Source organism: Nocardia transvalensis, assembly GCF_015477765.1.
Lineage (GTDB): Bacteria > Actinomycetota > Actinomycetes > Mycobacteriales > Mycobacteriaceae > Nocardia > Nocardia transvalensis_A.
Map to the genome: position 1 here is coordinate 55,889 of NZ_JADLQQ010000016.1, position 112,268 is coordinate 168,156.

Annotated in this window: 116 protein-coding genes (2 of these 116 running past the window's edge); 43 read left to right on the forward strand and 73 right to left on the reverse strand. The window is 68.2% G+C overall.

Annotation, left to right across the window (positions count from 1 at the left end):
- Together IU452_RS35130 and IU452_RS35135 are read right to left on the reverse strand one after the other, a co-directional pair.
- Positions 1-440: the 5' portion of a PLP-dependent cysteine synthase family protein gene (locus IU452_RS35130; protein ID WP_195113567.1), read on the reverse strand. The gene continues 646 nt to the left of window position 1, outside the view; the window shows 440 of its 1,086 coding nt (coding positions 1-440); it begins with the start codon at positions 438-440; the stop codon falls past the left edge of the window.
- A 28-nt stretch (positions 441-468) separates the two neighbouring features.
- Positions 469-807: a DUF4229 domain-containing protein gene (locus IU452_RS35135; protein WP_195113568.1), complete on the reverse strand. Its 339-nt coding sequence runs from the start codon at positions 805-807 to the stop codon at positions 469-471.
- A gap of 233 nt (positions 808-1,040) precedes the next feature.
- Here IU452_RS35135 and IU452_RS35140 point away from each other — a divergent pair, with 233 nt between their 5' ends.
- Both IU452_RS35140 and IU452_RS35145 read left to right on the forward strand, forming a co-directional pair.
- Entirely contained in the window at positions 1,041-1,274 is a 234-nt protein-coding gene (locus IU452_RS35140; RefSeq protein ID WP_195113569.1) for a BldC family transcriptional regulator, read from the forward strand.
- A gap of 70 nt (positions 1,275-1,344) precedes the next feature.
- Positions 1,345-1,551 carry a hypothetical protein gene (locus tag IU452_RS35145; RefSeq protein ID WP_195113570.1) on the forward strand — a complete coding sequence of 69 codons (207 nt, stop codon included), beginning with the start codon at positions 1,345-1,347 and terminating at the stop codon, positions 1,549-1,551.
- Between the two features lies 1 nt (position 1,552).
- Here the strand turns inward: IU452_RS35145 and IU452_RS35150 are convergent, their stop codons facing one another.
- The 3 genes from IU452_RS35150 to dapA all read right to left on the reverse strand — a co-directional run bounded on the left by IU452_RS35150 (position 1,553) and on the right by dapA (position 4,658).
- Positions 1,553-2,554, reverse strand: a complete 1,002-nt coding sequence (locus IU452_RS35150) for a LysR family transcriptional regulator (RefSeq protein WP_195113571.1) — start codon at positions 2,552-2,554, stop codon at positions 1,553-1,555.
- Between the two features lie 91 nt (positions 2,555-2,645).
- Entirely contained in the window at positions 2,646-3,659 is a 1,014-nt protein-coding gene (locus IU452_RS35155) for a LysR family transcriptional regulator (protein WP_195113572.1), read from the reverse strand.
- Positions 3,660-3,767: 108 nt separating this feature from the next.
- Complete coding sequence (gene dapA / locus IU452_RS35160) at positions 3,768-4,658, reverse strand: 4-hydroxy-tetrahydrodipicolinate synthase (RefSeq protein ID WP_195113573.1); 891 nt, start codon at positions 4,656-4,658, stop codon at positions 3,768-3,770.
- A 70-nt stretch (positions 4,659-4,728) separates the two neighbouring features.
- On the opposite strand from dapA, the gene IU452_RS35165 reads away from it, so the two are divergent.
- Together IU452_RS35165 and IU452_RS35170 are read left to right on the forward strand one after the other, a co-directional pair.
- On the forward strand, positions 4,729-5,619 hold the full coding sequence (locus tag IU452_RS35165) for a LysR substrate-binding domain-containing protein (RefSeq protein WP_195113574.1): 891 nt from the start codon (positions 4,729-4,731) through the stop codon (positions 5,617-5,619).
- Positions 5,620-5,822: 203 nt separating this feature from the next.
- Positions 5,823-6,185: a hypothetical protein gene (locus IU452_RS35170; RefSeq protein WP_195113575.1), complete on the forward strand. Its 363-nt coding sequence runs from the start codon at positions 5,823-5,825 to the stop codon at positions 6,183-6,185.
- Between the two features lie 70 nt (positions 6,186-6,255).
- On the opposite strand, the gene ccsB is transcribed toward IU452_RS35170, so the two are convergent.
- From ccsB to hemL, 6 genes are all read right to left on the reverse strand, one after another.
- Entirely contained in the window at positions 6,256-7,212 is a 957-nt protein-coding gene (ccsB, locus tag IU452_RS35175; RefSeq protein WP_195113576.1) for a c-type cytochrome biogenesis protein CcsB, read from the reverse strand.
- Between the two features lie 2 nt (positions 7,213-7,214).
- On the reverse strand, positions 7,215-8,846 hold the full coding sequence (gene resB, locus IU452_RS35180; RefSeq protein WP_195113577.1) for a cytochrome c biogenesis protein ResB: 1,632 nt from the start codon (positions 8,844-8,846) through the stop codon (positions 7,215-7,217).
- A gap of 2 nt (positions 8,847-8,848) precedes the next feature.
- On the reverse strand, positions 8,849-9,667 hold the full coding sequence (locus IU452_RS35185) for a cytochrome c biogenesis CcdA family protein (protein ID WP_195113681.1): 819 nt from the start codon (positions 9,665-9,667) through the stop codon (positions 8,849-8,851).
- A 133-nt stretch (positions 9,668-9,800) separates the two neighbouring features.
- A complete protein-coding gene (locus tag IU452_RS35190; protein ID WP_195113682.1) occupies positions 9,801-10,403 on the reverse strand; it encodes a TlpA disulfide reductase family protein in 603 nt (200 codons plus the stop codon).
- 41 nt (positions 10,404-10,444) lie between these two features.
- Entirely contained in the window at positions 10,445-11,050 is a 606-nt protein-coding gene (locus IU452_RS35195) for a histidine phosphatase family protein (protein ID WP_195113683.1), read from the reverse strand.
- Positions 11,051-11,118: 68 nt separating this feature from the next.
- Positions 11,119-12,456, reverse strand: a complete 1,338-nt coding sequence (gene hemL / locus IU452_RS35200) for a glutamate-1-semialdehyde 2,1-aminomutase (RefSeq protein WP_324193001.1) — start codon at positions 12,454-12,456, stop codon at positions 11,119-11,121.
- A 254-nt stretch (positions 12,457-12,710) separates the two neighbouring features.
- Here hemL and IU452_RS35205 point away from each other — a divergent pair, with 254 nt between their 5' ends.
- Complete coding sequence (locus IU452_RS35205) at positions 12,711-13,097, forward strand: hypothetical protein (RefSeq protein WP_195113579.1); 387 nt, start codon at positions 12,711-12,713, stop codon at positions 13,095-13,097.
- Between the two features lie 4 nt (positions 13,098-13,101).
- Here IU452_RS35205 and IU452_RS35210 read toward each other — a convergent pair whose 3' ends face one another.
- The 4 genes from IU452_RS35210 to hemB form a co-directional block, all read right to left on the reverse strand.
- Positions 13,102-13,341, reverse strand: coding sequence for a hypothetical protein (locus IU452_RS35210; RefSeq protein WP_195113580.1), 240 nt, complete (start codon positions 13,339-13,341; stop codon positions 13,102-13,104).
- A complete protein-coding gene (locus IU452_RS35215; RefSeq protein ID WP_195113581.1) occupies positions 13,338-13,844 on the reverse strand; it encodes a DUF3093 family protein in 507 nt (168 codons plus the stop codon). Before IU452_RS35215 ends, IU452_RS35210 begins: the two co-directional genes overlap by 4 nt.
- 399 nt (positions 13,845-14,243) lie before the next feature.
- Complete coding sequence (locus IU452_RS35220; RefSeq protein WP_195113582.1) at positions 14,244-14,753, reverse strand: hypothetical protein; 510 nt, start codon at positions 14,751-14,753, stop codon at positions 14,244-14,246.
- A gap of 5 nt (positions 14,754-14,758) precedes the next feature.
- Positions 14,759-15,736 carry a porphobilinogen synthase gene (hemB, locus tag IU452_RS35225; RefSeq protein ID WP_195113583.1) on the reverse strand — a complete coding sequence of 326 codons (978 nt, stop codon included), beginning with the start codon at positions 15,734-15,736 and terminating at the stop codon, positions 14,759-14,761.
- 126 nt (positions 15,737-15,862) lie between these two features.
- On the opposite strand from hemB, the gene IU452_RS35230 reads away from it, so the two are divergent.
- Positions 15,863-16,669, forward strand: coding sequence for a tetratricopeptide repeat protein (locus IU452_RS35230; RefSeq protein WP_195113584.1), 807 nt, complete (start codon positions 15,863-15,865; stop codon positions 16,667-16,669).
- A 398-nt stretch (positions 16,670-17,067) separates the two neighbouring features.
- Here the strand turns inward: IU452_RS35230 and trxA are convergent, their stop codons facing one another.
- Positions 17,068-17,397, reverse strand: coding sequence for a thioredoxin (gene trxA / locus IU452_RS35235; protein WP_195113585.1), 330 nt, complete (start codon positions 17,395-17,397; stop codon positions 17,068-17,070).
- A gap of 102 nt (positions 17,398-17,499) precedes the next feature.
- Here trxA and IU452_RS35240 point away from each other — a divergent pair, with 102 nt between their 5' ends.
- Positions 17,500-17,814: a hypothetical protein gene (locus IU452_RS35240; protein ID WP_324193002.1), complete on the forward strand. Its 315-nt coding sequence runs from the start codon at positions 17,500-17,502 to the stop codon at positions 17,812-17,814.
- A gap of 5 nt (positions 17,815-17,819) precedes the next feature.
- Here the strand turns inward: IU452_RS35240 and IU452_RS35245 are convergent, their stop codons facing one another.
- The 4 genes from IU452_RS35245 to IU452_RS35260 form a co-directional block, all read right to left on the reverse strand.
- A complete protein-coding gene (locus tag IU452_RS35245) occupies positions 17,820-19,382 on the reverse strand; it encodes a uroporphyrinogen-III synthase (RefSeq protein ID WP_195113586.1) in 1,563 nt (520 codons plus the stop codon).
- The gene (gene hemC, locus IU452_RS35250) at positions 19,379-20,455 is read right to left on the reverse strand and encodes a hydroxymethylbilane synthase (protein ID WP_228819301.1); all 1,077 of its coding nucleotides are present in this window, start codon (positions 20,453-20,455) and stop codon (positions 19,379-19,381) included. Before hemC ends, IU452_RS35245 begins: the two co-directional genes overlap by 4 nt.
- Positions 20,456-20,567: 112 nt before the next feature.
- Positions 20,568-21,986, reverse strand: a complete 1,419-nt coding sequence (locus IU452_RS35255; protein WP_195113588.1) for a glutamyl-tRNA reductase — start codon at positions 21,984-21,986, stop codon at positions 20,568-20,570.
- A 34-nt stretch (positions 21,987-22,020) separates the two neighbouring features.
- Positions 22,021-22,869: a redox-sensing transcriptional repressor Rex gene (locus IU452_RS35260; RefSeq protein ID WP_195113589.1), complete on the reverse strand. Its 849-nt coding sequence runs from the start codon at positions 22,867-22,869 to the stop codon at positions 22,021-22,023.
- Positions 22,870-23,388: 519 nt separating this feature from the next.
- Here IU452_RS35260 and IU452_RS35265 point away from each other — a divergent pair.
- Both IU452_RS35265 and IU452_RS35270 read left to right on the forward strand, forming a co-directional pair.
- On the forward strand, positions 23,389-23,649 hold the full coding sequence (locus IU452_RS35265; RefSeq protein WP_195113590.1) for a glutaredoxin family protein: 261 nt from the start codon (positions 23,389-23,391) through the stop codon (positions 23,647-23,649).
- A gap of 67 nt (positions 23,650-23,716) precedes the next feature.
- Positions 23,717-24,736: an HAD family hydrolase gene (locus IU452_RS35270; protein WP_416382397.1), complete on the forward strand. Its 1,020-nt coding sequence runs from the start codon at positions 23,717-23,719 to the stop codon at positions 24,734-24,736.
- 55 nt (positions 24,737-24,791) lie between these two features.
- Here IU452_RS35270 and IU452_RS35275 read toward each other — a convergent pair whose 3' ends face one another.
- The 9 genes from IU452_RS35275 to IU452_RS35315 form a co-directional block, all read right to left on the reverse strand.
- Complete coding sequence (locus IU452_RS35275; RefSeq protein WP_195113591.1) at positions 24,792-25,805, reverse strand: lysophospholipid acyltransferase family protein; 1,014 nt, start codon at positions 25,803-25,805, stop codon at positions 24,792-24,794.
- A complete protein-coding gene (locus IU452_RS35280; RefSeq protein ID WP_324193003.1) occupies positions 25,802-26,875 on the reverse strand; it encodes an NAD-dependent epimerase/dehydratase family protein in 1,074 nt (357 codons plus the stop codon). The genes IU452_RS35275 and IU452_RS35280 overlap by 4 nt, the downstream gene beginning before the upstream one ends.
- Positions 26,876-27,041: 166 nt before the next feature.
- Positions 27,042-27,143 carry a 30S ribosomal protein bS22 gene (locus tag IU452_RS35285; protein ID WP_003402602.1) on the reverse strand — a complete coding sequence of 34 codons (102 nt, stop codon included), beginning with the start codon at positions 27,141-27,143 and terminating at the stop codon, positions 27,042-27,044.
- 428 nt (positions 27,144-27,571) lie between these two features.
- Complete coding sequence (locus IU452_RS35290) at positions 27,572-27,796, reverse strand: helix-turn-helix domain-containing protein (RefSeq protein WP_195113687.1); 225 nt, start codon at positions 27,794-27,796, stop codon at positions 27,572-27,574.
- A gap of 172 nt (positions 27,797-27,968) precedes the next feature.
- Positions 27,969-28,790: a pyrroline-5-carboxylate reductase gene (proC, locus tag IU452_RS35295; protein WP_195113592.1), complete on the reverse strand. Its 822-nt coding sequence runs from the start codon at positions 28,788-28,790 to the stop codon at positions 27,969-27,971.
- A gap of 66 nt (positions 28,791-28,856) precedes the next feature.
- Positions 28,857-29,726: a thioesterase family protein gene (locus IU452_RS35300; protein ID WP_195113688.1), complete on the reverse strand. Its 870-nt coding sequence runs from the start codon at positions 29,724-29,726 to the stop codon at positions 28,857-28,859.
- Between the two features lie 144 nt (positions 29,727-29,870).
- Positions 29,871-30,740 (reverse strand): sugar phosphate isomerase/epimerase family protein, encoded by an 870-nt coding sequence (locus tag IU452_RS35305; RefSeq protein ID WP_195113689.1) that lies wholly within the window; start codon positions 30,738-30,740, stop codon positions 29,871-29,873.
- Positions 30,741-30,786: 46 nt separating this feature from the next.
- Positions 30,787-32,454 (reverse strand): hypothetical protein, encoded by a 1,668-nt coding sequence (locus IU452_RS35310; protein WP_195113593.1) that lies wholly within the window; start codon positions 32,452-32,454, stop codon positions 30,787-30,789.
- The gene (locus IU452_RS35315) at positions 32,451-33,446 is read right to left on the reverse strand and encodes a Ppx/GppA phosphatase family protein (RefSeq protein WP_195113594.1); all 996 of its coding nucleotides are present in this window, start codon (positions 33,444-33,446) and stop codon (positions 32,451-32,453) included. The genes IU452_RS35310 and IU452_RS35315 overlap by 4 nt, the downstream gene beginning before the upstream one ends.
- Positions 33,447-33,559: 113 nt before the next feature.
- Here IU452_RS35315 and IU452_RS35320 point away from each other — a divergent pair, with 113 nt between their 5' ends.
- Together IU452_RS35320 and IU452_RS35325 are read left to right on the forward strand one after the other, a co-directional pair.
- Complete coding sequence (locus tag IU452_RS35320; RefSeq protein WP_324193005.1) at positions 33,560-34,417, forward strand: hypothetical protein; 858 nt, start codon at positions 33,560-33,562, stop codon at positions 34,415-34,417.
- 97 nt (positions 34,418-34,514) lie between these two features.
- Positions 34,515-34,829 (forward strand): hypothetical protein, encoded by a 315-nt coding sequence (locus IU452_RS35325; protein WP_195113595.1) that lies wholly within the window; start codon positions 34,515-34,517, stop codon positions 34,827-34,829.
- 148 nt (positions 34,830-34,977) lie between these two features.
- Here IU452_RS35325 and IU452_RS35330 read toward each other — a convergent pair whose 3' ends face one another.
- From IU452_RS35330 to IU452_RS35340, 3 genes are all read right to left on the reverse strand, one after another.
- A complete protein-coding gene (locus tag IU452_RS35330) occupies positions 34,978-35,667 on the reverse strand; it encodes a response regulator transcription factor (protein ID WP_195113596.1) in 690 nt (229 codons plus the stop codon).
- Positions 35,664-36,920, reverse strand: a complete 1,257-nt coding sequence (locus tag IU452_RS35335; RefSeq protein WP_195113597.1) for an ATP-binding protein — start codon at positions 36,918-36,920, stop codon at positions 35,664-35,666. Before IU452_RS35335 ends, IU452_RS35330 begins: the two co-directional genes overlap by 4 nt.
- Positions 36,921-37,221: 301 nt before the next feature.
- Positions 37,222-37,608, reverse strand: a complete 387-nt coding sequence (locus tag IU452_RS35340; protein WP_324193006.1) for a helix-turn-helix domain-containing protein — start codon at positions 37,606-37,608, stop codon at positions 37,222-37,224.
- A gap of 92 nt (positions 37,609-37,700) precedes the next feature.
- On the opposite strand from IU452_RS35340, the gene IU452_RS35345 reads away from it, so the two are divergent.
- The gene (locus IU452_RS35345) at positions 37,701-38,351 is read left to right on the forward strand and encodes an NADPH-dependent F420 reductase (RefSeq protein ID WP_195113598.1); all 651 of its coding nucleotides are present in this window, start codon (positions 37,701-37,703) and stop codon (positions 38,349-38,351) included.
- Positions 38,352-38,425: 74 nt separating this feature from the next.
- Here the strand turns inward: IU452_RS35345 and IU452_RS35350 are convergent, their stop codons facing one another.
- From IU452_RS35350 to IU452_RS35385, 8 genes are all read right to left on the reverse strand, one after another.
- The gene (locus tag IU452_RS35350) at positions 38,426-40,480 is read right to left on the reverse strand and encodes a CocE/NonD family hydrolase (RefSeq protein ID WP_195113599.1); all 2,055 of its coding nucleotides are present in this window, start codon (positions 40,478-40,480) and stop codon (positions 38,426-38,428) included.
- Between the two features lie 330 nt (positions 40,481-40,810).
- A complete protein-coding gene (locus tag IU452_RS35355) occupies positions 40,811-41,551 on the reverse strand; it encodes a S1 family peptidase (RefSeq protein WP_228819278.1) in 741 nt (246 codons plus the stop codon).
- Between the two features lie 205 nt (positions 41,552-41,756).
- On the reverse strand, positions 41,757-42,494 hold the full coding sequence (locus IU452_RS35360) for a phosphoglyceromutase (protein WP_195113693.1): 738 nt from the start codon (positions 42,492-42,494) through the stop codon (positions 41,757-41,759).
- 129 nt (positions 42,495-42,623) lie between these two features.
- The gene (locus IU452_RS35365; RefSeq protein WP_195113600.1) at positions 42,624-43,529 is read right to left on the reverse strand and encodes an ROK family protein; all 906 of its coding nucleotides are present in this window, start codon (positions 43,527-43,529) and stop codon (positions 42,624-42,626) included.
- Between the two features lie 451 nt (positions 43,530-43,980).
- Positions 43,981-44,478: a YbjN domain-containing protein gene (locus IU452_RS35370; RefSeq protein WP_195113601.1), complete on the reverse strand. Its 498-nt coding sequence runs from the start codon at positions 44,476-44,478 to the stop codon at positions 43,981-43,983.
- Positions 44,475-45,848, reverse strand: coding sequence for a D-inositol-3-phosphate glycosyltransferase (mshA, locus tag IU452_RS35375; protein ID WP_195113602.1), 1,374 nt, complete (start codon positions 45,846-45,848; stop codon positions 44,475-44,477). Before mshA ends, IU452_RS35370 begins: the two co-directional genes overlap by 4 nt.
- A 487-nt stretch (positions 45,849-46,335) precedes the next feature.
- The gene (locus tag IU452_RS35380) at positions 46,336-47,085 is read right to left on the reverse strand and encodes a carbon-nitrogen hydrolase family protein (protein ID WP_228819280.1); all 750 of its coding nucleotides are present in this window, start codon (positions 47,083-47,085) and stop codon (positions 46,336-46,338) included.
- A gap of 186 nt (positions 47,086-47,271) precedes the next feature.
- Positions 47,272-48,096: an alpha/beta fold hydrolase gene (locus IU452_RS35385; protein ID WP_195113603.1), complete on the reverse strand. Its 825-nt coding sequence runs from the start codon at positions 48,094-48,096 to the stop codon at positions 47,272-47,274.
- A 42-nt stretch (positions 48,097-48,138) separates the two neighbouring features.
- Here IU452_RS35385 and IU452_RS35390 point away from each other — a divergent pair, with 42 nt between their 5' ends.
- A complete protein-coding gene (locus tag IU452_RS35390) occupies positions 48,139-48,873 on the forward strand; it encodes an SDR family NAD(P)-dependent oxidoreductase (protein WP_195113604.1) in 735 nt (244 codons plus the stop codon).
- Positions 48,874-49,534: 661 nt separating this feature from the next.
- On the opposite strand, the gene IU452_RS35395 is transcribed toward IU452_RS35390, so the two are convergent.
- A complete protein-coding gene (locus IU452_RS35395) occupies positions 49,535-50,779 on the reverse strand; it encodes a L,D-transpeptidase family protein (protein ID WP_195113605.1) in 1,245 nt (414 codons plus the stop codon).
- Between the two features lie 64 nt (positions 50,780-50,843).
- On the reverse strand, positions 50,844-51,932 hold the full coding sequence (locus tag IU452_RS35400; RefSeq protein ID WP_416382400.1) for a UDP-N-acetylmuramate dehydrogenase: 1,089 nt from the start codon (positions 51,930-51,932) through the stop codon (positions 50,844-50,846).
- A 44-nt stretch (positions 51,933-51,976) separates the two neighbouring features.
- Here IU452_RS35400 and IU452_RS35405 point away from each other — a divergent pair, with 44 nt between their 5' ends.
- The 3 genes from IU452_RS35405 to IU452_RS35415 all read left to right on the forward strand — a co-directional run bounded on the left by IU452_RS35405 (position 51,977) and on the right by IU452_RS35415 (position 53,889).
- Entirely contained in the window at positions 51,977-52,462 is a 486-nt protein-coding gene (locus IU452_RS35405; RefSeq protein ID WP_195113606.1) for a DUF2505 domain-containing protein, read from the forward strand.
- Between the two features lie 61 nt (positions 52,463-52,523).
- Positions 52,524-53,042 (forward strand): DUF2505 domain-containing protein, encoded by a 519-nt coding sequence (locus IU452_RS35410; protein ID WP_195113607.1) that lies wholly within the window; start codon positions 52,524-52,526, stop codon positions 53,040-53,042.
- 40 nt (positions 53,043-53,082) lie between these two features.
- Complete coding sequence (locus IU452_RS35415; RefSeq protein WP_195113608.1) at positions 53,083-53,889, forward strand: class I SAM-dependent methyltransferase; 807 nt, start codon at positions 53,083-53,085, stop codon at positions 53,887-53,889.
- 418 nt (positions 53,890-54,307) lie between these two features.
- Here the strand turns inward: IU452_RS35415 and IU452_RS35420 are convergent, their stop codons facing one another.
- Entirely contained in the window at positions 54,308-55,801 is a 1,494-nt protein-coding gene (locus IU452_RS35420) for a hypothetical protein (protein WP_195113609.1), read from the reverse strand.
- Positions 55,802-55,897: 96 nt separating this feature from the next.
- Positions 55,898-56,506 (reverse strand): hypothetical protein, encoded by a 609-nt coding sequence (locus IU452_RS35425; protein WP_195113610.1) that lies wholly within the window; start codon positions 56,504-56,506, stop codon positions 55,898-55,900.
- A 116-nt stretch (positions 56,507-56,622) separates the two neighbouring features.
- Between IU452_RS35425 and IU452_RS35430 the strand changes: the two genes are divergently transcribed.
- The gene (locus IU452_RS35430) at positions 56,623-57,381 is read left to right on the forward strand and encodes a DUF2993 domain-containing protein (protein WP_195113611.1); all 759 of its coding nucleotides are present in this window, start codon (positions 56,623-56,625) and stop codon (positions 57,379-57,381) included.
- Between the two features lie 8 nt (positions 57,382-57,389).
- Here IU452_RS35430 and deoC read toward each other — a convergent pair whose 3' ends face one another.
- The gene (gene deoC, locus IU452_RS35435; protein WP_195113612.1) at positions 57,390-58,076 is read right to left on the reverse strand and encodes a deoxyribose-phosphate aldolase; all 687 of its coding nucleotides are present in this window, start codon (positions 58,074-58,076) and stop codon (positions 57,390-57,392) included.
- 103 nt (positions 58,077-58,179) lie between these two features.
- Between deoC and IU452_RS35440 the strand changes: the two genes are divergently transcribed.
- Complete coding sequence (locus tag IU452_RS35440) at positions 58,180-58,725, forward strand: GNAT family N-acetyltransferase (protein WP_195113613.1); 546 nt, start codon at positions 58,180-58,182, stop codon at positions 58,723-58,725.
- A 35-nt stretch (positions 58,726-58,760) separates the two neighbouring features.
- Entirely contained in the window at positions 58,761-59,651 is an 891-nt protein-coding gene (gene purU, locus IU452_RS35445) for a formyltetrahydrofolate deformylase (protein ID WP_195113614.1), read from the forward strand.
- Positions 59,652-60,027: 376 nt separating this feature from the next.
- On the opposite strand, the gene IU452_RS35450 is transcribed toward purU, so the two are convergent.
- The 6 genes from IU452_RS35450 to IU452_RS35475 form a co-directional block, all read right to left on the reverse strand.
- A complete protein-coding gene (locus IU452_RS35450; protein WP_195113615.1) occupies positions 60,028-61,062 on the reverse strand; it encodes an alpha/beta fold hydrolase in 1,035 nt (344 codons plus the stop codon).
- 304 nt (positions 61,063-61,366) lie between these two features.
- Positions 61,367-62,386, reverse strand: coding sequence for an alpha/beta fold hydrolase (locus IU452_RS35455; protein WP_195113616.1), 1,020 nt, complete (start codon positions 62,384-62,386; stop codon positions 61,367-61,369).
- 144 nt (positions 62,387-62,530) lie between these two features.
- A complete protein-coding gene (locus IU452_RS35460) occupies positions 62,531-62,824 on the reverse strand; it encodes a DUF2516 family protein (protein WP_195113617.1) in 294 nt (97 codons plus the stop codon).
- A 64-nt stretch (positions 62,825-62,888) separates the two neighbouring features.
- Positions 62,889-63,554 (reverse strand): heparin-binding hemagglutinin, encoded by a 666-nt coding sequence (locus IU452_RS35465; RefSeq protein ID WP_195113618.1) that lies wholly within the window; start codon positions 63,552-63,554, stop codon positions 62,889-62,891.
- Complete coding sequence (locus IU452_RS35470) at positions 63,551-64,093, reverse strand: helix-turn-helix domain-containing protein (RefSeq protein ID WP_195113619.1); 543 nt, start codon at positions 64,091-64,093, stop codon at positions 63,551-63,553. The genes IU452_RS35465 and IU452_RS35470 overlap by 4 nt, the downstream gene beginning before the upstream one ends.
- A gap of 93 nt (positions 64,094-64,186) precedes the next feature.
- Positions 64,187-65,449, reverse strand: coding sequence for a DUF445 domain-containing protein (locus IU452_RS35475; RefSeq protein WP_228819312.1), 1,263 nt, complete (start codon positions 65,447-65,449; stop codon positions 64,187-64,189).
- A gap of 330 nt (positions 65,450-65,779) precedes the next feature.
- Between IU452_RS35475 and IU452_RS35480 the strand changes: the two genes are divergently transcribed.
- The 11 genes from IU452_RS35480 to IU452_RS35530 all read left to right on the forward strand — a co-directional run bounded on the left by IU452_RS35480 (position 65,780) and on the right by IU452_RS35530 (position 75,791).
- Positions 65,780-66,451, forward strand: a complete 672-nt coding sequence (locus IU452_RS35480; RefSeq protein ID WP_324193008.1) for a TetR/AcrR family transcriptional regulator — start codon at positions 65,780-65,782, stop codon at positions 66,449-66,451.
- Between the two features lie 133 nt (positions 66,452-66,584).
- The gene (locus IU452_RS35485) at positions 66,585-68,030 is read left to right on the forward strand and encodes an ABC1 kinase family protein (protein ID WP_195113622.1); all 1,446 of its coding nucleotides are present in this window, start codon (positions 66,585-66,587) and stop codon (positions 68,028-68,030) included.
- 26 nt (positions 68,031-68,056) lie between these two features.
- A complete protein-coding gene (locus tag IU452_RS35490; protein ID WP_195113623.1) occupies positions 68,057-69,298 on the forward strand; it encodes a saccharopine dehydrogenase family protein in 1,242 nt (413 codons plus the stop codon).
- Between the two features lie 43 nt (positions 69,299-69,341).
- Positions 69,342-69,989, forward strand: coding sequence for a class I SAM-dependent methyltransferase (locus IU452_RS35495; RefSeq protein ID WP_195113624.1), 648 nt, complete (start codon positions 69,342-69,344; stop codon positions 69,987-69,989).
- A gap of 127 nt (positions 69,990-70,116) precedes the next feature.
- A complete protein-coding gene (locus IU452_RS35500; RefSeq protein ID WP_195113625.1) occupies positions 70,117-71,568 on the forward strand; it encodes a lipase family protein in 1,452 nt (483 codons plus the stop codon).
- Positions 71,569-71,729: 161 nt separating this feature from the next.
- Positions 71,730-72,122 carry a hypothetical protein gene (locus tag IU452_RS35505; protein WP_195113626.1) on the forward strand — a complete coding sequence of 131 codons (393 nt, stop codon included), beginning with the start codon at positions 71,730-71,732 and terminating at the stop codon, positions 72,120-72,122.
- Entirely contained in the window at positions 72,119-72,694 is a 576-nt protein-coding gene (locus IU452_RS35510) for a hypothetical protein (protein ID WP_195113627.1), read from the forward strand. The genes IU452_RS35505 and IU452_RS35510 overlap by 4 nt, the downstream gene beginning before the upstream one ends.
- A complete protein-coding gene (locus IU452_RS35515) occupies positions 72,694-73,401 on the forward strand; it encodes an ESX secretion-associated protein EspG (RefSeq protein ID WP_195113628.1) in 708 nt (235 codons plus the stop codon). The genes IU452_RS35510 and IU452_RS35515 overlap by 1 nt, the downstream gene beginning before the upstream one ends.
- A 65-nt stretch (positions 73,402-73,466) precedes the next feature.
- Positions 73,467-74,315: a polyphosphate kinase 2 family protein gene (locus IU452_RS35520; protein WP_195113629.1), complete on the forward strand. Its 849-nt coding sequence runs from the start codon at positions 73,467-73,469 to the stop codon at positions 74,313-74,315.
- A 124-nt stretch (positions 74,316-74,439) separates the two neighbouring features.
- The gene (locus IU452_RS35525) at positions 74,440-75,225 is read left to right on the forward strand and encodes a DsbA family protein (RefSeq protein WP_324193009.1); all 786 of its coding nucleotides are present in this window, start codon (positions 74,440-74,442) and stop codon (positions 75,223-75,225) included.
- Positions 75,222-75,791, forward strand: a complete 570-nt coding sequence (locus tag IU452_RS35530) for a vitamin K epoxide reductase family protein (RefSeq protein ID WP_195113631.1) — start codon at positions 75,222-75,224, stop codon at positions 75,789-75,791. Before IU452_RS35525 ends, IU452_RS35530 begins: the two co-directional genes overlap by 4 nt.
- A 7-nt stretch (positions 75,792-75,798) precedes the next feature.
- Here IU452_RS35530 and IU452_RS35535 read toward each other — a convergent pair whose 3' ends face one another.
- Positions 75,799-76,953: a S1C family serine protease gene (locus IU452_RS35535; protein ID WP_195113632.1), complete on the reverse strand. Its 1,155-nt coding sequence runs from the start codon at positions 76,951-76,953 to the stop codon at positions 75,799-75,801.
- 76 nt (positions 76,954-77,029) lie between these two features.
- The gene (locus IU452_RS35540) at positions 77,030-77,761 is read right to left on the reverse strand and encodes a ZIP family metal transporter (RefSeq protein WP_195113633.1); all 732 of its coding nucleotides are present in this window, start codon (positions 77,759-77,761) and stop codon (positions 77,030-77,032) included.
- A 118-nt stretch (positions 77,762-77,879) separates the two neighbouring features.
- Between IU452_RS35540 and IU452_RS35545 the strand changes: the two genes are divergently transcribed.
- Positions 77,880-78,932 (forward strand): NAD(P)-dependent alcohol dehydrogenase, encoded by a 1,053-nt coding sequence (locus IU452_RS35545; RefSeq protein WP_195113634.1) that lies wholly within the window; start codon positions 77,880-77,882, stop codon positions 78,930-78,932.
- On the opposite strand, the gene IU452_RS35550 is transcribed toward IU452_RS35545, so the two are convergent.
- Entirely contained in the window at positions 78,910-79,743 is an 834-nt protein-coding gene (locus IU452_RS35550; protein WP_195113635.1) for a condensation domain-containing protein, read from the reverse strand. The two genes, IU452_RS35545 and IU452_RS35550, sit on opposite strands and share 23 nt — an antisense overlap.
- Before the next feature lie 112 nt (positions 79,744-79,855).
- Here IU452_RS35550 and IU452_RS35555 point away from each other — a divergent pair, with 112 nt between their 5' ends.
- Entirely contained in the window at positions 79,856-80,410 is a 555-nt protein-coding gene (locus tag IU452_RS35555; protein WP_195113636.1) for a TetR/AcrR family transcriptional regulator, read from the forward strand.
- A gap of 124 nt (positions 80,411-80,534) precedes the next feature.
- On the opposite strand, the gene IU452_RS35560 is transcribed toward IU452_RS35555, so the two are convergent.
- The 4 genes from IU452_RS35560 to aceA all read right to left on the reverse strand — a co-directional run bounded on the left by IU452_RS35560 (position 80,535) and on the right by aceA (position 86,949).
- On the reverse strand, positions 80,535-81,449 hold the full coding sequence (locus tag IU452_RS35560; RefSeq protein WP_324193010.1) for an esterase/lipase family protein: 915 nt from the start codon (positions 81,447-81,449) through the stop codon (positions 80,535-80,537).
- A 242-nt stretch (positions 81,450-81,691) separates the two neighbouring features.
- Complete coding sequence (gene metE, locus IU452_RS35565) at positions 81,692-84,004, reverse strand: 5-methyltetrahydropteroyltriglutamate--homocysteine S-methyltransferase (RefSeq protein WP_195113638.1); 2,313 nt, start codon at positions 84,002-84,004, stop codon at positions 81,692-81,694.
- A 362-nt stretch (positions 84,005-84,366) separates the two neighbouring features.
- Complete coding sequence (locus IU452_RS35570) at positions 84,367-85,242, reverse strand: 3-hydroxybutyryl-CoA dehydrogenase (protein ID WP_195113639.1); 876 nt, start codon at positions 85,240-85,242, stop codon at positions 84,367-84,369.
- A gap of 420 nt (positions 85,243-85,662) precedes the next feature.
- Positions 85,663-86,949, reverse strand: coding sequence for an isocitrate lyase (aceA, locus tag IU452_RS35575; protein ID WP_195113640.1), 1,287 nt, complete (start codon positions 86,947-86,949; stop codon positions 85,663-85,665).
- Positions 86,950-87,460: 511 nt separating this feature from the next.
- On the opposite strand from aceA, the gene IU452_RS35580 reads away from it, so the two are divergent.
- On the forward strand, positions 87,461-88,597 hold the full coding sequence (locus IU452_RS35580; RefSeq protein WP_195113641.1) for a lipase family protein: 1,137 nt from the start codon (positions 87,461-87,463) through the stop codon (positions 88,595-88,597).
- A gap of 673 nt (positions 88,598-89,270) precedes the next feature.
- Here the strand turns inward: IU452_RS35580 and uraH are convergent.
- Positions 89,271-89,591 (reverse strand): hydroxyisourate hydrolase, encoded by a 321-nt coding sequence (gene uraH / locus IU452_RS35585; protein WP_195113642.1) that lies wholly within the window; start codon positions 89,589-89,591, stop codon positions 89,271-89,273.
- Positions 89,591-90,100 carry a 2-oxo-4-hydroxy-4-carboxy-5-ureidoimidazoline decarboxylase gene (uraD, locus tag IU452_RS35590; protein ID WP_195113643.1) on the reverse strand — a complete coding sequence of 170 codons (510 nt, stop codon included), beginning with the start codon at positions 90,098-90,100 and terminating at the stop codon, positions 89,591-89,593. The genes uraH and uraD overlap by 1 nt, the downstream gene beginning before the upstream one ends.
- A gap of 258 nt (positions 90,101-90,358) precedes the next feature.
- Between uraD and IU452_RS35595 the strand changes: the two genes are divergently transcribed.
- Positions 90,359-91,345, forward strand: a complete 987-nt coding sequence (locus IU452_RS35595) for an XdhC family protein (RefSeq protein WP_195113644.1) — start codon at positions 90,359-90,361, stop codon at positions 91,343-91,345.
- Between the two features lie 76 nt (positions 91,346-91,421).
- Here IU452_RS35595 and IU452_RS35600 read toward each other — a convergent pair whose 3' ends face one another.
- The 5 genes from IU452_RS35600 to IU452_RS35620 form a co-directional block, all read right to left on the reverse strand.
- Complete coding sequence (locus IU452_RS35600; protein ID WP_195113645.1) at positions 91,422-92,525, reverse strand: ABC transporter substrate-binding protein; 1,104 nt, start codon at positions 92,523-92,525, stop codon at positions 91,422-91,424.
- An 81-nt stretch (positions 92,526-92,606) separates the two neighbouring features.
- Positions 92,607-93,404 carry an ABC transporter permease gene (locus tag IU452_RS35605; protein WP_195113646.1) on the reverse strand — a complete coding sequence of 266 codons (798 nt, stop codon included), beginning with the start codon at positions 93,402-93,404 and terminating at the stop codon, positions 92,607-92,609.
- On the reverse strand, positions 93,401-94,150 hold the full coding sequence (locus IU452_RS35610) for an ABC transporter permease (protein ID WP_195113647.1): 750 nt from the start codon (positions 94,148-94,150) through the stop codon (positions 93,401-93,403). Before IU452_RS35610 ends, IU452_RS35605 begins: the two co-directional genes overlap by 4 nt.
- Positions 94,151-94,220: 70 nt before the next feature.
- Positions 94,221-95,060: an ABC transporter ATP-binding protein gene (locus IU452_RS35615; RefSeq protein ID WP_195113648.1), complete on the reverse strand. Its 840-nt coding sequence runs from the start codon at positions 95,058-95,060 to the stop codon at positions 94,221-94,223.
- Between the two features lie 66 nt (positions 95,061-95,126).
- On the reverse strand, positions 95,127-95,531 hold the full coding sequence (locus IU452_RS35620) for a hypothetical protein (protein WP_195113649.1): 405 nt from the start codon (positions 95,529-95,531) through the stop codon (positions 95,127-95,129).
- Between the two features lie 157 nt (positions 95,532-95,688).
- Here IU452_RS35620 and IU452_RS35625 point away from each other — a divergent pair, with 157 nt between their 5' ends.
- The gene (locus tag IU452_RS35625; protein WP_195113650.1) at positions 95,689-95,925 is read left to right on the forward strand and encodes a hypothetical protein; all 237 of its coding nucleotides are present in this window, start codon (positions 95,689-95,691) and stop codon (positions 95,923-95,925) included.
- A 3-nt stretch (positions 95,926-95,928) separates the two neighbouring features.
- Here the strand turns inward: IU452_RS35625 and IU452_RS35630 are convergent, their stop codons facing one another.
- From IU452_RS35630 to IU452_RS35650, 5 genes are all read right to left on the reverse strand, one after another.
- Complete coding sequence (locus IU452_RS35630) at positions 95,929-96,753, reverse strand: class II fructose-bisphosphate aldolase (RefSeq protein WP_195113651.1); 825 nt, start codon at positions 96,751-96,753, stop codon at positions 95,929-95,931.
- A 9-nt stretch (positions 96,754-96,762) separates the two neighbouring features.
- Positions 96,763-97,695, reverse strand: coding sequence for a hexose kinase (locus tag IU452_RS35635; RefSeq protein WP_324193011.1), 933 nt, complete (start codon positions 97,693-97,695; stop codon positions 96,763-96,765).
- Positions 97,692-98,843, reverse strand: coding sequence for an N-acetylglucosamine-6-phosphate deacetylase (locus tag IU452_RS35640; protein ID WP_195113652.1), 1,152 nt, complete (start codon positions 98,841-98,843; stop codon positions 97,692-97,694). The genes IU452_RS35635 and IU452_RS35640 overlap by 4 nt, the downstream gene beginning before the upstream one ends.
- Before the next feature lie 103 nt (positions 98,844-98,946).
- Entirely contained in the window at positions 98,947-99,873 is a 927-nt protein-coding gene (locus tag IU452_RS35645) for an ROK family protein (protein ID WP_195113653.1), read from the reverse strand.
- Positions 99,874-99,883: 10 nt separating this feature from the next.
- Entirely contained in the window at positions 99,884-100,795 is a 912-nt protein-coding gene (locus tag IU452_RS35650) for a sugar isomerase (RefSeq protein ID WP_324193012.1), read from the reverse strand.
- Between the two features lie 117 nt (positions 100,796-100,912).
- Between IU452_RS35650 and IU452_RS35655 the strand changes: the two genes are divergently transcribed.
- The 4 genes from IU452_RS35655 to IU452_RS35670 are packed head-to-tail and all read left to right on the forward strand — an operon-like array spanning position 100,913 to position 104,755.
- Positions 100,913-102,157, forward strand: a complete 1,245-nt coding sequence (locus IU452_RS35655) for an extracellular solute-binding protein (RefSeq protein WP_195113655.1) — start codon at positions 100,913-100,915, stop codon at positions 102,155-102,157.
- The gene (locus IU452_RS35660) at positions 102,154-103,050 is read left to right on the forward strand and encodes a carbohydrate ABC transporter permease (RefSeq protein WP_228819281.1); all 897 of its coding nucleotides are present in this window, start codon (positions 102,154-102,156) and stop codon (positions 103,048-103,050) included. The genes IU452_RS35655 and IU452_RS35660 overlap by 4 nt, the downstream gene beginning before the upstream one ends.
- Positions 103,047-103,967, forward strand: coding sequence for a carbohydrate ABC transporter permease (locus IU452_RS35665; RefSeq protein WP_195113656.1), 921 nt, complete (start codon positions 103,047-103,049; stop codon positions 103,965-103,967). Before IU452_RS35660 ends, IU452_RS35665 begins: the two co-directional genes overlap by 4 nt.
- The gene (locus IU452_RS35670) at positions 103,964-104,755 is read left to right on the forward strand and encodes a DeoR/GlpR family DNA-binding transcription regulator (protein ID WP_195113657.1); all 792 of its coding nucleotides are present in this window, start codon (positions 103,964-103,966) and stop codon (positions 104,753-104,755) included. Before IU452_RS35665 ends, IU452_RS35670 begins: the two co-directional genes overlap by 4 nt.
- A gap of 401 nt (positions 104,756-105,156) precedes the next feature.
- Here IU452_RS35670 and IU452_RS35675 read toward each other — a convergent pair whose 3' ends face one another.
- Entirely contained in the window at positions 105,157-105,882 is a 726-nt protein-coding gene (locus IU452_RS35675; RefSeq protein ID WP_195113658.1) for an SDR family NAD(P)-dependent oxidoreductase, read from the reverse strand.
- 107 nt (positions 105,883-105,989) lie between these two features.
- On the opposite strand from IU452_RS35675, the gene IU452_RS35680 reads away from it, so the two are divergent.
- Positions 105,990-106,541, forward strand: a complete 552-nt coding sequence (locus IU452_RS35680; RefSeq protein ID WP_195113659.1) for a MarR family winged helix-turn-helix transcriptional regulator — start codon at positions 105,990-105,992, stop codon at positions 106,539-106,541.
- Between the two features lie 86 nt (positions 106,542-106,627).
- On the forward strand, positions 106,628-107,068 hold the full coding sequence (locus tag IU452_RS35685; RefSeq protein ID WP_195113660.1) for a DUF4254 domain-containing protein: 441 nt from the start codon (positions 106,628-106,630) through the stop codon (positions 107,066-107,068).
- Between the two features lie 278 nt (positions 107,069-107,346).
- Here IU452_RS35685 and IU452_RS35690 read toward each other — a convergent pair whose 3' ends face one another.
- Entirely contained in the window at positions 107,347-108,597 is a 1,251-nt protein-coding gene (locus IU452_RS35690; protein WP_324193013.1) for a lipase family protein, read from the reverse strand.
- A 145-nt stretch (positions 108,598-108,742) separates the two neighbouring features.
- Positions 108,743-110,350: an ATP-dependent DNA ligase gene (locus IU452_RS35695; protein ID WP_195113662.1), complete on the reverse strand. Its 1,608-nt coding sequence runs from the start codon at positions 110,348-110,350 to the stop codon at positions 108,743-108,745.
- 94 nt (positions 110,351-110,444) lie between these two features.
- Between IU452_RS35695 and ramB the strand changes: the two genes are divergently transcribed.
- A complete protein-coding gene (ramB, locus tag IU452_RS35700) occupies positions 110,445-111,854 on the forward strand; it encodes an acetate metabolism transcriptional regulator RamB (protein ID WP_195113663.1) in 1,410 nt (469 codons plus the stop codon).
- Positions 111,855-111,905: 51 nt separating this feature from the next.
- On the forward strand, positions 111,906-112,268 hold the 5' portion of the coding sequence (locus IU452_RS35705; RefSeq protein WP_195113664.1) for a carboxymuconolactone decarboxylase family protein. It continues 177 nt past the right edge of the window; 363 of the gene's 540 nt are visible here — the first part of the coding sequence; its start codon is at positions 111,906-111,908; its stop codon lies beyond the right edge, outside the window.

Here is a 112,268-nt window from a genome sequence, read left to right on the forward strand (position 1 = left end):
TCGGCGGCCAGACGCGCTGCCTCCGAATAGATCTCCGGTGGCCGCTCGACGAAATGGCAACGCCCGCCCTGCGCCTCGATCAGCGCGACCTTCTCCGGCGAGGTCTTGGCCGGCACCACCGCCACGAAATCCAATCCGAGCAGCCTCGCGAAATATGCCTCGCTGATGGCCGTCGAACCCGACGACGCCTCGACGACCGTGGTGCCCTCGCCGATCCACCCGTTGCAGATCCCGTACAGGAACAGCGATCTCGCCAACCGATGCTTGAGACTGCCTGTGGGATGGGTGGATTCGTCCTTCAGATACAGCCGCACACCCCATTCGCGGGGCAGCGGGTAGCGCAGCAGATGCGTATCGGCGCTACGTTGGGCGTCGGCCTCGATCAGCCGCACCGCATTATCGACCCAGTCGCGTGAAGTACTGCGATCGCAGTACTTCACGAGGTCTCCTCACCACGCATCCGCGACTTCACGAGGTCTCCTCACCACGCATCCGCGCGCGCAGCTGCGCCTTGTCGGTGCGGCGCTTCTCGTCGACGGCCGCGATGTCCTCGTTCACCCGCGCGCGCAGCCGCTTGAACACCACCAGCGACAGCGGCATCGCGACGATGAGCGCGAACAACAGCGCCACGATCAGCGGGATGTCCACCTTCAGCAAACGCGCCAACGCGACGATGACGGCCGCGATGACCGCCACCAGCGCCAGCCGGGCGAGGGTGTACAGCGCCAGGTTGCGCGCCAGCCGCCGGCCCGCCGGGGCGGGGGCGCGATCGGCCGGAATGCCGTCCGATGGGGATGCGTCACTCACGCCGACCAGCCTAAGCGACGCCGACACCGCACCGTCATCCCGCCGAGCTTCCGGTCGGGATGCTGGGGATTCGCCCACTCCCGCACCCGGCACGCCCGCACCAAGCCGTACGTATATCCGATTTGTCTATTACTTCCCCTTTACCAACGTTAGATCGTTCGAGTACCTGGGGGTGTCAGTGCAACGATGTCGCTATCTGATGAGGGAACTGTCGATTACGGAAAGGTTTGCGAATGACTGCGATCACCGCGGCGAGCCGCACGTTGGGTTCCGTCAACGGCCAGGAGACCCTCCTGACCCCAGGCCAGGTGGCGGCCCTGTTCCATGTCGATCCGAAGACCGTCACCCGCTGGGCACACGCCGGGCGCCTCGGCTCTTTGCGTACCCCGGGCGGCCATCGTCGTTTCCGTGAGTCCGAGGTGATGCAGCTGTTGAAGTCGCTGACCACCGAGGCGACGAGGGCATAATCTCGATTTTCGTGTCTGCGGTGCCGCAGGTACGCCACCCGGTTACCCTCGATAGCAGGAGGTGAGCGACGTGACGTACCTGTTGGCACTCATCGCGATCGTGGCCGTCGCGGTGCTGTGCTGGAAGGCGTTCGGACCGGATCCTTCGCACCGCATCGGCGCCGGTCGGAACTCTTCGCAACGCAATCGCATCGTCGGCCCCGACGACGATCCGGAATTCCTCTGGCGGATCTCTCGCCAGCATCGTGACGGCGACCCCGGCCCCGGGGATCGCTGACTCACCTCTCGGACGAGACCGCCGGGTCCGTGGCTCGGCAGGTGCGCGCCGCAACATCGATGAACCGTCGCACCAGCGCCGAATCCGTATCGCTGCGCCGCAGCGGGACCAGGTGTGCGCGACCGAAGCCGACCAGCGGCACCATTACGATTCCCGCCCGTACGAGCGTTTCCACCATCGCCGCGGTGGGGATGTGGATGAAGCCGGTGCGCACGATAGCGTCCATGGCCGGATCCACACCCCACTCGCTGACCACCGCACGGCGCCGGATCGGGCGTCCCTTCGGCGTGGTCGGCGGTGCCCAGGCATCGACGAACCAGTCGGAGAACGTCGGCGGCGGACTGATGATCTCGTAATCGGCCAATTCCTCGGCGTCCACCGAATCTCGATGTGCCAGTGGGTGATCGCTCCGCAGGGCCAGGGCTCGCGGGCTGGTCATCAGGGTCGGCCCGAAGGTCAGCTCCGGCTCCCGCTCGGCGAACGGCGCCGGGTCGCAGGGGAACCACATCAGCATCACGTCCGCCAGACCCTCGTGCAGCGGAGTCGCCAACCGCGTCGACAGACCGTTGAGCGGAAGGGTGGTCACCGAGACGCCCGGGAATTCGCGTTCGAAGGCCGCGGCGCAGGCATGTGCGCGCGCCGTGCCGATGGTCACGACATAGGCCATCCGGAGGGTGCCGAGCACACCCTGGGCCCGGGATTTCGCATGCGCGACCGCGTCCCGCAGTTGCCGATACGGCTGTTCCACCTCGGTCAGCAGGGATTCACCGGCGGCCAGCAGTTCCACCTTGCGGCTCGTGCGCGCGAACAGCGGCTCCCCGATCTGGCGTTCCAGCAGGCGGATCAACTGGCTGACCCGGCCCAGTGAGACGTGCAGCCGCTCGGCCGCCCGCCCGAAATGCAGTTCCTCGGCCAACACGACGAAGGCCTCGAGCTGCCGAAAGTCCACGGTGGTCACCGCGTACGACCGCCCGGTCGGCCGAGTTCGACCGGAAATACGCACTTGTCGACCAGACGCATCCCGAACCACCCTGCTGAACTGAACCCTGCAGCTCACTCTAACCCGGACGGCGCCGGCTGCAGGGAGGGTTGACTCACCTCTCGGTCGCGACCGTTCGGACCCCGCAGGCGTCCAGTTCGTGGCAGGTGCGTGCCGCCACGTCGATGAACGATCGCACCAGGGCCGAATCCGTATCACGGCGGCGCACCGGGATGAGGTACGCGTCGCCGAGGCCCACCAGCGGCACCATCACGATGGCCCGGCGAAACAGCGCCTCCGCCACCGCGGTGCTGGCGATGTGGATCGCATTGGTCCGCACGATGGTGTCCATGACCGGATCCACGCTCCAGTCGGCGACCACCGTCCGGCGGCGGATCGGGCGGCCGGACGGGGTGGTCGGTGGGGTCCAGGCATCGACGAACCAGTCGGGGAATGTGGGCGGCGGCATGAGGATCTCGTACTCCGCCAATTCCTCGGCGTCCACCGAATCCCGGTGTGCCAGGGGATGATCGACATTGACGGCCAGCGCCCGGGGGCTGGTGCTCAGGGTCGGTCCGAAGATCAATTCCGGCTCTCGATCGGCGAACCGCCCCGGATCGCAGGGGAACCACGTCAGCATCACATCCGCCAGACCGTCGTACAGCGGATTCCCCAACCGCGAGGACAGACCGTTGAGCGGCACGGTGGTCACCGCAACACCCGGATGTTCGCGTTCGAACGCCGCGGCGCAGGCGTGCGCGCGACCCATACTGATGGTCACGACATAGGCCATCTTGAACGTGCCGCTCACCCCGCGGGCCCGTGCCCTCGCATTCTCTACCGCCTGCAGCAATTGCCGGTACGGCTCATCCAATTCCGTCAACAGGGATTCACCGGCGGCCAGCACTTCCACCTTGCGGCTCGTGCGCGCGAACAGCGGCTCCCCGACCTGGCGTTCCAGCAGGCGGATCAGCTGGCTGACCCGGCCCGGCGTGATTCGCAGCCGCTCGGCCGCCCGCCCGAAATGCAATTCCTCGGCCAGGACGACGAAGGCCTCGATCTGCCGGAAATCCACCGGGGTCACCACGTCCGACCGCCCGACCGGCCGAGTCCCACCGGAAATCCGCACACCTCGACCGGACGCATCCCGAACCACCCCCGTGATGAACTCAACCTGCCGCTCACTCTAACCCGGACGGTGCCGGGTCGCATGGGTGTTCGGTTCGATCGCTACCGGTCAGACGGGCGTCGTGTGGACACCGTCGAGGGCCGCCAGGGCGCCCGCGACCGCGTCGTCGGTGGCCTCCAGCAGCGGCAGCCGCACGGCCGGGCTCGGGATGCGGCCCTGGGCGGCGAGCACCGCCTTGATCACGACCGGATTGGGTTCGGCGAACAGCGCCGCCGCCAAGGGGGCCAGCCGGTGACCGAGTTCGCGAGCCCGGTCGACCCGCCCGTCCCGCCAGGCGGCGACCAGGTCCGCATATGCCGCGGGGGCCACGTTGGCACTGGCCAGAATCGCACCGGAAGCGCCCAGGGCCAGCAGCGGCGCGGCGAAGAGGTCGTCACCGGCCAGGACCGCGGTCTGCTCCGGAACCCTGCTCAGGAAGGCGACGGTGGTGTCGTCGATACCGCCGACCGCATGTTTGAATCCGGCGACATTCGGCAGTTCGGCCAGGCGGCACAGGGTTTCGGCGCCGAGCGTGCGACCGGTGCGGTAGGGGATGTTGTACACGACCAGCGGCACCGGGCTGGCGGCCGCCAACCGGGCGAAGTGGGCGACGACGCCCTCTTCGGAGGGGCGGGTGTAGTACGGGACGACCGTCAGCGCCGCCGTGACGCGGGAGTCGAGCGCGGCCAGCGCCTGCGCCGAATCGGCGGTGGAGTTCGATCCGGCCCCGGCGATCAAGGGCACCCCGCGCCGATGGCAGACGTCAGCGCAGATGTCGAGGACCCGATGCCGTTCCGCCGGGGTCAGGGTGGCCGGTTCGCCGGTCGTTCCGAGCGCGACGAGGCCGGCCGCACCCGCGTCCAGCACCTCGTGGGCCAAGGCCTCCAGTGCGTCGGTGGCGAGTTCACCGGCGGATGTGAAGGGCGTGATCAGGGGAACGAACAGACCTGTGAGCGGCATGGTTCCAGGATGACGGCCGGGAAAGCGCAGGACTATTTCACGTTTCTGCGGCCGAGCGTAAGCTGAGCTGATGCTCGATGTGCGTCGGCTGCGGCTGCTGCGGGAATTGGCCCGACGCGGGACGATCGCGGCCGTGGCGCAGGCCCTGGCCTATACGCCGTCGGCGGTGTCGCAGCAGTTGGCCGCGCTCGAGCGGGAGGCCGGGGTGGCACTGCTGCAGCGCACCGGCCGTAGCGTCACGCTGACACCGGCCGCGTTGCGTTTGGTCGACCATGCCGACACCATCCTCGCGGTGCTCGAGCATGCCTCGGCCGAACTGGCCGCGGCGCGCTCCGAACTCACCGGCGCGCTGCGCATCGGCGCGTTTCCCACTGCCGTCCGGGCCATTCTGTCGCCGGTCCTCGTGACCCTCAGCCGCGCTCATCCACGACTGGAACTGCTCGTCACCGAACTGGATCCGGCGAACGCACCGGCCGCCCTGCGGGCCGAAACTCTCGATATCGCGCTGGTGCAGGAATACGACTACGTACCGCTCGAGCGCGAAACCGGTTTGACCACCGAGCCTTTCCTGGAAGAGACGGTCTATCTCGCCGCGCCGATGTCGGGACCTCTTGCCTCCCACCGCAATTCACTGTGGATCGCGAGCACGCCGGGCACCCTGTGTCACATCATGACCGTAAGATCCTGCCAGGCCGCGGGTTTCACTCCCCATATCCGGCATCATGCCGACGATTTCGGCACCGTGCTCGCGCTGGTGGCCGCCGGTCAGGGCGTGGCCTTCGTGCCGGAGCTGGGCGTGCACGAGGTCCCCGGAAATGTGGTGCTCACCCCGATGCCGACCCGTCGGCGCACCCACCTGGCGTATCGCCGGGGCACCGAGACCCATCCGGCCATCGCCGCCGCCCGCGCCGCCCTGCATGCGGCCGTCACGTCGATCCCCGTTCGCACCCCCGACGCATAAGCGTTTCGGATATACGTTCCCATCCGGAACGAGGGTCGGCCTCGAATAAGGGATCGGCGCAGGTCCGCTTGTCGATATCAGCCGAGGAGAAACATGCTGTTCAGGATGATTGGCCACCTCGTGGGGGGTTTGCTGGACCTGGTCATCTCGCTGCTGGTCCCGTAGCGCAATTCCGTCTCCAGCCGAAGGAGTTCAGCCACCGCATGTTCGGAATCCATTCCCGTGCCCTCACCCGCACCGCCGCCGCTGCCGTCTGCGGCGCGTTGCTCCTGCCCGCGGCCTTCACGGCCACCGCCCACGCCGATTACCGCCCTGCCGAAAGCGACTCTTCGGACAGCGAAACCGACAGTCCGCTGGGCAGTTTGGAGTCGCTGTTCGATTCCCTGCCCAGCGACCAGGGTTCGGGCAGCTACACCATGCCCCAACCGGACGACGGCTTCGCCCTCCCGAAAACCGACGAGGACTTCACCCTCGACGAAGAACAACTGACCGAACTCGGCAAGGGCCTCGGCGCCCTCGCCTACGGCTTCCTGTCCACCTTCCAATCCCCCACTCCCGGCGAGTAAACCGCTACAGCCCGCTCCTACGCCGGGTCGGTGCGACCGGCGTAGGGGCGCAGCCCCTCCCGCCGTCAGCTCAGTTCAACCCCGCATAGCTGTGCAGACCGCTCACCACGATGTTGATGATGAACAGGTTGAACAGCATTGCTGTGAAGCCGGCGATGTTGATCCAGGCGGACTTGGTTTCGCGCCAGCCGGAGGTGGCGCGGGCGTGGAGGTAGGCGGCGTAGATGATCCAGGCGATGAAGGAGACCGTTTCCTTCGGGTCCCAGCCCCAGAAGCGGCCCCAGGCGGATTCGGCCCAGATGGCGCCGAGGATGACGCCGATGCCGAAGATCGGGAAGCCGACGATGGTGGTGCGGTAGGCCAGGCGGTCCAGGGTGCGGGCGTCGGGGAGACGTTTGGCGAGGGCGCCGAGGAAGTTGGCGGATTCGCCGCCCTCGGGTTCGCGCAGGCGCAGCAGGAACAGCATGCTGGCGACGCCGGAGAGCAGGAAGATGCCGCTGCCGGTGCTGACCACGGTGACATGGATGGGCAGCCAGAACGACCGCAGTGCCGGGACGACGGGGGCCGCCTCCGCGTAGAGCACCTGGCCGGCCAGGAACATCAGGATCAGGACCGGTACCAGCAGGAAGACCCACATCGACCGATAGCGCCGCTCCCGCATGAACACCAAGCCCGTGAGCATGGCCGCGACCGTGGCCATGGCGATGAACTCGTACATATTGCCCAGCGGGAAACGATGGGTCGCGAAGCCGCGCAGCACGATCGAGGCGAGATGCAGGCCGATCGCCACGAACAGCACGGCGAAGCCCATATTGCCGAAGCGTTCCGCGGTCGAGCGCGTGGGCGCGGGCTCGACCCGGCCCGGGGCGGGCGGGCCACCGGCGGTGACGAGTTCGCGTGCGGCCGTCTCCTTGGTCCGCGCGGCCGCGTACTGCACGATGAGCAGCGCGAGCACCACTACGTAGACCACGAACGCCGATTTGAAGGCCAGATTGCTATAGCCGGCGAGGGTCTCGTCGATCGGCATGTTCATTCTCCCGTGCTGTCGTCACCCAGCAGGCGTCGGCGCAGGCGGTCGAATTCGCCGCCCCACCCGGCCTGATCGGTACGGGCCAGGCCACCCATCTCTACTACAGTACGTCGTTCATCGCCCGGCTGGGCGGCCGGGTAGGCCCGCAACCACACCCGGCGGCGCTTCACCAGCAGCGACACCAGCAGGCCCGCCATCATCGTGAGCGCACTCGCCAACACCCAGCCCTGCGCCGGATCGTGCGAGACCTGCAGATTCGCGAACTGCTCGGCGCCGTCGAAGGTCACCTTGGTGCCGTCGGCCAGGGTCGCCGACTCGCCCGGGCGCAGGTTCACCCGCTGTTCCTTGACCAGCCGCTTCTGCTTGATCATCTCCGGATCCAGCGCGAACAGCGACTGGGCGCGGCCGGTGTCCAGGCCGGTCTCGCCGCGGTAGATGTCGATGGCCACCGCCGGATCGGTCAACGCCGGATACGACGAGGTCAGCAGGTTGCCGTGCAGCAGTGCGGTGGGCGCGAACAGGCCCTCGATCGCGATCTGATGCTTGCGGCGCTCCGACTCGGTGGGATACATGCCGCCGGGCGGGTCGAAACGCATGACGCCGCTGGACAGGAAGGTGGTGGCATCGTCGGGACGCCACTGCACGGTTTCGGTGCGGGTCTGCCCGTCCGGATAGGTGACGGTGAAGGTCGGCGCATATCCGTGGCCCTGCAGGTAGACCCGGTCCCCCGAGACCCGCAGCGGATGGTTCACCTGAATCGTGGTGTCGCGCCAGGTGTTGCTCGCCAGATCGCTCCCGGCCTGATAGGAGATGTTCGCGGTGAACATCTCGGCCTGGCCGTTGGGCAGATAGTCGGCCTTGAAGTCCTTGACCCGCACGCACAGCGGCGACAGGCCCGTGCCGTCGTTGACCCGGCCCGCCCGGAACGAGTCGAAGGCCGCGGTCGAGGTGGTGCAGAAGCCGGGGCCGTTGCCGGCGATGACGATGACGGTGCCCTCGTAGCCGAACAGCTTGCCCACCGCGATCGCGATCAGCAGGCAGACCAGCGCCAGATGGAAGACGATATTGCCGAGTTCGCGGAAATACCCCTTCTCCGCCGACAGCGTCACCTCACCGTCGCGCTCGCCCGCCCGCTGCGACACCCGCCAGCCGCGAAGTTCCTTGCGCGCCTTGGTAACGACGTCGTCGGGCGCGTCGGCCACGGTGGTCGAGTGGTGGTGCGGCAGCCGGGACAGGTTGCGCGGCGCCTTGACCGGCGGCGTGCGCAGCGCCTTGTAGTGGTCGAAGACGCGCGGGACGATGCAGCCCACCAGCGACACGAACAGCAGCACATAGATCGCGGTGAACCAGAAGCTGGAGAAGACGTCGAACAGCTGCAGCCGGTCCATCCACGGTCCCAATGTGGGCCGGTCGGAGATGTACTTGTCGACCTTCTGCGCATTGAGGCTGCGCTGCGGCAGCAGGGCACCCGGAATCGCGGCCAGCGCCAACAGGAACAGCAGCATCAGCGCGGTGCGCATGCTGGTCAGCCCGCGCCAGGCGTTGCGCAGCACCGCCAGCGCGCGCCGGGGCAGGGACTGACGGGGCGGGCGGGCCGGGCCGTCGGTGGGAGTGGTCATCGTTGCTGTCATGATCAGATCGGCAGGGTTACCTGTGAGACGAAAACATTGCGAACCCACCCGACGAACTGGTCCCACGCGCCGGTGACCAGGGCGATGCCGACGGCGACGAGCAGGATTCCCCCGATTACCTGAATGCGGCGCGAGTTCCGGCGCAGCCAGCCCACCCCCCGCAGCGCACTGGCCGAACCGAACGCCAGGATCACGAACGGCAGGCCGAGACCGAGGCAGTAGGCGACGATCAGCACCACACCGCGCACGGCGGTGGTGCCCTGGGTTCCGGCGGACACGGCCATCACCCCGGACAGGGTCGGACCCAGGCACGGCGTCCAACCCAGCGCGAACACCGCACCCAGCAGCGGCGCGCCGACGAGGCCGGTCAACCGGCGCGGCTCCATCCGGGTGTCGCGCTGCAGGGCCGGGATCAGTCCCAGGAACACCAGCCCCATCACGATGGTGACGACACCGCCGATCCGTTGCAGCAGTTCACGATTCACGTTCAGGGTCTGAATGACACCGAACACCGTCACCGACGCGAGCACGAACACCACGGTGAACCCGGCCACGAACAATCCCGCCGCACCGGCCACCCGCGCCCGCCCGGTCTTCTCGGCGAGCGTCACCTGCTTCCCCTGGGCCTCGGCCACGGTCACCGGCGGCGCCTCGGCCCCCACCAGTCCCGCCAGATACGACAGATACCCGGGCACCAGCGGCACCACACACGGCGACGCGAACGACACCAGCCCCGCGAGCACACACGCCCCGAGCGCCAGCACCAGCGGCCCCGAGGCCGCCGTCTCCTGAAACGAATCCCCCACCGACGCCAACACCATCACCGCGCCCACCCCCCAACGCACCGACCACAGCCGCACCCCTTATCCCCAAACGCACCCTCTGCATGGCCCTGGAAGGGGTGCGGATTCCAACAAGGGGTGCGGCTGGGTTGGTGCGCCTTGGGGTGGGGGGTCACTGGGGTTCCCCCGCGATGCGGTCGATGACCGGTTGGAGGTCCTCGGCGAGGAGGGGGCGGAGGAAGACGGCGGCGACGCGGTGGTGGCGGTCCAGGACCAGGGTGGTGGGGATGACGCTGGTGGGGAATTTGCCGCCGAGGGCGAGCAGGGTGCGCATCTCCGGGTCGTAGATCGACGGATAGCCGACGTGGTTGCTGATCATGAAGTCGCGGGCCTTGTCCTGCTGCGGGTCTCGGACGTTGATGCCGAGGAAGGCCACGCCGCGGGATCTGGACTGCTCGTAGACCTTCTCCAGGGCGGGCACCTCGGCGCGGCACGGACCGCACCACTGACCCCAGAGATTCAGCACCACAACCTGATTCGGGAAATCCTCGACCGAGGTCGTCTTGCCGTCGGTCATCAGATCGGGCCCGGCCAGCCGCCCGATCGTGCCGCGCGCGGACGGCGGGTCGTAGAAGATGTCGGTCTTACCGCCCGGCGACACGAAATCGAAGGTGCCGCCGGTGGCCACGGCGTCCTTACCGGACGAACAGCCCGCGAGCGCCACCACCAGCGCCGCACACGCCAACAGGATCGGCAGCACGCGCCGCAATAGCACCGGGCCACCACCGGACCCGGCGCCGCCGCGCACCTGCCCGTTCACGCCCCGGTCACCCGCGGGTCCGAACCGCCGGCAGGTTCGGAGTAGACGATGTCGATGAGCGTATCCCCCCGGTACACCAGGGAAGTCAGCGAGGCCAGCGAGCACTGGCGGTTGCGCGGATCGTGCCAGAGCCGCTTGCCCTCGAGGAATCGGCGCAGCGTCCACACCGGCAGCTGGTGCGACACCAGCACCGCCTCGTGCCCGGCGGCCTCCACCCGCGCCTTGTTCACCGCGGCCAGCATGCGATGGGCGATCTGCAGATACGGCTCGCCCCACGACGGGGTGAACGGATCGCGCAGCTTCCACCAGTGCCGCGGCTTGCGCAGCGCACCGTCGCCGACCGACACCCGCAACCCCTCGAAGGTGTTACCGGCCTCGATCAGATTGTCGTCGGTCCGTATCGACAGATCATGCAGCGCCGCAATGGGTTCCGCGGTCTCCCGGGCACGCTGCAGCGGCGAGGCCACCACCAGCGTCACATCGTGATCGGCCAGCGATCGCGCCACGACCGCGGCCTGCGACCGGCCGGCCACCGACAATCCGAATCCCGGCAGCCGCCCGTACAGAATGCCTTTCGGGTTGTGCACCTCACCGTGCCGCATGACGTGCACGATGGTCTCGGTGTCCGCGGAGGTGTCGGCCGGGCGAGATTCGAGCTGTTCTGGGTCGCTCACGCGCTGGATCCTTCGGGTGTGGCGGCCGCCGCGGCCGCCGCGGCGGCGGGCAGGGCGGCGGCGATACGGTCGAATGCGTCCTCGTCCAGCGCCGCGGAGACGAACCACGTCTCGAACGCACTCGGCGGCGCGTACACGCCACGGTCGAGCAGTGCGTGGAAGAAGGCCGGGAAGCGCCAGGTCTGGCTGGCCTTGGCGGCGGCGTAGTCGGTCACCGGGCGGTCGGCGAAGAACACGCTCACCATATTGCCCGCGAATTGCACCATGTGGGCGACACCTGCCGCGCTCAGCGCCTCGGTGATCAGCCCGCCCAGCCGCTCGGCATTGCGATCGAGCGTCGCGTACACCTCGTCGTCGGCGGCGCGCAGGGTGGCCAGCCCGGCCGCGACGGCGACCGGATTTCCGGACAGCGTGCCCGCCTGGTACACCGGCCCGACCGGGGCCAGCTTGTTCATGATGTCGGCGCGACCGCCGAACGCCGCCGCGGGCAGGCCGCCGCTCATCACCTTGCCGAAGGTGTACAGGTCCCCGGCCACGCCGTCGAGGCCGTACCACCCGGCCGGGCTGACCCGGAAACCGGTCATCACCTCGTCCATGATCAGCAGGGCACCGTATTCGGTGGTCAGCTGCCGCAGGCCCGCATTGAAACCGGGCAGCGGCGCCACCGTGCCCATGTTCCCGGCCGCGGCCTCGGTGATCACACACGCGATCTGGTCCGGGTATTCGGCGAAGGCCGCGGCCACCGCCTCGAGATCGTTGTAGGGCAGCACGATGGTGTCGGCGGCCTGGGCACCGGTCACGCCCGGCGAGGTGGGCAGGCCCAGCGTGGCCACACCCGAACCCGCATCGGCCAGCAGCGCATCGACATGCCCGTGATAACACCCGGAGAATTTGACGACCTTGCTGCGACCGGTGAATCCGCGCGCGAGCCGCACCGCGCTCATGGTGGCCTCGGTACCGGAGTTGACCAGCCGCACCCGCTGCACGGGCTGCACCCGCGCGGCGATCGCCTCGGCCAGTTCGATCTCCGCCTCGGTCGGCGCGCCGAACGACAGCCCGCCACCCGCGGCCATCCGCACCGCCTCCACCACATCGGGGTGGGCGTGACCCAGAATCATCGGGCCCCACGAGCTGACCAGATCCACATAGTCGTTGCCGTCGGCGTCGGTGAGGGTGCAGCCTCGTGCCGAGGCGATGAATCGCGGTGTACCGCCGACCGATTTGAACGCCCGGACCGGCGAGTTGACGCCACCGGGGATGATCGCTGCGGCACGGTCGAACAGCTGAGCGGAGACCGGCACGGAAAGTTGGGTCGCGCGCGGAGAGGAACTCACGGCACCCAGTGTCTCAGCCCGCCTCGGCCCGGTCGACGACAGGGTGTAGTGCGGTGAGCCACCCCACATCGGCGGCGCCCGCCGCGCCGGATCCGCACCCTTTCTCCGGATTTGCTGGTCATCGGATCGAAAGCCACAGCGGCCAAAGGAAACCGCAACACGCCGGAGATACTTTGTCCGAATATCGATCGCTGATCAATTGCTGATGCGTACTCTCGGAAGGCAATCACACGTCGACGGCCGGGAGGGAAATCATGCGGATCATCTTGTTCGGCGCGGCCCTGTGCACAGCCCTCGCCGCAGGCGCGCTCGCGGGCATCGGCACCGCCGGCGCGGCCACCCCGATCGCCCTGCCCGACGAGGGCCGCATCGGTCTCAACCTCTCCCACGACGAGACCGCCGCATTGGCCGGTGGTCCGATTCCGGCCCTGGTCACCATGGTCGTGCCGCCCAGCCGGATGGGTGCGGGCCTGCGCCCGGACACGCAGCTGCACCGCGACGAGAACGGCGGCATCCGCGCCTCGCTCCGACAGGTGATCATGGAGGCGTCCGAACACCCCGACGGGACCGTGACCATCTACCTCAACGCTCCCGGCTCGCACGGTCAGCGGGTGGTCGACATCTACCAGCGCTGGAACTGATCGGTCAGCGCGACCGGCTCGCGCACCGGGCAATCAGGTCCACCACGGCCACCCCGGCAATGGCGACCAGCAGTGCCGCCAAGGCGATCCAGGGCCCCACATAGCGGGTGGCCTGGAATGCGGGCAACTCCTCCGAGGCCGTGAACCAGGTGGTCTGCATGCCATTGCGCCAACTCGGCACGGCCGCGCCGACGCACAGCAGTATCAGCACCAGGTCGACGACGATCCATAGCCGCCGCATCACCGTGGGTTCTCCTCACCGTCGGGGTCGGGCAATCGGTCCAGTGCGGCGGTCAGCTCCTCGCGCAACCGGCGATGGTCGCGGGCCCAGGCCTGCACCGTCTCGCCGTCGCGCAGTTTCAGGCCGATGCCCTTGCGCCGGCGCGGTACGCCGGTCAGCTCGCCCAGCGCCCGGGCCGACCGCCAAGGCTCATCCTCCCAGGACTCCTCGTCCTGTTCGGGAAGGACGCGGGCGATGCTGCGCAGCGGCAGAACCTCGGTGCCTTCGCGCAGCGCGGTGTCGGTCAGCTCGACGCTGACGTGCCGACGGCCCGCCACGACCTGCAGCCAGACGAATCCGGCCAGCAGGACGGCACAGAAGGCGAGCCCGAACCAATGCACATCGGTCCCGAAGCCGACTTCCATCAGCAGCACCGCCAGGCAGAGCAGCGGGCCGTAGGCCACGGCGCGCCAGCGGGCGCCGGGCTCGGAGAACAGGACGGCGGAGGTCGTGTCGGCTTCGGTCATGAGCGGGATCCCGGCGAAAAGCATGCCGGGATGACGGTAGTGGACGGCCGTGCCGGGATGACGGTAGAGGACGGCCGCGTCGACACGGCGATAGTGGTTGGCCGTGCCGGGATGACGGTGGGGGAATGGCCGACGGGAGTCAGCCGACTTTTCCGGGAAGTAGCAGAACGGCGAGGGTGAGCAGGCCGAACAGGATCAGCAGACTCAACACCAGCACATCTCGCCGAAGGCTTTGCGGCTGCTGAATCACCACTCGCATCGATGCCTCCGCTCCCCCGGAGCCACGTGCGCAACGCAATCCACAGAACAACGCACGACCCATGGCCTCCGGTTCCCAGATCCTCTGTGACAGCCCTCACGATACATCCTGGCGTAGCCGCGACAAATTCGCCCGGTGTCTCACCGATTGTTCGCCCGGAAGTAGGTTTCCGATTCACTGCGATGGCACAGGAATACGGCGCCGCCGGCCAGAACCGCCTGCAGGATCGCCGCCGCACCGGTGATCAGCGGCACCACACCGGATACCGAGCCCAGCCCGAACATCGCGCCGAGGCCGCCCAGAACCAGCACCACGGCGGCGACATCGAGCACCACCCGCGCCCAGAACCGTCCACGGCCCAGCTGATGCACCACCGCCAGCACACCGGCCGCCAGCCCCACGCCGAATACCACGATCACCACGACGAGCACCGACACCATCATCTCGACCTCGGCCAGCGTGACCTGCGGCTGCTGGGCACGCACCTGGTCGTACAGTTCGCGCGCCAGCGTGTGCCGGTCGGCGAACCGCCCGATCTCGCCCACGATCAACCGGACCATGCCGAGTCCGACGATCCCCCACCACAATTGACAGGCGGTGCGGACGTCGGTCGGCGGCGCCACCGGACCGGGCTGTCCCGGCGCGCTCATCGGATTCACGACAGCCAGTGCGCGGCCTCGGTCGCCCAGTAGGTGAGCACGATATCCGCGCCCGCCCGGCGGATGCCCATGAGCGATTCCAGGATGGCGCCGCGCCGGTCGATCCACCCGCGCTGCGCGGCGGCGGTGATCATCGCGTACTCGCCGGAGATCTGATAGGCCGCCACCGGCACCGGCGACCGATCGGCCACCTCGCGCAGGATGTCCAGATACGACATGGCCGGCTTGACCATGACGATGTCGGCGCCCTCGGCCAGATCCAGCTCCAGTTCGCGGATGGCCTCGCGGCGGTTGGCCGGATCCTGCTGATAGGTGCGGCGGTCGCCCTGCAGCGAGGAGGAGACGGCCTCGCGGAAGGGTCCGTAGAACGCCGAGGCGTATTTGGCGGCGTAGGCGAGGATGCCGGTGTCGGTGCGCCCGGCCGCGTCCAGGGCCGTGCGGACGGCGCCCACCTGACCGTCCATCATGCCGCTGGTGCCCAGGAGTTCGGCACCGGCCTCGGCCTGCGCCAGCGCCATCTCGACGTAGCGCTCGAGGGTGGCGTCGTTGTCGACCGCGCCGTCCGGGGACAGCACCCCGCAATGCCCGTGGTCGGTGAATTCGTCCAGGCAGGTGTCGGCCATGATCACCGTCGAGTCGCCCACCTCCTCGGCGAGGGCGCGCAGGCCGCGGTTGAGGATGCCGTCGGGATCGCTGGCCCCGCTGCCGATCGCATCCTTGTCCTCGGGCTTGGGCACACCGAACAGCATCAGCCCGCCGACCCCGGCGGCGACCGCCTCGACCGCCGCCTTGCGCAGCGAATCCATCGAATGCTGATGCACGCCGGGCATCGAGCCGATCTCACGGGCTTCGGCGAGCCCGTCGGCGACGAACATGGGCAGCACCAATTGCCTTGGCTCGAGGGTTGTTTCGGCGACGAGGCGGCGCATGGCGGGGGTACGACGCAACCGCCGCGGGCGGTCCATTCCGGTCATGAATCGCACGATACGCCCCGCTGGCGGGCCGGTAACAGGCACCTCCGACACCTTCGTCCGCCACGGTCGGGGTCGGCGCCGGACGGGAGGGGCATACTCCAGGTGAACCGCGACGTGGGAGTGAGCATGTCCGATCGCGACAAGCAGCCGGCCCGGCCCGATGACGATCCGGCCGTGCGGGCGCTGCGGGATGCCGCCGAGCGCGGCGACCTCGCGGCGACCGAGATGCTCGCGCGGCGGCTGTGGGACGCCGGGGACCTGACCGGGGCCGAGACCTGGTTCCGGCGCGCGGCCGACCGGGGTAGCGTCGCCGCGCTCGGGCACCTCGGCGAACTGGCGTGGCAGGACGGGCGCATCGCGGAGGCGCTGGGCTGGCTCGAGCGCGCCGCCATGACCGGGCGCACCGCCGCCGAATACCAGCTGGGCGCGATGCATCTGGAACGCGGCAATCTCGACGCCGCCGAACGTTGGTTGCGCAAGGCCGCCGAGACCGGGCTGCCCGAGGCCCTGTGCAATATGGGCGCCCTCGCCGACCGCCGCGGCCGGGACGAGGAGGCCGAGTGGTGGTACGAGCGCGCCGCCCGCGCCGGAAACCCCACCGGCATGCGCAATCTCGGGTTGCGGCTGGCCCGACGCGGCGAATTCGACAGGGCCGAACGGCTGCTCGTGGAGGCCGCCCGCCGCGGGCGCACCGACTCCCTGGCGGTACTGGGCGCGGCCTATCTGGAGTTGGGCCGGGTGACCGAGGCCGAAGCCTGGTTGCGGCGCGGCGCGGACGCCGGTGACGCCGAGTCGATGTTCCAGCTCGCCCTGTTCCTCGACGGCACCGAACACCCGAAACCCGATGCGGCACAGCCGGAATCCCGCACCTGGCTGGAACGCGCCGCGGCCCTCGGCCACCCGCGCGCCCTCGACGTGCTGCACGACATGTGAGAAACCCGCTGGCCGACGGCGGGATCAAGCACCCGGTCAGCGTTCGCCAAGAGGCCCGATCGACACTGCGTGCACATGGCCCGACGGCAGCCATTTCACCCCTCGGGCCGGGCCCGCGGCCCCGACCCACAGGCGTTCGTCACCGCGGTGCTGGATCGGCTGTCCCCGGCGGGTGACCGATAGCCTCGTGCACTCGGGCCCGCAGCCGGGCCGGGGCGCGGTCCGAGTGGCAGGCCCGGTGCACGAGCGCCTCGAGCACAGTGGCCGCCCGGAGTCCGGACAGGCAGCGATCGCAGCGGGTGATGTTTTCGCACAACGCTTTCGACCGTTCGTCGTCGCATTCGCCGTCCATGAACGCCCAGATGTGGGCGGCCGTCTCGCGGCAACTCACGGGGCGGTCAGGCGAGATGGGCGGCAACGCTGTTCAGCAGCGCGGTCTTCGGCATGGCACCGGTGACCCGGACCCGCTCCCTACCCTCCCGGACCAGCACCGTCGTCGGCACTCCCATGATCCGGTACGCCCGCACGGTGTCCGGATTCTCGTCGATATTCACCCGCGCCACGGTGAAACGGCCGACGTTCTCGGCGGCGACCTCCTCGAGGATCGGCGTCATCCTGCGGCAGGGCCCGCACCAGGTTGCCCAGAAGTTCACCAGCACGGGTTCGGTGCTGCCGAGCACCCGACTGTCGAACGTCGCATCGGTGACTTTCACGGTATGAGATGTCATGAGCCGAGGGTGCGTTCCCCGAGCCGAAACACCAACGGATGTTGCCGATTCCGGGAAAGCGGGCGAACCTACTTGTCGGTGGGCGCCGGTAGAATCGAAGATGTGTTCGAGGGAATCGACGGGTTCCCGATGCGAGGGGAGGATCTCGTGGCCACCACATCGACGATCATCGATCGGCCCTACGTCCCGCTGGAGAAGCGCCCGCTGCCGCCCGGGCGCCCGCGGTCGTGGTACGTCACCCACAACCGCAGGCTCAAGGCGATGCGCCTGGCCATCGCCCTGCTCGACTCGGGCATCTACCGCGCCGGCCTGGCCGACAACGAAAAGATCCGTCGCACAGCCGACCTCGTCGGCATCCGCCCACCCTCGGACAAAACCTGCCGCCTTGTGCGCGATCTCATGCGCGCCCGGCGATGATCGGCCTAACGACTCCGCCGGCTCTTCTTGCGCGGCGGGGGCAGCAGGCCCTCGGCGCGCAGGTGGGCGGCGTGTTCGGCGAGCGCGTCGACCAGCGGGCCGACCTGGGCGACCTCGGGCTGCACGTCCACGCGCAGGCCGAATTCGATGGCCGTCTCGGCGGTCTTGGGGCCGATGCATGCGACGATGGTGCGCGCGTGCGGCTTTCCGGCGATACCGACCAGATTCCGGACCGTCGACGAGGAGGTGAACAGGACCGCGTCGAAACCACCGGTCTTGATCATCTCGCGGGTCTCCGCGGGCGGCGGCGAGGCGCGCACCGTGCGGTACGCGGTTACGTCATCGATCTCCCAGCCGCGGTCGCGCAGACCCTCGGCCAGGGTTTCGGTGGCGATATCGGCCCGCGGCAACAGCACCCGATTGACCGGGTCGAAAACGTCGTCGTAGGGCGGGAAGTCGGCCAGCAGACCCTCCGAGGACTGCTCACCGCTGGGCACCAGTTCCGGATTGATACCGAACGAGCGCACCTTGTCCGCGGTGGCCTCGCCGACGCAGGCGATCTTCACACCGGAGAAGGCCCGAGCGTCCAGCCCGAATTCGCCGAACTTCTCCCACACCGCGCGCACGGCATTGGTGGAGGTGAACACCACCCACTGGTACCGGCCGTCGACCAGGCCCTTGACCGCGCGCTCCATCTGCGCCGGACTGCGCGGCGGCTCGACGGCGATGGTCGGCACCTCCATCGGGATGGCGCCGTGCATGACCAGCTTCTCGCTCATCTCACCGGCCTGCTCCTTGGTGCGCGGCACGAGTACCGTCCAGCCGTAGAGAGCCCGCGACTCCCACCACGACATCTTGGCGCGCTTCTCGACCTCCTTGCCGACCGTGACCACCAGCGGCCCGACCAGTTCGGAGGCGGCGGAATTCAGGGTGGCCAGCGTCGCTTCGATGGTGCGCTGCTGGCGGGTGGTGCCGCGCACGGTCACCGCGACCGGCGTCTGCGGCGCCAGGCCGTGCTCCACCAGTGCGCTGGCGGTCTCTGCCAGATGACCCGAGGTCGCGTGCAGCACCAGCGGTCCCGGCGCGGCCGCCACCGACGCCCAGTCCACCTCGCCGCGCACATCGACCTCGGTGTGCCTGGAGCCCAGGGCGATACCGGCATAGGCCGGGACGGTGGTGCCGGACGGTAGCCCCGGCAGCACCTCGAACGTCATATGCGACCGCGTGACGGCGTTGACCTCCGCGATCACCGAATCGGTGGTCAGCGGATCGCCCGATACCAGCCGGACCACATCGTGTCCGGCCCGGGCCTCCGCGATCAGGGTCTTGGCCACCTCGGCCGGTTCGCCGAGCGCCGGGCGCACATCGACGGGGCGCTCCCCGTCGGGACCCGGTTCCACCGCGGTCCCGACCAGGGCCAGCACACCCTTGTCGACATCCGGATCGGTGAACGCCAGCGTCGCCCGCCCGAGCACCTCGCGGGCCCGCACGGTCAGCAGTGCCGGGTCACCGGGTCCTGATCCGACGAACAGGATCCGACCGGGATGCTTCTTAGTGGCTCGGCTCATTGATCGTTCTCCATTGGGCTGGGATTGGTGAAGTCGGAGTGGGACGGGTTCACCGCCCGGGTGGGGTGGCCGTCGGCCGGAGCCGCGGCGGCGCTGTCCTCAGCGCTGAGCAATTCGCGTGCCCCCAGCTCCAAGAGCTCACGCGCCAACGAGCGGCCCAATTGCTCGGCATTCGCGAGCGAGCCGACCGCGGAGGCCCGGATGACATCCGAGCCGTCGATCGCCGCCGCGCAGCCGCGCAGCGACAGTTCCTCGACCACCCTGCCGTCGTCATCGAGCGACTCGACGACCTCGGCCAGCGCGCCGACCGGTGCCGTGCAACCGGCCTCCAGTTCGGCCAGCAGCGACCGTTCGGCGATCACCGCGGCGCGAGTGCCGGGATCGTCCAGGGCGGACAGAATGGTCACGAGATCGCCGTCCTCGCAGCGGCATTCGACCGCGAGCGCGCCCTGCGCCGGTGCGGGCAACATCTGCACCGGTTCCAGTGCCTCGGTGACCGCGTCGAGCCGGTCGATGCGGGACAGCCCGGCCCGCGCGACCACCACGGCGTCGAGTTCACCCTCGGCGACCTTACGAAGTCTGGTATCGAGATTGCCGCGCAGCGGAACGACCTCCAGGCCGAGGCCGAGCGCGCGCAGCTGGGCGACCCGACGCGGCGCCGAGGTGCCCACCCGGGATCCGGGCGGCAGCTCACCGAGCACCATGCCGTCGCGGGCGACCACCGCGTCGCGCGGATCCTCGCGCGGCGGGATCGCGGCGATGGTGAAGCGGGTATCCGGCGCGGTGGGCAGATCCTTGTACGAGTGCACCGCGATATCGACGGCGCCGGCGGCCAATTCGTCGCGCAGCGCGGTGGTGAATACGCCGATGCCGATCTTCTGCACCGGATCCGACGACTGGTCACCCGCCGTTTTCACGATCACGAGTTCGGCCTGCTGCCCGGCCGCGATCAGCGCATCGCGCACGGTCCCGGCCTGCGTCAGCGCCAACAGGCTGCCGCGGGTGCCGATGCGCCACGGCGCATCCGCGGTGCCGCGCCCGCGCAGCGGTCCGTCGGCGCCGCCCGGCTGCATCACAGCGCTGTCCCGCACCATCGCCTCGGCCTGACCGCTCATGCTGTCTCCTCTCCGGCATGAGCGGGGCGCTGCGTGGTTACGCTCCGCTGCCGCCTCCGCGCCTGACCGCTCATGCCGGATGCCCCTGTCCATCGCCGTGCTGATCCCGGCCGAGGGCACGCCGCGATGTCGACGAAATAGAGGCGTCGTCGGCCAACTCGTTACCCAGCGTGGCAATCTCCATCGGGGCCGCAACGGCCTGTGCCGCACCCGGTTTCAGTTCGAACAATTCACGCAGCGCCTCGGCGTAGCTGTTCCCGCCGGGAGTGGAGGCCAACTGCTTGACCCGCACCGTCGGCGCGTGCAGCAGCTTGTCGACCACGCGGCGGACCGTGCGGGCCACCTCCTCGCGCTCGGGGTCACCCAGGCCGGGCAGCTTCGATTCCAGCCGCAGCAGTTCGGCCTCGACCACCTCGGCGGCGCGCTGGCGCAGCGCGGCCACGGTCGGCGTCACCTCCGCCATGCGCTGGCCCGCAAGATATTTCGCGAGTTCCTCCGCGACGATCGCCCGCGCGGCGGTGGTGTCCGAGGCGGCCGCGACGGCCAACGGATCGCGCTGCAGGGTCTCCATGTCGATCACGGTGACGTCGGGCAGACCGGCCACCGCGGGATCCACATCGCGCGGCAGGCCCAGGTCGCAGATGACCATCTGATGGCCCTCGCGCGAGGCGTTCAGGGCGCGGTGGGCATCGGCCAGCGTCACCACGGCGCCGACGGCACCCGTGCTGGTGATCACCACGTCGGCGTCGGCGAGGGCGGTGACCAGGCCGGACAGGTCCGCGGCGGTGGCCGTGACGCCGTGCATGGCGATGGCGGTCTCCGATAGGCGCCGCGCGCGCTCGAGCGTCCGATTCACCACCACGATCCGGCCGATTCCGGCTCGGGCCAGATGCGCGACCGCCAAGCCGCCCATCGCACCCGCGCCGACCACCACAGCGGTCCGGTCGGCCAGTTCGCCGAGCACCGTGCGGGCCCGGTCCAGCGCCACCGACACCACCGACGCACCGGCCCGATCGATGCCGGTCTCGGTGTGGACGCGCTTGCCGACCCGCAGCGCGTGCTGGGCCAGCTCGTGCAGGGTGCGCCCGGCCGCCTGCTGGGCGTCGGCCGAGGCGTAGGCCGCGCGGATCTGTCCGAGCACCTGCTGCTCGCCGACCACCATCGAATCCAGGCCGCTGGCCACCGCGAACAGATGTTCGGCGGCGGCCTCGCTGTACCGAACATAGGCGTGGCGGGTCAGTTCCGGCAGCGGCAGCCCGGAGTGGCGGGCCAGCAGATCGCCGACATCGGCCAGACCACCGTGGAAGGCGTCGACCACCGCGTAGATCTCCACGCGGTTGCAGGTGGAGACGATCATCGCCTCCGCGATGTGCTGCGACTCGAGCATCTTGTCGGTGAGCTTGGGCCGGTCGTCCTCGGTGACGGCGACCTTCTCGAGCACCGCGACGGGAGCGCTGCGATGCGAAATACCGACCAACAGCACGCTCATGCCAGCCCCTCGCTAGTGCATTCGCTTCGCTCACTCATGGTGCGACCACCGATCCCTTGCTGGTTGGCTCCGTTGCCGAAATACCCACGTGTGCCGGGGCCGAGCGGTTCGCTACCCGCCGGCCGATCGGGGTCGACACCGCGTGCACGGTCTCGCCCGCCGCCACACCGCCCGCGATGCGAGCCCGCTCGAAGGACAACATCTGCATCTCCACCGCCAGATCGACGCGGCGGACCTCGACCGACGCGGGGACGTCCAGCGCGACCGGGGAGAAGCTGAGAATGCACTGCACACCCGCGGCGACCAGCTCGTCGCAGACGCTCTGCGCGGCGGCATCCGGAACGGTGAGCACGGCGATGGTGGGCTGCAGTTCGGCGACCGCGGCATCGAGCTCGGCGACGTCGCGGACCACCAGGCCGCTGACCGATTCGCCGATCACCTGCGGATCCCGGTCGAAGACGCCGACCATGGTGAAGCCGCGCCGCCGGAACCCGGAGTAGCCGACCAGGGCGCGGCCCAGATTGCCGGCGCCGACCAGGATCACCCGGTGCCCCTCGGACAGGCCGAGCACATCCTCGATCCGATCGCGCAGCTTGATCACGTCGTAGCCGACCCCGCGCACGCCGTTCGGACCGAGGAACGACAGATCCTTGCGCAGCTTCGCCGAACCGACACCCGCCGCGACAGCCAGTTCCTCACTCGATACGATGAGCACACCCTCGTCGGCGAGGACGGCGAGGACCCGCAGATAGGTCGCCAACCGCGCGACGGTGGCCTGAGGAATGTCCTTCTGCTGGGTACGAGGGGCGGCCTCGCCGGGCCCGAGGTTCGGCTGCAGAGCCCTGCCGGAGACGCCACCTGGCGTCTCATGCTGCTCTGTCACGTCGTTCGGCTCCTCGTCCGGCCGGGGGTAGGTGTCCGGTTCGCTTTGTCGACCGCCGACGCCCGGGGCAGGCGGCCGGTATCGGTTCACGGGGTTCGGGGTGCTTCCGCTGCTCGAGGCAGGCGGATTGCGTGTCACCACCGTAACCGCTTGTGAAGCCCTGCACAAAGTCGGTGAATTCAGTCACTGTATTTTCTGCGCTGTGTTATCTGCGCCGCCTCCGGCGGCGCGGGGTTTGCGGCCCCTGGTGGCTCGTCGTTCGGCGGTCGAGACTCGCGCTGCGCGCATGCGCTTCGACCACCGAACGACGAGCCGGCCGCAAACCCGTGCGTGGTGACACAAAAGCGGAGTGGTCTGTGTTTTCGCTGATCGTAACCCTGCTCGTGGGGACAGCTCGGTTTTTTTCGTCACTTGGGCGGGGCGGAAGGTGTCGATCCGGAGTCATCCGGTGTGCGGTGGCCCTGTCCGTCATTCCGGGATGCTTTCGACCGGAATCGGTCAGCGCCTAGATTCGTTCCCATGAGCGATGGCACGCATTCGGTGACGTTGTTGACGCGAGCGGGGTGTGGTTTGTGCACAGTTGCGTTGGAACATCTGCGGGCGATTTGCGCGGATTTCGGAATCGCGCCCGGCACCGTGGACGTCGATGCGGTGGCCGACACCGATCCCGGGCTGCGCGCCGAATACGGTGATCGGTTGCCGGTGGTGCTGCTCGACGGTCGTGAGCACAGCTATTTCGACGTCGACGAGGGCCGGTTGCGGGCGGATCTGAGTCGCTGAGCGCTCCGCAGCATGTCCGCCCCCTCGGCTAGTGTGGGTGTGTTCGCGCGGACGGGCGGAGGTACTGGTGCCGGAACGATCGAAAGAAGCGAGGACGGGTTTCATCGCCGGTAGATTCGGCGAATTCCCGGCACGCTGGGGTCAGGGGCTGTCCGATCAACTCACCCGTATCGCCCGCAGCCCGTTCGGCCCGAGCGAGGAGGAGGTGCGCGCCAACCTCGCCGGTGAGGCCAGTGCCGATGCCGCCCTCGCGCTGCACGATGCCGAGCTGGCGGAAACCGGTGTCACCGATCGCGATTCGGAAGTGCCGCGCGATCTCACGGCGGCCGCCTTCTTCGATGTCGACAACACGATGGTGCAGGGCGCCTCGATCGTGCACTTCGCCCGCGGCCTGGCCGCGCGCAAGTATTTCAGGACCTCCGATCTGGTCGATATCGCTTGGAAGCAGGTCAAGTTCCGGGTGACCGGCAAGGAGAACAAGGGCGATATGGCCAGCGGCAAGGAGAAGGCGCTGGCCTTCATCGCCGGCCGCTCCACCGCCGAATTGGCCGAACTCGGCGAGGAGATCTACGACGAGATCATCGCCGACAAGATCTGGCCTGGCACCCGGGCGCTGGCGCAGATGCATCTGGACGCGGGCCAGCAGGTCTGGTTGGTGACCGCCACTCCCGTGGAGCTGGCGCAGGTCATCGCGAAGCGGCTGGGCCTGACGGGTGCGCTGGGCACGGTGGCCGAAAGCGTCGACGGCGTATTCACCGGCCGCCTGGTGGGCGACATTCTGCACGGCCTCGGCAAGGCCCATGCGGTACGCACACTGGCCATCCGCGAGGGCCTCAATCTCAAGCGCTGCACAGCATATTCCGACAGCCACAACGACATTCCGATGTTGTCGCTGGTCGGCACCGCCGTCGCCATCAACCCCGATTCGGACCTGCGCGAGGTGGCCAAGAACCGCGGCTGGGAAATCCGCGACTTCCGCACCGGCCGCAAGGCCGCCAAGATCGGCGTGCCGACGGCCTTGGCCTTGGGCGCGGCCGGCGGCGCGGCGGCGGCGGTGCTCACGCGCAAGCGCGATGAGAAGGGCTGACCCCGGCTAAGAGCACGCCGGGGACAAAAGGTCAGCCGGTGGCCGGGAACAAAGGTCAGCCGGTGAACGGATTACGCCGCTTCGTCAGCAGCTTGTACAAGGTCTGCTGGATGGTCTCGCGGACCTGGTCGGTGACCTCGAACATGGTCATCGGGTCGTCGGCGGCCTCCGGCTCGTAGGCGCCGGTGGAGATGGGCGTGCCGAATTCGATGTACCACTTCGACGGCAACGGCATCGCGCCGAGCAGGCCCAGGTGCGGGAACAGCGGCGTCACCGGGAAATACGGCAGCCCGAGCAGCCGAGCCAGCGGCTTCAGATCGGCCAGCTTCGGATAGATCTCCTCCGAACCGACGATCGAGACCGGGATGATCGGCACACCGGTCTTCACCGCGGCCGAGACGAAGCCACCGCGGCCGAACCGCTGCAACTTGTAGCGCTCCCCGTACGGCTTGCCGATGCCCTTGAACCCCTCCGGGAACACCCCGGCGACCTCGCCCGAGCGCAGCAACCGTTCGGCGTCGGCCGGGCAGGCCAGCGTGTGCCCGGCCTTGCGGGCCAGCCCGCCCAGCACCGGCAGTTCGAAGACCAGATCGGCGGCCAGCAGACGCAGCGCGCGCTGCTTGGGATGGCGGTCGTGCACGGCCAGCTGCAGCATCAACCCGTCCAGCGGCACGACCCCCGCATGGTTGGAAACCAGCAGGGCACCACCGGATTCGGGAATGTTGTCGATGCCGTTGACCTGCACCCGGAACCACAGCTCCGACAGCGGCCGCAGCGTCGGCAGGATCACCGACTCCAGCAGATGCTCGTCGAGCCCGAATTCGTCCACCTGATAGTCGCCGGTGAGGCGGCGGCGGGCGAAGTCAGCGGTGCCGCGGATACCGTCGGCGACCTTGCCCCGCACCAACTCCCCCAGCGATCTCGGGGCGGGCGACACCTCGGCCAAGCGATCGGTCAACGACGTCACCGGACTCGGCGCCGACTCCTCCGGCCACCGCCGTGGCACGGGCCGGTGCCGCGCCTCGAAGTCCACATCGTGCAGTTGAATCACCTTGGCCACGTCACTCATTGCTGTGCTCCCGCTCCGGCCCGGACCAGGCCGAGAAGTCTCGTCTCTGCAGCGTCGATCCACCGTGGATCGATGACGGGCCGCAACGCTGCGCCCCCAACGAAATCGTCGAATGCCTGCACTGTGGTCCAGCGCGGCTGGAATCCCAGCTCGGTACGCATCCTGGTGGTGTCCAGGCCGCAACCGAAATGGAAGTAGTCGATCTGTTCGGTCGTGAATTCCCGCATGACCTGGCCCATCAGGGACCGGCCGACGGTGTGGAACAGGGCGAACGGCACCGGCAGCGCGATGCGGCCCGCCCGGCGAATCGCCTGGGACAGCGTCAATGCCCCGTCCCCCGCGACGTTGAAGGTGCCGCCGGGCGCCGCCAGCGCGGCATGCGCGAGGGCGGCTATCGCATCCTCTTCGTGCAACAGCTGCAGGCGGGGATCGCGCCCGAGGATGGTCGGTGTCACCGGCGACCGGAAATACTGCACCCCGCGCCCGGCCAGGCGGGGCCCCACGATCGGCGGGAAACGCAGAATGGCCGCCGCGATATCCGGGCGCCGCCGGGCCAGGCTTCGGACGAAGCCCTCCACCTCGATCAGGTCGCGCGCGAACCAGCCGCGGGGCGGGGTGCGGGCGCTCATCTCCTCGGTGAATTTCGCGGGATCCTTTGCGCTGCAACCGTAGACGGCCGACGACGAGCGGACCACGACACGTCGCACACTCGGCGCCTTCTGGCAGGCCGCGAACAGCTGCATGGTGCCGAGCACGTTGAAGTCCTTCATCGCCGTGCGCCCGCCCTGGGCAGGCGGACGGGACAGGACCGCCGGATGGATCACGGTGTCGACCTCGTTGACGTCGATCACCTTGCGGATCAACGGATTTCTGATGTCGGCCCGGACGAATTCGGCGCGACCCATGCGACGCAACAGCTCTCGGCTGGGCATGCGGGAGTCGACGGCGATGACACGTTCGACGGCAGGATCCGACGCCAGCCGTGCCACCGCATTGCCGCCGAAGAATCGGCTCGCACCGGTCACCAGCACGACTTCGGGTGTATGCCCGTCCCGCACGCTCGAACCCACGCCGGATCCCACCTGCCAGCCCCCGATTCGCCTGTTCCCGATTCCAGCGTAGCCCCTGGCTTCGGGGGCTTCGATAGCTTTAACCAGGATCTAACGATGACTTCGGTCACCGGAAACGAAAGAGCCCGCCACCGCTGCGGTGACGGGCCTCGAGCCGACTCGCGGCTTACTTGCCGAGTTTGCGACGCTGCACTCGCGTGCGACGAAGCAGCTTGCGGTGCTTCTTCTTCGACATCCGCTTACGGCGCTTCTTGATCACAGAACCCATAGGGTTGTTCCTCGCGTTCTCTCTCTACCTCGGCGCGCACGCCGGTTACGTACGCCCTTCTTCCCGGGTTGCCCATGGCCCGAGCCCATGGCCCGGGGAGGCGGCCGGCGTCACCACGAACGGCCCCGGGAGGCCGCCCGTCGAACCCCGGCAAGGTCCGTTACCAGTGTCCGCCGCCGGTGCGGCCCATGCCCACCGGCAGGCAACACAACGGTGGTTCATGCTACCGGGCCAACCATCGGCGAACGAAACGGGGATTCCCCGGCCTGCGGCCGGGGACATGTGTGGAAGGCCGGGGACATGTGTGGAACCCGGGACGCTGGTAGGCCCCGGGGACCGCAGCAACCGCCGCGCGGGTCGTGAAGCACCCGTCGGCTGATGACGAAGCGAGGGACGGCCCGGCGTGCCGGCCGCCCCTCGATTCCCGCCTACCCGGCGTCGAAGTAGGACGTCTGCAGATAATCGTGCACGGCCTTGGCGTGCACCCGGAACGACCGACCCACTCGAACCGCGGGCAACTCGCCCGAATGCACCAACCGATAGACCGTCATTTTGGAAACCCGCATCAGATTCGCCACCTCGGCGACGGTGAGGAACTGGGTTCCTCCGCCGAATACGGGCCCTGTACTCGCAGAGCTGTTTCCAGACATCATTGCGCCACTGACCTCCGGCACGTCCGCGCCGCCGGCTTCCCCACCGGCGGAACAGACACGCACGTGCTCCTTGAAGCTTAGCGGGACCAGTGGGATTACTGCGACGGGTGGGAGAAATAGGATTCGGTGTGCCGGAACCTGCCGGTCAAGGTCCGTTCACCTGGACACGCCGTCAGCTCTCGGCCGTGCCGCCCTGCTCCGCGGAGCGTCGCTTGGCCGCGTGCAGCGCCTCCAGAAACGCCGAACGCACCCCGGCGCGCTCGAGTTCGCGAATCGCCGCGGCCGTGGTGCCCGCCGGCGAGGTGACCGCGGCCCGCAGCTCCGCCGCCTCCTGCCCGGACTCCTCGAGCAGCGCCGCCGCGCCGAGCATCGTCTGCACGACCAGCTGGGTGGCGACGTCGCGGCTCAGCCCCAGGCCCACCCCGGCCTCGACCATGGCCTCCACGACCAGGAAGAAATAGGCCGGGCCCGAACCCGACACGGCGGTGACGGCATCCATCTGCGACTCGGCGACCGTCACCACCCGGCCGACCGATTCCAAGACCTCGGTGACCAGTTCCAGCTCATCGGCCTTGGCGTAGCGGCCCGGCGCGATCGCACACATCCCCTGGCCGACGAGCATCGGGGTGTTCGGCATGACCCGGACCACCGGAAAACCGGCCGGCAGCTTGGCCTCCAGCCGGGCGATGGGCACTCCGGCCGCGAGCGACAGCAGAACCTGATCGCGGTCGTTGTCCAGCTCGGCCTTGCCCAGCTCGGTCATCACCGCGTCGACGTCGTGCGGCTTGACCGCGATCACCAGCAGATCCGCGCCTGTCGCGGCCTCGGCGACGTCGGCGGTGACCCGGATGCCCAACCGCTCGGCCAGCAGTTCGGCGCGGGCGGGCACGGTCTCCACGGCGACCAGATCCTTGCTCGCCCGTCCGGACTCGAGCAGGCCGGCGATCAACGCCTCGCCGATCCGTCCGCCACCGATCACCGCAATTCTCGTCATGACGCCAAGGCTATCCGCGGGCGCGCGGCGAGCGGAAAGGGCACTGGGCGCGGCAGCCGGACACGCTCACCGCGGCAGCGGGACCAGCGCGAGCTGGCGGGTCTGAGCCACGACCGCGCCGGTGGAGTCGAGGACCAACTGATCCTCGTCGAACATCCGCTCGCCGACCGCGCGCGTGGTCGCGACGACCCGCAGCCAACCCGGCGCGGGGCGGCGGCGCAGGTAGGTGGTGAGCTGCACGGTCGGCGCCCACCCGAAGCGGCCCAGGTTGTAGGTCACCGGCGGGCTCATATCCCCGGCCATCATGGCGAAGTAGGCGGCCACGTCCGGATCCTGCTCGTCGGCCGGGCGGGGTCGCAGCCACATCCGCAGCCGCGGCTCACCCTGTTCGCCTTCGAGGAAACGGGCCCAGGTGCCATCGATGGCCACCGAAGCGCCCTCGGAGACGTGCACGACGCTGCCCATGCGCGCATCGCGGTCGTAGTGGATGGCGTCGGCGGGTGGCTCGGCGGGCATATCGGTGTAGCTGTCGGGCGCATAGACCGGCGCGGCATCGTCGAGACGGCCGAAGGTGAAGACCGTGCGGACCAGCGTGCGACCGCCCTGCACCAGATCGGCGTCGACCAGGCAGATCTGTCGCCCGGTCTTACGGATGCGCACCTCGTACTCGACCTCGCCCGGATCGGGCCCGCCCAGGAAGTCGGAGCTGGCCGCGATCGGTGACATTTCCGCCGCTTCCGGGAGCGATTCACGCAGCCACCGCGTGGCGGCCGCCGCACTCGCCGCGACCATCGTCCCGCCGTGCAGCTTCGGGCCGATCGTCCAGATCTTGTCGATCACGCCCTGGTAGCGGCCCACCCCGGAATCCCGCGACGGCAACTCGGTCACCGCACACACCTGGCCGAAGGGCGCGTCGAGCGCCACACCAGCGTCCATGGTCAGCTCCGTCACCCGCCACTCCTACTCGCCATCTGTCGGACCGCTCCTCATCTCGGCATACTCTTCGCCGAGATCTACAGCGTATAACTGTTACGACGAGCAACAAGATTCCGAGCGCAGGTGTGACGAACACACCATGGATCAGAGCCGGCGGGCTCCCGTGGGCTCCGGGGTGTGCACCGAGTGCAGGTTGTTCAGATGGGTGCGGGCGAAGGACAGGGCGCGGTGGAGCATGGCCGCCCGGTTCAGGGTGGTGCGGGCGTTCTGGGTATTCACCTCGATCACGGCGTGGCCGCGGAAGCCGTTGTGCACCAACGATTCACAGACCTGCGCGCACGGCTGGGTGCCCTCGCCGGGGATCAGATGTTCGTCGTGGGCCGCGCCGCGGCCGTCGGCCAGGTGCAGATGGGTCAGGCCACCGCCCATGCGGGCCGCCAGTGCCAGCGCATCCATTCCGGCGGTCGCGGTGTGCGACAGGTCGAGGGTGTAGTGCCGGAAACCGGTGTCGGTCGGATCGTAGGACGGGCTGAAGGCCGTCAGCGAAAGTCCCGGCCCGCCACGGCGTTCCAGCCGCCGCGCCGCGCCCGAACGCCGCCCCAACAGGGTGTCGGCCCGCATCGGGAACATATTCTCCACGGCCACCGCCACCGGGCTGTGCTCCTCCAGCGCGGCGACCTGGGCGGCGAACCCCTCGGCATAGCGGCGCTGCCAGCGGAAGGGCGGATGGACCACGACCGTGTCCGCGCCCAGCGCCTCCGCGGTGTGCACACTGCGCTCCAGTTTGGCGATGGGATCCGCACCCCAGACCCGTTGCGAGATGAGCAGACACGGCGCGTGCACCGCGAGCACCGGCACCGAATACCGGCGCATGTAGGTCTGCACGGTGGCGATGCTCTGACTGGCCGGTTCGGCCCAGACCATCAATTCGATGCCGTCGTAGCCGACCTCGGCCGCATAGCGAAACGCCGCCTCGGTGTTCTCCGGATACACCGAGGCCGTCGACAACCCCACCCTGATCGTGGACCCCGCCTGCCTGTTCCCCACTGCTGCTCCCTGCTCAGTTGGTGCTGAGTAAGAAGGCTAGCGGTCCCAGCGTCACGAAGATGCCTACGACGACGGCGATCACAGTGCTGAAGATGTCGTCGGTGCGCCGCAGCACCCGCACGAGGGCCACCAGCCCCAGTATCACGACCATCGCCAGGCACAGTGCGACGAACGGCAGCAGGTCCCACATCTTCTCGAAACCCTTGAACAGCAACATGCCCGCGACCGCAGCACCCGCCGCCTGGCCGCCGAGAATCATCCACTGTCGCCGATTGGCGTCGTCCTCCGCCTTGCGGGAGGTGCGGGAGCGCCGGGCGGCCGTGCGGGTGCCGGCCCGCTGCCGCGTGGGCCGATCGCGCTTCTCCTCGTCCTCCGGCTCGGCCGGGTCGGGGCCCAGCGGGCGGAAGACCTCGGTGCGGTGCTCGGTGTCGTCGAGGACGTCGGTCCCGCCGCGCCGGGTGTCGCGCTCCCCCGGCCACGGCGCCCGTCCGCGTCGGTCACCGCGCTCGTTGGCATCGCGCAGCAGATCTCCGGCAACCGTGGGCCCGGCGAGCAGCTGCTGATCCCGATTGGCCAGCGACCATGCCGCGGTCGCCGCCCCTGTCGCGTCGTCCGGTGCGGGTCGCCCGTTTCGCGCAGGCCGATCGGAATTCGGCGGTTCGGGCGAGGGACGTCTTCGGGCCGACCATGCGGGCAGGCCGGGCGGCGGCGGACCGTCGGCCCCGTTGCGCCGCCCGTTACGCGGTGGTGCACCCGGCTCGCCCCGATCCGGACGCTCGGGGGCGCGATCACGCCTGGGCGGTGCCGCAGGCGGATTGGGTGGCATCGGGGCGCGCGGCCCCGCATCGGGGCGACGCGACGGGGCCCAGGCCGTGGCCGGGTGAGCCATCTCGTCGCCGTTGGTCTGCGGCAGCGGCCCTCGGTACGGGCGCACCTCGGTCGTCTCGTCGTCGGGATCGCGGCGGCGGCGTCGGCCGCTCCGCGGGGGCGCGGGCTGCTCGGTCGGCGGGGCGCCCTGCAGATCGGCCACCGAGACCTGATCCGCACCGCCCGCCATCGCCTCCAGCCGCTCCCGCCGGGCCCGGCGCCCCTCCCCCAGACCGGCGCCGTTGCGTCCGGCGAGCGGATCTCGACGATCGGCCTCCGGCGCGCCGTGCGCCCCGGCGCCCACACTTCCGATACCGTTCGAGGGCGGCTCGGGCCGACCGAGGGCCGATGGATCGCGCAGCGCCGAATCGGGCAGAGCGGGTGAGGAATACGAGCGCGGCTCGTAACTCGGCGGTTCGAACTGCGGCGGTTCGAAAGCGGGAGGTTCGAAGGTGGCGGGCTCGAAGGTGACCGGTTCGAAAGACGGAGGATCGACGGTGGGCACCGGCGCCGCCGCGGCCGACGCCGAAGCGAGTGGATCGTAGAAGGTGATGGGCCCCGACAGCGGCGAGTACGACGGTTCGACATCGCTCGACAGCTGGAAATCCGGCAGCGGGACCGGGGCGGGCTCCTCGGGATCGGGCGCCGCATGGGCCGACGACCCCTCGGGTACGGCGGGTAGATCGCCGGTCAGGTCGGTCACCGCGATACCGCGGCCGCCGCGGCGGCGGCGTCCACCACCGGAGGTGGGAACGCCCTGGCCGTTGCGGGCCAGCAGTTCGGCGACCGACAGCTGGGTCGATTCGTCACTCATTGCGACACCGTTTCCGTCGGGCCCGGTACTCCTTTGGGGCGGCCGTTGCCGGCACCGGGTTCGCTGTCCAGGTCGGTATCAAGTTTGCGCAGGATCAGTCCCTCCCGCAGTGCCCAAGGGCAAATTTCGAGAGTATCCAGCGATAACGCCCGCATACTCGCCTCCGCGACCAATGCGCCAGCCACCAATTGCTGTGACCGATCGGAACTAACGCCCTCCAATTCTGCCCGGTCGGCGGCGGTCATCCGAGAAATGAACGCGATCAGCTGCCGCAGACCGGAACTGGTGAGGATACGCCGCACCCGGGGTCCCGCGGCAGAGGGGGCGGCGCCGGTGAGACGCGCCAGCGTGCGGAAGGTCTTCGAGGTGCCCACCGCCAGGTCGGGGCGGCCGGGTTCGAGCAGCTGTTTGGCGGGGACCACCATTTCGGCCTCGAGCCAGTCGCGCAGCACCGCGACCCGGCGCTTACCGGGCGGATCGTCGTGCAGCCAGTCGCGGGTGAGCCGCCCCGCGCCCAGGGGCAGTGACAAGGCGATATCCGGTGCCTCATCGCAGCCGTTGCTCATCTCCAGCGAACCGCCGCCGATGTCGAGATTCAAAATTCGACCGGCGCTCCAGCCGTACCAGCGGCGCACCGCGAGGAAGGTCAGCCGGGCCTCGTCGACCCCCGACAGCACCCGCAGTTCGACCCCGGTCTCGCGGCGCACCCGGGTCAGGACCTCGTCGGAATTGGTGGCCTCGCGCACCGCCGAGGTGGCGAACGGCATCAGCTGTACACAGCCGGAAGTCTTTGCGATGCTGGCGAATTCGGCGACGGTCTTGGTCAGTCGGGTGGCCCCGTCGTGAGTGATGCGACCGTGGTCGTCCATGTTCTCGGCCAGGCGCAGGGTGGCCTTCGTCGAACTCATCGGCATCGGGTGGCCACCCCGATGCGCGTCCACCACGAGGAGGTGGACGGTATTGCTTCCCACATCGAGCACACCGAGCCGCACATGAACACGGTACTGGGTTGTGCACACCCTCCGGGTCATCAACCGAGAACAGGGGCGGACGCGAAGCCCCCGACACTGCAGTTGATCTCTGGTTCCTGTTAGCGTCTGGCGATGTGACGGTAGGAGCATCCGCGAGCGGTCCGACCGGGCTGCGACCAGCGGCGAAGATCGATCCCAGCCCGGAGGTCGATCTCGACTTCCCTCGGGAGTGGATCGAATTCGTCGATCCGGCTAATGAAGAGCACACCATTGCGGCCGATCTGACCTGGCTGCTGTCGCGGTGGACGTGCGTCTTCGGGACGCCGGCCTGTCAGGGCATCATCGAGGGTCGCCCCGACGACGGTTGCTGCTCGCACGGCGCATTCCTGTGCGACGCCGACGATCGCAAGAAGCTGCAAAAGTCTGTGAAAATGCTCACACCAGAGGACTGGCAGCTCATCGACGAGGCCCGCGACGCGACCGGCAAGGTCCGCAAGAAGCTCTACCTCGAGGAGGACGAGCTCGACGACGAGCCCGCCCTGCGCACCCGTCGCTACGACGGTGCGTGCATCTTCCTCAACCGCCCGGGCTTCGAGGGCGGGATCGGCTGCGCCCTGCACACGATGGCACTGCGCAAGGGCCTCGAACCGCTCACGGTCAAACCCGACGTCTGCTGGCAGCTGCCCATTCGCCGCACCCAGGATTGGGTCGACCGGCCCGACGGCGTGCAGATCCTGCGCACGGTGATCACCGAATACGACCGCCGCGGCTGGGGCCCGGGCGGCCTCGACCTGCATTGGTACTGCACCGGCTCCCCCGACGCCCACGTCGGCAGCCGCCCGGTCTGGCAGGCCTACGCCCCCGAATTGATCGAATTGATCGGGCAGCCCGCCTACGACGAACTGGCCCGGCACTGCAAACGCCGCGAGGGTCTGGGCATCGTCGCGGTGCACCCGGCCACCGTCGAGGCGGAGCGCAAGGCGGCACAGTAGGCTTGCGCAACAACTGATTTCGCGCGGAACAGCCACCGGCTCGCCATCGAAGGTTCACTTCATCGTGGTAGGTGTCATAGCCATGATGAGGAAATTCATGGCTACCGCCTTCTTGGTCGCCGGTGCCGCGCTGGCCGTCGCGCCCGCCGCACACGCCGATCCCACCGCCAACCCCAACGACTACTCCCTGCAGAACGACAACTTCGTCGTCTACACCGATCCGGCGGCCCTGTCGGCACAGGCGAACGGCAAGCAGGTCATCCTGAGCCCGTACGGCACCTCCAAACCGATCGCCTGCCGCGACAACACCACACCCCTGGACGACTGCTGGCAGCGCGACAACTTCGGCTGGTTCCCCCTGCAGCGGACCGAACTCCCCCAGATCGGCACCGTCTGGGTCCACGTCGTCTAATAGGGATGGCCCGCACGACAACCGACGTGCGGGCCACTCCGGTTCCCCGCTGCACCACCCACGCGAGCCACTTCGGTTCCCCGCTGCACCACCCACGCGAGCCACTTCGGTTCCCCGCTGCACCCGCCCCCAGGCGGGTGCAGCGGGGTCACGCCTCGAGCTTGTAGCCCAGCCCTCGAACCGTCACCAGGTGCTCCGGCTTGGCCGGATCCGCCTCGATCTTCGAGCGCAACCGCTTCACGTGGACGTCGAGGGTTTTGGTGTCGCCCACGTAGTCGGCGCCCCACACCCGGTCGATGAGCTGGCCGCGGGTCAGGACCCGGCCGGAGTTGCGTAACAGGTATTCCAGCAGGTCGAACTCCTTCAGGGGCAGCGTCACCGGCTTGCCGTTGACCTGAACCGTGTGGCGGTCCACGTCCATGCGCACCGGGCCGGCCTCGAGGACGCCGCTCTCGTTCGAACCGTCCAGATCCTCACCCGCGCCGCGGCGCAGCACCGCGCGGATGCGGGCGATCAGCTCCCGCGACGAGTACGGCTTGGTGACGTAGTCGTCGGCGCCCAGCTCCAGACCGACCACCTTGTCGATCTCGCTGTCGCGCGCGGTCACCATGATCACCGGCACGCTGCTGCGGGTGCGCAGCTGCTTGCACACGTCGGTTCCGCTCATGCCCGGGAGCATGAGGTCGAGCAGCACGATGTCGGCGCCCGAGCGGTCGAATTCGGCCAGCGCGGACGGTCCGTCGCCGACGACCGTGACCTCGAACCCCTCCTTGCGCAGCAGGAATGCGAGCGGATCGGCCAGCGACTCCTCGTCCTCGACGATCAGGACACTCGTCATCGGGTTGCCTCCACACCGTTGGGTCTGGCCCGCCCTGCGGGGCGCGGGCCGGTTTCCTTCTTGCCCACCTGGATGGCGGTGGGACTCTTCTTCTCCGCCGGGTTAGCGGAAGTCTTGTCTTCGGGCTCCACCGCGGGGATGCGCAGCGTGAACGTCGAACCGGTGCCCAGTTTGCTCCACAGGGTGATCTCACCGTTGTGGTTGGCGGCCACGTGCTTGACGATAGCCAGCCCGAGCCCGGTCCCGCCCGTGGCCCGCGACCGGGCCTTGTCGGCGCGGAAGAACCGCTCGAACACCCGCTCCTGATCCTCTTTGGCGATCCCGATACCGCGGTCGGTCACCGCGATGTTCACATACCCGCCGCGCAGCGAGCGGCTCACCGACACGTGCGAGCCCTTCGGCGAATAGTTGATGGCATTCTCGACCAGATTGGACAGGGCCGTGACCAGCAGCGGCTCATCGCCCAGCATCTCCAGCCCGCTGTTGCGGTCGGTGCTCACGGTGATGCCCGCGGCCTCGGCGGCGGTGCGCGAACGCTCGATGGCGGCATTGACGACGGTGTCCACGTCGACGGCCTCCAGCTGCGGCAGTTTCTCCGCACCCTGCAGCCGCGACAGCGCGATCAGCTCGGTCACCATCTTGCCCATGCGGCGGGTCTCGGCGAGTAAGCGCTCGCCGAAATGCCGCACCGAATCCGGATCGTCGGCAGATTCCAGCAGCGCCTCGGCCAGCAGGCTCATCGCGCCGACCGGGGTCTTGAGTTCGTGGCTGACATTGGCGACGAAATCGCGCCGGGTCGCCTCCATCCGCGCCTGTTCGGAATCGTCGTCGGCGAACAGGACCACGAAAGTGGATTCCTCGCGAGACAGTGGGCGCGCCACGCCACGCACCGCGATGCGGCTGCGGCCGGGCATCGGATTCTTGGCGGTCAGGTCGAAGTCCACACTTTCCCCGGTGGTGAGCACCTTCTCCACCGCCGCCCAGGCGCGTTCCTCGAGCAGCCGGTCGCGGACCAGGCCCAGTTCTTCGGCGCGGGGATTCACCAGCACGACGTCGCGATACTCGTCGACGACGGCGATACCGCTTTCCGAGGCGAGCACGATGAGGTCGAGCACCTGCGACATGGTCAGGCCGGTATCGGCCTCGCGGCGCTGGGCCTGCCGGGCATTCACATAGGGAATGAGCAGACCACCCACGGCCAAGCCGACAACGGCCGCGAGAATAGCCAACAGCACGGCCTGGGGAACGCTCACAATTGAATCGTACGGTCGCGGGCGCGCTCACCAAGCCCGGGTTCGCGAAGTTTCGCGCAGGTCACGGGCCCTTATGCGGTTGTTAGCCGGTCGTTTACGCAGAGTTCGGCCTGAGCCCCGGTATCGGAGATCCGCAGGCTTTCGTCTCGAATAACGATCCCGCGGGCACTTTTCCTTGCGGCACCGCCTATCTCACCAATGCGCGAAACCGGCGTGAACTATCCCCCATTGTGCCGGTCCGCAGTGGTGTCCGCCGCATCGGCCGGCCACTGTGAGATGCCCCTCATTCGCCACGACTGCTTCATTCCTCCTCGCCGGATGCGGCCATGGCCGCCCGCACGGTCTCGCCATGCTGTTCGACCCAGGCGCCGAGTGCGTACAGCGGGCCCAGCAGGTCCCTGCCCGCGGGAGTCAACTCGTATTCGACCCGCGGCGGTGCCTCGGCGTAGCGGCGGCGCTCGACCAGCGCCATGGCCTGCATCCGGCGCAGGGTCTGGGTGAGCATCTTCTGGCTGATGCCGCCGATCTCGGTCTGGAGGTCACCCGGGCGCATCGGACCCTCGCGCAGCGCGTACACGATCACCGGAAGCCAGGAGTTGCCGAACAGGTCCATCGCGAGCCGCGCCGGGCAGTCGGCCTGGTAGTCGCCGTAGGGCGGGAACTCCACCCCTGGGTATGTCGAGGCCACCGTTCCAGCATGCCAGCGCCGTTGCGCACCCGCAGGTGCGTATCGAAATTTCTACCGTCGGTTCCGATATCGATCGACCAAGGAGTTGCGTAATGCAAATCGGAATTATCGGGGCGGGCACGATGGCACGGGCACTCGGCACCGGGTGGGCAGCCGCGGGCCACAAAATCCTCATCGGCGCAAGGTCCGTGACGAAGGCAGCCGAACTGGCGGAGGCGATCGGCCGCGGCGCTCGCGGCGGAACCATCGCCGCGGCAGGAGAATTCGGCGATGCCGTGCTACTGGCGGTGCCGGTGCCCGCCCTGGACGAGGTGCTGAGCCAGGCCGGCGCATTGTCCGGCCGCACCGTGATCGACTGCACCAATGCGTTCGAGCCGGACGAGGGCGGCTTCGGCCTATCGGAACCGGCTGTGGCCGAGCGCATTTCATCCACCGTACCCGGCGCCCGGGTGGTGAAGGCGTTCAACGTGTGTGCCGCGGAGGTCTGGGAGTCCGACCAGCGGGTGTTCGAGGGCCGCCGCCTCGTCGTCCCGCTCTGCGGGGACGACCCCGAGGCCGTGGCGCTGGTCGCCGGTCTGGCCGAGGACCTGAAACTGCAGCCCGTCCGCGCCGGTGGGCTGGGGCAGGCTCGCTACCTCGAGGCGACCACCGCCTTCGCGGTCGGACTGTGGTTCGGCGGCGGCGATGCTCGCGCCATGCTGCCGCCCTTGGAATCCGCCTTCGCCGTCCCCGACCAAGCCTGATATCCACAGTCGTCCCCACAGAGAAAGTCCCGGGGCGCACGCCGTTGTGCGCGCCCGGGACGGTCGGGGGCCCGTTACCAGCCCGGGTTGCCGCGGACCGGGATGTTCACGAAGCTCGGGGCATTCGGGTCCAGTTGCAGGTGTTCGGGTTTCAGACCGGTGTCCATCAGCAGGGGCATGATCGGCAGGCCCTTGGGGAAGTTGCTGGCGAAGACGTCGATCCGCAGCCGGTGGCCGGGCTGCAGCACGGCCTCGGTGGCGGGCAGGGCGATATCGAGGGTGGTCGGCTCGCCGGGCACGGTCGGCTGTCGCCGATCCAGCGAGGTGTAGGGGTGCGGATCGGTGTAATCGCCGTTGGCCGACCGGGAGCTGCGCGACTCGTCGATCTCCCGCATGGACGCCAGCAACTGGCCGGACGACACCACCGTCGACTGTCCGTCGGGCGCCACGTCGTTGACGGTGACCGACCAGTACCCGTCGGCGGCATCCTGAACGGTATTGAGCCGCACCGCGATCGGGCCCGAGATCGTCGTCGTCCCCGCGACCGGGGCACTGGTGAAGGTCAGGGCGTTGGTCTCGGCGATCCGCGAATCCTTCGCACACGCATCGATGATCGACAGCGCACCGATCGTGGCCTGTGCGGCATCGTTGGAGCACAGGGTTGTCAGGCCCGGGGATACGGTCAGCCGCGCGGGCGAACCGTCGTTCTCGGCGCTCAGCGAACCGTCGTAGACGCTGTTGGCGGTGCCACTGCGGTTGGCCGACAGATACATCCGCCGGTACGCCGAGGCCTCCTCGGCCGGGGCCGACGGCCCGAAACCGCCCTGGGTGATCCAGCCACCACCCTGCTGGCGCAGCGTCACGGGGCCGTAGGTGTCGATGCCGTTATCGATTCCCTTGAGCCACTTGTCGAACCACGCCCGCTGCAGGACATCCAGCCGCGGCGGCAGGCCCGGCTTGCCGTATTCGTTACCGGAACCGATGTGGTACGTGTTGCCCATCAGCAGCTGCTTCTGGCCCGGCGGCAGCGGAATCTCGTTGTATATCTTGGATTCCGAGTAAGTGAACAGATCGTGCCAGCCGCCGGTGACGAAGGTGGGCACCTGTACCCGGCTCGGGTCACCCAGCCACCCTTGGCGTGTCGAGGAGAAGCTGTTCAGGATGTCGCGCAGCCGCGGATCCATATCCTGGGTGCGCACGCTGGCGTAGGCGTTGAGCAGCACATCCATGTAGGTGAGCGGACTGGCGGCACGGTCGGACAGCCACTTGGTGTCGAACTTGCCGTTGGCGAGCGATTGCAGATCCGGCACCCACTTGGTGGTGTTGATGGCGGTGAGCCACAACGGGATGAAGGTGAATCCGAAACCGCTGCCCGGGTCGAGCACGTCCTGCACCAGATCGCTGCCCGGCACCACGGGGAAGATGGCCTTCAGGGCCGGAGGACGCTTCTCGGCGGTCTGCATCTGGTTGATGGCCGAGTAGGAGATGCCACTCATGCCGACCTTGCCGTCGGACCACGGCTGCCTCGACGCCCAGTCGATCACCTCGACGGAGTCCTGCTGCTCGCGCTGGCGCAACATATCCCATTCACCCTGGGAGAAGCCGGTGCCGCGAGTATCGACGACCACCTGCGTATAGCCGCTCTTGATCAGCTGGCGGTCGACGGCGAAGTTGCGCAGCTCGCCGCCCGCGAACGACTTGGTCAGATCGGTGAGGCCGGACAGCGGAGTACCGCTGAAGTCGATCTGCCGCAACAGATTCAGCACGACATCGGACAGGCCCGGCATCGACATCGCGTGATCGAGGATGTTGGAGACCAGCTTGGTGTAGGGCGTGATGTTGACAATGGCCGGTGTCTGCACGTCGATGGGACGTCCCGCGGCGTCGGCGGGCCGATACACGTTGGCCTTCAACACCGTTCCGTCACTCATCGTGATCGACACATCCCACTGGATGTTGATGTTCGGGTACTGCTGCGGGCCGTCCTCGGCGGCGGTCCAGGCGGCACCGGCCGCCCCGCCGTCCGGGCCGGTCGCCACCGGCGACGCGCTCGCGGTCGTGACACCGAAGAACGGGAGAGTGACGGTGGCGGCGACCGCAACCACTGTGACGCGCAGCGCGTACTTCATCGGACGTGATCCACCTCTCGAATGGTCGAACGTCCGGAAGTGTAGTTACAGCTAACTAAGTTGCAAACCCTCGGTTACACCAACTGCACTCGTTTTCTCTCAGGTTCTCAACGTCTCGGACGAGCCGTTCTGACCTGCCGAGTTACCTACCGGACATGGCGTGGACCACTTCCGACCGGCCGGAACGTGACTGCCGACACGTTTTCGAGCTGACCCGTAGAGGGCCACAGCAATGTGATAGCTACGGTTCCGTAGGAGTGACGCGATTCACGGGACCGCGGGTAACACCGAAAGGGGTTGGTGGCGGCCGGAAGCCGCCACCGTCGCGCCTCAGAACAAGCGGAATCCCGCGCCCACACCACCCTGGCGGTCGATATCGGCCAGCACCGCCGCAATCGTGGTCGCGGCGTCGGGCTGGTGGATCACGTCACCGGCACCCTGGCACGAGGGCAGCGGCACGGTCACGGGGCCGACCTCGAAATCCTTACCCGCCACGATCATTCCGATCAGCCGGTCGCCCATCAGCACCGGCGACCCGGAGTCGCCGTAGTCGGCGCACACATGGCTGGCGAACCACGCCGGATGGGTCTCCCAGACGATGCCGCAGGTGAAGCCGGTGGTGCGGCCGTTCTTACAGACGTTGTCGCCGGTCCTCGGCGCAGTGCCGGTCCCATTGATCACCGATTGGGCCACCTGCCGGGTGGGCACGACCCGAGCCGCATCGAATTCGATGACGGCCCAGTCGAAATCCTCGCTCTTGGCCGCGATGTGGCCGACCACACCGGCCTCGGGATCGTATTCGGCCAGCAGCCGCGCGCCGACCTCACCGCAGTGCCCGGCCGTGAGGCCGACGAGGCGGTCGGTGCGGTCGAAACCGATGGCGGTGAGGGTGCAGTCGGCGGCCGTGTCCGGCTCCGCCATCTGTTCGACGATGATGCCGGAGCCTCCGCCGAGTGTCACCGGCGCTCCGGCCTGGGCCGTTCCGGTGGCGAATGCGGTGCCGGCCACCGCCGCCACCGCCGCGACGGCCCAGGACACGACACGGGCTCGTCCCGCTGCAAACATGGTCATCTCTTTCTGCGCGCCCGGACCCGGTCCGGATATGAGGGGTTCCGTCCACCGTCGGGCAGCAACGAGCTCCCCTAGCGATGGATCGAAATCCCCCCGGGCAGAAAGCATTTCAACTGCAACCGACGCTGAACGGCTGGACACTACCAGGACGGCGCGTCCTTGCCCAGCCCCCTTACGCGACTACGAGGTGAACGATGGCCGGGACTTACTTGCCGCCCTGGCTCGCGACCGCGGCGGCACCGGCGGCGGCGGCTTCGGGGTCCAGGTACTCACCCGGGCCGACCGGGCGCAGGTTCTCGTCCAGTTCGTAACGCAGCGGGATGCCGGTGGGGATATTGAGCCCGGCGATGTCCTCGTCGGAGATGTCCTCCAGGTGCTTGACCAGTGCGCGCAGCGAATTGCCGTGCGCGGCAACCAGCACCGTCTTACCGGCCAGCAGTTCCCGGGAGATGGTCGACTCCCAGTACGGGACCATACGGGCCACGACGTCCTTCAGGCATTCGGTCTGCGGGATGTCGATGCCGGCGTAGCGCGGGTCTCCGGCCTGGCTGTACTCGTTGTCGGCCTCGATCGGCGGCGGCGGGGTGTCGTAGCTGCGACGCCACAGCATGAACTGCTCGTCGCCGTACTTGTCGCGGACCTGCGCCTTGTTCTTGCCCTGCAGAGCGCCGTAGTGGCGCTCGTTGAGACGCCAGTCGCGGACCACGGGGATCCAGTGCCGATCGGCGGCGTCCAGGGCGATATTGGCGGTGCTGATCGCCCGGCGCAGCAGCGAGGTGAACACGATGTCGGGCAGGACGTTGTGCTCGGCCAGCAGCTCGCCCGCACGCTTGCCCTCGGCCATGCCCTTATCGGTGAGGTGCACGTCGACCCAACCGGTGAACAGGTTCAGGGCGTTCCATTCGCTCTCGCCGTGGCGCAGCAACACGAGGGAGTACGTCATGCTGGTCATCCTGCCACGATGGCCTTATCACGGTTCACCGGCCTTGCGGCGCTCGGGGAGGGCCCGGCCCGACAGTGATGTAACACACATCCCTTGCCGGTGAGGTGGTCCGGCGGAGCCGCAGGACGGTCAGTCGTACTCGTCGGCGGTGGCGTGGCCCGCGGCGAGGACGCCCGCGCCGACCAGGGTGGCGCCGTTGGTGATTCGTGATTTCATGACCCGCAGGTCGCGGGTGAAGCCGAGGCGGGCGTGTTTCGCGATCGCTGCGCGCATCGGATTCCACAGGGGCTCACCGGATTCGGCGAAGCCGCCGCCGATCACCACGCGATCGATGTCCAGCAGTGCGGCGGCCGACGAAATCGCTTGGCCCAGCGCGGTTCCGGCCCGTTCCATGGCGGCCAGGGCGATGGCGTCATCGGCGCGTGCGGCCTCGGCCAACTCCACTCCGGTGGCGCCGGTCCACCCCTGCGAGCGCGCCCAGCGAACCGACGACATGCCGCTGGCGACGGCCTCGACGCAGCCCACGCCGCCGCATCCGCACGGCGCATCCCAGCCGGGGACCACGATGTGACCGATGTGCCCGGCATTACCGGTGCGCCCGACCGCGACCCTGCCGTCGGAGATGATCCCGCCGCCGATCCCCGAGGACACCGTCATCGCCATGCCGTTGCGCACCCCGCGCAAATCCCCGATGTGGTGTTCGGCCAAGGCCAGGCAGGCCCCATCGATCGCGAATCGAATCACCGCCGACGGAAACAGCTCCTGCACCGACTCGACGATCGGAAACCCGGACTTCCATTCCGGAATGTTCAACGGCGCCGTGATCCCCGACCGCACATCCACCGGCCCCGCCGACCCGATCCCGATCGCCGTGACCTTGGCCTCCCCCGCCACCTCCACCAGCAGTTCCCGGCACGCCTCCCACACCTTCGCCCCCGGCACCGACACCCGCCGCACATCCCGCACCTGCCGCCCCCCATGCACCACCCCCGCCGCGAACTTGGTCGCCCCGATATCCAGAGCCAACACACTCATCCGCAATCACCTCCTCGTCGTCCCGGCCAAAAGCATGCCGGGACCATGACTCGAGCACCAGCTCAGCACCATGGTGAACCACCAGCCGAAACCATGGGCGAAGTACCGGCCCAGCACCATGGGCGGAATATCAGCAGCCGTATCAGCGAGACCTCCCGCCGAGGACCGACCCGCCATTCCCTCTGCGAACGACCTTCTCATTCCCTGCGTATCGACCTCTCTGCGCGGGCCACTCATTCCCTGCCCAGCGCGGCTCGCTCATTCCCTGCCCAGCGCGGCTCGCTCATTCCCTGCCCAGCGCGGCTCGCTCATTCCCTGCCCAGCGCGGCTCGCTCATTCCCTGCCCAGCGCGACTCGCTCATTCCCTGCCCAGCGCGACTCGCTCATTCCCTGCCCAGCGCGGCTCGCTCATTCCCTGCGCAGCGACGCCCCAGGGCGGCGCTGCGCAGGGTCAGGACTCGTCCACCAGATGTTCGAAGGCGCGGAGGTTTTTGAGGGATTCGCCGCGGGAGACGCGCCACTTCCATTCTCGGCGGATGGATTCGGCGAAGCCGAGTTCGAGGAGGACGTTGAAGTCGGCGTCGACGGCCTCGAGGATTTGGCCGAAGACGCGGTCGAGTTCGTCGGCGGTGACGGCGTGGGTGGCGATGCGGCCGATCAGGTAGATGTCGCCGACCCGGTCGAGGGTGTAGGCGACACCGTAGAGGCGGCGGTTGCGGCGCAGCAGGAACTTGTAGACGCCCTCGAAGTTCTCATCGGGTTTGCGGCAGACGAAGCATTCGAAGCGCACGCCGTGCTGGCCGACGGTGAGCATCACGGTGGTCTTGAGCTTGCGCTCACCGGGCAGGACGGCGATGAAGGTGTCGTCGCCCTCGCGGGTGTACTCGACCTCGCGCTCGCGCAGGGTGTCCTCGATCAGCTGTGCGGTCCGGTGAATCGTGTCGTTCATCGGCGTACCACTCCCATCCGACGCCGCCACAGCGCCCGCGACCTGGCTTGATTGCCCTCTCCGAGCAACGTACCCGCCAGTCGCGACCGCACACCTCGATACCCCGACAGCGCCTCGATATAGCTGTCCAGCAAACCCTCGGCAGTGTGTTCCCAGGAGAAGTTGGCGGCATGGTCGACCGCGGCGGCCCCCATCCGCTCCAAGCGAGCGGGATCGTTCAGCAGCGACCGCAGCGCAGCCGCCCACTGGTCGGTGCGGTGGCCCGGCACGAGCAGGCCCGACACCCCGTCCCGCACCGCGGTACCCAGGCCGCCCACGTGTGCGGCCAGCACGGGGGTGCCGCTGGCCTGGGCCTCGATGGCGACCAGGCCGAAGGACTCGTTGTGGCTGGGGACGGCAACCAGGTCGGCGGCCCGGTACACCTGCACCAACCGCTGCGGCGGCTGCGGCGGCAGGAAGGTCACCCGGTCGGCGATGCCGAGGGACGCGGCCAATTCGATCAGGGCATCGGGACGTTCGAGCCCGGTGCCGGAGGGTCCGCCCACGATCAGCACCCGCAGCGCGCGGCCGGGTTCGGCCTGCAGTACCTGCGCGGCCGCCCGCACCAGGACGTCGGGCGCCTTCAGCGGCTGGATGCGGCCGATGAACGCCACGACCTGCTCGTTCGGCGCGATCCCCAGTTCGGCGCGGGCGACGGTCCGGTCGCCGGGGCTGTAGCGGGCCAGATCGGCACCGGGCAGCACCACATCGATACGGTCCGGTTCGGCGCCGTACAGCTCGACCAGCTGACGCGCCTCCTCGGTGGTGTTGGCGACCAGCCGGTCGGCCTCGGCGATGAGCTGCTTCTCCCCGATCTCGCGGGCCACCGGTTCGGGCACATCGCCCTCGGCCAGATAGGCATTCTTCACCGCGGCCAGCGTGTGCGCGGTGTGCACCTGCGGCACCCGCCAGCGGTCGCGGGCCAGCCAGCCGACCTGACCGGACAGCCAGTAGTGGGAATGGATGAGGTCGTAGTGGCCGGGCAGCTGCCGCGCCTCCTGCCGCAACACCTCGGCTGCGAACGGGCACAGCTGGGTCGGCAGGTCATGCTTGTCGAGCCCTTCGAACGGGCCCGCCACCACATTGCGCACCAGCACACCGGGGGCGGCCTCGACGACAGGCTCGTCATCGGAGGAGGTAGCGCGGGTGAAGATCTCCACCTCGACGCCGCGTCGGGCCAGCTGGATCGCGGTCTGCAGCACGTAGACGTTCATGCCGCCCGCATCTCCGGTGCCCGGTTGCGCCAGGGGTGAGGTGTGCACCGACAACACGGCGATCCGATTCGGCCGTAGGTCCGGGCGTTGACTCACCTCTCCAGTGTGCACGCCCATACGAACCGACCGGTGCGACCTCCACCACCAAGTGACCGCCATCACAATGCCGTTCGAGACCACTCGCAGCGACCGAAGCGTCGACCCACCTACTCGTATCGAGCGCCCGATCCGGCAAATACCAAGCGGCACAATCGCATCGCGAGCCCGGCCATTCGCGACCGGCCGTAACCAGGCTCGTCCCGGTCGAATTCCCCGCACCACCCGCCCGCGAGCACTTTCCCTCATCCCCGAGGAACGGCCTCCCCACCCAGCCGGTTCGACTAGATCCGGCCACATGAACGACACCTCGCCTCCGCACCGGGACTCACCCGAGAAATGCTGCCGCCCAGAAGGATTCACACCGCTTGCCTGTTGTCCCGAGAAGGTTTGCCGAGGCGGCAACTGATTTCGCGAGCACATAGGTAACTCATTGGGCACGCCCGGGAATCAGCCTGAACCCAACGCAGGACCTGTGACCGAACCGAGCGGCACCTACTGGTATTGCCTAAAGGCGCGGGCCTGCGAAGGTGTGCTGGGCGAAGTCGCCGGGGTTGGGGCCCGCCTCGGCCAGGAGGTCGCCTGTTGCCGACCAGATGCCGGAGCGGCCGGAGGTGCGGTCGAAGCCGCCGCCGGTGGGGCCCGCAAAGGCGGCGGTGGCGATCCATACGCCGTGGTCGACGGCGGTCCGGCGGGCGCGTTCGCCGTGCACGGTGGACTCGTGATCGGCGTGGACGACGCCGGCAACGTAACCGTCGATGCCGAGTGCCGCGGTCCTGGCGGCGTGCTCGGGGATGCCGGTGTCGCGACAGACCGCCAGGCCGAGCCGCCAGCCGTCCACCTCGAGGACCGCGGGCTCACCCGCCACGAAACGCTCGGACTCACTGCCGTGCAGATAGACCTTGCCGTAAGCCACCGACGCTCCGGTGCCGTCCACGGCGAGGACACCGATGCGCGGGCCGGGCACCGGGGCCCCGACCAGCGCGAGCGAACCGGTCTGCGCGCACGCCGCCACGATCGGCGCGAGCCGCTCGTCGTCCGGCGTCACCACCTCGGCGTCGAGTTCGTACCCGGTCAGCGACATCTCCGGAAAGACGACCACTCGCGCCCGCGCCGCCCGCACGATCTCCGCATGCGCCGCCGCGTTCCCCACCACGTCGTGCGCCGCACACCGCGGCTGTGCCACCGCGATGCTCAGCTCGCCTCGCACCCGCACCTCCACCAGCTCCAGCTCCGCCCCATCCTGCCAGGCCTGCAAGACGCCCGACCGCGACGGGGCCGCCCTGGATTTCGTTCAGCCCGAAGGCATGCGAGCGCATGCCACCCGCCGCTTCAGCACGAACCGGTAGGCCTAGGCCAGGAGGGATCGCCGCAAACGGCAAGGGCCCGCACGGTTGCCGTCAGAATTCGCGCCTCGACGGTGGTGGCCCGTATTCGCGAGGGGTCAGCCCAGGGAGTCGATGAAGTCGGTGACCTCGGTGACGAAGCGACCGGTGTCCTGGATGAACAGGCCGTGCTGGGCATCGTCCCAGTACGACGTGCGGACGTCGGGGGCGGTGTCGGCGATGTAGCGGCCGTTGCCGATGGGCACCACCGGGTCGTCGGTGCCGTGCAGGACGAACACCGGAATGTCCAGGGCACGAAGGGTTTCGGAGTTGTCGACGGTGCGGTAGAACAGCGCCTTGCGGACGCTCGGCGGGGTGGACAGGCTGCCGCCGAACAGGCGCTGGGCGTCGGGTCCCTTGTCCCGGGCGCCGCCGGTGTTGGCGCTGCCGAAGGCCGAGAAACCGCGCACGGCCTTACCGGCACTCTCCTCGAAGACGTCGGGGATGGCCTGCCGCATCGCGGTCCCCATCTCCGCGCCCGGCACGCCCCGGCCGATACCCGCCTGCGAACCGCAGTAGACGACGCCCGCGACCGCGCCGGTGCCGTAGGCGGTCAGATAGTCGGTGAGCACGATGCCGCCGTACGACCAGCCGAGCAGCACCGCCCCGGACTCGATTCCCTCACCGGCGAGCACCGCCGCGACGTCGGCCGCCCAGTTCTTGGGGTCGTCGTACCCGGTCTCGGGTGCATCGGAATAGCCGTGGCCGCGCAGATCGACCGCGATCACGCGGAACCGCCGGGCCAACTCGTCGGCCGCGGCACCCCAGTTGAGCAGATTGCCCGCCCATCCGTGCAGCAGCACCAGCGGTCGCCCGTCGGCGGGACCGGTCACCCGGTACACGATCGTGGTTCCGTCCGCGCTCACAACATCCCGAATCGCCATGAGGTCAGGCTAGGCCAGGCGTCCCCCTTTAAGCTCGGGCCTATGAGCACTCGCACCGCCGTCGTCACTGGGGCCAGTTCCGGAATTGGGGAGGCCACCGCCCGTGAGCTCGCCAAACAGGGCTACCACGTGTACGTGGGCGCCCGACGGGTGGACCGGCTGACGCGGTTGGCCGAGGAGATCGGCGGGACGGCGCTGCCGCTGGACGTGACCGACGAGGCGTCGGTCCGGGCGTTCACCGAGGCGATCGAGCGGGTCGACGTGCTGGTCAACAATGCCGGTGGCGCAAAGGGTTTGGCGCCGGTGGCCGAGGCCGACCTGGACGACTGGCGCTGGATGTGGGAGACGAACGTGCTCGGCACGCTGCGCGTCACCAAGGCACTGCTACCGAAGCTGATCGCCTCCGGCGACGGGCTGATCGTCACCGTCACCTCGGTCGCGGCCTTCCACGCCTATGACAACGGCGCCGGCTACACCTCCGCCAAGCACGCCCAGGCCGTCCTGCACCGGACGCTGCGCGGCGAACTGCTCGGCAAGCCGGTGCGCCTCACCGAAATCGCCCCCGGCGCTGTCGAAACCGAATTCTCCCTGGTCCGCTTCGACGGCGACGCCGAACGCGCCGCCAAGGTCTACGAGGGCATCGACCCTCTGGTCGCCCAGGACATCGCCGAAATCATCGGCTTCGCCGCCACCCGCCCACCCCACGTCAACCTCGACACCATCATCGTCAACCCCCGAGACCAGGCCAGCCCCAGCCGCTTCGCGCGCAGGGCCTGACCCCGGTCGCTTCGCTCCCGGGGATTCGAAGACGACCTCCGCCCGAGGATTCGACGTGGGCCGCCGCCCGGGGATTCGAAGGGGGCCGCCGCCCGGGGATTCGAAGGGGGCCGCCGCCCGGGGATTCGTAGAGGGCCGCCGCCCGGGGATTGGAAGAGGGCCGCCGCCCGGGGATTGGAAGAAGACCTCCGCCCGGGGATTCGTAGAGGGCCGCCGCCCGGGGATTCGAAGAAGACCTCCGCCCGAGATTCGAAGAGGGCCGCCGCCCGGGGATTCGAAGAAGACCTCTGCCCGAGGATTCGAAGTGGGACTCCGCCCGCGATTGAAGAAGGCCGCCGCCCGGGCGATTGAAGAGGCTCCGCCCGGGACTGGAGATGGCGATTGAAGAGGGCTCCGCCCGAGACCGGAGGCGGGACGCGTCCTGGAGTTGGGAGATGAGGACGCGTTCCCGGGTTGCGGAGACGAGAACGCATCGGGTTGCGGAGACGAGAACGCGTCCCCCGGGGACGTTACGACACGTCCCAGCTCTTCTCATTTCCCCGGGGGGGCGAGCCCTTCTCACATCCCCAGGAGCGAGCCCTTCTCACATCCCCGGAAGCGAACCCTTCTCACATCCCCGGGAGCGAACCCTTCTCATTCCCCGGGAGCGCAGCGACCGGGGTCAGCGGCCGCCCGCGGGCTGGGGCGGGACCGGTGTGGCCGAGACCGCGGAGGCCGGTTCGCCCTGGAGGGCGGACAGGGTCTTCCAGGTTTCCCAGTCGATGGTCCAGTCGTAGAGGTCGCCGTCGGCGGCGGACAGGGCGATCGAGGTGCCGGTGATCTCGACCGGGTCGCCGTACATCGCGGTCGGGAAGTACTTCTGGGCGTCGGAGGTGCTGAGGTTGATGCAGCCGTTGGTGACGTTCGAATTGCCCTGGGCGCCAGACGATTCGGGGTTGGCGTGGATGAATTCGCCGTTGTTGGAGATGCGTACCGCCCAGCGTTCGCGAACGTTGGTGTAGAACGGCGGATTCGACATCATGAAGTCCTCGTACTTCTCGGTCACCACGTGGATGCCCGAGCGCGTCACGTTGCGCGGCTCGTTGCCCTCGCCGTAGCTGCACGGGAAGTCGAAGATCGTTTCCCCCTCCCGGATCACCTGCACCCGATGACTGGGCGCGTACCCCTTCACGATCTGCGCGCGGCCGATCTTGAAGTCGGAGGTGAGATCGGAGTCGCCGTAGGCGCCGTCACCCAGCTCCAGGCCGTACAGCTTCGCCGAGAAGTTCACCGTGGTGCCGGGGGCCCAGTAGTTGCGGGGCCGCCAATGCGCCCGCGAGCCGCCGTTCTCGTCCGGCAGCCAGGCCCATCCACCCTCGGTCTCGGGCGCGGTCGTGACCGTGAAGGCCCGCTCCACCGCGGCCTTGTTCGCGATGTGCCGCTTGAACTGCACGATCAGCGGCGCCGCGATGCCGACCTCCTGACCGTCGCCGATATTGATCGTGGCGGGCACGGTCTGCTTGGGCTGCACGGTGGTGAACTTGCCCTCGATCGGAACCGGTTTGCCGTCGGTGCCGACCGCCGTCCCCGACCAGGTGTAGGTGACGCCGTACCCGAGCGGCTCACTCACCCGGAAGCGCGATTTGTCCGGCGCCAGCTCGCCCTTGACCTGCTTACCGCCCGGATTGCTCAGCGCCACCTGATCGATGCGTCCGTTCGCAACCGAAACCGACACGGGTGCAGTGGGATTGATGTCCGCGCTGCCGCTGCCGGGCTCGAACGTCACCTTGGCGACCGGCCCCTTGTCCTTCGGCGCAGCCTTGTCGCCGCTGCTTCCGTTCGAACATCCCGCCACCAGCGCGGCCGCCGCCAGCTGAGTAAATCCGACCAGCACGGCGCGACGGCTAGTAGTTTCTCGAATGCTCACTTCCTCGAATTTACCGCCAAAAATCACCCGACCGGCCGTCGTGAGCCGTGGTACCCGCCACGCGCTACAGCCGAACCCCTACCGTCACCGGCTCGGGCTCCAGGCGAATCCCGAACCGCTCGGCGACGCCGTCGCGCACCGTCCGCGCCAGCTCGACCAGGTCGGCGGTGGTCGCGGCGCCCCGGTTGGTCAGCGCCAGCGTGTGCTTGGTCGACAGGCGAGCGGGCGCGTCGGGTCCGGGAAATCCCTTGGCGAAGCCGGCCCGCTCGATCAGCCAGCCGGCGGAGAATTTCACCCCGTCGGGGGCGGGATACGTCGGAATTGTGACATCGCCCACATGGGCGGCGATGGCGGCCCGCACCTCGTCCACCCGCGCCTGGGGCACGACCGGATTGGTGAAGAACGACCCCGCACTCCAGGTGTCGTGATCCGCGGCGTCGAGCACCATGCCCTTGCCCGCGCGCAACCGCAGCACCGCCGCCCGCACCTCGGCGGCGGGCCGGGTCTGTCCTTCCTCCGCCTCGAGCACCCGGGCGAGTTCGTGATACCGCAGCGGGGCGCTGGAACCATCGGACCGCAGCGTGAAATCCACCGCCAGCACCACCGCCCGGTCGCTGTGCTTGAGCACCGAGGTCCGATAACCGAAACCCAGTTCGGCGGGCTCGACCCAGCGCACCTCGCCGGTGGCGCGATCCAGCAGCCGCACCCGACGCAGCAGCTGCGCGACCTCCACGCCGTAGGCGCCGACGTTCTGCACCGGCGTCGCCCCGGCCGAACCCGGAATCCCCGACAGGCATTCCAGCCCGCCCAGCCCGGCATCGACCGTCGCCGCCACCACCGCATCCCAGTTGGCGCCCGCCTCGGCGACCACCCGGTCCGCGCCGATCTCGACGCCCTCGGTGGCGATGCGGACCACGACGCCGCCGAACCCGGCGTCGGCGACCAGCAGATTCGACCCGCCCGCCAGCAGCAGCACCGGAACCCCGGCCGCATCGAGCGTGCGCACGGTGGCGATCAGAGCGTCGGTGGTGTCGCAATCGGCGACCGTCGCCGGGCCGCCGACGCGCAGCGTGGTGAGCTCGGCCAACCGCACCGAATTACGCACCCGCGCACCGGTTGCGGCAAGCAGCTCGCTCACTTCGTCGAACGGCACCACCTGAGATGTACGCACAGCCCAAGACGGTAGCGTGTTCCACCATGGCGACACCCCTGGCGTACACCGCTCACTACTCGCATCCGGCCGCTGCCGTGCGTGCGGCGATCGCCGACGAGCAGTACTGGAAGGACCGGATCGCCGAGGTCGGCGGCCCGGGCGCGCGGCTGGAGTCGTTCGAGGCGTCGGGTGATCAGGTGCGGGTGGCGATGGTGCAGTCCATCCCCGCCTCGGAGCTGCCCAGCTCCATCACCTCGGTCCGCCCCGGCGACCTGATCATTCCCCGCACCGAGACCTACACCGGCACCTCGGGCGTTTTCGAGGCCCATGTCGAGGGTGCGCCTGCCCAGGTGCGCGGCACCGTCACCCTGAGCGGCGGCGATGCGGGGTCCACGATCGTGGCCGACGGCTCGGTGGAGGTGAGCATTCCGCTGTTCGGCAAGAAGATCGAGGCCGTGGTCGCGGAGAAGCTCACCGAGCTGCTCGCCTCCGAGGCGGAGTTCACCGACACCTGGATCGCGGGGCGCTGATCCGGGCGCAACCCGCGCCGCGGCGAAGGTCCAGCAACCCGACGCGGTAATCTGAGCGGCCATGGCCCGCCGACTGGACTACTCAGCTCGCTACCCGCTGCACACCACCAAAGAGGTGTATGCGGCGCTGTCCACCCGCGCCTACTGGGACGCGCGGATGGAGGAGATGCGCAAGTACTCCCCGAACGATGTGGTCAGCCTGGACGCCGGTGACGGTGGCATCGAGGTCGTGCTGCAGCACGTGCTACCGCGCGACATGCTGCCCGATATCGCGCAGGCGGTGATGCGCAAGGACATGGTGATCACTCGCAAGGAGACCTACGGGCCGTTCGGTACCGAGGTCAGGGGCGAGTACACCGCTGCCATTCCCGCAGGTCCGGGCAGCTTGGGCGGAACCATGCACCTGTTTCCCACCGAGACCGGCTGCACCCTGCGCACCTCGTCGACGGCGAAGGTGTTCATCCCGCTGCTCGGGCCGAAGCTGGAGCAGCTGATGCTGATCAATCTGGTCGACCTGTTCCGGGCCGAGGCCGAATTCACCACGCAGTGGCTGGAAGAGCAGAACCCGACGGCCGCCTAGGCGCCCGCCTTCCGCACCACCCCGGTCACCGCACACCCCGATGCCCTCACGCCCGAGCACGCCGACTCGCCCGCCCAAACCGGTCGGCGCGATCACCCGCGGCACCACGGGGGTGAACCGGTTACGCCGCAGCGATCGCTGGTTGATGCACGACGATCTCGTCGCCGCTCGACTGCGCGACGCGGCCGACCCGCTCGTGGTCGATCTTGGTTACGGCGCGCGGCCGGTGACGACGCTGGAATTGGCGGCGCGCCTGCGGAGGGTGCGTGCCGACGTGCGGGTGGTCGGGCTGGAGATCGATCCGGACCGGGTGGTGCCCGAACGCGACGGGGTGATGTTCGCTCGCGGCGGTTTCGAATTGGCGGGGCTGCGCCCGGTGCTGGTGCGGGCGTTCAATGTGCTGCGCCAGTATCCGGAAGAGGCGGTGCCCGGGGCGTGGGCGACGGTGCTGGCGGGGCTGGCTCCGGACGGGCTGCTGGTCGACGGCACCTGCGACGAGATGGGCCGCCGCTGCGCCTGGGTGCTGCTGGACCGTTCCGGGCCGCGCTCGCTCACGCTGGCCTGGGACCCGTTCACCGTCGACCGCCCCTCCGACATCGCCGAGCGCCTCCCGAAGATCCTGATCCACCGCAACACCCCCGGCGAACGCATCCACACCCTGCTCACCGCCGCCGACCGCGCCTGGGCCCGCGCCGCCCCCCTGGCCCCCTACGGTCCACGCCTCCGCTGGCGCGAGGCCGCAAACCTCTTACGCGAGGACGGTTTCCCCGTCCGCCACTACCGCCGCCGCATGCGCGACTGCGTCCTGTCGATCCCCTGGCCCACCGTCGCCCCCAACGGCTGGTGACCCCCTCCCCCCTTCGCACACTTCCACGGCCGCCGGTGCGAAGCACCACAACTGGTACAGCTGGCGAACAGGCCCTGGGCAGAACAACCTTCCCGCACCCCTTGTTCACAAACGCACCCCGTCCAGAGCGATGCAAGGCGTGCGTTTACCAACAAAGGGTGCGGCACCACCAGCGCCCTTCAGGTAAGGCATCAGCCCAGCCGCACCCCTTATTGACAGGCGCACCCCTTCCAGGGCCTGGACGGGGTGCGTTTACCAACACGGGGTGCGGCAGCACCAGCGCCCTTCGGGTAAGGCATCAGCCCAGCCGCACACCTTATTGACAGGCGCACCCCTTCTAGGGCCTGGACGGGGTGCGTTTGGCGAGATGGGGTGCGGCTGGCTGGGAGCGCGCCGGAATCGGGAGGGGTGGGTCGGGTTAGTTCAGAGGTGGAGTGTTTGTTGTAGGCGGCCGGTCAAGGCGGCGACCGGGAAGAGGGAGCGGGGTTCGTAAGGCTGGCGCCATAGGCCGCCGTGGAGGGCGCCGGAGGTGAAGAGGGACTCCGGGTTCGGGTGGGGGGGTGGGTGGGGTGACGAGGTCCGCGACGAGTTTGGCGGCGAGGAGGGTGCGGGCGGTGTCCGGGTCGAAGATTTCGATGCCGCGGCGGGTCAAGCCCTGGTAGGACGCGGCGAGCCAGGTGGTTCGGGTGGTTGCCCGGGTCCACGCCAGGGGTGGGACCGTGTAGGAGACGGTGGTGCCGGTGGCGTGGGCCGAAAGTGCGCGCCAGCGCGGTAATCGGTGGGTCAGGGCGTGGTGGGGGCCCAGCGACGACAGCAGGAGATCGACGATGCCCCACGGTGCGCCCTCGGCGTCGGGGATCTCGCGGCGGTAGCCGGGGCGCCAGAGAGCAGAGCGTGTCAGTAGGCGGGTTGCTTTGCGGGTGAGACCGCCGAATCCGCTCTCGTCCACACGTTCCCGTGCCGCCGTCACCACCTCGTGCGGAACCGCATAGCAGTCGAATGGAGAACCCAGATAGGCCAGCGCCGTATCCGGCCGGTGGCGTAACACGATGTCGGTCAGCAGATCCGAGGCGGCGGCCAGCCGCACCCCTGCGGGTCCGGGTGTCGACGCGTGGAGGCCGAGCACCGGACGGGCCTCGGATCCGGTATGCGCCGCGAGCCAGTTGGCAAGTCCGGGAAGACGTCCGGCGACATCGGCACCGGGCCGATCCGCCGTGCGCGGAAACCACAGCACACCCGCACCCGCACGGGCCTGCTCCCGCAGCGACTGCCAGCGCAGCCGTCCCGGCAGATCGACCGCGAGCACCTCGGCGCCCCACCGCAGCAGCGGCTGCAGCGGACCGAGTTCCGCCGCGGCACCGACCAGCGCCACCCGGAAGCCGGGCAGCGACAACCACTCCGGATGATCGATCACGCGCTCGACGGCGGCGGCGAAGCCGGGCTCGACCACACCGCGATGCTGCCAGTCCCGCAACTGCCGACGCAGCGGCTCGCCGGCCAGCACCCCGCCCCGCCACGGAACCTCCAGCCGGGCGACCGGTTTCGCCTCCCCCGCGACGCGCTCGGTGTCGAATTCGACCGCACCGGCACCGATCGCGGACAGATCCACCGCCTCCAGCGGCGCCACGGTACGCCCCGCCGTGAACCGCAGCACGGCCCGCACCGCGCGCAGTCCGTCGTCGGCCATCCCGCGCGAGGCGGCCGGTGAGCTGACCGCCAGCGCGGTCATGGCACGGAACACCTCGCGATAGCCGCGCCGCCAATCCCGGCAGGTCTCCACCCACTGCGCCAGATCCGCATCATGGCGGCGCACCGCATCGGAGACCACCGCGGTCGCGAACATGTCCGCGATCCGGTCGGGCGGCCCGGGCGGAAAGACCAGATCCCACATGACACGACCGACCGTCCCCATACCCGGTCACGATGCCATGAACGGCGGTCGCGCAAAACTCGAACCGAACACCTCTCATAGCCGCCGAGCATCACAGGTCTACGGCGACAACGACTTTCACGCCCGAGCCAGCGCCTGCCGCACCCGTGCCGCGGTCCGCGGCGGCAATCCGGCGGCGGCGGAACGGATTTCGGCGCTCGCGCAGCGGTGGATGGCGACCGCATCGGCCACCACCTCGTCCAGCGCGGCCTGCCCGATCCCGGTCTCGGCCAGGTCCAGGACCGTCCGCACCGGGGTCGTCACCAGGAACGCGCCCGCCGATTCCACATCGCCGCGGCGCAGCACCCGCCGCAGCACCACCAACCGAGGCGCGCTGGGCACCCGCCCCGCACCGGCCGACATATGCACGAACCGCGGCCGCAACCGTCCCATCCCGTGCAGTTCCGCCGCGCTGTGATGCGAGACCGCGGCCTCCCCCTCGAACCAGGCCGACCACATCGCATATTCGTCCAGCGGACCCTCCGGCCAATCGGCCATGCGCAGCAGCCCCACCCCGACCCTGGCCACCAGCCCTTCCTCGAGCGCCGAGCGGATCCGCTCCTCGCATCCGACCCGCAGGACCAACCGAGTGGTGAAGTATCCGGCGTGCCGTCCGGCCAGCCGTCGCAGGATCGTCCAGCCCTGTTCCGGGTCACGAATACGACTGGCGGCCACGTCGCTGGACATGTGATCCAGGCTACGCCGGGCGCCTGTGCCATATGTCACAATCGCCCCCGGCGTTCGTCGAAACCCTTCACACGCTCCACAGAGCCGGCTCAGAAAGCTCGGGAAGAATCGCTGCCATGAGTTCGAATCCTCCAGACACCGCGGCCGGCCCCGCCCCCGGGGCACCGGCCGGTGAACCGCGCCCCCGGAACGTGCGGCGGATCGTGCTGATCCTCGGACTCGTTCTCGTGCTGGCCGTGGTCGGCACCGCCGCGGCCGCCGAAACCTATTACCGCAGGCAGAATGCGCGCTGCATCGCCACCCAGGTGGAGAAGGACCTGGGATCGAAGGTCTCGGTGCACTTCGGCCCGAAACCGCTGCTGCTCACCGCGATCGACCACAAGGTCCAATACGTCACCCTGGACAGCGACGACGCAAAGTTCGGCCCCGCGGTCGGCATGAAGGTGCATGTCCGGCTCAACGACATCACGCTCGTCGACGGCGGCCGCGGCGGCGCCGACGTCGACAACTCCAACGCCTACGCCACCTGGAGCAACGACGGCATCGAGCAGACGCTGAGCGGCCTCGTCTCGGGTGTGCAATCGGACCCGAGCAGCGACACCCTCGACGTGAAGGTGCTCGGCGGCCTGGCCGACCTGCGGCTGAAGCCGCAGATCGTGGGCGACCAGATCCAGGTCTCCACCCAGTCCGCGCAGCTGCTCGGGCTCGGCCTGCCGACCGATCTGGTGGACGGGATCGTGAACCTGATGACCCAGAGCCTGCAGGGCTATCCGCTGGATCTGAAGCCGACCGCCATCAAGGTCACCGACAACGGCATCCGGGTCGATCTGACCGGCGGCGCCACCAAACTGCAGGGCGGCAACGGTCACTGCTGATCAGCGGGTCACTCCGGGAATCCGGCCAGCACCTCGCGCGAGCGGGACAGGCCCAGCCGGGTGGCCCCGGCGGCGACGAGTTCGGCCGCGGCCTGCGCGGTCCGGATGCCGCCGCTGGCCTTGATGCCCAGGCGGCCGCCCACGGTCTCGGCCATCAGCCGCACCGCGTGCACGCTGGCGCCGCCCGCGGGATGGAATCCGGTGGAGGTCTTCACGAAGTCGGCGCCCGCACGTTCGGCGGCCCGGCACACCTCGACGATCGCCGCGTCGGGCAGCGCCGCCGCCTCGATGATCACCTTCAGCACCGCCCGACCGCCGATGGCCTCGCGGACGGTGAGGATGTCGGAGAGCACCGCGTTGTAATCACCGGCGAGGGCGGCCCCGATATCGATCACCATGTCGACCTCGGCCGCGCCCTGGTCCACGGCCAGCCGCGCCTCGGTGCCCTTCACGAGCGAGTGGTGTTTTCCCGAGGGGAATCCGGCGACCGTGGCGAGCACCAGACCGGGCGCGCGCACCGGCAGCACCGAGGGCGACAGGCACACGGCGTACACCCCCAGCTGCCGCGCTTCGTCGATCGTCGCGGTCACTTCGGCCGTCGTGGCCTCGGGAGCGAGCAGGGTGTGGTCGATCATCGCCGCCACCTCCCCACGGGTGAGGGCACGGTTTTCGGGTTCGCGGGCGGTATCGGACATGAGGACAGAGTTTGGCACATATCCGTTGCGGGCGGCTGCGGCCTTCCCGCACACTCGTAATGGACGGCCTGGTTGGGCCACTCGTCGGGGAGGAGATGTCACCGTGCTGATCCGTCGTGAACGGCCCGGCGACATTCCCGCGATCGATACGATCCACCGCGCCGCGTTCGCCCGCGAATATCCCGACGGCACGCCCGAGGACGTGCCCCGCGCGGCCGCCGATCCCGCGGAGGTCGACCTCGTTCATCGCCTGCGCAGCGATTCCGGCTGGATTCCGACGCTGTCGATGGTGGCCCAGGTCCACGATCGGGTGGTCGGGCACGTCTGCCTGACCCGCGCGAGTGTGGGGCCGTTTCCGGTGCTGGCGCTCGGCCCGATCGGCGTGCTGCCCGACCATCAGGGCGGAGGTGTCGGCTCGGCGCTCATGCATGCCGCGCTCGGTGCCGCCGATGCCCTGGACGAACCGCTCGTGGGGTTGCTCGGCCATCTCGACTACTACCCGCGTTTCGGTTTCGTCCCGGGCACCCGGCTTGGCATCGTGCCCGACGAGCCGGCCTGGGCCTCCCACTTCCAGGTGCGGCGACTGACCACCTACGAATCCGGAATCGTCGGCGAATTCCACTACGCCGAGCCGTTCTACGACCTCTGAGCGGCCGCGCCATCCCCACCTGCGAGGATTGAGCCATGAGCTCGACCCCCGCCCTATCCGATGATCATCGTTTCGTGCTGACGCTGGGCTGCCCGGACCGGCCGGGCATCATCGCCCGCATCACGTCGTTCATCGCCGATTTCGGGGGCTCGATCGTGGAGGCCGGTTACCACTCGGACACCGATTCGGGCTGGTTCTTCACCCGGCAGGCGATCAAGGCGTCGACCGTGCCGTTCGAGCTGAGCGAGCTCCGCGACCGCTTCGCCGCGGTGGCTCACGAATTGGGCCCGGACACCGAGTGGCAGCTGCTCGACTCGGGCGCGCGACGCCGGGCGGTGCTGCTGGTCAGCAGGGACGGCCACTGCCTGCACGACCTACTCGGCCGGGCGACCAGCGGCGAACTGCCCGCCACCATCGAGGCGGTCATCGGCAATCACCCCGACCTCGCCGAGATGGCACACGCCCATGGCGTGAAGTTCCACCACGTCCCGTTCCCGAAGGACCCGGCCGACCGCGGCCCCGCGTTCGAGCAGGTCCGCGAGCTGGTGGACGCCCACGACCCGCACGCCGTGGTCCTGGCCCGCTTCATGCAGGTCCTCCCGCCCCACCTGTGCGACCACTGGGCGGGCCGCGCGATCAACATCCACCACAGCTTCCTCCCGTCGTTCGTCGGCGCCCGCCCCTACCACCAGGCCTTCACCCGAGGCGTCAAACTCATCGGCGCCACCTGCCACTACGTCACCGCCGAACTCGACGCAGGCCCGATCATCGAACAGGACGTCATCCGAATCGACCACGCCGACACCGTCCCCGACATGGTCCGCCAGGGCCGCGACATAGAACGCGTAGTCCTGGCCCGCGGCCTCCGCTGGCACCTCGAGGGCCGAGTCCTGGTCCACGGCCGCCGCACCGTCGTCTTCGAATAACACGCGCGCTCACCTAACACGGGCGCCCACCCCAAGTACCAACCTCGGGGACCACCCTCGAAAGACCCAACGCAACAACTGATCTCGCAAGCACATGGGTAACTCCCCGGGCACGCCCAAAACTCCCCCGGCCCCCAACGCAGGACCTACGACCAACTCCCGCGGCTCTCACTGGTACGGCCTAAAACCCGGGGAGGCGGCACAGCGGGGCGGCGCCAAGACCGGGCGCCCTTGACCGGCCTTGGCTGGCAACGCGGGTCAACCGTGCTGCCGCTCATCCCCCGTCCTCGGCGGAGAAGACCTCGTCATATCCAGTGTCCGCCCGCTGGACGCGTCAACCGGCGGGGGTGGTTGACGCTCTGGGCGAACATCCGGGCTAGGACGCCGCGGCGCTGCCCGGACGCAGGCCTGGGGTGGCGCTGCGGGAGATGCGGATCAGGCGGTGGAGTTCGGCGTTGAACTCCTGCGGAGCCTCGATATTGGGCAGGTGGCCGGTGGGCAGGACCGTGAAGCGGTCCAGGCTGCCCGCCGCGGCCAGCACGTCGGCGATCTCCCGGGAATGGATCGGCGGGAGCAGCTTGTCGAATTCCCCGGCGATCACGCTGGTGGGCACCGTGATATCGGCGGCGGCATCGCGCAGATCCAGCCGGGCCAGATCGCGGGCCACCGCACCGCGCACCGCGGGGCGGCAGGAGCGCACGATCGACAGGCCGAAGTCGGTCATATCGGCATCGCAGGCCGGGTTCATGATCCGGTCCTTGAAAAGGCTACGGGCCACGGCGAATCCGGGTAGCGGCACCGGCGCGCCGAAGACGGTCTGCGCCACCCAGACCGGGGCCGGCACCAGATCGCTCAGCAGCGGAATGATCTTGGCGCGGGCGGGAATTCGGCCCGCGGCGGTGGTGGCCAGCAGGACGGCCGAGGCGCGCTGGGAAACCTGTTCCGGGAATCGCCGCGCCCAGGCCTGAATCGTCATGCCGCCCATGCTGTGACCCACCAGCACCGCCCGCTGTCCGGGCCGCAGCACCGCGTCGAGCACGGCGGACAGATCCCCGGCCATTTGGTCGGCGCTGAAGGACTCCGAGCCCAGCGTGCTCTCACCGTGCCCGCGCTGGTCGTAGGCCACCACCCGATATTCGTCGGAGAAGGCGTTGATCTGCGGATTCCAGTACTCGATGCAGCACGACCAGCCGTGGATCAACACGATCACGTCGCCCTCGGACGGTCCGTACGCATGCACCCGCAGCCGGGCGCCGTCGGAGGTGGTGACGGGAATGATCTCGGGAGACGGGGCGACGTTCAGGGCCGCGGTGCCGTAGGTGCGCGACCGCAGTCGCGCGCGGTAGGCGGCGGTCAGGGTGTCGGCGCCACTGCGTAGGCCGGTCACCGTCTCGGGCAGCTTCACCAGCATGAGCACTCCTTTGTGTCCCTCCGCACACTACCGCGCTAGCAGCAGTGCTTGCTAGTGCAAGCAGTGAAGTCGCCCGATTTTTCGCCTGTGCACAGCTTCCGATCGGAACTTCTTCTGCGTGCCTCTCGCTTCCACGGGATACCCATTCCGCCGCAACGACATTCGTCGCCGAACGAACAGCCCCCGAAATTCTCTGTTACCTACAACACATATCGACGGACCGGGCATCCCCGATACATCGGTCCCGGATAACGAATTGCCAACGATCCGAAGGCATTCGTTGCAAGCACCGAGGGATATCGGCCTATGCCGTGGCCTCGCGGGCGGTGTAGGTGGCGGCGAGGACCTGGGCGAGTTCGGCGTTGAACTCACCGAAGGCCTCCACATTGCCCAGATGTCCGGTGGGCAGGACGACGAGTTTGACGAAACTGCCTGCTTCCCTGAGCATTTCCGCGATGCGCCGGGAATGCACCACCGGGGTCATATCGTCCTTGGATCCGGCGATCAGGGTGGTCGGCACGGTCAGGTTCACCGCGGAGCGGCCGAGATCGAGGTCGGCGAGCAGGATGCCGAACTTCGCGCGCACCCGCGCCGGGCACGACCGCACGATGGCCAGCGCGAAATCGGTGATGTCGCCGGTGGCGGCCAGGCTCAGGATCTGACGGCGGAACACCCACTTCACGGGCCCGATCGGCGGGAAGACGATCGGGGCGCCCAGTCCGAGCTTGCCGAGCAGATACGGCAGCGCCACCAGGCCGCGATTGAACAGCGGCACCACGGTGGTCTCGGCGATCAGGCCGTGCGGGGCGGAATTGGTCAGCACCACAGCGGCGGCCCGCTGGGTGACCTCCTTCGGATAGCGGCCCGCCCACGCCTGGACGGTCATCCCACCCAGGCTGTGCCCGACCAGCACGGCCCGCTGGCCCGGCCGCAGCGTCGCGGCGAGCACGGCGGACAGGTCGTCGGCGAGCAGGTCGGGGGTGACCGGGCTGATTCCGAGTTCGCTCTCGCCGTGGCCGCGCTGATCGTAGGCGATCACGCGATACTCCCCGGAGAACGCGTTGATCTGCGGATTCCAGTATTCGAGGCAGCAGGTCCAGCCGTGCACGAGGACGATCACATCGCCGTCGGCGGGTCCGTAGGCGTGCACGCGCAGCCGGGTTCCGTCGGCCGTGACGACGGGAACGACCTCGCTCGGCGCGGCCGGAGGGTTGAGCTCCGAGGTCGAGTAGACCCGGGTCCGCAGGTTGGCGCGGTGCGCGCGCATCAGGTCGTGGACCCGGTCCGCGAGACCCGCCATCGGGGAAGGCAGCGTTGCCCGCATGGAACACTCCTTTGTGTGTTACTGATAGCCACAGTAACCCATGCGTTCCGCGCCGGCCAACGCCCGCGGAGAAACCGACACGAAAAACGCCCGCCGACCGGGCGAGCCGGAGCGGCGGGCGTCAGAAGTCGACGGAGGCGGACCTCACCAGCGCGGACCGCGCTGCACCTCGTCCACCTTGGGGCGCACGTCCGCGAGATAGACACCGATCGCGACGATGGCGATGATTCCGAGCAGGCTCACCACCTTGACCAGGAAGAGCAGCCCCAACGCCACCGCGAGGATGGTCACCCAGATGGGCTTGGTCAGCTTGTCCACGGCAGTGAAAGCGTCGGGACGCTGCCTGATGGCGTGGACCAGCGCAAAGATGGCCGCACCCATTGCTGCGAGCCACAGCACCAAAAGAATTGCACCAGTCACCTGATTCACACCCCCCATGATAGAAGCAACGCCCTCGTACACCAGTGAGTACGAGGGCGTTGGGCAGATCTACTGAAGCGCTTTACTTCTTGGCCGTGGTGCTGCCGGTGGTCTTCTTGGCCGGGGCCTTCTTGGCGGGCGCCTTCTTCGCCGGGGCCTTCTTGGCCGGGGCGGCGGCCGGCGCGGATTCGTTGGTCACCGACACGACCTCGGCCTCGACGACCGACTCCGCCTCCTCGACCTCCTCGGCGGCCTTACCCAGCCGCCCGCGGACCTGACCGGTCACCTTGCCGAGCACATCCTCGGCCCGCTCGACGACGTCGGTCAGCGTGCCCTCCACCTTGCCGAACTGCTCGTCGAAGGCGGGGTTGGTCGAACGCAGCTTCTCGACCCGGCCCTCGCCGCGCTCGGCGAGATCCGCGTACAGGTCCAGCAGCTGGTGGTAGTACTGGTCGACGAGCCGGCGCAGTTCCTCGGGGGTGAGCTTCTCGCGCAGCTCGGCCACGTCGTCGGGCAGCTCGGACGGCAGGGTCGACAGCCGCTGACGCAGCGACTCGAACTGCTCCTGCACATCGGCCGGGAGATTGGCGAGGCGCTCGCGAGCCTCCTCCACCCGGCCGGTCACATCGGCGGTGGCGGCGCGCTCACGGAAACGGTCGACGATGTCGTTGACGGCGGTATAGAGGGCGTCGCCCGCGCCGACGGTCGCGTACAACGGCTTGGTCACGGTGGCATTGGCTTCGGTCATGTTTCGTTCTCCTGGCGTGGAACTTCGGTAGTGCTGCCATCGGTGGCGTGATGCGGAACCTCGTTGTCCCTGTTCCCCCCGGGAACGCCCCCCTCGGATTCCGTTGCGTCCCCTCCGATGTCGTTCCCCGCGTTTTCCCGGCGGAACGATTCGTAGATGTCCAGCAGCACCTGCTTCTGCCGTTCGGTGATCCCCGTATCGGCCAGCAGGGCGTCCCGGACGGGACTGTGCGGCCGCTGCTCGAGATAGCCCGCCCGCATGTACAAGACCTCCGAGGAGACCCGCAGACCCTTGGCAATCTGCGCGAGCACCTCGGCGGACGGGTTACGCAACCCGCGCTCGATCTGACTGAGATACGGGTTGCTCACCCCCGCCAGTTGTGCGAGCTGTCGCAGCGAGACTTGCGCGGCTTCTCGCTGCGCACGGATGAAGCTTCCGATGTCGTGCGCCGCGTTGGCTACGCGGCCCACCGTGGCAGCCGCAGTCTTTTCTGCGGATTCCCCGGTCTGCTGATCGGAAACCTCGGGCTCCTGTGCCATCACTCACCTTCCGGCGGTTGTACGGTCCATTCTAAAAGGAGGTGCTAACTCTTGCAAGCACCTTGCTAGCACTGTTTTGGCAAACTTCGGGCGTTAGAGCGACCAGCCAGGGAACAGCAAATGTGAAACGGCATAGATCGCCAGGCCGGCCAGCGATCCGACCACCGTTCCGTTGATGCGGATGAATTGCAGATCGCGCCCGGCCTGCAATTCGATCTTGCGACTCGCCTCGTCGGCATCCCACCGGGCAACCGTATCGCTGATCAGGGTCGCGATCTCGGAACCGTAGTTCGACACCAGGTATCGGACACCGCGTTCGGTCCAGCCGTCCACCCGGGCGCGCAACTCGGACTCGTCGACCAACCGCTGCCCGAGCTGCTGCACGTTCTCGGTGATCTTGCGGCGCAGTGTGCTGTTCGGGTCGTCGGCCGACTCCAGAATCATTCGCTTGGCCGCCCGCCAGGTGGCCCGGGCCATTCCGGTGATCTCCTCGCGGCCCATGATCTCGGTCTTGACCCGTTCGGCCTTCTTGATCATGGCGTCGTCGTACTGCAGATCGTGGGCGAAATCCTCGAGGAAGCGGGTCGCCGCCAGCCGCACCTCGTGATCGGGCTGGGAACGAACCTTCCAGGTGAATTCCACCAATTCCCGATAAATTCTCTCCGACAGCAGGATGTTGACGAATTTCGGCGCCCACGAGGGTGCGTCGCGCATGACGATCCGATCGATGGTCTCCTGGCTGCCCAGCGCCCATTGGTGGGCCCGCTCGGCCAGCAGATCCAGCAGCGGCGCCTGGCGATTCTCCGCCAACAGCTCCGTGAGGACGCGGCCGATCGGCGGCCCCCACAGCGGTTCGGCGATGCGTTTGACGATGGTGTGGTCGATCACCTGCTCGACGTCCTCGTCGCGCAGGGCCCCGATGACCGCCCGCAGAATCGTCGAGGTCTCCTCCGACACGCGAGCGGCATGCTGCGGATCGGCCATCCACCGCCCCAGCCGCAGCGAGATCTGCGCCGAATTCACCTTCTCTACGACGGTGTCGGGCGACAGGAAATTCGTGCGCACGAAGTCGCCGAGGCTCGTGCCGAGCTGATCCTTCTTCTTGCGGATGATCGCGGTGTGCGGAATCGGCAGCCCGAGCGGATGCCGGAACAGCGCGGTCACCGCGAACCAGTCGGCCAGCGCGCCGACCATGCCGGCCTCCGAGGCCGCCCGCACATAGCCGATCCAGGTGCCACCCAATCCCCGCGACCCGGCCCAGCAGCAGAGCAGGTAGACCACCGTCGCCGCCACCAGGAATCCGGTGGCCACCATCTTCATCCTGCGCAGGTCGCGGCGTTTGCCCGTCTCGTCCATGAGTGCGGCAAAGGAAGTAGGGGGCTCGGGCGGCGGACCGCCTGTGGCGTTTCCCACTCCGCGGCGTGATTCGACGGCGGTGCGCGAATCGGTCAGAGCAGGGGCGCTGCCGGGAGGTTGCTCCATATGTTCCATTCTGCTGGCTCGATCGGACCACCCTCACCCCGCCGCGCCCCAGCGCGGCCGGGCCGAAGTCGGACCATCGCTGGTGGGAAAGACTTAAGCTGGATGGGCCCGCATCCCCGAAACGAGGAGTCGATCCCCCTGTCCACCGAAGATCTCGTCGAAGTCGGCGACCGAGCGACACGCGCTCCGGCGCGAGGAGGCCGAGTGGACGGTCGCAAACGGCGCTGGCACCAGCACAAGATCGACCGGCGAGAGGAACTGGTCGACGGCACCCTGGCCGCGATCCGCAAACGCGGCGGCGATGTCGGCATGGACGAGATCGCCGCGGAGATCGGTGTCTCGAAAACCGTGCTGTACCGGTATTTCTCGGACAAGAGCGATCTGACCCGCGCGACGATGGAGCGTTTCGTCGAAACCACGCTGATGCCGCGCATCTACGAGGCGATCAGCGACGATCTCGACGAATATCAACTGGTCCGCAATACGCTGGCCGCCTATGTGCACACCGTCGACGCCGATACCGACGTCTACCGGTTCATCATGGGTAACGGCTCCACCACCGACAAATCCACGCTGGCCGATTTCGAGAAATTGTTCGCCGACGTGGTGGCCGCGGTGCTGCGCGACAAGGCCTTCGACCGGGGCGTGGAGACCGAGGGCATCATGCTCTACGCCTACGTGCTGGTGGGCGGCGTCCAGTTGGCAACGGACTGGTGGATCACCAATCGCGCGATGTCGGCGGACAAGATGCTCGACCACATGACGATGATGGCCTGGAGCGCCATCGAGGGCATGGTCCGCGCGGGCGGCTCGCCGGAGAAGTTCAACGCCGTCCCGCACCGCCTGCCCGACCCGGACCGGCAACGCGAGGACTGAACGGTCCGTTCCGCGCAACTCCGCCCTTGACCGACCCTCCCATGATCGGCCAGCCTGTTAGCAGGCGGCAAACAGTCGCGCTGGTCGACGACCGGGCGGAGCCCGACGACGCGGAGAGGCGGAACTGCTCTCTATGGCGAAAGAGTTGCCGACGTCCCGGCTTGCGCGCGGGACGAAGCTGGGCGTAGCCGTTGCGGGCAATGTCATCCGCGCGCAGCGCACTCGGCGCTCGATGCGAGGGCGCTCGGAGGCGGTGCGGGCGCGCATGGCCGAGGAGTCGATGATCCGGGCCACCGAACAGATGGTCATGGTGCTCGGCACCATGAAGGGCGTGGCCATGAAGCTCGGCCAGATGCTGTCGGTCCTGGATCTGGATCTGGTGCCGCCCGAACATCGCGAACGCTTCCAACGCCGCCTGGCCGTCCTGCGCGACAGCGCCCCCAACGTCTCCTTCGACACCATGTGCGCGGTGATCGAGGAGGATTTCGGCCGCCCGCTGTCGGAGGTGTTCGCCGAATTCGAACCGGAGCCGATCGCCGCCGCCTCCATCGGCCAGGTGTATCGGGGGCGGCTGCACGACGGTCGGCAGGTCGCGGTGAAGGTGCAGTACCCGGGCATCGATGCGGCGGTCCGCGCGGATCTGAAGAATCTGGCCATGTTCCGGCGGGTGCTGCAGTCGGCGATGCCGTGGGTGACCCCGGCCGTCCTCGACGAGTTGCGCCTGAATCTCGAGAACGAACTCGACTACGTCGCCGAGGCCCGCACCCAGCGCGAGATCGCCGACCTGTACGCCGACCACCCCTTCATCGTGGTCCCGGCGACCATGCCGGAGCTGTCGACCACCCGCGTGCTGGTGAGCGAGTACTTCCCCGGCCGCGGCTTCGAGGAGATCCGGAAACTGCCCGCGGCCGAACGCAATCGGGTGGGCGAGATCATCTACCGCTTCTACATGGGGTCGCTGTTCACCTTCAGCGAGTTCTGCGGCGATCCGCATCCGGGCAATCTGCTGCTCGGCGAGGACGGGCGGGTCGCATTCCTCGATTTCGGCCTCTACAACCGGATGGATCCCAAACATGTGCAGGCCGAGATGGCCGGGATCCGATTCGCGGCCGAGGACCGCGCGGAAGAGCTGTGGCAGTTGCTGATCGACCGCGGGGTCATCGAGGAGCCCGAGGCGGTCACGCCGGAGGAATGCCTGGAATACGTGCTGGCCGCGTGCGAATGGGCGGTGGTGGACGAGGAGCTGACCATCACCCCGGAACTGGCCAGCGGCGCCTTCATTCTCGCGGTCGACCCGCGGGCCGGCGAGTACGCCGGGATGAAACAGCAGAATCTGCCGCCGGAGCATCTGTTCTCCCGCCGCGCCGATTTCCTCACCTTCGGCGTGCTCGGTCAGCTCGAGGCGACCGCCAACTGGCATCGCATCGCCCGCGAATGGCTCTACGGCGATCCCCCGGTCACCGAATTGGGCAAGGCACATCACGCGTGGCTGGCGCAGCGCCCGCAATTGAAGAAGAATCGGTCCACCAAACAGAGCGCGGCGGTGCGCAAGAAGTCCGGCACCCGGCGCAAGTCGTGACCAGCCGTCAGGAGATGTAAAAACCCATGGCAGACAGGGAATTCGACCTCGTGCTGTTCGGCGCGACCGGTTTCGTCGGCAAGCTCACCGCCGACTATCTGGTGGCCGCGGCGCCGCAGGGAGCCCGAATCGCGCTGGCGGGCCGGTCTCCGGAGAAATTGACGGCGGTGCGCGACGAACTGGGCCCGGCGGCCGCCGACTGGCCGCTCCTGGTGGCGGATTCGTCGGACCAGGCGGCACTGGACTCGCTGGCGGCCCGGACCACCGTGGTCGTCACGACGGTCGGACCGTATCTGCGCTACGGGCTGGCGCTGGTCCAGGCGTGCGCCCAGGCCGGAACTCACTACGCGGATCTGACCGGAGAGCCGCTGTTCATCCGCGAATGTATCGACCGCTACGGCGAGCAGGCCGCGGCGACCGGCGCGAAGATCGTGAATTCCTGTGGCTACGACTCGATTCCGTCCGACCTGAGCGTGTATCAGCTCTACCGGCGCACGGTCGCCGACAACACCGGCGAACTCGAGGACACCACCCTGGTGGCCTGGCTCAAGGGCGGCGTGAGCGGCGGCACGATCGACTCCGGGCGCGCGATGATGGAGGCGATCGCCGCCGATCCGTCGAAGGGATCGGTGCTGTCGCATCCGTATTCGCTGAGCCCGGACAAGTCGATGGAGCCCGACGTGGGCCGGCAGTCCGATCAGGCGCTGGCCCGGGCCTCCACCATCGATCCGAGCCTGGACGGCTGGGTGGCGACGTTCATCATGGCCCAGCACAACACCAAGATCGTGCGCCGCACCAACGGCCTGCTGGGCTGGGTGTACGGCAAGAACTTCCGCTATCGCGAGGTCATGAGCGCCGGTTCCTCCCCGGCCGCACCGCTGGTGGCGGCGGGGATGGCCGGTGGCATCGTGGCGACGATGGCGGCCGGGGCCGTCCTGTCGCGGGTCGCGGCCGGGCGGCGATTGCTGGATCGGGTCCTGCCCAAGCCGGGCACCGGGCCGAGCGAAAAGGCGCGGCGCAGCGGCTGGTTCACGATGAAGACCTTTGCCCACACCTCCTCCGGTGCGAAATATGTGTGCACCTTCGCGGGACAGGGCGATCCGGGCTATCAGGCCACCTCGATGCTGCTCGGCGAATCCGGGCTGTGCCTGGCCTTCGACGAGCTGCCGCCGCTCGCGGGCATTCTCACCCCGGCCTCGGCAATGGGCGATGCGCTGACCGAGCGGCTGCGCAAGGCCGGGATCACCATCGACGTCGAGCGGGCCTGAATCGCCAGTTTGTGTGACACCGCGTCACGCTTATGATGAGCCGGTGAACCTCGCCAGGCGCACGATGAACAATCCGGCCTTCGCGCTGGCCTACGAGCGAGCGTGGCGTCCGGCGACGTTCTTCCTGGCCACCGGCCGCACCATGCAGGCCGATCGGCGCGACGCCGCGCGCACGCTGCGGTTGCGCGCCGACAGCCGGGTTCTCGATGTCGCGTGCGGGCCCGGCAATATCACGCACTTCCTGAGCGAGCGGCTCTCCGGCGACGGCTTCGCGGTCGGCGTCGACTTCTCCGCCGCCATGCTGCGGCAGGCGCGGGCGGACAACTCCGGCCCGCGGGTCGCCTATGTGCGCGGCGACGCACGCCGACTTCCCTTCCCCGACAGCAGTTTCGATGCGGTGTGCTGTTTCGGAGCGCTCTATCTGATCCCGGAACCGTTGGTGGCCACCCGGGAGATGATCCGGGTCCTGGCTCCCGGTGGACGCATCGCGATCAGCACCAGCCACCGCAGCCACGACTGGTTCGGCCGGGTCAGCACGCTCGTCGGCGGGGCGGGCGGGCTGCGCCTGTTCGATCTCGACACCTTCCCGAATCTGTTCTCCCAGAACGGATTGGTGGAAATCGACCAGCAGGTCCACGGCCTGCTGCAATATGTCAGCGGCTCCCTCCCGGCTAAAAGCATGCCGGGATGACGAGAAGTGAGCATGCCGGGATGACAAAGAGTGCCGGGGCGACAACCTTTGCATTCTGACCAGATCCGAATCTGTAACGCGTTACCGTAGGTGCACGGGAGTCGAATCGGAGCGGGGAGGGTGCACGATGGCGGCATCGATCGGCCGATGGTGGGGTTCGATGACAATGGCGCTGGCGGTCTGCGCGGCGATGCTGACCGGCGCGACGGCTATGTCACCGATGGCGGCGGCCGAGCCCGGGACCACCACGGCGGCAGGGGATTCCGATAACGCCGCCACGCCGATCGCTCAAGGCGACGACGACCCGTTCTATCTTCCTCCCCCGGGGTATGAGGACACCGCACCGGGCACGATATTGCGCAGCCGCCCGGTCGTGGTGAAGGCGCTGCAGCTGTTCCCGGTGCACGTGCAGAGCTGGCAGCTGCTGTACCGGACCACCGACGCCGACGGCAATCCCTATGCGTCGGTGACGACGGTGATGATCCCGCAGGGACCGACCAAACCGCGCCCGCTGCTGTCGTATCACATGGCCTACGACTCGATTCGGCGCGCCTGCATGCCGTCCTATTCACTGGTCCACAGCAATCCCCTGGACCTGTTCGACAACGCGAAACAGTCCGGATGGGCCCTTCCGCCATTGGAATTCGCCCTCGCGGCGGCCGCGGTGGCCAAGGGGTGGGCGGTCACGATTCCCGATGCCAGCGGTATCGACAATCGCTTCCTCACCCCGCGCGTCATGGGCTATACCACCCTCGACGGTATCCGCGCCGCACAGCATTTCGCCCCGCTCGGCCTGCCCGGCACAGCCACCAGGACCGCCATGTGGGGTTATTCCGGCGGCGGTATCACCACCAACTGGGCCGCCGAACTGCAGCCGGAGTACGCGCCGGAGCTGAACATCGCCGGTGCCGTGCTCGGCGCACCGGTGAACGATTTCGCGACCGCCCTGCGATCGGTCAACGGGCGCGTGCTGGCCGGGCTGATACCACTCGGCGTCGCGTCCCTGGCCCAGGACTCCCCGGAATTGGCCGCCCGCATTGATCAATACCTGACGCCGTCCGGGCGCGCCATCATCGCCGAAGCGGCCAACGACTGCGTCAACAAGACCGTGCTGAAGAATATGTTCCGCCGGGTCGAACAGTTCATGACTGTATCGATGGATCAGGTGCTCGCCGACCCGGTCATCCAACAGGCGATCGCGGAACGCGCCCGCGGGGCCGCCACTCCCACCGCTCCGCTGTACGTGGTCAACGGGGTCAACGACGAGATCAGCCCGATCGCCGCCACGGACCGTCTGGTCGATACCTACTGCGCGAACGGGGCCTCGGTCACCTACGTCCGCGACGCCCTGCCCGACCTGGTCAGCGACCACACCATCGTCGCGGCAACCGCCGCCGGTCCCGCCTTCGCATGGCTCGACCGGGTGCTGTCCGGACGCGGACCGGCCCCCGGCTCGGGCTGCACGACCACCACGGTTGCGTCGACCCTGATGGACCCGGCCGGGTTGGCAGCGCTGCCCGAGTTCGTGGTCACCGTCGTTCAGACCATGCTGGGTCAGGCGCTCGGCGCCGGCCGCTGAAGCGGAGTCGGGAAAACTCGCCTGCCCCAAGGGATTACCCGGGGATAGCGACTCGAATGGTGTGGCGGGTCACAACGGCGATGCCGCTCGTCACAGATCATGGTCCGGTAGGGTCGCCAACCGGAACGGGCGGGTTCGCGGCGACTGGAAGGGGAGCACGAGTGGGGGTACCCGACACCGGACAGCAGGCCGCCCGCGAATTGTATGCCGCGGCAACGGGTTCCGGCGGCGTGGTCTTCGAAATCGCCGAGGATGTGGCGCGCAATCTCGCCGCGGCCTGCGATCGGCTCGTCGATGATCTGGAGAAGGCTCGGATCGGCCATTATCCGGTCACGGCCGTTTCGGGCTTCGCCAACCTGCCGTCGGGGCGTGCCTTGGCACAGGGATTCGCCGCGAAGGGTCGCGAATTCCTCGACACCATCACCGCATTCCAGGAGACCGCCCTGCTGTTCAAGGCCGCCTATCTGGCCGCGGCCAAGCAGTTCGACGAGGCCGAGGCCGCGGGCCGGGCCGCGCTGGAACTCGTCGCGGCGCAGCTGGAGGGCCGCCGGTGAACGAGTACGGCGTGGATCCGCCCTACGTGCCGGATCGAGAAGTGTTCGGCGCCTTCACCCATCAGGAGATCTGGGATCTGGTCCACGAGGCGCTCGATCCGAGCGCCCTCGGCCGGGTCGCCGACTCCTGGCGCCACAATGCCGAACTCGTCGGCGAGGCCTTCCGCGTCTTCTCCGATACCGTGGACCGCGAGTTCGCCCGGTGGGGCGGGCAGAGCCGGGAGGCGGCCGTGCGGGCCACTCGCAATTTCGTCGCGCGCGGGCTGGTGGTGCCCGAGGTCTGTGATGCCCTGCAGCACCTGCTCGAGGCCGATGCCGAAGTGGCGCAGTCGATTCGGGATGCCATCCCGCCCCCGCCGCCGCCCTATCGGCCCCTCGACGATCCGGCGGCCGAGGCCGTGCACGGCGGACAGCGCCGCATGGAGTACGACCTGGCCGCCGCGGCGACGCTCGCCGACGTGCGCGACGTCATGACTTATCTCTACAATCCGAGCCTGCCCGCATCCGGTGACCGCGTGCCGAGGTTCGCACCGGCGCCGACCGGGCCCGGCTCGAGCGGGGGTCTTCGGTAGTGAAGTGGGTGCTGACCCCGGACGAGTTCACGCACGTCTGGGCCGGGGAGACCGGTCTGGACCGTCGGCCTTACCCCGTAAATATGATCCCGGCGACCACCGCGCGCACCGAATCCGAATATGCCGCACTCGGATTGCGCCACCGCTACACCCGCAACGTCGACCCGGATCTCACGGCCGCGCTGCTGCTGTGCGCACGGGCCGATGCCACCGTCATCACGGTGTCCGGCGAGCGGACGGTCGGCGAACCGGAGCGAATCCTCGCCTTCGCCGCCGTGGTGCACAATCACGCGGGCCTGCTGATCGCGCGGCCCGATGCGGTGGTCGTGCTGGTGTGCCACGCCCGCGCGGTCGGCGACAAGCTGATGGAGGTGATCGGCTCCGCCCCGCCCGGGCGGCACGGCCCGATGCGGGAACCGCAGGACGCCGTGCTGAACCCGGAGGGCAAACCGCCCCACCGCACCAACGGCCACCGCAACGCCGCTCGCTTCCGCCGAAAACTGCGGGAACCGGTCGACGCGCGCGGATTCATCACCGTCACCGTCGCCCCCGACAATCCGATGTCTCCCCCCACCCGCTACCGCACCTGGCTCGACTTCACCGGCGACGGCCGCTACCTGCTCACCACCGCCGCAGATCTGACCCTCACCCCGGTCAGCGACGCCGAGTTCTCCACCCACCTCCTGCGCCTGGCCTGCGTGCAGTGACCCTTGGAAGCGACACTCGTCTTTGGTCGCCCCGGCGTGCTTTTGGCCGGGGCATACTGCGTGGCATGCCCAAATCTCCCTGGTTCATGCCGGTTACGAAGGCGCTGCAGGCCGATGGTGTGAAGGTCGGTGAGCTCGATACCTCGGCCACTCCCGGGTTCAAAGGCGGGAAGGCGTCCGGGGAGAAGTTGTTGGAGCAGCGCAGCGTGGTGCTGTCGGACCTGCAGGAGAAGCTGTACGCCAACGGCCGCTCGGGTGATCCGCGCAGTGTGCTGCTGGTGCTGCAGGGAATGGACACCGCGGGTAAGGGCGGCATCGTGCGGCATGTGATCGGCTCGGTGGACCCGCAGGGCGTCGATCATGCCGCCTTCGGGGTGCCGACGGCCGAGGAGCGGCGCCACCACTATCTGTGGCGCATCCGCAAGCGGCTGCCGCGCGGCGGCCAGCTCGGCGTCTTCGACCGCTCCCACTACGAGGATGTGCTGGTGGTGCGGGTGCACAATCTGGTGCCGCCCGAGGTGTGGGGCAAGCGCTACACCGAGATCAACACCTTCGAGCGCAAACTCGTCGACGCCGGAACCACGCTGGTGAAGGTCGCGATGTTCGTCTCCCTCGACGAACAGAAGAAGCGGCTGGCCCAGCGTCTGGAACGCCCCGACAAATATTGGAAGTTCAACCCGGGCGATATCGACGAGCGCGCCTACTGGCCCGCCTACCAGGAGGCCTACCAGGCAATGCTGGAGCGCACCTGCACCGAGTACGCGCCCTGGTACGTCCTGCCCGCCGACCGCAAGTGGTACTCCCGCCTCGCGGTCACCGAACTGCTCATCGACGCGCTCCACGGGCTCGACTTGACCTGGCCGGACGCGAAATTCGACGTCGCCGAGCAGAAGAAGCGTCTGGCCGAAGCATAAGGTCTCGGGGATCTCTCAGGTTCGCGGGGAATCATGTGTCCGGGCGGGGTCGGCGAGAAACGGGCGTCGCCCGTACGATCGGGGCGGCACGGAACGGGTGTCCGCACGAACACAGGAAGGCGTGGTGAACTCTAAGGTGAGCCGGAATCCGCGGGGTAAGAGCGCGCTGGCATCGGTGAAGCGTACCGACCGTACCCGCACGATCCTCATCCAGGTCGGCGTCGCGGTCGTGCTGATCGGCCTGATCGCCGCTATCGGGATCAGCATCGCTGTCAAGCAGGCCAGGAAGAACGATCCCGGCCCCACGCCCACGATCACCGCGCAACCCGCGAGCCCGGATGCCGTCACCGCATCGATCACCGACAACGGCTCGATCCGCATCGGCAAGGCCGGTGCGAAGCCGGTCGTCCGCGTCGTCGCCGATCTGCAGTGCCCCGCCTGCCAGATGTTCGAGCAGGCCAACGGTCCGATGCTGACCGACATGGTGAACTCCGGCAAGGTCGCCGTCGACTACAACATCATCGCCATGCTGGACCCGAACTCCGGCGGCAACTCCCACTACTCCTCGCGCGCGGCCAGCGCCGCCTACTGTGTGGCCGAGGCCGATCCCACCAAGTTCCAGGGCTGGCTGGCGAACATGTTCAAGCAGCAGCCGCCGGAGGGCGCGGGCGGCCTGCCCGACGACAAGCTGGTCCAGATCGCCAAGGACTCCGGCTACACCGATCCCGCCACCGCCCAGTGCATTTCCGATCAGAAGTACACCAAGTACTCGCTGAAGAAGGTCACCAACGAGGCGATCGATGCCGGCATCAACCAGACGCCGACGATCTTCGTCAACGGTCAGCGGGTCACCGGCCAGGATCTGATGCCCGACGCCCTGCGCCAGAAGATAGAGGCCGCCGCGAAGTGAGCGCAGCACCCGCACGCACCGCGTGGATCCTCCTGATCGGCGGACTCGCGGGCTGGATCGCCTCGGTGACATTGACGGTCGAACGGTTCAAGCTGTTCGAGAACCCGGACTACCGGCCGTCCTGCAGCATCAATCCGGTGCTGGCGTGCGGGTCGGTCATGACCACCCACCAAGCCGCGATCTTCGGCTTCCCCAATCCGCTGATCGGCGTGGTCGGGTTCTCGGTGGTGGTCACCCTCGCGGTGCTCGCGGTGGCCGGTTCGAGCTTCCCGCAATGGTTCTGGGGCGGCCTGTGGCTGGGCCTGGCCCTGGGTATCGGGTTCATCGGCTGGCTGATCTTCCAGAGCCTGTACCGGATCAACGCCCTGTGCCCCTACTGCATGGTGGTATGGGCGATCACGCCGATCCTATTGGCGGTCACCACGAATCAACTGTGGGGCAATGCCCGCGGACCGCTGCGGGTGGTCGTCGAATGGCGCTGGACCTTCGTGGCCGTGTTCTACGCGGTGGTGGTGCTGCTGGTGTTCCTGCGTTTCCAGACCTATTGGACGTCGCTGTTCGACTAGTTCGGGACTAGTTCGGGGGCCCGACGGCGAGCACCACGGTGACGGTGCGGCGGGAGCCGTCGGGCCGGACGAGGTCCAGGCTGACGGCGTCGGCGGGTTTGCGCAGGTTCAGGACGGCCTTGAGCGACTGCACCGAGGTGACCGGGCGGCCGTCGACCGCGGTGATGATCTCGCCCTGAACGAGTCCGGCGGCATAGGCGGGCTGGCCGTAGAGGGCGACGTCGATGCGGGCGCCCGCGGGCTGTCCGGCGTCGGAGGTGAGTACGCCGAGGGTCGCGGTCGGACCCACGTGCACGGTGTCGGTGGGTGTGCCGGAACGGATCTGGCGCACCACGGTCATCGCGGTATCGATCGGCACCGCATAGCCGCTGGCCCGTCCGGCGGCCTTGGCGACCTCGCCGGAGGATGCGGTGATCACGCCGACCACCGCGCCGTACCGATCGACCAGTGCGCCACCGGACTGGCCGGACGCCACCGGCGCGGCCACCTCGATCATTCCGGTGAGCGATTTGCGGGACAGATCGGCCGCATCGCGCGCCACGATCGAACTGCCCAGCGCGGTCACGGTCCCGGGTGTCACGGTGGGTGAGCCGGTGCCGCCCGCATTGCCGATGGCCAGGATCTCATCGCCCAGCCGCAACCCCGCCGAGCTGCCGATCCGGGCCACCGCCAGGGCTCCCGCATCGGCCAGCGACAACAGGGCGATATCGGTGGTGGAGTCGTAACCGAGCACGGTCGCGGGATATTCGATGCCGTTTCCGATATCGCCGACGGTGATGACGTCCGCGCCCTTGATCACATGGTGGCTGGTGAGCACCTGGCCGTCGCCGGTGAGCACGATGCCCGAGCCGGCGGCGTTGATCCCGCTCGGCCGGATCGAGACATTGATGTTGACCAGTTCCGGTTGCACGGCCGCCGCCACCGCGGCCGGATCCATCGGGGGCAGCGGCGGGCCGAGAAGCGTGGCCGAGGAGTCGCCGAGCCCGAAGGGCCACTGCGGCAGCTCGCCGCGATAGCCGAGGAAAACCACCCCCGCCAGGAGGGCGGCCAGCAGTAATGCGACGGTCCGGCCCACCCTGCCGACACCCGTCGAAGTCGCACTGTGCACATCGGCCGTATCCGTACCGACCCGATGCTCTCCGCACCGCTGTCCGTCGTCCATGGACACTCCCGCCTCGTGCGCGCCCGTAGGGCTCCGGCGATTGTGCTCTTATGTGTACCAAAACAACGGTACGCCGTCACCGGTTCAGGGCCGCCACGACGAACATGAATGCCGCACCCGCGACCGTGCACAGCAGCACCAGGCGCGACGGTTTGCCCGAATGTGCCTCGGGCAGAATGTCGGCCGTCGCCAGATACAGCAGAAAGCCCGAGAAATACCCCAGGTAGAGACCGGCCAGATCGGCGGGCACCCGGATCAGGGTTCCGATCACCGCGCCGAGCACCGGGGCCAGCGCGTCGAGCCACAGCAGCACCATGGCTCGACGACGCGCGTTGCCGTACAGGGTGGGGATGGTGAAGGCGTTGAAGCCGTCGGCGAAGTCGTGGCAGATCACCGCGATGGCCACCGAGATCCCGAGCGCGGCCTCGGCCTGGAATCCGACGCCGATACTCAGCCCGTCGAGCATGCTGTGGAAGATCAGCCCGCAGGCCGCCAGCAGGCCGACCGACTGGAAGTCGTGGGTGTGGCTGCCGAAGTCGTGCTCGTGGCCGACGTGGATGGCCATCTCCCGTTCGATGATGTGCACCGTGAAGAAGCCGACCACGGCCGCGATCAGCGCACCGGGCACGCCCGCGACGACATACGTCGACTCGGCCAGCGCGTCCGGCAGCAGATCGAAGGCGACCACGCCGAGCATGACCCCCGCAGCCAGCCCGAGCACCAGACGTTTGCGGTCACCGATGCGAATCGCCATGAGCCCGCCGACCAGCGTCGAGCACATGGAAACGAGTGCCAGCACAATCGCCATCGCAACAGCATGTGACATCCGGAAGAGCCGGGGCTCACTCCCCCTCGGTGCGTTGCTGAACCGTTGCTCCGCTCGCAATAGTTTGCGTTGACAAGTATGCGGGAGTAGGCATGAAAACATGACCACAGCCGCCGCGTATTCCGTCTCCGCGCCCGATGCCCGATTCACCAAGACCACGATCGAGCGCCGGGGACTCGGCCCGCACGACGTACTCATCGACATCAAGTACGCCGGCATCTGCCACTCCGACATCCACACCGCCCGCAACGAATGGCACGGCACCACCTACCCGTGCGTGCCCGGTCACGAGATCGCGGGCATCGTCGCCGCCGTCGGCTCGGAGGTGACCAGGCACAAGGTCGGCGACCGCGTGGGGGTCGGCTGCATGGTCGATTCCTGCGGCACGTGTCCGCCCTGCGTTGCCGGTGAGGAGCAGTACTGCGACCGCGGTGCGACGATGACCTACAACACCCCGGTGCCCGAGGAGTTCCAGCCGGGCGGGGTCACCTTCGGCGGCTACTCCACCCAGGTCGTGGTCACCGAGAACTTCGTGGTGTCGATCCCGGAGGGCATCGGCCTGGACGTGGCGGCACCGCTGCTGTGTGCGGGTGTCACCTTGTATTCGCCGCTGCGGCACTGGAATGCCGGACCCGGCAAGCAGATCGCGATCGTCGGCATGGGCGGACTCGGCCACGTCGGCGTGAAGATCGCCGCCGCGATGGGCGCCGAGGTGACGGTGCTCAGCCACTCGCTGAACAAGCAGGACGACGGCCGTCGCTTCGGCGCCAGCAACTACTACGCAACCGGCGACAAGCAGACCTTCCGCGAGTTGCGCGGCCGATTCGACCTGATCGTCAACACGGTCTCGGCCGATCTGCCGATCGACAACTACATGAAACTGCTGAAGCTGGACGGCACGCTGGTCATGCTGGGCCTGCCCGACAACCCGCTGGCGGTGCAGCCGTTCACGCTGGCGGGCTATCGGCGCTCGCTGGCCGGTTCGATGATCGGCGGCATCGCCCAGACCCAGGAGATGCTGAACTTCTGCGCCGAACACGGCATCGGTGCGGAGATCGAGGTGATCTCCGCCGATCGCATCGATGAGGCGTACGAGCGGGCGATCGCCAGCGATGTGCGCTACCGGTTCGTCATCGACGCCGCCACCATGTGAGAAGTGAGCTCTCGGCGCAGCCGGTCCATCTGGTTCCGGCTGTGATCGGTGGTGTCGTACTCGACCTGGACGGTGAGGCGGCCGGCGAGGGTGAAGATCGTGAGCTTCGGGGGCATCCCGGGACCATGGCGCAGATATCGTCGCGGACGATGCGCACCCCCGCCGGCACCGAATGTGCCGGGATACGACCGATGTTGGACAGGGCGATGCGAGACAGGGTGTGCGGCGGCTCGGCCAGCATCCCGCGCATGGTGTCGAGCAGATCGAGCACCTCCGACTCCGAGATGGTCTCGGCCGGCCGATCGTCCACGGCGGCCGGAAGCTCGCGCGTGACCGACAGAATGGGGAGCGGAGCACCTTCCAGGCGGGCCGTATAACGCCACCACATCTCGCCCAGCAGAGCGAAAGCCGAACGGCCGTCGGAGATTCCGTGATGGATCACCAGTACGACGCAGGTACGGCTCTCGTCCCGCAGCACCACCGCGCGAAACAGCCCGCCGTCCCAATCCTGCGGCCGATTCACCAGCCGCAGGTATGCGGCCTCGCCGCCCTCGGCCACCTGCAGCGGGGGGCGATAGCCGTCCACCAGGCGCAGCATCGGCACGCCGTTGTCGTGAATCCGGCGGCAGCCGAGCAGTGGATGAACGGCCACCAACTCCTCCAGCACCGCGCGCAGCGCCTCGAGGTCGAGCTCGCCCTCGATCGTCGATCCGATGAACAGGGGCATGCCTCCGACGGGCACCGAACCCAGGTAGGCCTCGGGGCTGAAGTAGCCGAGCTCGAGCGGGGAAATAGGACGTTGCGAGATCATCGCGCACCTCTCGGAGGAATCGGGACTGCTCCGAACCATACATCCGTTTCAAACGTATGTCACAAACAATTGTTTGAAACGTCCGTCAGTGCACTCTTGCTACCCTGCTGACGTGGGAACTCGTGACGATCTCCTGGCCGCGGCCAAACGGTGCCTGGCCGAACGCGGCTATGCCCGCACGACGGTGCGGGATATCGTGGCCGCCTCGGGCAGCAATCTGGCAGCGATCAACTATCACTTCGGCACGCGCGATACCCTGCTGAGCCAGGCGATGATCGAATCGACGACCGAGGCCGTCCAGCGCATCCTCGACACCCTCGCCGACACCAGCGGCGGGCAGCCCGCCGCGCGCCTGGAAACGTTTCTGCGGCAGCTGATCACAACCTTCACCGAGGACCGCTCGGTCTGGGCGGCCAATATCGAAAGCCTCGCCCAATCACTGCATTCCGGTGATATCCGCGTCGAGGTCTCCGCGAAACAGCAGGAAGCCCGGCGTTCCCTGGCCGGCATGCTGGTCCCCACCGCCGCGCCCGACGACGCCGTCGGCGCGGTCCTGCTCACGCTGCTCGACGGCCTGCTCGTCCAATGGCTGCTCGACCCGGCCGCCGCACCCTCCGCCGAGACGGTCGTGGCGGGGCTGCGGTCGATCGCCACGCTGCTGGATTGAGCGAGCGCCCGCCTGCCGCCGAGGCGGCCGAAGCACCAGCTCGCACTCAGCCACGACACCGGGACCACGCACAGCAGCGGTACCAGCGGGAACAAGGACGGTCGCGGATAATGATCAGCCTGCTTCATGCGGCGCATGACAACTCCCCGGAGGACGGATCGAGGGCTCGTTTCACGATGCGAATCACGGTGGGCGACTCGGTCAGTCGCCCGTGATCGAAGGTGTCGCTCGGGCACACCGCCTGTAGCCAGATGTTGTCGACCTCGGCCCGCGGCCCGGCCACCAGGAATGTCGATCCGGGTGGGGTCGTCACCTGGTCGACGCTGCTGGCGACCACGGTGTAGTGCACACCGGGCTCGGTGTCGCCACCGGCATTGAGCCGCTGCAGGAAATCGCTGCCGACGACCTGCTGGGCGGCCGCTTCGCCGAGTACGGCGCCGACGGCCCGGTGGGCGGGTTCGCTCGTACTTCCCACGTGCACGAGACGACCCATATCGAGGGCGGTGGTGCCGTGGTTGGTCGCGGCGATCATCACCACCTTGCGCACCGTATTGCGCTCCGGTTCGGCCGGATTCGCGCCGCCTTCGAAACGCAGATACTGCCGGGTCACCACCCCACCCTGGGAATGGGACACGATGTCGACGCGGGTCGAATGGGTGGCCGCGCGCACCTTTTCGACGAATGCGGCGAGTTCCCTGGCCGAATCCGGAATGTCACCGGTGCCGTACACGCCCGGCCTGCCCCCATAGATGCTGGACGTATCGCGACCGTAGTTGAGCGAAAATACGCAATACCCTTCCGACCGCAGTTCCGGCGCCAGCACGTCCCAGTTATTCTGATTCCCCCACGTCCCGTGCACGAGCACGACCGGTTCCGGATGCGTGGCGGAAGGCCCGCATTGCCAATCATTCGCCCCGCGCGGAGCCACACTTCCGTCCGCCGGGTGCTCGAGCGCGCCGCCCGCATCGGCATGCGCCTCACCGACCATCATTACCGTGCAACAACATAGCCCTGCCGCCACTATCGCCAGCGCACGCATCGACCATCCCTTCCACACCGAAGAGAAGTAACGAATCGTTAGCCGATGCTAGGCGGAAAAGGGCGAAAAACCCCGTAACCGCGCGCTTATTGTTCGGGCAAAGCCTTCCGCGCCGCCTCCTGCACCGAGTCGACCTGGCTCGCCAACTTGCCGTCGGCAGCCACACTCCGCTCTCGAAACGACAACGCTCACAGACCAACCGCCCTGCCGGATACATCCGGCAGGGCGGTTGCTCGTTCGATTCACTCGGATTCGGCGGCAGCCGTTGCCCGGCGACGCACGCGGCGGGCGGCGGCGACCATATTGCGCAGGGACGGTTCCAGCTGCCAATAGTGGCGGGTCTTCAGGCCGCCGTCCGGATTGGCCCACAGGCGTTCCGGGGTGACCGCCTCGGCCGCCGCGGTCAGCGCCTCGTCGAGTTCCTCGATATCGGGGATACGGGCCGAACGACTTTCGTACACACCGGGGCCGACGCCGTGCGACAGGCCGTGGCCCTGCTCGGCATCCTTCTTCAGCGCCTCGAGCACCCATTCGATCGAGCGGCTGGCCACGATCGCGGTGACGTCGGCGTCGAGTTCCTCGATGGCCTGGACGATTTCGGCGCGACTGGAGTAGGCGATGTGGGTGTGGATCTGGGTCTCCGGTTTCACACCCGAGGTGGCCAGACGGAAGGCGTTGACCGCCCACCGTAGGTATTCCCGCCGCCCGGTCGGCCGCAGCGGCAGCAGCTCGCGGACGGCCGGCTCGTCCACCTGGATGATGGCCACTCCGGCCTTCTCCAGATCCGCCAATTCGTCCCGGATCGCCAGGGCCACTTGGTCGGCCGTCTCGTACAGCGGCTGATCCTGCCGCACGAACGAGCGGGCGACCATCGTCACCGGCCCTGTAACGATGCCCTTCACCGGCTTGTCGGTGAGCGACTGGGCATAGGTGATCCAGTCGACCGTCATCGGCTTCGTCCGCTGCACGTCCCCGTAGAGGATCGGCGGCCGCACGCACCGCGAGCCGTACACCTGCACCCAGCCGAAGTGGGTGGTGGCGAAGCCGTCGAGCAGTTCGGCGAAGTACTGGACCATATCGTTGCGCTCGTGCTCGCCGTGCACCAGCACATCGAGGCCGATATCCTCCTGCAGCCGGATGGTCGACTCGATCTCGGCCTCGATCCGCTTGCGGTACTCGTCGTAGGACAGCCGTCCCTCGCCGAGGTCGTAGCGGGCCTGGCGGATCGCAGCGGTCTGCGGGAACGAGCCCAGCGTGGTGGCGGGCACCACCGGCAGATTCAGCTTCTGCCGCTGCGCTTCTCGGCGCACCTCGTAGGGTTCGCGCTCGCGCATGTCCGGCGTGATCGCGTACACCCGTTGCCGCACAGCATGCTTCTGCTTGAAGTGCACCTCACTGGGCCGCTTGCGCCATTTCTCCGACGCTCCTTCGGTCAACGCCTTGGCCAGCGAAACCACCTCGAGCACCTTCTGTTTCGCGAAGGCGAGACGGTCGGCGACCGGGCCCTGGATGTCGTACTCGACGAGCAGGTCGTAGGGCACGTGCAACAGCGTGGTGCCGGTGGAGACCACCAGATCCGGGCACACCTTCGCCAGCTCGTTGAGATAGGTGAGGGTGACGTAGCGGTCGGCGCGCCACACATTGGTGCCGCTGATCACGCCCGCGTACAACCGCTTCCGCTTGATGCCCGGAATCTCGGCCAACTCCTCCGGACGCACCCGGTAGCTGGCGAGGTCGAGCCCGATCGCCTCGACGGAGGTCTGCGCGAGAATCCGCACGGCCTCACCGAAATCGCCGTACTGGCCGGTGACCAGCATGCGTGGGCGCAGCGGCGCGGTCGAAAGGCGTTGGTAGGCACGCTCGAACGCGGCCAGTTCCTCCGGCGTGCGGTCGCTGGTGAAGCACGGCTCGTCCAACTGCACGCAGGTGGCCCCGCGCTTGGCGAGGATCTCGAACAGCTGCTCGTAGACCGGAAGCAGCTTGTCCAGCAGGGACAGCCGGTCGAATTCGTCCTCGCCCGGCACGTGCCCGGCCTTCGACAGCAGCAGCAGCGACAGCGGGCCCAGCACCACCGGGCGCAGTTCGATGCCCTGCTCCTTGGCCCGATCGAATTCCTCGAGCAAAGCCTCGGGGTGCAGGGAGAATTCGGTGTCGGCATCCAGCTCGGGCTGGCGGTAGTGGTAGTTGGTGCCGAACAGGCGCACCAGCTCCAGCGGCGGCAGATCCGGGCGGCCGCGCGCCATCAGGAAGTAGAAGTCCAAGGGGTGCAAGCCTTCTCGATAGGGCTCGAACCGCTTGGGCACCGCGCCGAACAGCAGCGCATTGTCGAGAATGTGGTCGTAGTAGGAGAAGGTGTTGCCCGGCACCTGGGTCAGCCCGGTGGCCGCCAGCTCGTTGAACTGCGTTTCCTGGATCTCGCGACCGACCCGCAGCAGCTCCTCACGCGGCAGACTGCCGTGCCAGTATGCCTCCAGCGCGCGCTTGAGTTCCCGGTGCGGCCCGATCCTCGGATATCCGAGGATGCTCGATCCGAAGCCGTCGGTGACGTTGACCATGAGCGGGACACTCCTTCCGAGCTGCGGGTTCAGCCCGACCCTGTATGCAGCTTATGCCCGGATACTCACGAGGTCCCGGCCTGAAGAACACCGGGACATCGGACAGGGCGCGATCGTTATCGATTCCCTCACGGCTCCGGCACCCGCCGAAACCTTGGACCCTCTAGGCTCCGGCCCTATCGGACCGTCGGCCCTTCAGCTCCGGCCTGCCAGAACCTGAGGCCCCTCAGCTCCGGCCTGCCAGAACCTGAGGCCGCTGAGCTCCGGCCCTGCCAGAACCTGAGGCCGCTGAGCTCCGGCCCTGCCAGAACCTTGATTCCCTGTCTCTCGGGCCCCCAGGGCCCGAGAGACAGGGTCTCACCTCAGCGATTGTTGTTGTACTGATAAAAGCCCGCGCCGGTCTTCTTCCCCAGCAACCCCGCCTCGACCATGCGCATGAGCAGCGGCGGGGCCGAGTACAGCGGCTCCTTGAACTCCGCGTACATCGAGTCGGCGATGGACTTGACGGTGTCGAGGCCGACCAGATCCGTCAGCGCCAGCGGGCCCATCGGGTGGGCACAGCCGAGCACCATGGCCTTGTCGACGTCCTCCTTGGTGGCGAACCCGGATTCGACCATGCGGATGGCCGACAGCAGGTAGGGCACCAGCAGCGCGTTCACGACGAAGCCGGAGCGGTCGGCCGAGCGCACGACCTGCTTACCCAGCACATCGGAGGCGAAGGCCTCGGCGCGCTTGGAGACGGCCTCGCTGGTCTTGAGCGTGGTGACCAGCTCGACCAGCGGCAGCACCGGCACGGGGTTGAAGAAGTGCATGCCCACGACCCGCTCGGGCTGCGTGGTGGACACGGCGACCTTCATGATCGGAATGGAGGAGGTGTTGGAGGCCAGCACCGCGTCCGGATCGGTCACGACCTTGTCCAGCTCGGCGAAGATCGAGGTCTTGACCTCCTCGTTCTCCACGACCGCCTCGACCACCAGCTGGCGGTCGGCGAAGTCGCCGAGATCGGAGGTGAAACGCAGCCGCCAGGCGGCCTGCTCCCGCTCCCGCTCGGTGATCTTGCCGGAGGACACGCCGCGATCCAGCGACCGCAGGATGCGGGCGCGACCGGCGGCGGCCAGTTCCCGCGTGGGTTCGAACACGAGCACGTCGACATGCGCCCGGGCGCACACCTCCGCGATTCCGGCACCCATCTGTCCGGCGCCGATAACACCGACGCGTTGAATCTTTTCGCTGCTCACGTCCCGCTCCTGCTGTTGTTTGGCTGTCGGTGGCTGGTTGTCGGGAAGGTGTCGGCTCTCGTAGAGCCCCGCGCCTTCGACGGGAAACGTTATAGGGACGCCCTTCCCGCCGGGGCTGTTCAGCGGGAAGGGCCGGTAAGCGCCCTATCAGGGCGGCTGTTCTTTTGTCCGAGAAACGCTTTCGCGCTCCCGGTCCGAAAGTCGGGATCCAGGTGATGCGGACTGGATCCCGGCTTCCGCCCCCGGCTGACGCCGGGGACCAAAGGAGCTCGCCGGGCGGACGAAGGCTCCGGAGGCTTTACTTCCCTCAGCGCCCACCGGCCGACTTCTCGGCTGGGGGCTCGGCCCGAGTCCTCCGCCGGCGCCCGCCCTTGGTTCCCCGTTGTTCGGCGCCCCAGCGCCGAACAACGGGGCCCACGATCAGTGGAACTGACCCTCTTCGGTCGAACCCTTCAGCGCAGCGGTGGAGGTGTTCGGATCCACCGTGGTCGCGATGGTGTCGAAGTAGCCCGCACCCACCTCACGCTGGTGCTTGGTGGCGGTGTAGCCGCGCTCCTCGGCCGCGAACTCGCGCTCCTGCAGGTCGACGTAGGCGGTCATACCCTCGCGGGCGTAGCCGTAGGCCAGGTCGAACATCGAGTAGTTGAGCGCGTGGAAGCCCGCCAGCGTGATGAACTGGAACTTGAAGCCCATCGCACCCAGCTCCTTCTGGAACTTCGCGATGGTGGCGTCGTCCAGGTGCTTCTTCCAGTTGAACGACGGCGAGCAGTTGTAGGCCAGCAGCTGGTCCGGGAACTCGCTCTTGACCGACTCGGCGAACTTGCGGGCCAGCTCGAGGTCCGGAGTACCGGTCTCCATCCAGATCAGGTCGGCGTACGGGGCGTAGGCCTTGGCACGCGCGATGCATGGCTCGATGCCGTTCTTGACCTGGTAGAAGCCCTCGGCGGTGCGCTCACCGGTGATGAACTGCTTGTCGCGCTCGTCTACATCGGCGGTGATCAGGGTGGCGGCCTCGGCATCGGTCCGGGCGATGACCACGGTCGGGACGTCGGCGACGTCGGCGGCCAGGCGCGCGGAGGTCAGGGTGCGGATATGCTGCGAGGTCGGGATCAGGACCTTGCCGCCCAGGTGGCCGCACTTCTTCTCCGACGCCAGCTGGTCCTCCCAGTGGGTGCCGGCGGCGCCCGCGGCGATCATGGCCTTCTGCAGCTCGTAGACGTTCAGCGCGCCACCGAAGCCGGCCTCGCCGTCGGCGACGATCGGAACCAGCCAGTTGTCGACCGAGGTGTCGCCCTCGACCGCGGCGATCTCGTCGGCGCGCAGCAGCGCGTTGTTGATGCGACGGACCACGGCCGGAACCGAGTTGGCCGGGTACAGCGACTGGTCGGGGTAGGTGTGGCCGGACAGGTTCGCGTCACCGGCGACCTGCCAACCGGACAGGTAGATGGCCTTCAGGCCGGCGCGCACCTGCTGCACGGCCATGTTGCCGGTGAGAGCACCGAGGGCATGGATGTAGTCCTCGTTGTTGACCTGCTCCCACAGGATCTCCGCGCCGCGGCGAGCGAGCGTGTGCTCCTCGACAACCTTGCCCTGCAGCTTGGCGACCTGCTCGGCGGTGTAGTTACGGGTGATGCCCTTCCAGCGAGGGTTGGTGTCCCAGTCCTTCTGGATTTCAGCAGCGGTCCTCGGGGTGCCGGTCTTCGACATCTCTGACTCCACTTCTTCGTTCAGTCGGTGCCCCACTGTCCGGAGGTTCCGGCGGCTCGTCGGCTTCCCGTATTCGGTAGTCGACCGCCGTCGGAATGTCCGAACTCTGCTGGAGCGGCAATTTGCAGGCTTGCTAGGCCCATCGGGTGTACATCCACACGATTGCACAGACGAAAAGTGCCGTCTACCTGTTGCTAATGCGAATCTCCGCTAGCTTCGGCCACATCTTTGCTAATTCTGCGAAATTTGCGGTCTGATTGCCAGAGCTGAGTCTACTCGCGAGTAGGTCTGACCTGCAGTTTAGCGTAACGCGCGTACTGTTAGCGTGACGCCTACCACCGGCCAAGGCACGGCACACGCATTCCCGCTTGTGATGACCTTCACAAGTAAGGGCGGTTGCCGTCGGTGTGGCCCGTGGCACTTTCGAGACGTGTGAACGACCCGGACGTATGGTCATCCGACCAGCTGCAAGACTGGGATTGCCCGGGGGGATGACTCGGAAAGGAACATGATGCGGAAGCTGTGGATCGCGGCCGCTTTGACCGTCGCATCGGCGGCCAGCCTGTTCACGATGCCGATCGCCCAGGCGGCGCCCGCGGTGGGCGCGGTGGAGTCGGTCGAACCGCTGTCGGCGGCGGCGACACTACCGGGGTCGGTGAACTCCGAGCGGATTCTGTACTCGACCACGACCGTGCGCGATCAGCCGACCGTCGGCAGCGCCGCGGTGTACTTCCCGCCGGGTGAGCCGCCCGCCGGCGGGTGGCCGATCATCGCGTGGGCGCACGGGACCGTCGGACTGGGCGACGACTGCGCCTACAGCGTCGGCGGGCCCGCGGAGGTCGACCGCGACTGGTCGTATCTGGGCGCCTGGCTGCAGCAGGGCTATGCGATCGTCGCCGCCGACTACGCGGGACTCGGCACACCCGGCGAACATCCCTACCTCAACGGTGTCGTCGAGGCCCACAACGTCGTCGACGCGGTGCGGGCCGCGAGCGCCCACTACTCGTCGCTGTCGAAGAAGTGGGTCGTCGTCGGACAGTCACAGGGCGGCGGCGCCGCGGTGACCACCGCCCGCTACGCCACCGAATTCGGCGGGACGGAGCTGGACTACCGAGGTGCGGTGGCCACCGGCGTGCCCGCATATATCGAGGACATCCTGCCGGCGCTCGGTCCCGGTGTGCCGCCGGTGAAGCTGAGCCCCGACAGCACCGCCTACGTGCTGTTCATTCTCAACGGGCTGCGCACCACCTATCCCGAGCTGAACATCGACTCGTTCCTGACCGATGCGGGCCGGCACTGGGCGGCGCGGGCGCAGCACGAGTGCGTGCTGGCGCTCGCCGACGAATCGGCCGCACAGAATGTCGTGGTCGGCAACCTGTTCGCCCGGCCGCTGGCGCAGATCCCGGACCTGCACGGACTACTCGCCCGCTATCTCGGCCTGCCCGAATCGGGTTACGACAAGCCGCTGTTCATGGGGCAGGGCCTGCGCGACACCGACGTGATCACGCCGGAGACGTTGCGATTCGCCGCGGTGCTGCAGGCCAACCGGCAGCCGGTCACCGTCAAGACCTATCCGACCGATCACAGCGGAACGGTGAACGCCTCGCTGGTGGACTCGGTGCCATTCGTGCGGGGCCTGTTCGCCTAGGCGGCGGGGAGGCCGTCCACCCGGTTTTCACGGGCGCGCCTCCCGCCACATCGCCAGCACGTCCCGGACGAAGGCGCCCAACGTATTCCGACGCCAGGCCGACCCACTGCAACTCACGCTCGCTCCTCGGTCGAATCCACTCCCACCACCACTGTCACACCGACCCACGGCGGTCACTCACCACCCGGGATCGGCGAGGACCGCCGATCCCGACCGGGCCACCCTAGGGGCCGCGGGTTGCACGGAGGTTGCGCGAAACCCGCCCATATTGCGTGCTCATAACACCCCCGCGCACATTCTCCTCGAACGCACTCTCGCGACTGGTTCATCGCCAACCTTATCGGATGACAATTTCGAATCGTCGGAAAACTCATCGCGAATCGCAGAACGGCGCACCCGCGACAAAAGAATCCGAACGGTCCGAAGAATCCAGCGCCCGCAGCGCCAGCAGGTACGCCCCGTCCGGCCGCCCACGTGACCAGCTCAAATGCCAACTGCTACGAATGAAATGTTCACAATAGGTTATTTCCGACCGCCGCCGGAGATCTCCGCAGCAGATCAACGATCAGCTCGAGCGCATCGATACCCTGCGCGGGCTCGGCCATATCGAACGGCAGCCCTATGCATCAGGGTGAATCCTGAACTGCGCAACTCGGACTCGTGGGCCTCGCGCTCAGCTCCCCCGATATGTCGAATACGCGAACGGGGACAGCAATAGTGGGACGTGGTAGTGCCGGTCGCCGGTAATGGTGAAGGCGATGGTGACCTCCGGATAGAAGGTGGGCACCTGCTGGGCGGCGAAGTAACCGCCGGTGTCGAAGCGCAGGCGGTAGGTGTCCGGGGGGAGTTCGCCGCCGAGTTCGCGGATCCGACCATCGAGGTCGGTGGCCGACGAGGCCAGTTCGGTTCCGTCGACGGCCAACAGGGTGACCGTGAGGCCCACGGCGGGAATCCCGCGGACCGCATCCAGAACGTGGGTGCTCACACTGCTCATCACGCCTCCGCGGGGTCGTGTACCAGACGGCTCAGCCGGATCCGGTTGATCTTGGCCAGCTCTCGGCGGACGATACCGCGCTCGGTGCGTGGGTCGTTACGCAGCCGGGTCATGAGGATGTCGAGCAGTTCCGAGGCGGAGCGGCCGGTCGCGCACACGAGATAGACGTGGCCGAAGGTGGCCTCGTATTCGCGGTTCCAGGCGGCCAGGGCGGCCCGCACGTCCGCGCCCGCGTCGGCGACGCCCGCCTGCTCCCGGGCCGAGGACGGATTGTCCGGGGTGGCGCCGATGCGGGGATGCCCGGCCAGGGCCCGGTCCAGGTCCTCCTCCGGCACGGCGGCGAGGATCTCGTCGGCCGTCGCGAGCAGGTGCTCGACGGTGCCGAAGGGCCGCCGCGCGGCCACCTCCCGCGCCCATTCGGGAGCCGAGCAGCAGCTCAGCAACAGCTCGACGACCGCCGATTCGGGCAGCGCGTCGAAGGTGCGGAGGTCGATCCGATCGTTGGTCATCGCGTCCAGCATCGGCCATGGCAACCCGGCCTGCCAATCGGACGGCGCTCGGGCCGTCTCGCACGGCCGATCCGGTCATTCGATTGTGCTATCTCACGAACACGGGGGCGCCGATGATCAAATCCGCGCAAGGAAATTCCGGAGCCGGACCATTCCGGACGTCCGACCGGATATTGTGGCCGTCACGTGCGGCGACGTGGCGACGGGTCGCGACCACGCCTGCCCGCCCACTCGCCGACGCCGAGCGGGAGCAGTGTGATGCGCGACATTGTCGATGACCTATTGCGGGTGTGGCACAGTGGCCGGACGGCCGGATTGGCCACGCTGGTCCGGACCTTCGGCCCGTCCCCGCTGCCGGTGGGATCGGCGATGTTGGTGGAATCCGATGGGGGCGTGTTCGGGTCGGTGTCCGACGGCTGCTACGAGGCGGCGGTGCATCAGGCGGCGGTCGAGGCCGCCCGGACCGGACGGCGCGAATTGCGGCGCTTCGATGCCACCACCGGATTGGACGTCGGCGCGGACTGCGGCACCATCGACGTGTTCGTGGAGCCGTTCTCCCGCAGCCACTTTCCCGAGTTCCCGGATGTCGCCGCCGATATCACCACGTATCGGCCCGTCACGGTGTTCACCGTGGTGTGGCATGCCGATCCGGAGGTGATCGGGCAGCATCTGGTGACCGACCGGCGGCACAACACCGAGCTGGTGTCGCTGCCGGAATCGGACGTGTTCGTCTCCTCCTACACCGCCCCGCCGCGGCTGATCATCTTCGGCGCCAACGCCTTCGCCGCCGCGCTGAACGTGCAGGGGCGGCTGCTCGGCTACCGGGTCACCGTCTGCGATGCCCGCGAAACCTTCGCCTCCCCCGCCTCGTTTCCGGGTGCCGAGGTGGTGGTCGACTGGCCGCACCGGTACCTCAACTCCCAGGCGGCCGCCGGTGACATCGACTCCAGCACGGCGCTGGTCGTGGTCTCCCAGGACCCGAAGTTCGAGATCCCGCTGCTCACCATGGCCCTGCGCCTCCCCGAATTCGGCTACCTGGGCGCCCTCGGCTCCCGCGCCGCCCACGCCCGCCGCACAGAAGCCCTGCAAGCGGGCGGTTTCGACGAGGCCACGCTCGCCCGCCTGCACACCCCCGCGGGGTTGGACATCGGCGCCCACACGCCGATGGAGACGGCTATTGCGATAGCGGCGGAGCTGTTGGCATCGCGGAGGGCCACCTCGCGACCGACTGTGGCTGTTTCCTGACCCTGATTCAATTCGCCTGGGGGCGAATTGAATCAGGGAATGAAGGAGGGCCCCGCCCGAGCAATCGACCAGACCGCTACTTCAGCTCGGGATGCTCTGCGTAGAGCTCGCGGAGGACGGACATGTCGAACAGTTGGTCGGCCTCGATGGTGATTTTGGCCTTGGCGAGGGCCTCGATGTTTTGGGCTATGAGTTTGTCGGTCATGGTGAACAGGCCGTTGGCTCTGGTGTCGTCGGAGACGACCAGGTCGTTCTGGGCCTTGGCGGACTGGATTTGTTCGGCCAGGTCCAGGCGTTGGTCCTTGCCGTAGATCTCGACGGCGAGGCGGGCGCTTTCGGCGGGGTTGGCCACGGCGTCCTTCCAGCCCTTGATTTCGGCCGCCAGGAAGGCCTTCAACTTGTCGCGCTCGGAGTCGATGGTCTGCTGGCGCACCGTCAGGGTCTCGGCGGTCAGCGGGAGGCCGTAGTCGGCGAACAGGAAATGGGCGGTCTGGAAACCCTTGGCCGCCAGGGTGATCGGCTCATTGGTCACATAGCTCACCCAGCCGTCGACCTCGCCGTTGGCCAGCGGGGTCGGATCGAACTGGGCGGGCACGATCTGAACATCGTTCGGCGTCATGCCGTTGGCGGCCAGCAGCGCGGTGAAGATCAGCTGATTGGTGTCCTGCACGCCGATCTTGCGCCCCTTCATCTCGATCGGGGAGGAGATCGGCTTGGCCGCCGAACTGACGATGCAGAACGGATTCTTCTGGTAGGTGGTGCCGATGATCTTGGCGGGCAACCCGTCCAGCACGGCGGGCGCGGTGGTCTGCGGCGCGGACATGCCGAGCCAGATCTTGCCGGTATCCAGCCCGGCCTCCACCGACGTACTGGCGGCACCGCCCGCGATCAGGTCGACGTGCCCGAATCCGGCGTCCCGGTAGTAACCCTTGCTGTCGGCGAAGTACTCACCGGCGAATTCGATGTTCTTCAACCACGACAGCTGAATGGCGACGGTGCCGTACTTGGAGCCGTCGGGCGTGGTGCCGTTGTTGTTCCCGGACGTGGAGTCGTCACCGCAGGCCGCGAGCATTCCGCCACCAGCGAGCGCGAGGCCCGTGGCTGCGGAGAACCGAAGGAAGGACCGACGGTCCAGGGGTGGAAACTTCCGGGCCGATGAGGGGCCTGTCACGCGAGTCATGCCGGAAATCTAGGGCGTTTCGATGACGAATTCTTTGCTTTCGACGGATCCACTGTGTGCTGCACGTAAACTTGTCCGCCCTCACCCCTTTCCGGCCTCCGGCCCGAACCTGGCCAGCACCAGATTCTCGATCACGCCGACGATCGCGTACAGCAGCACCGACACCACCGTCACCAGCACGATGGCGGCCCACAGCTTGTTGTACTGGAAGGTGGGGATGGCACGAATCAGCGTCGCGCCCAATCCGGTTCCGCTGCCGAGCCATTCGCCCAGCAGCGCCCCGATGAGTGCACCCGGCACCGAGATCCGCGCCGCCGCGAATACCGACGGCAGCGCCGCGGGCACGGCCACCATGCGCAGCCGCGTCCACCGCGAACCACCGTAGGCGGCAACGAGTTCCATGGCCTGAGCGGACGCCGAGCGCAGTCCGGTCATGATCATGACCAGGGCCGGGAAGAAGACCACGATCGCCGCCATCACCGTCACACCGACCACCCCGCGCCCGAACACCAGCACGATGATCGGCGTCAGCGCCACCAGCGGCACCGACCGCAGCAGCATCGCGACCGGCATGAACGACTGCTCGACCGCGGGCAGGGTGACGAACAGCGCGGCCACCACCAGGGCGGCCACCATCCCGACGCCGAATCCGATCGCGGCGTCGGTCAGCGTGATCCTCAGGTCGGCAAGCAGCGCCTGCCGCGCGGTATCGGCGGAGGGCCCGGTGACCAGATAGTTCCACACATCACCCGGCGTCTTCCCCACCCGCGGACCCACCTGCGGGAACGCCTTCAGGAAGGCGTACCAGATCACCAGTATCAGAATCAGCGAAACAACCAGGGGGAACAGGAATTTCACGATCCGTCGCAGCGCGTTCACGCCCGCACCTCCCGCCCGGTCCACGGCGCCGATAGCCGCGCGACCAGGGCCACCACGGCGTAGCCGAGCCCCGCGAGCGCGGCGGCGGCCAAGGCCATACCCCAGGTGCGCGGGACGTTGTAGGCGGTCTGCGCCGCGGTCAGCGCCACCCCGATACCGCTGTCCACGCCGCCCAGATACTCGCCGATGATCGCGCCGAGCACCGCCGAGGGCGCCGCGATCTTCAACGCCGCCAACGTATTCGGCAGGGCGGCGATCACCTGCACACGCCGCAGCTGCTGCCAGCGCCCGCCGCCGTAGGCGCGGACCAGATCGAGGCTGGTGCGATCGGCCGAACGCAGCCCGGACACCGTGCCGACCATGGTGGTGAAGAAGCAGTAGATGGCGGCCAGGAACACCGTAGGCGTGCGCCCGCCGAACACCACCAGAATGATCGGCCCGAGCGCCAGCAGCGGTGTGCAGTAGCTGAGGATGGCGAGCTGGGTCGCCAGCGATTCGATGGGCGGCACCAGCATCACCAGCACGGCCAGCGCGATGGCCAGGCCGTTACCCCAGGCGAAGCCCTGCAGCGCACCCCAGGCCGTGATCCGGAAGTTCGGCCCGTACAGCGCCCAGCCGTCGATGTACATGGTGTGCACGACATTCCACGGAGTCGGGATGGTGCCCCCGGCGACCCCGAGCGCGGCCAGTACCCACCACAGGGCGATCAGCGCGGCGATACCGAGCGCCCCACCCATCCGCGTCATGCTCTGTCCTTTCCGCAATGAGCGGAGCCCTCCGTGGTTACACTCCGCTGCCGCCTCCGGACCTGACCCCTCATTCCGCCACCTCCGTAACCCCCAGGGCCGCTTCCGCTTCGGCTTCGATGCCGCCGTGTCCACTGCGGCCGAACAGCAGCTCCGACAGATAGTCGTGCAGGCGATGGAATTCCGGCGAGCGCATCATGTCGGGGGTGCGCGGGCGCGGGAGGTCGATCTCGACCGTCTCCACCACCCGGCCCGGTCGCGGGCTCATCACCGCCACCACATCCGACAGGAACACCGCCTCACCGATGCCGTGGGTGACCATGAGCGTGGTGGCGGGCTTCTCGGTCCAGATGCGCAGCAGTTCGAGGTTCAGCCGCTGGCGGGTCATATCGTCGAGCGCGCCGAACGGCTCGTCGAGCAGCAGCACCGTGGGCTTCACCGCCAGCGCTCGCGCGATCGAAACCCGTTGGCGCATACCACCGCTCAGCTGCGCCGGTTTCGCCTTCTCGAAGCCCTCCAGGCCCACCAGCGCGACCAGGTCGGCAATCAGTTTCGGTTCCACCGGCAGCCCGGCCACCTGCAGCGGCAGTTTGATATTGGATTCCACACTGCGCCAGGGCAACAGCGCCGCATCCTGGAAGGCGATGCCGAATTCGTGGCGGCGCCGCAGTTCCTCCGGCGTCGCCCCGTTGATGCGGGCGGTACCCGCCGTGGGTGTCTCGAGTCCGGCCAGGATCCGCAGGACCGTCGACTTCCCGCACCCCGAGGGACCCAGTAGCGACAGGAATGCGCCCTGTTCGGTGTGCAGATCCACCGACTCCAGCGCCTGCACCCTGCGCCGGCCGACCCGGAAGGTCTTGGTGAGTCCGCTGATGTGAATGCCCGTGCCCGCGGCCTCCGTACTGCTCATATCCGTCACACTAGGAGCAACCGGTTGCACCGATATTGCGAATCGGCCCATCAGATTTCGACGGAGTTACCACCCGGGTTCGAACCAGACGCGGGCCGAGCGGCGAAACAGCAGCACGATCACCACGACCGACGCGATCGGCCCGAGCCAGCCCGGCGGGCGTCCCTCGGCGATCGAGGGCACGGTCCACAGCATGTTCAACCCGGCCAGCAGGATCGCGCCGATCCGGATCTTGTCACCGACCGCGCCGAAGCCGAGCGCCAGCAGCCCCAGCAACCAGCTGGGCACGAAGGCGATCGAGACGATCAACGCCAGGTGCGCCCCGAGCAACCACCAGGCCGTCGCCGCGCAGACGACCCCGACCACCGCGATACCGATCGCGATCAGCTGCGCCGCCCGCACCGCGGCGGGCATCCGCGCGGAGCCGGTGCGATCCGTCCAGGGATCGTGACGAAACCCGCTGTCGGACATGCAGCGAAATGTACCGCGCGGTTCGGTCACGGCCGTGGCAACGCGCGGTCACGATCGTTCCCCGATCCTCGAAAACACCCTCTGACGTGGGGATAATTTTCTGAAGGGGCATCGTTGGGGGTCATCGCGGCGATGCCGTGGCACGCGAGGAGACGGTATGGCCATCGGCACCTTCATCTACATCGACGCGGACGGGAATCGGCGGGTACTCACCGACCCCGTCGACACCATCGCCTACAACGTCGAATTGTGGATAGCTGCCGAGGTGATCAACAACACCGACACCACCGCGTGGCTGCACGAGGAGGAGGACGGCGACGGGCGCTCGCATCCCGTCGCACCCGGCGACCACCTGCAGCCCGATGAGGTCGTCGCCAGCGTGGTGTTCGCCTGAGGGTCAGGCCAGCAACCGCAGGAGGTGCTCGGCCTCGGCCTGCACTGCATCGCGGCCGGGGCCCAGATATCTGCGCGGATCCGACACGCTGAGGTTCTCGGTCAGCACCGTCAGAATCTCCTGGCTCAGAGCCATGTTCAGCCGGGTGGCGATATTGATCTTCGTCATCCCGTGCCGGACGGCCGATCGCAGCCCGCCGTCGGGCACGCCGGACGAGCCGTGCAGCACCAGCGGCACCGGGACCTTCGCGGCCAGCCGCACGATCAGTTCGTCGTCGAGGCGGGCGTCGCGGGTGTGCATGGCGTGCGAGGAGCCCACGGCGACCGCCAGCGCGTCGACTCCCGTCGCGGCGACGAACGACACGGCCTCGTCGGGATCGGTACGCACCCAGGGCTTGTGGGCGCCGCCCTTCCCACCGACCTCGCCGAGTTCGGCCTCGACGAACGTGTCGCGCCGATGACACCAGCGCACGATCTCGGCCGTGGTGGCGAGGTTTTCGGCGTAGTCGAGGGTGGATCCGTCGTACATCACCGAGGTCACCCCGAGTTCGACGGCCTCGGTGATCAATTCGCGTTCGGTCGCGTGGTCCAGGTGCACGGTGAGGTCGGCGGTGCTGTCGGCGGCGATCTGCAGGCAGGCCCGGGCCAGCGGTTTCAGACTGCCGTGATAGCGCACCGTGTTCTGCGAGATCTGGAGGATCGCCGGGCGTTTCGCCGCTTCCGCAGCGGCGGCGACGGCCTCTGCATGCTCGAGCGCGATCACATTGAACGCGGCCAGGCCGCCGGGACGCGCGACGGCGATCAGATCGGGCACGGGCAGCAGGGTCATCGGGGACTCCTAGGTATTGCTCAGATCGGTGACGACGACGGTCGGCGCCAGCCGGGTCCGCAGGGACCTGTCGATTTCTCCGGCCACCGGAATGACCACGGCCGCAGCGGAAGTCGCCACGGCATCGACGAGGACGGCGGGCCAGTCCGGTTTCGGGTCGACGGACAGGGCGGCGATCACGGCGGCCGCCGCGGCATCGCCCGCGCCGGTCGGATTTCCGGCCATGGGTTCGGGCAGCGCGGCCGACCAGGCTCCCGCGGCGGTGACGGCGACCATGCCCGCGCCGCCCCGGGTGGCGATCACCGCGTAGACGCCGCGATCGATGAGTGGCCGCGCCGCGGTGACCATCTCCTCGGCGGTGTCGGGCGAGGTTCCGGTCAGGCGACGCAGTTCGTCACCGTTGGGCATGAGGACCACACCGGGGATCCGGGCAGCCAGTTCCAGCGCGCGACCGTCGACATCGCAGATGGTGGGTATTCCGGCGGCGAGTGCGGTGCGGGCCAGTTCGGCGGGCACGGAGTCGGCGACCCCGGCGGGCAAGGAGCCCGAGACGACCATGGCTCCGGTGTCGGGGAGCAGTCCGTTGACTCGGACCATCAGCTGGTCGACGGCGTACGGATCATTCACCCGCGCACCGGGTTCCCACAGCGAGGTGGCTGTCCCGTCGTCGGATTCGCTGATCACCAGGGTCCGCCGCACCCACGGCAGGGCGTGCACGAAATCCACGGGAAGTTCCAGCTCCGCGGCGGCAGCGAAGGCATAGTCGGCGAAACCTGTTGCGCGGGAATATATTCCGAGTTGATTGAGCACGCGGGTCACGTTGATGCCCTTGCCGCCGATGCGCTGTTCGACCGACAGCACCCGATGGACCCGGCCTCGTTCGAAACGCTCCAACCGGTAGGTCAGATCGTAGGCGGGATTCATGGTCACGGTGAGGATCACGTCAACCACTGTCCATGGCGCAGCACGCAACGCAACCCCAAGTCGTCGTCTACCACTATGGCATCGGCGTACATTCCGGGCCGCAGATCTCCCACGTCGGTCAGGCCGACCACCGCCGCCGGGGTCGCCGTGGCCGCGCGCACGGCATCCGCCAGCGGCACCCCGCACTCGCGAACCGCCCAGCGCAGACACCGCAGCAAGGTGGCGGTGCCCCCGGCGATCGATCCGTTGGCGATCCGCGCGACACCGTCGACGACCCGGACCTGTTGTGGGCCCAGGCGGTAATCCCCGTCGGGCAGCCCGGTCGCCTGCATGGCATCGGTGATCAGGGCGACCCGATCCCGGGCGGTGGCGAAAACCAGTGCGCCGAAACCGGGTTCCAGATGTACGCCGTCACCGATGAGCTCGACGACCGCCTGCCCCTCCGCCGCAGCCACCAGCCCAGCCGCGACCGGCCCCGGGTCGCGGTGATGCAGCGGCGGCATCCCATTGGCCAGATGTGTGACCACGCTCCCGAGGCCCTTGGGCCGCAAGGCCTCCCGGAACCGTGCGTACGCGGTATCGCTGTGACCGAGAGCCACCACGACACCGCTGCCGGCGAGCGCCTCGGCGGCGGCCTCGTACCCCGGCCGTTCGGGTGCGAGGGTCATCATCCGCAACGTCCCGTCGGCCGCATCGAGCAATCGCTCGATCAACGCCGGGTCGGGATCGGTGAGAAATCTCGGATCCTGTGCCCCGCAGCGCGCTTCGGACAGGAACGGGCCCTCCACATGAATCCCCGCGAGCGCCCCCTCCGCCGTCAGCTCACGCAGCACCCGCGTCTGCGCCACCATGTCGTCGGGCGCACCGGTGACCACACTCGCCACCACACTGGTAGTCCCCTGCGACCGGTGATATTCGGCCGCTGCCCGAGCCTCCGCCGCATCGGTGGTATCGAACCGCGCCCCGAACCCGCCGTGATTGTGAATATCCACCAGCCCGGGCAACACCGTCCCCAGATGCGGCGGTAGCTCCGAATTCCGCTGCGCCGCTGACCATTCCGCGGCTGTCTGTACGGCAACGATCCGCTCACCGTCCACCGTCACCACACCGTCGTCGATCAGGTACGACGGCGCCACGACCCGCCCCCGCAGGTACACCTCGCTCATCGCTCCTCCCACCGCCGGCACCGCTCATCCCGACGTGCCCACCGCCCGCCGTCATCCCGGATCGACGAGGAAGCCGGGTGGATGGAGGGCAGGCCGACAGCGGTCATTCGAGCGCTCCCACCCGGGCGAAGTAGGCCGCGCCGACCAAACCTGCGCGGGCACCGAATTCGCCGAGCACCACGCGGGGAGCCGGGGCGATGCGGAGCAGGTCGACGAAGCGGGATTGCAGGGCCTCGGTGAGGACGGCGCCCGCACCCGCCAGGCCGCCGCCGAGGACGACCAGGTCGGGACAGGTGGCGTGGATGACGCCGAACAGGCCCTCGGCCAGGGCGTCGACGGCGTCGTCGACCACGGCGCGGGCGTCCGGATCGGTGTCGAGGACGGCGAAGACCGATTCGGCACCGGCGATCCTGCGGCCGGTGCGGGCGGTGTAGGCGCGGGCTATGGCGGCCCCGGAGGCGACCGTCTCCACACAGCCGACACTGCCGCACAGGCAGGGCAGTCCATCGCGATGGCGCACCGGGATGTGGCCGTACTCCCCGGACTGCCCGGCGGAGCCGCGCACCAGCCGCCCGTCGACCGACAGGGTTCCGGAGATCCCGGTGCCGAGAATGACCACGCACACGTCGTCGTGGCCGCGCCCCGCGCCGTAGCGCCATTCGGCCCACCCCGCGACGGCGACATCGTGTTCGATCAACACCGGAATATCCCACTGGTCGCGGAAGCGGTTGCCCACCTTGACATCCCGCCAGCCCACATTGCTGCTGAACACCGCGATGCCGCGCGCCGAGTCGACGATCCCGGGCAGGACGACGGCCGCCCGCGCGACCCGGCCCCGCTGCGCCGCGGGCAACTCGTCCAGCAGCCGGGAACCGAGGTCGCCTATGGCATCGAAGGCGGCCTCCCCCGAGGGGGTCGCGACCGTGGCCGTGCCGAGCACGGCCCCGGCGGCATCGGTGATCTCACCCTTGGTCGTGGTCCCGCCGACATCGATGGCGAGCACCAGATCCGCGGGTCCGACGGCGGTCACGACGTACCCCTCACTCGAGGATCACCGACCGGGCCAGGCTGCGCGGATTGTCCGGATCCAGGCCCAGATCCGCCGATCGCAGCACGCACAGCCGGTGCACCCGCACCAGATCGGCCATCGGATCGATATCGCGATGCTCGAAATGCGCTCCGGTGGACTTGACGTCGTCGCCCAGGGTGGGATCCACCGAACCGAACGCCCACACCGCGCGTCCGGGCGCGGCGATGCTGATCGGTCCGTGCCGGTATTCGGTCGCCAGATAGCTCTCGGCCCACGACTGACAGGATTCGCGCAGCTTCAGCCCCGCCTCGTCGGCGAGGGCGGCCGCGAAACCCAGGCCGACGAAACTGATCTGTTCCGCGTAACGCACTGCGGCCACGGAGGTTTCGAGGTCCTCGGCGAGCACCTCGCGCGCCTGCGCGATGGCCGGGTTCAGATCCTCACCCAGATGCCAGCGCAGGATCGCCAGCGTCGTGGTGGCGAAACGGGTCTGCACCACCGACCGCTCGTCGACCTCGTCGATGAGGATCGGATCGCCCAGGTCCAGCACCGGTGTGCCCGGGCTGGAGGAGATGACCGTGCGCGGCACCCCGCGCGGGATACCGCGCATCGCCTCGATCACCTCGGTGGTGGTGCCGGAGCGGCTGATCACCACGTAGCGGTCGTACTCGCGACCGGTGCGCACATCGCTGGCGGGCCAGGCGTCGGTCAGGCCCTGACCACGAGTCTCACGCAGGTAGGCAATGGCACGCGACATGAAATACGAGGTGCCACAACCGATGACGGCCACCCGCTCGCCGGGCTCGGGCAGCACGGCGGAGTTCTCGGCGGCGATGGACGCGGCGCGCGCCCAGTCGTCGGGCTGGGTGGCCACCTCGGCGGCCAGATGGGTTTCGGGAATTCGCTCGGCAGAGGTCGGCACGCCACCAGGATCGACCCGATGATCGTTCATGTCAACTTAACAACCAAAACGGTCACATTCGATCATCGTTCGCGCTAGATTCTGACCAAACGGATCGTTCATTGAAAGGTTCTACTCGTGAAACGTCCACTCCGCGGCGCAGTTTCGTCGTTCGCGCTGCTCACCGGCCTGGTGCTGGCGGTCTCCTCCTGCGGGTTCGGCGGCAACAAATCCGATGACTCGGACCCCAACACCCTGTCCTTCCTGGCCCCGGTCTACAGCGACGGCACCAAGGCGGAGTGGGACAAGATCATCGCAGACTTCCAGAAGCAGAATCCGGACATCAAGGTCAATCTGCAGATGGAGGCGTGGACCTCGATCAACGACGTGGTGCGCACCAAACTGCAGAATGCGTCCACCACCCCGGACATCCTCAACATCGACGCCTACTCCACCTTCGCCAACGACAACCAGCTCTACCCCGCGAAGGATGTCGTCGAGCCGTCGGTGGCCGACGACATCCAGCCCGGTTTCGCCGAGAACGCCTCGATGGGCGGAACCCAGTGGGCGCTACCGCTGTTCGCCTCCACCCGCACGCTGTTCTACAACACCGACCTGTTCGCCAGGGCCGGTATCGGCGCTCCGCCCAAGACCTGGGCCGAACTCACCGACGCCGCCAGGAAGATTCAGGCACTCGGCGGTGGGGTCTCCGGTTACGGCCTGCCCCTGGGCAGCGAGGAGGCGCAGGCCGAGACGTCCCTGTGGACCTTCGGCGCGGGCGGCGCCTGGTCCGACGGCGACAAGCTCACCGTCGACACCCCCGGCAACCTGGAGGGCGTGCAGGCGATGAAGGCGATCGCCGATGCGGGTGCGACCCAGCCGAATCCGGGCGCCACCAACCGCAAGGACGTGATCAACGCCTTCATCCAGGGCAAGATCGGCATGATCGAGGCGCACCCGCCGACCATTTCCATGATCGCCGCGCAGAATCCGGGCCTGAAGTACGCGACCGCGCCGACCCCGACGAAGGACGGAACCCCCGTCACCCTCGGTGTCGCCGACCATCTGATGGCGTTCAAGAAGGACGGTAAGAAGCAGGAGGCGATCAAGAAGTTCCTCAGCTTCTTCTACAAGCCCGATGTCTACACCACCTTCGTCAAGGCCGAGCACTTCATTCCGGTGACCACCAGCGGCGCACAGGCGATGGCCGACGATCCGGTGATGAAGTCCTTCGGCGCCACCCTGCCGGTGGCCAAGTTCTACCCGAGCAACAACCCGAACTGGGGCGCCGTGCAGGGCGCGATCCAGCAGCAGATGGGCACCATCGCCCAGGGCGCCGACCCGGCCGCGGTGCTACAGAAGATTCAGCAGGCGGCGAGTTGAGGGGCGCCCTGAACCGGTCCACGGCGGCGCTGCGGGCGCTGCCGTGGATCGGCCCGGTGCTGGTGCTCATCGCGGGCGTGGTCGTCTTCCCGGCCGGGTACATGCTGTGGACCTCCACGCGCACGCTGAGCGCCTACGGCCAAGATCGCGGCCCGGCCGGATTGACCAACTTCCGCAAGCTCTTCGCGATCCCGGAACTTCCCAGCGTGCTGCTGCATACGGTGGTCTGGGTGGTCGCCGTCGTGCTGATCACCCTGGTGCTGTCGGCCGCGCTGGCACAGTTCTTGAGCAAGAGTTTCCCCGGCCGCACCTTCGTGCGGATGGCGATCCTGGTGCCGTGGGCCGCGTCGGTGGTGATGACCACGTCGGTCTTCGCCTATATGTTGGATCCGGATGTCGGCATCGCCAACCGGTTCCTCGTCGACATCGGCGTGCTGGACCGAGGTTTCGGATTCACCAAACAGGCGGGCCCGGCGTTCCTGGTGGCGATCGGCGTGGCGGTGTTCGTATCGATACCGTTCACCACCTACACGATTCTGGCCGGGCTGCAATCGATTCCGGCCGAGATCGATGAGGCGGGCCGGGTCGACGGGGCGAGCCGGTGGCAGCGCTATCGGCATCTGACGCTGCCGCAGCTGCGTCCGGCGATCGCGGTCGCCACCATCATCAACATCATCAACGTGTTCAACTCGCTGCCGATCCTGCAGGTGTTGACGGGCAGCATCGCGGGCTTCGACGCCGACACCACGACCACGTTGACCTTCAAGCTGATTCGCCAGAATCAGCAGGTCGCCACGGCCGCGGCCATGAGCGTGCTGAACTTCGTGCTGATCGTGGTGATCATCGCGGTGTACGTGCGGCTCACCCGGTCGGCCCGGGAGGAGGCGCGATGACAGCATCCAATCCGGTCACGGTCGATCGGGCGGCCGCGACCTCGACCGCCGAAACCGTTGTCGCGCCGCCCGCTCCGCCGGTGACCGCCCGCAAGGCCCGGCGACGGTGGGACCTGACGCTGGTCGGCATCGTGATCGCGGCGCTGTTCCTGATCCCCTACCTGGTGATGGTGCTGGGGTCGCTCAAGCCGCGCTCGGAGATCCTGCGCATTCCGCCCACCTATTTCCCCGAGCAGTGGCGGCCCGGCAACTACGCCACCATGTGGGACACACCGGAAACGCCGCTGCCGTTCAATATGGTGAGCACGCTGGTGATTTCGGTGGCCGCCACCGTGATCGTGCTGCTGGTGGCGATTCCGGCCGCGTATTACACCGCGCGGCGGCAGTTCCCGGGCAAGGTCGCATTTCTGGGGCTGGTGCTGGTCACCCAGATGCTGCAACCGGTGGTGCTGGTGACCGGTCTGCTGCGGGAGTTCTTCACCCTCGGCATCCAGGACACCTGGCTGGCGATGATTCTGGTCAATGCCGCGTTCAATCTGTCGTTCGCGGTGTGGATCCTGCACAGTTTCTTCGCCTCCGTGCCGGTGGAGATCGAGGAGGCGGCGCAGCTGGACGGGTTGAGCCGGATCCAGACCCTCACCCGGGTGAGCCTGCCGCTGGTGTGGCCGGGCATCGTCACCGCAACCATCTTCGCGTTCGTATCCTGCTGGAACGAATTCGCCGCCAGTCTGGTGATCCTGACCACGCCGGAGAATCAGCCGCTGTCGGTGGCCTTGACGAAGTTCATCGGCCAGTACGACACGGCTTGGCAATACGTCTTCGCGATCTCTACGGTCGGCATCGTGCCCGTTGTCATCCTGTTCGCGCTGATCGAGAAGCGTCTGGTCGCCGGCCTGACCGCCGGAAGCGTGAAATGACCGCTGCGACGGATCGATCCCAGCGCTGGAACCGGCTGCTGGAGTTGCTGGCCGACACCGGCCGGCTGTCGGTGGAGGAGGCGGCCGAACGGCTCGGCGTCTCCCCCGCCACCATCCGCCGCGATTTCACCGCGCTGGCCGATCAGCAACTGGCCACCCGTACTCACGGCGGCATCGTGGCGACCTCGGTGTCCTACGAGCTACCCGCTCGTTATCGCGGCAGCGGTGACGAGGCCAAGCAGCGGGTCGCCGAACATGCCGCGGGACTGGTGAATCCGGCCGAGGTGGTGGGTCTCAACGGCGGCACCACCACGACGGCGGTGGCCCGCGCGCTGGCGGGCCGTCCCGACCTGCCCGCCTCGGCCGACAATCAGCTCACGATCGTCACCAATGCGCTGAACATCGCGGGTGAGATGGTGCTGCGTCCGCATCTGCGCACGATCTGCATCGGCGGCCAGGCCCGTCGGGAATCCTATGAACTGCACGGCCCCCTGGCCGAGCGGGCGATGGCCGAATTGCGTTTGGACACCCTGATTCTCGGCGTCAACGCGATCACCGCTGAGGGCGGTGCGCAGGGGCGTCACCTCGACGAATCGGGTATCAACGCCGAAATGGTCCGGCGCGCCGAACGGGTCATCGCGGTCGCGACCGCCGACAAACTCGAGAAGACCGCCCTGGCCCGCATCTGCCCCATCGAGGATATCGACATCCTCGTCATGGACGCCGCCGCCAATCCGGAGGCCATCGCCGCGATCCGGGAGGCGGGCGTGCGGGTGGATCTGGTCTGATCGGCTCGATTTCTCGAAGAAATGTTTCACGCGGGTAGAGCAGCTGCCCTACCCGCGTGAAACATTTGTGGCAGGGTGAGAACTTCTACAAAGACAAAAGCCCAGTGATCACCGGAACCAAGATGCTCACGATGGTCGGGGTAATAATGCTCATTCCATCTCCTCTCGGCCTTCCTGATGTTGATCTTGCGATAGCAAACGTACAGCAATCAGTACGCCACCGGGAGATGTCCGCCGCTGTTGTTCGGCTCACAACGAGTCGGGTCGACAGCACTATGCAGTTGTTTCACCTTGCCGTCGCCGAGAATTCGTGCAGCAGTCAACCTATTTGTCGCAAATTGAGCGCAATTTCGACGCACCGGTTCGGATCGGATTGTACGAATCGACCCAATAGACCGAATTCAGCGAGTGGTGTAAGCGCCGCCATTCACATTCAGCACCTGACCGGTGATGTGCCGGGCACCGGGCGAGGCGAGGAAATGCACCGCCTCGGCAATATCGGCCGGTTCGCCCGCACGCCCGGTGAAGGTGCTGGCGATCAGAGCTTGCTTGCGTTCCTCGGTGAGCCTGTCGCGGAAGAATTCGGTCTCGCGGATGTAACCCGGAGACACCACGTTCGACGTGACGCCGCGAGGGCCGAGGGTGCGCGCGAGGTCCACGTTCCACGAGGCCAGTGCGGCTTTGGCCGCACCGTAGGCGTCCGCGCCCTGATCGGCCGCGATGGAGCCCACGTGCACCACGGCACCGCCCTCGGGAAACAGGTCCGAGACGGCCCGGGTGGTCAGCACCGCGCCGACCAGATTCGCGTTCAGATTGGCCCACCACCGCTCGGCCACCGCGGTCAGGCCGTCGCGTGCGGGCAGATCGAAATCGGTGTTGCCGCCCGCATTGTTGACCAGCACATCGACCCGTTCCGGAAGCCGGGCCACCAGCGCCTCGATCTGCTCGGGGTCGGCGTGGTCGCACGGCACCGCGCGGGCACGCTCACCGAGGGTCGCGACGGCCTTGTCCAGGACCTCCGCCCGGCGGCCGGTGATGAAGACCGCGTCTCCGTCGGCGACGAAGCGGTCGGCGATGGCGTATCCGAGGCCGGTCCCGCCGCCGGTGACCAGCACTGTGCGCGTCATCAGATATTCCTCCCACAGGTTCATTTAGGTCTAAACGTCCGTCACCCACTGTAGTCGTTTAGGTCTAAACTGCAAGACCGGAACCAGTCACGCACAGGAGGTACGAGATGGCGGCCACCGCCGACGACACCGATACGGCCGACGAGATCGCCGCCGCCTGGGATCGGGAGCGGCCGGGCACTCCGACCGAATCGATCGGCATCGTCACCCGGCTGTGGCAGTTGGCCAAGCTGTTCGGTGAGGACCGGCGGCGCGTGCTGGCGGCCGCCGGAGTGGATGCGGCCACGTTGGATCTGCTCAGCGTGCTGCGCCGCAGTTCGCCGCCCTACACACTGAGCACCCGGGAGTTGACCCGGCGCACGTTGGTGACCGCCGGGGCGATCTCTCAGCGGGTGGCCCGTGCCGAGCGCGACGGCCTGGTGCGCCGCCGCACCGATCCGCACGAACGGACCGTCTGGGTGGAACTCACCGAGGCCGGGCACGAGGTGGTCGAGCGCACCGTGGATCTGGTGCTGCGCCGCGAACTCGAACTGCTCGACACGCTGGACGCGGACCGGCGTCGGCAGTTGTCCGAGTTGCTTCGCATCTTGCTGCGAGATGTGCAGGCCCGCACCGGTAATCAGGGCCTCACCCACGTCGGCGAGTCATCGGTCGACTGACCAGCAGCGATCCACTGCGCACAAGATCACACGACGCACACGAATATCGTTGCCGATCAGAAACATTGGGCGTGCAGTATGGCGCCGTGGCTTCGCTCCCACCGAAAGACCTTCTGCTGCAGGCCTGCCGCGGCGTGCCGCCCGGCGACGACGTCGTCCTGCAATGCGCGTGCCGGCTGGCCGAGCTGCACGAGCAGCGGCTCACCGTCGCCGCCGACGTCGCCGAGATCGATCGGCACCGGGCACACCTGGTCCACGACATCGATCGGTGGGTCGCCACGCAATTACCGCCCGCGAGCCGGGGTGCCCGCTTACACACCGAAACGGTGGGGACGGTGATCGATCGCCTCGCGCAGTTCTCCGCGCTGGCCTATCTCGCCCTGACCACGACGCCGGACTGGCTGGTCCGCGATGCCTGGCGGCGGCTGTCGGAACTGGCGTTCGCCTACGACGACCTCGCCGCCGAGGTGAGCGCGGGCCTGTGCCGCCTGCCCGACTTCAGTGGCAATCGCGAATACGAGCATTGACAAGGTGCTGCCGGCGACGCGCAGGGGGTTGCGTCGCCGGCAGCGGGAAAGTGGTCCTCGTCTTCCGAGATCCGAGTGTGGTCCGGCCACCTGAGGACAGGCCGCAATCCACCTGAGAACCAGCTGATAGTCGCCTACGGCGGCGCCGCGAGGGGATAGCGCCGCCGTAGGCGGGGGATGGACGGACCAGGGCAGTTGATCCGTCTCGGAGGCATCGACATCGACAAGCCTGCTCCCGCAAGCTCGAGACCTGCCGTGACCCAGCCGTGAATCAGCTGTCAGCCGGTCGGCCCGGCGACCGTACATCCGGGTGGAACCAGCGTGCCGTCGAGCATCTGGTCGACCCACTCGGGCACCGCGGGTACCGCGACCGCGCCGACGAGGAAGTGCTCGCCGGGGAAGGGCGCCAGTCGAACCCGCGCGCCCTCGTGGCACCAGCTGTCGTAGAGGTTCCGCGCGCCCTCGTAAGGAATCCAGAACTCGCCTCGGCCGTGGTAGACCAGCACCGGAACCTTGGGTGGGCGCGCACCGAGTTTGTTGTCGGCCACGACCTTTCGCACCACCGGCAGCTGGGTCGGGTCGGGAACATCGGTGAGCTGCTCGATGCGAATCGGGATGGCACCCAGCGCGGCCTCGGCGCCGACGCAGAGATCCCGGAACAGATGCGCCAACCGCCACCCGTTGTCGTTGAGCAGCGACAGCAGCTCCGGATATTCGCGCCCGAGGCCCAGCGTCGCCCCCAGGAAGATGCCCGATCCGACCGGAGTCCCGTTCATCGTCCGCACCAGCATGTCGTAGTCGGCCGGGGTACCACCGATCATCGCCCCTGCCAGGTGCAGATCCGGCGCATAGTCGGGCGCGATCTGGGCCGCCCAACCGGTGGCGATGGCACCGCCGGAGTATCCGCTGAGCACCACCGGAGACTCCGGCGTCAGCTCGGATACCCCGAGGTGGACCGCCGCCCGTGCGGCATCGAGCACCGCATGTCCGCCCATCACCCCCGCGGCGTACGCCTCGCGCGGCCCTTCGTGATCGGGCACGATCACCGCGTAATTGCGGTTCAGCAGCAGCTGAATCGACAGCTGGTCGGCCGAGAAGCCATGGGCGAGCTGATACGACGGGGCGCACCAGTGGCCGAGCGAGGAGATCGGGATGTTGTAGGACACCAGCGGCCGTGCCCCCGCGTCCGTCCACGCCGCCCGCGGCAGCACCAGGGTCGCCACCACGGGCACCGGATTGCCCTTGCTGTCGGTGGATCGCACCAGCAACTCGATCGATCGCACCGGCGTGGCGAACCAGGACTGCACCGCCCGGGCGCGCAGTAGCGTTCCGGGCGAACGCCTTTCGAAACCGTGCGGTGGTGTGTAGAACGCGTCGGGCAGCGGCGTCGGCAGCACCGAGGCGAGTTCGTGCGGTGGGTCGACGAATTCGCTGACCGGATCGGTATGGCCCGCCGGTGCCGACACGGCCAGCACGCTCAGCAGTGCCACCGTCCAGAACCGGACGATCCCCCGCTGTCTGCTCGCCACGTCCCGATCACTCCCGATGTGTCCACGCGCGCAGCGGCGCATCCGTCGATCGACAGTCGATCTCGACCGGCCCGCGAAAACGGTGAGTAGGCAGGTCGGAGGGTCGGCGCCAGCCTCTCATACCCTCCGGTCGGTTTCGGGATTTCTACTCCGGCGTGGCGGCGGTCGATCCGGGTGGTAGCAGGGCACGCACGGTATCGATCGTGTCGGCGTCGGCGGGCTCCTTGTCCGGGCGGTAGCGGACCACTCGGGCGAAGCGCAGCGCCACCCCGCCGGGATAGCGGGGACTGATCTGCACGCCGTCGAGGGCGATCTCGACCACCAGTTCCGGCCACAGGTAGACCGTGTACTCGTCGCGGGAGCGTTCGTGGCGCGGGAATTCGGCGGTCTGCCAGTGCAGCAGCGCGTCGGTGAGCCCCTTGAAGGTCTTGCCGACCATGACCGGATCACCGCCCTGGGGGTCACGAGCACCCAGGTGCAGATTCGACAGATATCCGGTCCGGCGGCCGTATCCCCATTCCGCGCCGAGCACGATCAGGTCCAGCGTGTGCGACGGCTTGATCTTCTGCCAGGCCCGCCCGCGCCGACCGGCCGCATACGGTGCGGACAGCGATTTGATCACCACGCCCTCGTGCCCGGCGGCCAGCGCGCCGTCGAAGTATTCGGCCGCGGCCTCTGCATCCGGGCGGATCAGGGCCGGAATGCTGTGGCCGCCGGCGACCCTGGTCAATGCGGCGCGGCGCTCGCTCAGCGGCGCGTCCAGCAGGTCGACGCCGTCCAGGTGCAGGCAGTCGAAGAAGTACGGGTGCAGGAGCAGCTCGCGCGTCGACGAGACCGCGGGCGGGCGCAGCGCCCTCGCCGTGTCCTCCGGGACCGACGCGGGCACCGCGGCGGCGGGATCGGACAGGGCGAAACGACTCATCGTCTCCTGGAACGGCCGCGGCCGCCCGGAATCGGTCAGCGCCAGCGTCTCGCCGTCGAGAACGACGCTCTCACACGGTAATTCGGCGACCAACTGCACCAGCTCCGGAACACCGGCGGTGATGTCGCGCAGTGTGCGGGTGAACACCGACACCTGGGAACCCTTGCGATGCACCTGGATTCGAGCGCCGTCCAGCTTGTGTTCCACGCTGACGTCGCCGCCGAATTCAGCGAGCGCCTCATCGAGCGCGGCGCCGGGCGAGGCGAGCATGGGCTGGATCGGGCGGCCCACCTCGAGCCGGAATTTCGCCAGCGCCGCCGCGCCGCCGGTCAAGGCGGCCGCGGCCGTCACCGGCAGCTGCCCGGACAGCATGTAGGCGCGGCGGACCTGCTCGACCGGCACCTCGGCGGCGGCCGCGACGGCCTCGGCGACGATCGCGGTCAGCGCGCCCTGGCGCAGCTCGCCGGTCAGCAATCGGATCAGGAAGTCCCGCTCGTCGGCGGTCGCCGCGCCCAGCAGCCCCACCAGCAGCTCCCGCCGTCGCGCCGCCGAGCCGGCACCGGCGGTCGTCGCGAGGTCGGTGAAGGTGCGATCGACCGCCGCCACCGTCAGGCTCGCCTCGGCGGCCGGATCGACCGCGATGGTGGTCAGCGTGCGCCAGCCCGTCCCGATGCGCCCCTGCAGCAGTTCCCCCGACACCCACGCCACCACCGGCGCGAGCTCGTCGGGCCCCGCCTGCGGCAACAACGCCGCCAGCGTGGCGATCTTGGTCTTGCGCGAGGAGGTCGCCCGCACGGTCTGCGACGCCTCGACGACTTGCGAGAGCAGCACGAATCGACCGTAACCCCGGGGTGTGACATATCGCGCAGCGGTGCTGCTAATCCCGTTATTGGCAAAGCTGCGAAACCGCTCATAAACTGGACATATGGCCAAGACTTACGTCGGGGCCCGACTTCGCCAGTTACGCACCGAACGAGGGATGAGTCAGGTCTCGCTCGCCAAGAAGCTGGAGATCTCGGCGAGCTACCTCAATCAGATCGAGCACGATGTGCGCCCGCTCACCGTACCGGTACTGCTGCGCATCAGCGAGGTGTTCGGGGTCGACGCCAGCTTCTTCTCCTCCCAGGACGACACCCGGCTCATCGCCGAACTCCAGGAAGTGGTGATGGACCAGGAGCTCGGCATCGAGGCCGACGCCCAGGAGATCGCCGATATGGTGTCGGCGCATCCGAGCCTGGCGCGGGCGATGGTGAATATGCACCGCCGCTACCGCAACACCACCGCCCAGCTGGCCGCGGCCACCGAGGACCGCTTCTCCGACGGCAGCGGATCCGGGGCCATCTCCCGTCCGCACGAGGAGGTGCGCGACTTCTTCTATCAGCGGCAGAACTACATTCACGAATTGGATACCGCCGCCGAGGAACTCGCCACCCGCATGCGTTTCCACGGCGGGGATCTCAAGCGCGAGATTGCCCGTCGGCTCACCACCGCGCACGGCGTGCAGATCGTCGAGCGCATCGACCTCGGCGAGGGTGTGCTGCACCGCTTCGACGCACAGGAGCGGCGGCTCGAGATCGCGCCGTACCTGTCCGGCGGGCAGCGGGTGTTCAAACTCGCCGCGGAACTGGCCTATCTGGAATGCGGCGACCTGATCGACAAACTGGTCGAGGAGGAGAATTTCGCCTCCGAGGACACCCGCAAACTCGCCCGGCTGGGACTGGCCAACTACTTCGCCGCGGCCACCGTGCTGCCGTATTCGTACTTCCACGAGGTGGCCGAGGATTTCCGCTACGACATCGAGCGGCTGTCGGCCTTCTTCACCCAGAGTTACGAGACCATCTGCCACCGCCTGTCCACCCTGCAGCGGCCGAAGCTGCGCGGCGTGCCGTTCTCGTTCGTGCGGGTGGACCGGGCGGGGAATATGTCGAAACGCCAGTCCGCCACCGGATTCCACTTCTCCTCCTCCGGCGGCACCTGCCCGCTGTGGAATGTGTACGAGACCTTCGCCTATCCGGGCCGGATCATGACGCAGATCGCCCAGATGCCCGACGGCCGCAAATATCTGTGGATCGCCCGCACCGTCGAGCGCCGGGCCACCCGCTACGGCGAGCCGAGCAAGACCTTCGCCATCGGTCTGGGCTGCGAATTGCGCCATGCCAGCCGCGTGGTCTACGCCGACGGCCTGGACCTCAACGACCCCAAGGCCACCCCGATCGGCGCGGGTTGCCGCGTCTGCGAGCGCACCAATTGCCCGCAGCGCGCCTTTCCCCCGCTGGGCAAGTCGCTCGACATCAGCGAACATCGCAGCTCCATCTCGCCCTATGTGCTGCGATAACGAGGCGGCCGAGATCGTGTACGCCGCGGGTTCGCCCTGTTAGCGTAAGGCATGGCGTCGAAGGAGCCGCGGATCGCGCCGGGTCGGCTGCGTGAGCTGGGCCCGATCAATTGGGTTGCGTGGCAGGCAATTTCCCGGGCGGCGGGCACTCCGGACGCACATTTGTTCAGCACGCTCGGTCGAACCGGAGGATTGTTCCGGGGCTGGCTGCATTATTCGGGTCGGCTGATGCCGGGCGGAAAACTGCGGCGCTACGACACCGAATTGGTGATCCTGCGGGTGGCGCATCTGCGCCGATGCGAATACGAAACCGATCACCACATCCGGCTGGGCAAGCGCGTCGGCGTCACCCAGGAGATCCTGGACCGCCTGCGGATCGGTCCGCAGGCCCCGGGGTGGTCGGACCGGGAACGT

What these genes read in the sequence shown, in the direction of transcription:
- IU452_RS35140 (WP_195113569.1), top strand. Translation starts at nt 1,041, where the DNA reads ATGACTGCGATCACCGCGGCGAGCCGCACGTTGGGTTCCGTCAACGGC.
- dapA (WP_195113573.1), bottom strand. Translation starts at nt 4,658, where the DNA reads ATGCCGCTCACAGGTCTGTTCGTTCCCCTGATCACGCCCTTCACATCC.
- IU452_RS35165 (WP_195113574.1), top strand. Translation starts at nt 4,729, where the DNA reads ATGCTCGATGTGCGTCGGCTGCGGCTGCTGCGGGAATTGGCCCGACGC.
- IU452_RS35170 (WP_195113575.1), top strand. Translation starts at nt 5,823, where the DNA reads ATGTTCGGAATCCATTCCCGTGCCCTCACCCGCACCGCCGCCGCTGCC.
- ccsB (WP_195113576.1), bottom strand. Translation starts at nt 7,212, where the DNA reads ATGCCGATCGACGAGACCCTCGCCGGCTATAGCAATCTGGCCTTCAAA.
- resB (WP_195113577.1), bottom strand. Translation starts at nt 8,846, where the DNA reads ATGACAGCAACGATGACCACTCCCACCGACGGCCCGGCCCGCCCGCCC.
- IU452_RS35185 (WP_195113681.1), bottom strand. Translation starts at nt 9,667, where the DNA reads ATGGTGTTGGCGTCGGTGGGGGATTCGTTTCAGGAGACGGCGGCCTCG.
- IU452_RS35195 (WP_195113683.1), bottom strand. Translation starts at nt 11,050, where the DNA reads ATGCGGCACGGTGAGGTGCACAACCCGAAAGGCATTCTGTACGGGCGG.
- IU452_RS35205 (WP_195113579.1), top strand. Translation starts at nt 12,711, where the DNA reads ATGCGGATCATCTTGTTCGGCGCGGCCCTGTGCACAGCCCTCGCCGCA.
- IU452_RS35215 (WP_195113581.1), bottom strand. Translation starts at nt 13,844, where the DNA reads ATGACCGAAGCCGACACGACCTCCGCCGTCCTGTTCTCCGAGCCCGGC.
- IU452_RS35220 (WP_195113582.1), bottom strand. Translation starts at nt 14,753, where the DNA reads ATGAGCGCGCCGGGACAGCCCGGTCCGGTGGCGCCGCCGACCGACGTC.
- hemB (WP_195113583.1), bottom strand. Translation starts at nt 15,736, where the DNA reads ATGACCGGAATGGACCGCCCGCGGCGGTTGCGTCGTACCCCCGCCATG.
- IU452_RS35230 (WP_195113584.1), top strand. Translation starts at nt 15,863, where the DNA reads ATGTCCGATCGCGACAAGCAGCCGGCCCGGCCCGATGACGATCCGGCC.
- trxA (WP_195113585.1), bottom strand. Translation starts at nt 17,397, where the DNA reads ATGACATCTCATACCGTGAAAGTCACCGATGCGACGTTCGACAGTCGG.
- IU452_RS35245 (WP_195113586.1), bottom strand. Translation starts at nt 19,382, where the DNA reads ATGAGCCGAGCCACTAAGAAGCATCCCGGTCGGATCCTGTTCGTCGGA.
- hemC (WP_228819301.1), bottom strand. Translation starts at nt 20,455, where the DNA reads ATGCAGCCGGGCGGCGCCGACGGACCGCTGCGCGGGCGCGGCACCGCG.
- IU452_RS35255 (WP_195113588.1), bottom strand. Translation starts at nt 21,986, where the DNA reads ATGAGCGTGCTGTTGGTCGGTATTTCGCATCGCAGCGCTCCCGTCGCG.
- IU452_RS35265 (WP_195113590.1), top strand. Translation starts at nt 23,389, where the DNA reads ATGAGCGATGGCACGCATTCGGTGACGTTGTTGACGCGAGCGGGGTGT.
- IU452_RS35275 (WP_195113591.1), bottom strand. Translation starts at nt 25,805, where the DNA reads ATGAGTGACGTGGCCAAGGTGATTCAACTGCACGATGTGGACTTCGAG.
- IU452_RS35285 (WP_003402602.1), bottom strand. Translation starts at nt 27,143, where the DNA reads ATGGGTTCTGTGATCAAGAAGCGCCGTAAGCGGATGTCGAAGAAGAAG.
- IU452_RS35290 (WP_195113687.1), bottom strand. Translation starts at nt 27,796, where the DNA reads ATGATGTCTGGAAACAGCTCTGCGAGTACAGGGCCCGTATTCGGCGGA.
- proC (WP_195113592.1), bottom strand. Translation starts at nt 28,790, where the DNA reads ATGACGAGAATTGCGGTGATCGGTGGCGGACGGATCGGCGAGGCGTTG.
- IU452_RS35300 (WP_195113688.1), bottom strand. Translation starts at nt 29,726, where the DNA reads ATGGACGCTGGTGTGGCGCTCGACGCGCCCTTCGGCCAGGTGTGTGCG.
- IU452_RS35310 (WP_195113593.1), bottom strand. Translation starts at nt 32,454, where the DNA reads ATGAGTGACGAATCGACCCAGCTGTCGGTCGCCGAACTGCTGGCCCGC.
- IU452_RS35325 (WP_195113595.1), top strand. Translation starts at nt 34,515, where the DNA reads ATGGCTACCGCCTTCTTGGTCGCCGGTGCCGCGCTGGCCGTCGCGCCC.
- IU452_RS35330 (WP_195113596.1), bottom strand. Translation starts at nt 35,667, where the DNA reads ATGACGAGTGTCCTGATCGTCGAGGACGAGGAGTCGCTGGCCGATCCG.
- IU452_RS35345 (WP_195113598.1), top strand. Translation starts at nt 37,701, where the DNA reads ATGCAAATCGGAATTATCGGGGCGGGCACGATGGCACGGGCACTCGGC.
- IU452_RS35350 (WP_195113599.1), bottom strand. Translation starts at nt 40,480, where the DNA reads ATGAAGTACGCGCTGCGCGTCACAGTGGTTGCGGTCGCCGCCACCGTC.
- IU452_RS35355 (WP_228819278.1), bottom strand. Translation starts at nt 41,551, where the DNA reads ATGACCATGTTTGCAGCGGGACGAGCCCGTGTCGTGTCCTGGGCCGTC.
- IU452_RS35360 (WP_195113693.1), bottom strand. Translation starts at nt 42,494, where the DNA reads ATGACGTACTCCCTCGTGTTGCTGCGCCACGGCGAGAGCGAATGGAAC.
- IU452_RS35365 (WP_195113600.1), bottom strand. Translation starts at nt 43,529, where the DNA reads ATGAGTGTGTTGGCTCTGGATATCGGGGCGACCAAGTTCGCGGCGGGG.
- IU452_RS35370 (WP_195113601.1), bottom strand. Translation starts at nt 44,478, where the DNA reads ATGAACGACACGATTCACCGGACCGCACAGCTGATCGAGGACACCCTG.
- mshA (WP_195113602.1), bottom strand. Translation starts at nt 45,848, where the DNA reads ATGGGCGTGCACACTGGAGAGGTGAGTCAACGCCCGGACCTACGGCCG.
- IU452_RS35385 (WP_195113603.1), bottom strand. Translation starts at nt 48,096, where the DNA reads ATGGCGATTCGGGATGTTGTGAGCGCGGACGGAACCACGATCGTGTAC.
- IU452_RS35390 (WP_195113604.1), top strand. Translation starts at nt 48,139, where the DNA reads ATGAGCACTCGCACCGCCGTCGTCACTGGGGCCAGTTCCGGAATTGGG.
- IU452_RS35405 (WP_195113606.1), top strand. Translation starts at nt 51,977, where the DNA reads ATGGCGACACCCCTGGCGTACACCGCTCACTACTCGCATCCGGCCGCT.
- IU452_RS35410 (WP_195113607.1), top strand. Translation starts at nt 52,524, where the DNA reads ATGGCCCGCCGACTGGACTACTCAGCTCGCTACCCGCTGCACACCACC.
- IU452_RS35415 (WP_195113608.1), top strand. Translation starts at nt 53,083, where the DNA reads ATGCCCTCACGCCCGAGCACGCCGACTCGCCCGCCCAAACCGGTCGGC.
- IU452_RS35420 (WP_195113609.1), bottom strand. Translation starts at nt 55,801, where the DNA reads ATGGGGACGGTCGGTCGTGTCATGTGGGATCTGGTCTTTCCGCCCGGG.
- IU452_RS35425 (WP_195113610.1), bottom strand. Translation starts at nt 56,506, where the DNA reads ATGTCCAGCGACGTGGCCGCCAGTCGTATTCGTGACCCGGAACAGGGC.
- IU452_RS35430 (WP_195113611.1), top strand. Translation starts at nt 56,623, where the DNA reads ATGAGTTCGAATCCTCCAGACACCGCGGCCGGCCCCGCCCCCGGGGCA.
- deoC (WP_195113612.1), bottom strand. Translation starts at nt 58,076, where the DNA reads ATGTCCGATACCGCCCGCGAACCCGAAAACCGTGCCCTCACCCGTGGG.
- purU (WP_195113614.1), top strand. Translation starts at nt 58,761, where the DNA reads ATGAGCTCGACCCCCGCCCTATCCGATGATCATCGTTTCGTGCTGACG.
- IU452_RS35450 (WP_195113615.1), bottom strand. Translation starts at nt 61,062, where the DNA reads ATGCTGGTGAAGCTGCCCGAGACGGTGACCGGCCTACGCAGTGGCGCC.
- IU452_RS35455 (WP_195113616.1), bottom strand. Translation starts at nt 62,386, where the DNA reads ATGCGGGCAACGCTGCCTTCCCCGATGGCGGGTCTCGCGGACCGGGTC.
- IU452_RS35460 (WP_195113617.1), bottom strand. Translation starts at nt 62,824, where the DNA reads ATGGGGGGTGTGAATCAGGTGACTGGTGCAATTCTTTTGGTGCTGTGG.
- IU452_RS35465 (WP_195113618.1), bottom strand. Translation starts at nt 63,554, where the DNA reads ATGACCGAAGCCAATGCCACCGTGACCAAGCCGTTGTACGCGACCGTC.
- IU452_RS35470 (WP_195113619.1), bottom strand. Translation starts at nt 64,093, where the DNA reads ATGGCACAGGAGCCCGAGGTTTCCGATCAGCAGACCGGGGAATCCGCA.
- IU452_RS35475 (WP_228819312.1), bottom strand. Translation starts at nt 65,449, where the DNA reads ATGGACGAGACGGGCAAACGCCGCGACCTGCGCAGGATGAAGATGGTG.
- IU452_RS35485 (WP_195113622.1), top strand. Translation starts at nt 66,585, where the DNA reads ATGGCGAAAGAGTTGCCGACGTCCCGGCTTGCGCGCGGGACGAAGCTG.
- IU452_RS35490 (WP_195113623.1), top strand. Translation starts at nt 68,057, where the DNA reads ATGGCAGACAGGGAATTCGACCTCGTGCTGTTCGGCGCGACCGGTTTC.
- IU452_RS35500 (WP_195113625.1), top strand. Translation starts at nt 70,117, where the DNA reads ATGGCGGCATCGATCGGCCGATGGTGGGGTTCGATGACAATGGCGCTG.
- IU452_RS35520 (WP_195113629.1), top strand. Translation starts at nt 73,467, where the DNA reads ATGCCCAAATCTCCCTGGTTCATGCCGGTTACGAAGGCGCTGCAGGCC.
- IU452_RS35535 (WP_195113632.1), bottom strand. Translation starts at nt 76,953, where the DNA reads ATGGACGACGGACAGCGGTGCGGAGAGCATCGGGTCGGTACGGATACG.
- IU452_RS35540 (WP_195113633.1), bottom strand. Translation starts at nt 77,761, where the DNA reads ATGGCGATTGTGCTGGCACTCGTTTCCATGTGCTCGACGCTGGTCGGC.
- IU452_RS35545 (WP_195113634.1), top strand. Translation starts at nt 77,880, where the DNA reads ATGACCACAGCCGCCGCGTATTCCGTCTCCGCGCCCGATGCCCGATTC.
- IU452_RS35550 (WP_195113635.1), bottom strand. Translation starts at nt 79,743, where the DNA reads ATGATCTCGCAACGTCCTATTTCCCCGCTCGAGCTCGGCTACTTCAGC.
- IU452_RS35560 (WP_324193010.1), bottom strand. Translation starts at nt 81,449, where the DNA reads ATGCGTGCGCTGGCGATAGTGGCGGCAGGGCTATGTTGTTGCACGGTA.
- metE (WP_195113638.1), bottom strand. Translation starts at nt 84,004, where the DNA reads ATGGTCAACGTCACCGACGGCTTCGGATCGAGCATCCTCGGATATCCG.
- aceA (WP_195113640.1), bottom strand. Translation starts at nt 86,949, where the DNA reads ATGTCGAAGACCGGCACCCCGAGGACCGCTGCTGAAATCCAGAAGGAC.
- IU452_RS35580 (WP_195113641.1), top strand. Translation starts at nt 87,461, where the DNA reads ATGCGGAAGCTGTGGATCGCGGCCGCTTTGACCGTCGCATCGGCGGCC.
- uraH (WP_195113642.1), bottom strand. Translation starts at nt 89,591, where the DNA reads ATGAGCAGTGTGAGCACCCACGTTCTGGATGCGGTCCGCGGGATTCCC.
- uraD (WP_195113643.1), bottom strand. Translation starts at nt 90,100, where the DNA reads ATGACCAACGATCGGATCGACCTCCGCACCTTCGACGCGCTGCCCGAA.
- IU452_RS35595 (WP_195113644.1), top strand. Translation starts at nt 90,359, where the DNA reads ATGCGCGACATTGTCGATGACCTATTGCGGGTGTGGCACAGTGGCCGG.
- IU452_RS35600 (WP_195113645.1), bottom strand. Translation starts at nt 92,525, where the DNA reads ATGACTCGCGTGACAGGCCCCTCATCGGCCCGGAAGTTTCCACCCCTG.
- IU452_RS35610 (WP_195113647.1), bottom strand. Translation starts at nt 94,150, where the DNA reads ATGACGCGGATGGGTGGGGCGCTCGGTATCGCCGCGCTGATCGCCCTG.
- IU452_RS35615 (WP_195113648.1), bottom strand. Translation starts at nt 95,060, where the DNA reads ATGAGCAGTACGGAGGCCGCGGGCACGGGCATTCACATCAGCGGACTC.
- IU452_RS35620 (WP_195113649.1), bottom strand. Translation starts at nt 95,531, where the DNA reads ATGTCCGACAGCGGGTTTCGTCACGATCCCTGGACGGATCGCACCGGC.
- IU452_RS35625 (WP_195113650.1), top strand. Translation starts at nt 95,689, where the DNA reads ATGGCCATCGGCACCTTCATCTACATCGACGCGGACGGGAATCGGCGG.
- IU452_RS35630 (WP_195113651.1), bottom strand. Translation starts at nt 96,753, where the DNA reads ATGACCCTGCTGCCCGTGCCCGATCTGATCGCCGTCGCGCGTCCCGGC.
- IU452_RS35640 (WP_195113652.1), bottom strand. Translation starts at nt 98,843, where the DNA reads ATGAGCGAGGTGTACCTGCGGGGGCGGGTCGTGGCGCCGTCGTACCTG.
- IU452_RS35665 (WP_195113656.1), top strand. Translation starts at nt 103,047, where the DNA reads ATGACAGCATCCAATCCGGTCACGGTCGATCGGGCGGCCGCGACCTCG.
- IU452_RS35670 (WP_195113657.1), top strand. Translation starts at nt 103,964, where the DNA reads ATGACCGCTGCGACGGATCGATCCCAGCGCTGGAACCGGCTGCTGGAG.
- IU452_RS35675 (WP_195113658.1), bottom strand. Translation starts at nt 105,882, where the DNA reads ATGACGCGCACAGTGCTGGTCACCGGCGGCGGGACCGGCCTCGGATAC.
- IU452_RS35680 (WP_195113659.1), top strand. Translation starts at nt 105,990, where the DNA reads ATGGCGGCCACCGCCGACGACACCGATACGGCCGACGAGATCGCCGCC.
- ramB (WP_195113663.1), top strand. Translation starts at nt 110,445, where the DNA reads ATGGCCAAGACTTACGTCGGGGCCCGACTTCGCCAGTTACGCACCGAA.